A 115,343-nucleotide genomic window follows, 5' to 3' on the forward strand; every position below is an offset into this window, starting at 1 on the left:
ATGCCATCAGTATAGCACCAATGGCATCGGTTTGGATAATAAAATTCGTGTATTTTTATGAAGTTTACTTACACAAAAATTACTTGCAAAATGGATAAATTAAGATTATGCCGCAGATTTTCTCTGAAACACCCTACCCAAATCATCCATCAGCGTATAAAACACAGGAATCACCACAAGGCTTAATAGTGTCGATGTGATCAAGCCGCCCAGCACCGCCACCGCCATCGGACGGCTGAAGGTCGAATCGACACCGCCAAAGCCAATAATCAAAGGCAGCATCCCCGCACCCATCGCGATGGTGGTCATGATGATCGGCTGCGCGCGCTTACGGCAGGCATCGATGATGGCATCTAGGCGCGATAAGCCGTGTTCGTCTTGGGCAATGATGGCATAATCAACGAGCAAAATCGAGTTTTTGGTCGCAATCCCCATCAACAGAATAAAGCCAATCATCGCAGGCATCGACATACTACTGCCAGTCAATAATAAGCCCACGAACGCCCCACCGATCGACAGCGGCAGCGCCATCAAGATGGTCAAAGGCTGCAGCACACGGTGGAACAACAGCATCAGCACCGCAAAGATACAAAATACCCCCACACTCATCGCCATCACAAAGCCTGTGAATAGCTCCGCCATATTCTCCGCCTGCCCTTCATCAATGATATTCACACCGGCAGGCAGTGCGCTCATGATCGGCGTCGCCTTGACATCTGCCATCAGACTGCCAAGCTCGCCGCCAGCAGGTAGCACGGTGATCTTGATCGCGCGTTCACGATTTAGGCGACTGACCGACGACTCACCTGTGCCGAAGCTCAGCGATGCAACATCTTTGACTTGCACCGCCTGCCCTTTGCTGTTGGGCACATACAGATTGGCAAGTTCGGTCAGGCTTTTTTTGTGCTGATCATTAAGACGAATCACGATCGGGATTTGGCGCGTGTCTAGATTCAGCTTCGGCAAGGCTTGATCATAATCGCCCATCGTCGCCACTCTCAATACATCCGCCAGATCGCGCGTGGTCACGCCTTTATCCGCCATCGCAAGCTCATTGGGCGTGATCGACAGCTCTGGGCGCGGCAAGGCGCGGTTATTGATAACATTGGCAACACTTGGCAAGGCGCGCACCTGCTGCATGATCTCTTGTACCGTCTGCTCAAGCAGCTTATTATCACTGCTCGTCACCGAAAAGCCATAGCCTGTCTCGCTGCCACCTGTGGAGATGCCGACATTAAAGCGCGCAGACGGCACGGTCAGTAGCGCTTGATTGATCTGATTTTCGATCACGGTCTTGGTAGCGCGTTCTGTGCGATTAACCAGCTTCACTTCCAGCGTCGCCACATTCACCGAACCACCACGCATACTGCTTGGGTCGCCCGTGCTTTGCCCCTGTCCGATGGTCAAAAGCACACTATCTACGCCATCGATGGCTTCGACCTTGGCAAGTGCCATTTGACTGATACGCAGCGTATCATCGATGGTGGCATCAGGAGTCAGCTCAATCGCCACCTGCGTCTGATTCATCTCATCAGGCGGAATGAACGCCGATGGCAACAGGCTTGCCAAGCTTAACGATCCCACAAAAAACGCCAACGCCGCAAACACCGTCAGCGCGCGGTGCTTGAGCGTCCAGCGCACGGCATTTAGGTAGCGTTGCATGATTTTGCCCGCAGGTTTTTCTTCATGCTTACTTGGCTTAAGCAAATACGCCGCCATCATTGGTGTCAAAAGCCGCGCGACCAAAAGCGACATAAAAATCGCAATCACCGCCGTCCAGCCAAATTGACTGAAAAACTGCCCAACAATCCCGCTCATAAATGCGGTCGGCAAAAACACCGCGATCAAAGTAAAAGTCGTGGCAATCACCGCAAGCCCAATCTCATCAGCCGCTTCCATCGCCGCTTGTATCGGAGTCTTGCCCATATTCAGATGCCGTACGATATTCTCAATCTCAACGATGGCATCATCGACAAGCACACCGATGACCAAAGTCAGCGCAAGCAGCGAAATCATATTCAGGCTAAAGCCGAACAGATGCATGATAAAAAATGTCGGAATGATCGACAATGGCAACGCCGTCGCTGCAACGAAAGTCGCACGCCAATCTCGTAAGAACACAAAGACCACGATCACCGCCAAAATACAGCCTTCGATCAGCATACGCATGGTGGCGTGATAATTTTCTTCGATCGGCGCGGCATAATCGACGATTTTGTCAATATGCACTGTCGGCATCTGCGTCTGTAGCTCGGCGATGGCAGCATCGACAGCAGCGACCACTTCCACTTCACCAGCACCCTTAGCACGCGTGATATTAAACGCCACCACAGGCTCGCCTGCCAGTAGCGCCATCGATGTGATGTCAGCATGGCCATCTTCGATACTCGCAAGGCTGTCTAGTCGCACCGCTGTGCCTGTCGGTGTGGTGATTTGTAAATCATTCAAATCACTGACGCGTGTGCCTGAGCCAAGTACGCGGATGGTTTGGTTTTGGTTGCCGATCTTCGATTCACCACCTGCTGCGTCTTGCCACTTGGCAAAAATCTGCTGCGATAAGCTGCTGATCGGCATCGATAAGCTCGCCAATAAATCAGGCTTGGGCTGCACCAAAATCTGCCGCTCCACACCACCCACGCGCGCAACACTGCCGACGCCTGTGATGTCTGATAGCCGCTTGGTCAAGGTATCATCAACGAACCACGACAGCTCGCTATCGCTCATATTATCAGCACGCACCGAATAAGTCACCACAGGAAATCCTGCAGTCGAGACTTTTGAGACGATCGGCGGATTGGCAGCGGCAGGCAGATCGCCTTGTACTTCACTCACCGCTGAGCGCACATCATCTAGTGCTTCATCATTGGGTTTTTCTAATTCAAACTCGGTAAAAATCGTCACCACCCCAGTCTGTAGCGTGGTGCGGATATTTTTCGCCCCTTCAATGTTGGTGATTTTGTTTTCGACTTTTTTGGCGATGTCGCTCTCAAGCTGATCAGGCGTCGCCCCTGGTAAGGTAATGGTCGTCACCACCCCCGGTAGGTCAATATCGGGAAACTGCTGCACTTTCATCTGATGAAAGCCGAAAATCCCAAGCAAGGTAAATAAGCTGAAAAATAAGATGGCGACCAGTGGATTTTTGATCGAATAGGCAGAAAAATTCATCACACCCCCTATTGTGCTGCGGTCGGCACAGGGGTGGTTTCGCCGTTAATACTTGCCACCGTCACCAGATCATTGTCATTTAAAAAACCGACACTACTTGCGACGATCAGCGCATCATCAGGCAGATTGGCAGCGATTTTATTGTCCTTTTGGGCAAGGATAGTGATCGGCTCGCGCTTAACTTGGTAGCGACCATCTGCCACAGGGGTCAGACGCCATACATAGTCATAGCCATCGCTCGTCATCAGTGCGCTGATCGGCACGGCGCTGACAGTCTGCGCACCGAAGATGAATTTGCCCGATTGATACATTCCTGCTGACAGCGTGCCATCATTAGGCAGGCGCACATGGATAGTCATGTCGCGGCTGTCATTCGCCACAGGGCTTAGGCGCGTGACACGCCCTGCGATGATACGATCACCGATGGTAAGATGCGCGGTTTGTCCGATTTGAATGCGTGATGCTTCAATCGGCGCGACTTGCGCTTGCCATTCTAGTGTGCCATTTTTGATGATGCTAAATAGCGGCGCGCCTGCGACTTGCGTACCGACTTGGGCATTTTTGGCACTGATGATGCCATCGACAGGGGCGGTGACATTGCCGTCTTGCTGTCGAGTGCGCGCGGTGATCAGATTGGCTTCGGCGGCAGCGACATTGGCTTTGGCTTGGGTAAGCGCCGTGCGATAGGCGTCGATCTCTTGGTGGCTGATGGCATCGATGGCAAGTAGCGGCTCTGTACGCGCAAGATCAGCGGCGGCGCGAGCTTCAGCGGCTTGTGCGGTGGTCAGCTCTGCTTCAGCAGCACGCGTCTGCTGCTGAAGCGTACGCGTATCAAGCACAGCAAGCACCTGTCCTGCGCGCACGCGATCCCCTTCTTCAACCAGCACCTGATCGATGGTGACACCTGTCAGCTGACCGCTCACTTCTGCCGTATCGACTGCAGCGATCAGCCCATTGGCATCCAAGCTATGCTCAACCTGCGTCATCTCAGGCGTCACTGCTTCGACCGCCATCACCACCGCTTGGGACTGCTCAGCCTGCGGCGCATCCTGTGGCGATGTCGTCTCAGGTGCGGTACTGCCACGCCCGATCAGCACGCCTGCTGCAAGTAGCGCGACGGCGAGCACAGGCTGCCACCAAGCAAATTGGGGGTTTTTATATGATGCTGTCATGTTCTTGCCACCATCTTATGATTTAAAATAGCTTATTATACTGTATTTTGGCGACGTGCTGATGACACATTTGTGTCACTATGTAGTCACGATTTATAATTGGTGTAATATAGTGATTTAACTTCAAAAATCGCCATAACCGTTCGCTCTGAGCTTGTCGAAGGGCAATGGTTTTTCATCATGGTTCGACAAGCTCACCACGAACGAAAACCCAATCGTGGTGCATTTTGGAGTTAAGTAACTATAAATGAATTTTGGAAAACTGGGTTATTAAGCCATTGGCAGTTTGATAAAGTCAGATAAATTTGAAGAAAAATCTTAGGAAAAATTGATGTCATGATAAGATTTTTATCCAATTAACTGACATCGCTAAATTTTATCAACCCAGCCCATCACCATAACGCACCGACCACACCACACAGCACCACCACCGCCCACGGCGGCACACACCACGCCATCAGTGCTGTCATCGCCACAATCACCACTGCAAAATCCGCCGCCGTCGCCACCGCACTCGTCCAAATCGGCTGATACAGCGCCGCAAGCAAAATCCCCACCACACACGCATTCACACCCATCAATGCCGCACGCGCCCGAGCATGATGGCGAATCGTCTGCCAAAATGGCAACGCACCAAACACCAGCAGAAACGATGATAAGAAAATCGCTACCGTCGCCACCACAGCTCCTGTCACGCCTGAGACTGCTGCGCCCAAAAAGCTGGCAAAAGTAAACAGCGGGCCGGGTACTGCCTGCGTCGCGCCATAGCCTGCCAAAAAGGTGCTATTATCCACAAGCCCTGCGCCCACCACTTCTGACTGTAGTAGCGGCAGCACCACATGACCCCCGCCAAAGACGAACGCCCCCGTCCGATAAAAGCTATCAAACATCGCAAGTAGTGACACATCGAACGCCTGCACCAACATCGGCAACAGCACAAGCAAAGCAGCAAAGATCATCAGCCACACCGCACCTGCCGACCGACTGACAGGCGCCGTCATCGTCTCATGCGTCTGCGCCATCACCGGCCGCAAAAACGCCATGCCAAGCACCGCCCCAAGCCCAATCACCACAAACTGCAGCCACGCCACAGGCATCAGCAGTAGCGCACACGCACTCAGCACCGCCAGTGACAGCGTCTGCACCGTCGTGCACAGCTGCCGCGACATTCCCCACACGGCCTGCGCGACCACCGCCACCGACGCAAGCTTCAGCCCATGCAGCACGCCTACCCCAAGCAGATCTGCGTACGTCGCCACACCAAAGGCAAATAAAGCAAGCACCGCCGCTGATGGCAAGGTAAAGCCAAGCCATGCCGCACGCGCACCCAAATAACCTGCGCGAGTCAGCCCAATGGCGATACCCACTTGGCTACTGGCAGGGCCGGGCAAAAACTGGCACAAAGCAACAATCTCGGCATAGTACGCTTCGCTCAGCCACCGTCTGCGCGCGACGAACTCTTCGCGAAAATAGCCCAAATGCGCCACAGGACCGCCAAAACTTGTCAAGCCAAGTTTCAAAAACACCGCCCAAACTGATTGATCGGTGCTGTTGTTTTTGTGAAATTTATCTTGAAAATCGTTTTGAAAGCTGTTTTAAGAATTGTCTTGCAATTTGGTCATCGCCACTACCTGTCAGTCGATTTTTGGGTCAGTCCCAGATTTTTTCGGATACGGGTGATACTTTGGCGCGTCATACCAAGATATGAGCTCAGATCTGCCAAAGACAGCCGCTCGACAAGCTTGGGATTATCTTTGATAAAACTTAAATAACGCGCGGTATTATCCGCGATCAAAAAACTCTCCGTTCTCTCGATATGTCTGAACAACAGCGCCATCGTCTGCCCATGCACATAGCGCAAAAAATCAGGATATTTATCACAGCACGCTTCAAAATGCGCCTTATCCAAAATCATCAAAATGCTCGGCTCAATGGTCTGCATATTGTATTTGGTCGGCAAATCCTTGAACACCGCCATAAAATCCCCCACCGCGTCCTGCTCTGCTATGAACTGCACATTGATCTCGCTACCATCAGGCATTTGATAAGATAATTTACACAATCCAGATAAAATAAAACCCAGCTTATCAATGCTCTGCCCTGCACTCGCCCAATAATGCTTGGCAGGCAGCCGCTCGATGGAAAATGACGCGCTGATCCATGCGACATCATCAGTACTGAGCATCGGTAGCACGCTTTGTAGATATTGCCGATGCAGTGTGAAAATCTCGCTGTCATTGAGCCGCCAAATCACCTTGGGGTCAATCTCAAGCATCGGTTTTTCATAAAGGATTGGCATGGTTATTACATCCATTTAACAGTGGATAAGTTGGGAGAAGTTACGGTTATTTGTTATAACTTATTGATATTATTTGGTTTTTAAAGTTAATCCAACAGGTTAAAATTTCACTCATCTAAAGCCAAAACACCCTAACGACTTTATAAAAAATCACACATTCACATATTCTTGGGCAGATGGAATCCAAGTCTGCATAATCCGCGCTGCCTTGTCAATCTGTGCACCATCAGCAATCAAGCGATGCGCGATTTTGCCTGCCGCCTCAAGCAGCACTTCATCACGCACGATGTCCGCCAGATAATAGCCCATATCGCCCGTTTGTCGCTTGCCCAGTAGCTCGCCTGCCCCACGCAGCTCAAGGTCTTTTTGGGCGATGACAAAGCCATCGGTACTATCACGCAGTACATTGAGTCGCTCAATGCCTGTCAGGGATAATGGCGCTTGATACAGCAGCACGCAGAAGCTTTTGGCACTGCCACGGCCGACTCGTCCACGCAACTGATGCAGTTGAGATAAGCCCAGTCGTTCGGCATTTTCGATCACCATGAGTGATGCATTTGGCACATCCACACCCACTTCGATCACCGTCGTCGCCACCAGTAGATCAATCTCACCATGTTTAAACGCTGTCATCACCGCTTGCTTATCCGCAGGCTTCATCTTGCCGTGCACAAGCCCTGTGCGGATATCCAGCCTATCGGTCAAATCCTCGTACAAAAGCTCTGCCGACTGAGCATCGAGCACGCTTGACTCTTCGACCAGTGGGCAGACCCAGTAGGCTTGCTTGCCCTGTTTGCAGTTTTCACGAATACGCTCGATGACTTCATCACGGCGATCACGATTGATGGTCACGGTGGTAATGGGTGTACGATTGGGCGGCAGCTCATCAATCACTGACACATCCATATCGCCATACATACTCATCGCAAGCGTTCTGGGAATGGGTGTCGCCGTCATCGTCAGCTGATGCGGTGTACCACCTGCGACGCCTTTGTTAGTCAGCTTAAGCCGCTGCTCCACCCCAAAGCGATGCTGTTCATCAATGATAACCAGTCCAAGCTTGGCAAAGGCAACCGTATCTGAAAACAGTGCGTGCGTCCCTACCACCACTTGCACTTCGTTATTGGCCACTTGTTCAAGGGCAGCCGCTCGCTCTTTGGCAGTTTGTTTGCCAGCAAGCCAACCCACACCGATACCCAATGGCTCAAACCATTTTTTAAAATTCAGCAAATGCTGCTCCGCCAAAATCTCCGTCGGCGCCATCACTGCCACCTGCCAACCGCTATCAAGCGCATAGCACGCCGTCATCGCCGCCACCAAAGTCTTACCTGCACCGACATCACCTTGGATGAGCCTGAGCATCGGCTGCGATGTCGCCATATCCGCCACCGCTTCACCGATCACTCGCTGCTGTGCGCCTGTGAGTGCAAATGGCAAACTACTTGCCAAACTCTGTGCCAATGGGCTATGATTTTGGCATTTGGGCGCTTTGTGATGATAGACATTATTACGACGAAATAAGAAACTCAGCTGATGTGCCACCAGCTCCTCGATGATGATACGCCGACACGCAGGGTGCGAGCGGTCTTTGAGTCCGTTTAGCAGTGCCGTCTGCCCAAAAATATCCGCATCTTGCTTGGGCAAATGAATCTGATGCAACGCAGGCAACAAATCGCCCGACAGACCCACGCCCACCGCACGCAGCTCATCATCCGACAGACAGCTGATGCCCTCACGGCTCACGGCTTGTAGCGCCAATCGCACCAGTTGGCGTAGCTTATTTTGATGCAGTCCTTTGACCGCAGGATAAATGGGTAACAGCCCCGTCTCAAAGGACTTACTGCCTGTGATGTGATACTCAGGATGCGACATCTGCGTACCAAAACGACTGATTTTCACCTCACCAAAAGCGGTGATTTTCGCCCCCACTTCCATTGTAGATAGCAAACTGGCATAAGTCTTAAAAAACCTGAGCACCACAAACCCAGTCTTATCCTCCAAAGTCACCGACAGACCAGTTTTGTTTTTTTCGACCCAAGTCACCGTCCCTGACACCAACGCACTCATCCCATGCTCAAGCTCACCGATTGGTACGATACGGCTACGATCTTCATAATCTCGTGGCAAGTGCATCAGCATATCAAAAATGCGATAAATCCCAAGCTCTGCCAAGCGATTTGCCAAGGCTAATCCCACCCCAGCAAGGGCAGTGACAGGCAGATGGATGGTCATGGCAGATGCGTTCATGATGATACCTAGTATGAATCGGATGATGAGAGAATTTTAAAATAATTCACCCAAAAAAGCAAAAAGCCGACACCCTGCCGACTTTTTGCCATGATGATGACTTTGGTAGATTACCAATCATCATCTTCGCTATCATTTTGTAGAATCATACCGCCTGCAACGGTATGGTAGGTTGCTTCATCAATCAAAATAAATGACCCTGTTGCTGTATTTTCGGCATATGGTGTCGCTAAAATTGGCTTTTGTAGGCGTAAAGTTACTTCACCTAAGTCATTCATAGTTAAAGTATCTTTATCACTAAAGTTGCTTAGGGTATGTACATCCCACACATGATTGATGCTATCGACTTTGGCAAACACAGTTTGCGTGGTGTGTTTTAATAAATATTTGCGTGCAGGGTTTAACGCACGGCTATCAAACCAGCATAAAGTCGCTCTAATTTCTTTGGTTGGCATACGCTTTGAATTGCTTGAGATCAGCATATCACCACGAGAAATGTCGATGTCATCGCTAAGGCGAATGGTAACTTGTTCACCACTAGTAGCAGATTGTACAATCCCATTTGGACTGATAATTTCGCTCACGCGGCTCACATGACCTGATGGCTCAACACGAATTTCATCGCCAACAGCCACTTGACCTGCTTCAATACGCCCTTGATAACCACGGAAATCATCTTGTTTATCGCCATCTGCACGCAGGACAAATTGTACAGGGAAATGGAAATTCACTTTATCTTCTTGGACAAATTCGCCTGTCGGTAAATCTTCTAAAATACCCAGCAATGCACCGCCTTGATACCACGGTGTATTATCGCTTTTATGGACGATATTATCGCCATTTAACGCTGAAATTGGGATAAATCGTACATCATTTAAGCCCAATTGTTCCGCTAAAGTTTCGTAAGCACGGACAATGGCATTAAATTTATCTTCACTAAAGCCAAGTAAATCCATTTTATTGACCGCCACCAGTACATGTGGACAGCGTAAATGTTTCAAAATGGCTGAATGGCGTTTGGTTTGTGGTAATAATTGGACGGGTTCTTGACTAAAATCAATTTGTGATGCGTCAAGTAATACCACCGCCGCATGAGCAGTTGATGCCCCTGTGACCATGTTACGGGTATATTGTTCATGCCCTGGCGTATCAGCGATGATAAATTTGCGTTTTGCCGTTGAAAAGTAGCGATACGCCACATCAATGGTAATGCCTTGTTCTCGTTCGGCTTCCAAACCATCAGTTAAAACAGAGAAGTCAATCACTTCAGATTGATTTTTGGTTTTAGCAAGGTTATTGAGTTGGTCGGTCAATAATGCCTTGCTATCGTATAATAAACGTCCAATCAGCGTGCTTTTGCCATCGTCCACGCTACCAGCGGTAATAAAGCGTAATGGGGCATATTGGTTTAAATTTGACATCTTGTTATCCTTTTTTTCAATTTAATGCGTTATCTGATGCAATTGCCATACAAATGGCTTTTGCTACTAGGCAAACGAGCGAAGTTGTACAAGTAGTACTACGAGCGAGTTTAACGACGTAGCAGAAGTCATTTGGCAGGCAATTTAGAAATAGCCCTGTTTCTTACGCTCTTCCATCGCCGCTTCACTCACTTGGTCATCAAGGCGAGTAGCACTACGTTCAGAGATTTCAACTACAGCAGTTTCGGCAATAATTTCTTCTGCGGTGCTTGCGGTACTTGCCACAGGACAAGTGCATGAAATATCGCCAACGGTACGGAAACGTACAGAGCGAATTTCGCTGACATCATCAGGTGCTTTTGGTGTTAATGGCGTAACAGGCACAAGTAAGCCATTTTTTGCCACAACTTCTCGTTCATGTGCATAGTAAATCGATGGTAATTCTAAGTTTTCACGTGCGATATATTGCCAGATGTCTAATTCTGTCCAGTTTGAAATTGGGAAAACTCGCATATTTTCGCCTTTATGGTGCTTGGCATTGTACAATGACCATAATTCTGGGCGTTGGGCTTTCGGGTCCCATTGTCCAAACTCATCACGGAAAGAGAAAATACGCTCTTTGGCACGGGCTTTTTCTTCATCTCGTCTTGCACCGCCCATCAAAGCATCAAATTTATGTTCGGCAATGGTTTCCAATAAAGTTACGGCTTGAGCGCCATTGCGTGAATCGGTTTCTTTACGCAAAACCACCGTGCCTTTAGCAATTGAATCTTCCACATGACCCACCACCAAGCGAGCATTTAATTTCTTCACTTGCTCATCACGAAATTGGATAACTTCTGGATAGTTATGCCCTGTATCAATATGGACTAATGGAAAAGGTAGTTCAATGTCTCGCCCTTCAATGGCAAAGGCTTTGCGAGCCAAAGCCAACAAAACGACCGAATCTTTACCGCCCGAAAACAGCAAAGCAGGATTGCTACATTCGGCAATCACTTCTCGAATGATATAAATTGACTCCGCTTCAAGCCAGTCAAGGTGTTTATTTTGCAGGGTTGTTTGTTCTGACATAATCATTACCTAATTTTATTGAATCTTAAAAATTTAAACTGGGATTTTTGCGTTTTTCCGCATTTTTCTGCGTTAAGCTACTTATGAAGTCCGCACTCTTTACTATCTCGGTTTTCCCACCACCAACGCCCAGAGCGAATGTCTTCACCTTCTTTGACAGGCATGGTGCATGGCTCACAGCCAATGCTTGGATAACCTTGACGGTATAATTCATTAAATGGAATGTTAAACTTTAAAATATATGCCCAAACATCTATCTCTGACCAGTCATAAATCGGATTATATTTGGCAATGCCACGACCATCATCGTGTTCGGCAAAGGGTAAATCCGTGCGAGTAACCGATTGTTCACGGCGTTGTCCTGTGAGCCACGCATCTGCATCTGCCAATGCTCGGTTTAATGGCTCAACTTTGCGGATAAAACAGCACTGCTTACGAGCATCGACACTGTCATAAAAGGCATTCGCCCCTTGTGTTTTGACATACTCATCGACCGCTGATGCATCAGGCGTATAGAGTTTAAAATTTAGGTTTGGATAGCGGGCTTGTACCACATCAATCAAAGCCAGCGTTTCATCATTCAGCCGTCCTGTCTGCAGGGTAAAGACTTCAATCTTTGCCCCAATATTCACCAAAGCATCGGTAATCACCATATCTTCCACAGCAAGACTGCTGGCAAATTTGACTTGGCTGTGTTGGCTGTCGATTTGGCGTAGTCGCTCGTGTAGCGTGATAATTTTGTCGTCCAAAGCGGCAAAATCAGCATCGCTTGGCGTGGGTATCTGCCAAAATTTTGGCTTAGTAATCATAGTGGCTCCCTATTGCAGGTGGCTTGCCTTGTTATAATGATGTCAATGCGGCGTGAAAATGAGCATTCAAATAAACATGATAAAATTATCACTGAAACGGCAAAATCGAAAATTACTTTTTGTACAAAGTAAATCGCTTTTTGGCATTAGAAAATTATAACCATCACAGATGCTGAGCAGATGCTGATTTTTTTACTTGGTTTTTGGTCGGTTTTGTCGCTACAAATCTGCCACACAACACCGTCAAATGATAAAAATTGTGCCAATAAATTATGCTATAGTGTGTATAATCAATCCATCAATGCCGACATCAGGATGGCATTGAACCATGAAATTGACCCAAATTAGGAAAAATTTGCGATGATGACACGCCTTGTACCTGCCGCCAGTGCCGTGCTTGCCACTTTATTTGTGAGTGCTTGTGCCAGTACGACGCCGACACCCACATCAACCATCAGCCAAACAACCGATACGCCACAGCGTCCTGTCGTAGCGCTCGTGCTTGGCGGTGGTGGTGCTCGTGGCTTTGCGCACATTGGGGTGATTGAGTCGCTCGAAGCACACGGCATCCGCCCTGATTTGGTGGTGGGTACGAGCGTCGGTGCGATGGTCGGCAGTGTCTATGCCAGTGGTGCGACACCTGCCCAGCTTGTCGCGATGGCAGATGAACTCAAAGAAACCGATTTGATTGACATCAGCCCATCCAAACAAGGCTTCATCGATGGCTCTCGCCTGCGTCAGTATATCAATACCCAAGTGGGCAATCGCCCGATAGAAGCATTTGCGATTCGCTTTGCTGCTGTCGCTACCGAGATGCAAAGCAAGCAAGCGGTCACTTTCCGCCAAGGTGAAGCGGGTCTGGCTGTACAGGCTTCTGCCAGTGTGCCAAACCTATTTATCCCACCACGCATCCCCGAAAACGGCGGCAAAAAATACATCGACGGCTCACAGTCTGCCCTACTGCCTGCTCGCATCGCCAAGAACATGGGCGCTGATGTGGTGATTGCGGTGGATTTGATGGCAAACGCCGATACCGTCGATACCGACAGCGATACCAAGACAAGCACCGACAAGCCAGACACCCCAAACACCGTCAGTATCGGCCGTGATGACACAGGCGTCCATGCCAAATGGGGCAATGAGACCATCCGTATCCCGATTGACATCGCCCAGATGAATGATGCCGCCAAAGGCTTGCCATTTGAGCTGCCGCTCGGGGATATCTTTGGCAATGTCCTAAAAGCCATCCCTGAAAGCACCCAAATCGAGCTACCAAAAGAGCTACCGAACAAACTGCCAAAAAATCCATCAGAATTTTGGCAACTGTTTGGCAATGTCGGCGCCAATATCAAAGCCAATCCTGCCGATATCAAAGCCAGTGATGTGGTGATTGCCCCTGATTTGTCCAAGTCGGCAGTGTTTGATACCACAGGTCGTACCGCACTGATTCAAGCTGGCAAAACCGCCACCGATGCCCAAATCGATGCCATCAAACAAGCCATCGCCACCGCACAATATCACTATGTGGGCAACGCTCAATAATGCTTTGCTTGTTTCAAACAACGGTCAATGGTATATTGACCGTTTTTGTTGGATAAGATAATTTTGATAGAATAACAGGGATTTATCATGCGGCTAAATGGTTTTGATGGGCATTATAACATTGACTTTGAAACCCTTCCTGATATTGATACTTTGGGAGAATGGATTGCTAAAAATTTGCCATACATCAGCTTTGTAGAAATTATTCGTAATACAGATAACCCAAAGGTTTTTTATAAAGAAAACGACAGTCATCAATCTTTTTGTCAATTAACAATCATTGATTTGATTGAAGACAATAAATATATGTATGAAGACATTCAAGCAAGGGGTTTATTTTATATAAACAATCTAGATACTGATTTTATGAGAAAATTTTTTAATGACTTGGCAATTTTTCTTGACATGAATATTTATATACCATGGGATGATATTGAAACAGAGATATTGGATTGGACTTTTTTCTGTTCTTGGTGTATCAATAATAAAGGAAAAAAGATTGTTTTTGATGCAGAAGAATTTGGCGATTTTAGCAAAACTTGTTATTTGGATAGCATTCCTCATGAGCAGCTTAGGGTGTATAAGCCATTATAATTGGTTTGGTGCGTGGTATGCGTCCTACCACTTAACCAACAAAACCCTCTTGGGAGTTGTTTGAACATAGTTGACCGTTACAGTCTAATCGCATGGAAAACGGTGGCGTAAAAAAAGGGAAGAAGTAACCATGGAAAATGATAAGCAGAAGCAATACGAAAGCCTATTAAATTTTAAAAGCAGGATATTTAACTTTTATCCTCCTCTTTATATAATAACTTTTTGGTCTTTATACCATTTTTTGGGTATTAAAAGCCCTCTTATACTTTTTTTTATTACTATTTTAATGCAAATCCCCATAGATTTTTGGTTTAGAAAGAAAAATATATGCCCTTGGTGTGGAAATAGTTTTTTTCTTTTTAGAAAAGATGGTACACAAGATATTAGCTTTAAGATATTTACCCAAACCCAATGTATTAACTGCGGACGACCCCATGGTAGTGACTTAACACCAAATAACCATAAAGAAAATAGCTTGGCACACTCTACATCAAAAGAAAAATATAACCATCAAGAATTGGTATTTAAGCCAGTTGCCAATGATACTAACAAACCCATCGCAATTAAAACTACTTCTACTATCAATGATGAACAAATATTACTTACTCAAAAAATAGATGAATATGAAAGTTTAATGTCATTTAAAACATTTATATTGTTTGGCTATCCTATTTTTGGACTAATGATAGCATTTGTTTTATTTAAATTTGTCTATCACAATCCGATGATTTTTATTGATGTAGTGGTTATTTTGTTGTGTATTGGTGTGTTTTGGTTTTATAAACGCAATCGTTGCCCTTGGTGTGATGATAAATTTTTTATTTTCAAAAAAGATGGAACAAAATCAATTAATTTTTATCATCAGACAAAGTGTATTAATTGTGGACAGCCTAATGATAATTAGTGCGTAGGTGCGTACAACGCACCATTGGAGCAGATTTATGGTGCGTTGTACAGACCTTGCCACCAATCCCATGACCAATGATCGATTGGACAACATCGGATTTACACCCACCATTTACCACCCAACAAAAAAACCCAATTGCATTGTACACAATTGGGTTTGGCGTTGTAAATACGGTCAATCCATCACACACGCTCAATGATCGTGGCGATACCTTGACCCAGACCGATACACATGGTGGCAAGACCGATTTGGGTATCTTGCTGTTCCATGACATTCAGTAGTGTCGTGGTGATACGAGCACCTGAGCAGCCAAGCGGATGACCCAGAGCGATCGCACCACCGTTGTGATTGACGATATCTTGCTTGTCTAGCAGATCTAAGCCTTTTAGCACCGCCAAGCCCTGAGCGGCAAAGGCTTCGTTCAGCTCGATGGTCTGAATGTCAGACAGCTGCAAGCCTGCGCGTTTTAATGCTTTTTGGGTCGCTGGCACAGGACCATAGCCCATGATCGCAGCATCACAGCCTGCGACCGCCATCGCACGAATGCGCGCGCGTGGTTTTAGACCCAGTGCTTTGGCTTTGGCTGCACTCATCACCAACATCGCTGATGCACCATCTGACAGCGCTGATGAAGTGCCTGCGGTGACCGTGCCGCCTTTTGGATCGAAGACAGGTTTTAGTGCTTGGAAAGCTTCGATATTGGCATCAGGGCGGATGACTTCATCGACGGTGCATAGCTGTAGATTACCATCAGCATCATGCCCTTCGATACCGACGATTTCATTGGCAAATCGCCCTTCGGTGGTTGCCGCCCATGCTTTTTTGTGCGAATTGACACCGAATTGGTCTTGCTCTTCACGAGTAATGCCGTTTAGGCGACCCAGCATTTCTGCAGTCAAGCCCATCATGTTTGACGCGCGCGCATAGTGCTTAGATGCTTTTAGGTTCAGGTCAATGCCGTGCGTCATCGCCACATGACCCATATGCTCAACGCCACCGATGATGAACGCATCGCCTTGATTGGTCATGATCTGTGCCGCTGCCGTGTGCAGTGCTTGCATCGATGAGCCACACAGACGGTTCACGGTTTGGGCGGCGACTGATTTTGGCACGCCTGCGATCAGCGCGGCATTACGGCCGATATTCATGCCCTGCTCTAGCGTTTGGTTCACACAGCCCCAAATCACATCTTCTAAAATCGCAGGATCAATGTCATTGCGCTCAATCAGCGCGCGAATCAGTGCCGCTGACAAGTCATCAGCGCGCACATTGCGAAACATACCATTTTTGGTCTTGCCCATCGCGCTACGCACGCCATCGACGATCACCACATCTTTTGGACTTAATACTGTCATTGTAATATCCCTTGTTATCAATTAGTAAAATGTCTTGCCAGCTTGTGCCATCTCAACCAGTTTGGCTGGTGCTTCGTACGCCTTACCAAGATGCGCGTATTTATTGCACAGCTCGACATAGTTCGCCACGCCGATTTGGTCGATATAACGGCAAGGACCGCCGCGGAACGGTGGGAAGCCTACGCCCATAATCATCGCCATGTCCGCTTCGCCTGCTGATGCGACGATGTTGTCTTCTAGGCAGCGCACGGTCTCGTTACAAAATGCGATCATCATACGATCAACGATTTCTTGATCATCGACGCTGCGGCTGTCGGTTTGAACCGCTTTTAATAGCTCATAAGTGGCATCATCGGCAAGTTTTTTCGGTTTGCCTTTTTTGTCCATTTCGTATTTATAAAAACCAACACCGTTTTTCTGACCCAAGCGATTGTTTTCAAACAAGTGCTTGATGCCGCCTTTATAATCAGGCTTCATACGGTCAGGGAAACCTTCTGCCATCACTTCTGCGCCATGCACGCCCGTGTCTAGACCGACGACATCAATCAGATAAGCAGGACCCATCGGCCAGCCGAAACGCTCCATCGCCTTATCCATCTGTACAAAGTCCACACCCTCTTTGAGCAGTAAATCAAACGCGCCAAAGTATGGGAACAGCACGCGATTCACCAAAAAACCAGGGCAGTCATTGACCACGACTGGGGTTTTGCCCATTTTTTGTGCCAAAGCGACCGTGGTCGCGATGGCTTTTTCGCTCGTTTTCTCACCGCGGATGACTTCGACCAGTGGCATACGATGCACAGGGTTAAAAAAATGCATACCGACGAAATTCTCAGGGCGTTTTAATGCCTTGGCTAAGCGCGTGATTGAGATGGTTGAAGTGTTCGACGCCAAGATCGCATCTTCTTTGACCAAGCTTTCGACTTCGGCAAGCACCGCTTCTTTGACCTTTGGATTTTCGACCACCGCTTCGATGACGATGTCAGTATTGCCAAAGTCACCATAATTAAGCGTCGGGCGAATACGAGATAGGGTCTCGCCCATCTTAGCAGGGGTGAATTTACCGCGCTCCACTTGCTTAGATAGCAGCTTGGTCGCTTCATTCATACCAAGCTCAAGCTGCTCGCTCTTGATGTCTTTCATGATGATCGGTAGGCCCTTGCTTGCTGCTTGATAAGCGATACCACCGCCCATGATGCCTGCGCCCAGTACCGCCGCTTCGCTGATTTCGTGCGCATCTTGACTGTGCTTGCTGGCAAGTTTTTTCACCAATTGATCATTTAAGAACAAGCCCACCAAAGCCGCTGCTTGCGGTGTCTTGGCTGCTTTGGCAAAGCCTGCTACTTCTACCTTGATCGCTGCATCGCGTGGCAGATTGATGTGTTTTTCGATCGCTTCGACCGCAAGCGCAATCGCAGGATACTGCTTTGGATTTGCCTTAGCAAAAATCATGCCCTTACCCGTATTGATGCTCATCGCTTGTTCAAGCTGATTAAGCTTCACTGGCTCAAGTTTTTCTTGGCGTTTGGCTTGCCAATTGATCTCGCCTGCGATGCATTTTTTTACAAGGTCAATCGCCGACTCGCGCAGTGCATCATCTGCCACCACCGCATCGACCAAGCCGACTTTCAAGGCTTCTTCAGGCTTATAAAATTTACCCGTCGATACCGCTTCTAGGATATTATCCACGCCGATCAAACGCGCACCACGCACCGTACCGCCCCAACCAGGGAAGATGCCAAGCTTGGTCTCAGGCAGACCAATCTGACCTGATGTGCCCATCACGCGGTATTCGCAGACCAAGGTCATCTCACAGCCGCCGCCCAATGCCGCGCCATTGATCGCTGCAACTTTTGGGAATGGCAAATCTTCAAAGCCGCTAAAGACTTGGTTAAAATCATACAGCCATGATTCTAGCTTGTCTTGTGGCCATTCAAAATATTCAACAAACTCGGTGATGTCCGCCCCTGCGATGAAGACTTTTTTACCCGATGTCAAAACCAAGCCCTTGATATCATCGCGCGCTTTTAGCAGCTCAACCACTTGGGCATATTCTTCACTGGTCGCACGGTCAAATTTATTGACGCTGCCATCTTTGGCATCATAACAAAACTCGACAATGCCCGCGGCCTGATCGATAAAATCAACCCAGATTTTATTTCCTTGAAAAATCATAAAAGCTCCTTGATGGATGTTTTGATAAAGTCGTTTTGATCAATGATCACTTGCAGGCTACTATACCACAAGGCTGTGACAATCTGACTTGCCCAAAGATGACCAATGGGTCATGATTTTGCACGCTGATTATCAGTAATAAAAAACACCCGATAGCATATCTATCGAGTGTTGATGGTTTGTATCGTCAAGCGATTATTTGCGCTCGCCAAGCTTGGCACTGATTTCGCGCAGTAGCAGTACTTCTTCTGATGGTTCAGCTGGTGCTTCTTCAGCCGCTTCAGCTTTGCGCAGCTTGTTCATGCCTTTGACCATCATAAAGATGATGAACGCTAGGATGATGAAGTTGATCACCACGGTGATGAAGCTACCATAGGCAAGCATTGGCGCGCCCGCTTCTTTTAGTGCGTCGTAGTTGTTCGCCACGCCTGCAGGCGCATCGCCCAATAGGATGTACATATTTTTGAAATCGATCTCACCGCCGACGATGAATGATACGATCGGCATGATGATGTCTTCAACCAATGAAGTGGTGATCTTGCCAAATGCTGCACCGATGATCACACCGACTGCCAAATCCATCACATTGCCTTTTAGGGCAAACTCTTTAAACTCTTGAACCATGCTCATGGTAAATACTCTCTTAACTTGATATTAATAATAAAGTACCTAAGCAATCTGTTTAGGTACTTTATTGTATAAACTGTACAACTTGTCAATCTGTCAGCATAACGCTTAAAAGTTGTGCAATTTTAACACAACCAAACAACCAAACTGTATCAAATGATGGTAGCTTTGTTATCTTATGTTAAAAAACAATACTACCTTCGTCGGATACGGTTTTTAGTCTTTTTTGCGACCTAGGCGTTTACGCTCGTTTTCGGTCAAGTAGCGTTTGCGGATACGGATTGATTGTGGCGTGACTTCTACCAGCTCATCATCTTCGATGAATTCTAGCGCCTGCTCAAGGGTATATTCTAGTGCAGGGGTTAGAATGATCGCATCGTCTGAGCCTGACGCGCGGATGTTGGTCAGCTGCTTGGCTTTGGTTGGGTTTACCACCATGTCATCTGAGCGTGAGTTGATACCGACGATCATGCCTTCATAGACTTCCAGCTGCGGCTTGGCAAACAGACGACCACGCTCTTGCAAGCTAAATAACGCATAAGCTAGGCAAGTACCTGTCACCATCGAGATCAAGACACCATTTTGGCGACCTGCGACGCTACCGCCTTTGGTCGGACCATAGTGGCTGAAGCTTGAAGTCATGATGCCCGTGCCTGATGTCATGGTCAAGAACGCTGAACGGAAACCGATCAAGCCACGCGATGGCACAGTCGCTTCGATGCGGATACGACCTTTGCCATCGACTTCCATATTGGTCAAATCGCCCTTACGGTTGCCCATCTCTTGCATTACCGCGCCTTGATGCTGTTCTTCGACATCGAAAGTGACATTTTCATAAGGCTCGCACATCACACCATCAATCTCTTTCATGATCACTTGCGGACGCGATACACCCAGCTCAAAGCCTTCGCGGCGCATATTTTCGATCAAGACAGACAAATGCAGCTCACCACGACCAGAGACTTTGAACTTCTCTGGACTGTCGGTATCTTCGACACGCAAGGCGACATTGTGAATCAATTCACGATCCAGACGCTCACGGATATTGCGTGAAGTGACAAATTTACCTTCTTTACCAGCAAATGGTGAATCATTCACTTGGAAAGTCATCGAGACAGTCGGCTCATCGACAGACAGCGCAGGCAGTGCTTCGACATTTTGTGGATCGCAGATGGTGTCTGAGATGTTCAGCGCATCAAGACCTGTCACACAGACGATATCGCCCGCTTGTGCAAAATCAACATCCACACGCTCAAGGCCATGATAGCCCATGATTTTTAGGATACGGCCATTGCGCTTATTACCATCTTTATCGATCACAGTCACTGGCGTATTGGTTTTGACCGAACCGCGCTGGATACGACCAACACCGATGACGCCCACGAAGCTGTTGTAGTCAAGGCTTGAGATCTGCATTTGGAATGGACCATCGACATCGACCTTTGGCGGCTCAACGATATCAACGATGGTCTCAAACAGTGGCGTCATGTCTGATGCCAAGTTATCAGGCTCAAGACCTGCGATACCGTTAATGCCTGATGCATAGACGATTGGGAAATCCAGCTGCTCATCGGTCGCGCCTAGGCTATCAAACAGATCAAATACTTGGTCAATCACCCAATCAGCACGCGCTGCTGGTTTGTCAATTTTATTGATGATGACAATCGGCTTTAGACCACGCGCGAAAGCTTTTTGGGTTACAAAGCGTGTCTGTGGCATCGGGCCTTCTTGTGAATCGACAAGCAATAGCACGCAGTCCACCATCGACATCACGCGCTCCACTTCGCCACCGAAGTCGGCGTGGCCTGGGGTATCGACGATGTTAATGCGGTATTCGGTATTGGTGCGCTTGTCTGTCCATTTGATGGCGGTGTTCTTGGCAAGGATGGTGATGCCACGCTCTGATTCCAAAGCGTTTGAGTCCATTACGCGCTCAATCTCGCCTGAGCGATCGCCCAATGCACCTGATTGCTGTAGCAACTTATCGACAAGAGTGGTTTTACCATGGTCAACATGGGCAATGATTGCGATGTTGCGCAAATTTTTGATAGTGTCTGACATAAAATCTCAATTTAACTTAAGGAGCGCACCGATATGCATCATATCAATGCCTAGGAGAAATTTGTGATATAGCCAAACAAATTTGAAATAAAACAAGCAAATCGAGCGAAGCTGTATATGTGGCACTATGAGCGCCTTAGCTTAAGCATTATTTCAAAGTTAGCAGACTATAATTCATAAAAAACCGTTTATTATAGCATATATTTAGGGTAAATTAAACCAACATTTGCCATCATCACACCAATCACACACCCCATAATAAAAAAGAACCACCCCGATGGGATGGTTCTTGATTGATCCAATCAATCTAAAGATTATTGAACTTGCATATCTTTAGTTTGTGGAACGGTAGTTACTTTGCTACCAGAGATAACCGCTTCTACACGACGGTTCATTGCTTTACCTTCGTCAGTGGTGTTTGGAGCGATCGGACGATCGAAGCCATAACCAACAGCGCTTAGACGGTTTGGAGCAATGCCGAACTCGTTAGATAGAACTGCTTTGATTGCGTTCGCACGAGCTTCAGATAGGCGTTGGTTGTAACGCGCATTTGAGCGTGCTGAATCTTTAGAAGCGTGACCTTCGATTTGTGCAGTTGCATTCGGGAATTCACGCATTTTTTCTGCTACTTTAGCGATTTCTTCACGGTATTGTGGTTTAACCGCTGATTTGTCGTAGTCGAAGAATACGCGTAGTTCTAGGCGTAGGTCTTCACGAACATCTACATCTACTGGGCAGCCGCGCTCATCAACAACAACATTTACTGGAGTGCCTGGGCAAGCGTCTAGGTGATCAGGCACACCGTCTTGGTCAGCGTCAGCAGTAGTGTCAGCGATTACAGTTGGCTCAACCAATGCAGGTGCAGCAACTGCAGGAGCTAGACGACCACCTAGAGTAACTTCTAGACCAGCTAGAGCTAGAGCTTCCCACCAGCTGTTATCGAAGTTATAGATACCACGAGCTTCACCGCGTAGTGCTAGTGCGTCGTTGATTAGGTAGCGAGCACCTAGACCAACATTACCGATGGTGTCTTTTGATTGTGCAACTTGTTGACCAGCTTTAACTGTTTGACCAGCTTTGATGCCTTGAGCGTTGCTGTCGTCAGCTACATATTGCTCTTGTGCTTCAACTTCGATCTTAGAACGACCAGCACCGATCAATGCATATGGCTTGAATTTGTTGTCAGCGTTGTAGCCAGTGATTTGTTCTAGACCAACTAGGAAGTTACCAGTGATCATTTCTTGCTCAACATCAAAGCGGTTCTCGCCTTTTTTTGCTGAGTATTCAGAAGCTTCACCATTTGCGTTAGATACGCCGTATTCTACTTGGAATTGAGTAGATGGAGTTAGTTCGATACCAACTGCTGCACCCGCGTATAGGCTGCTTTCTTTAGCAACGCCGCCATTTTTTGGGTTAGTGACATGTGATTGATTCACATAGTTGTTGTTTAGTTGCTTACCAGTACGAAGTACTTCGCGTTGCTCATCATCAGCCATGTTAGTGATGTGTGCACCGACTAGTGGAGTTACAGTAACGCCAGCTTGCGCAGCAACTGGAGCAACTGCAGCAGCAAGAACCGCTAGAGCGATTTTGTTCAGTTTCATAAATTCCTCCAAAGGAATGGTTGGGTTTTTTGAAAAAAGTGTAACATAACATTACTACGGCCTATTTTAGCACAAAGATCCCCAACTGCCAAACATATCTTAACGATATTTTTGCACTTGCATCACCTTGACATCGTATAGACCAAGACCGATGGGTAAAGCTTAACCGCAAATGTGATATTTTACAACCTTTTTTTTGCTGATTGATACACATTATTACATAAAAATTACCAATTTTTACGATGTAACGGCGTGTTTGTACAGAATTTGAACAATCTTAGTGGGGTTTGACATATTTTGTAGCATTTTTGCTCAAACTGCCCAAGATACAAAGTGTTCAATATTTATACAGGATTGGTAAACGCCTGCTTCATCGCCTTGACTGCATTGTCTAAGCCCATAAATACCGCATCAGCAATCAGCGCATGGCCGATGTTCAGCTCATGAATGCCATCAATCTGCGCGATGGCAGCGACATTGTCTCGCGTCAAACCATGCCCTGCATTGACCAGAAGATCAGAATTTGCCTTAGCATGAGCGACCGCTACCTTGATGCGTGCCAATTCTTCTTGGGTCTTGGCGGCATCACGATCCAAAGTGGCGTGCGCATAAGTACCTGTGTGCAGCTCGATGGCATCGGCTTTGAGCGCGATTGCGGTGTCGATTTGGTGCAAATCAGGATCGATAAACAGCGACACCAAAATGCCCGCTGCCTGTAGCCTAGCGATAAACTCACCCAGATTTGGCAAATTGGCAATGTCCAGACCGCCTTCTGTGGTCAGCTCTTGGCGCTTTTCTGGGACAAGGCACACCCATGCAGGACGCACATCCAGCGCGATGGCAAGCATCTCATCGGTGACCGCCATCTCAAGATTCATGCGCGTGGTTAGGCGTTTTGCCATCTCATAGACATCAGCATCGCGAATGTGGCGACGGTCTTCGCGCAGATGCAAGGTGATGCCTTCTGCGCCCGCCTGCTCACAAATCAGCGCGCCTGCAATCGGGCAAGGATAGCCCACGCCGCGTGCATTTCGCAAGGTGGCGATGTGGTCGATATTGACGCCCAATAATGGTGTATTCATGGCTTTTCCTTTATGTTTTAATAAAATTTATAACATCAATCAATTTAGATTTATTTAACCATAGCGTAAGCTTTGTTGCCACAATGTGCGGCTGTGCAAAGGCTTATAATCCAGTAGGCTATCCATCAGTTGCCGCTGCAGCTGATTGAACTGCTCCAAAAATGGCAATACCGCCGCCTGCTCATCATCAGCATCGAGCGCAGCCCCCATCTGCATCAGCTCATCACCGCTGTAGCGGTGGCGACTGACTTTGGTGGTCAATTTGGCATCATTAATCAGCTCTGCCTGATCAGGCAAAAAGCCCATCTGTGGCACGAAGCGATACACGCCATCAGCAGTAATCAGCGCGCCTGTGCCATCGGTAACAAAATCCAATGCCACGCCAAGTTCAGCGAAAATCACACGCTCAAAGGCACGCAGATACACACAAGTGGCAACAAATTCATCACTCTGCGGCAGATTAAGTAGATCAAGGCTTTGTAATTTTGCCAATTTATGATGGTAAGTCTGCCACAGCATGGGACATGGATTTTCTGCTGCCAAAAGCCGCGTCAAAACTTCATTCATATAAAGCAGCGCATAGCGCACACGCCCTTTGATCACCCCAAATCCTGTCGGCACGGCAGGCAATGCCATCGCATCGACAAATTCACTGGCAAATCCTAAGCTTGGCTGACTAAAGCTTTTTAGGGCGTGATTGCCCGTCGCCAAAAGCCACACAGGGCTAAATAAAGGCAAGCCACGCACACCCACGCCATGCACCACGCCATGCTCATGACTGAAAAACTGGTAAATCGCCCTTTTTTCTTGATAAGCCCGACTGTGTAGCACATAGCCATTGAGTGCCGTGGCACGCATAACTTTTTCCTAACTTAGCAAGGTTGCGATGGGTTATACAGGTGTCAAATTTTTAATAACCCAAACTGTTCAGCGCGCGCTCATCATCCGACCAGCCGCGCTTGACTTTCACCCACAGCGTCAGCATGATTTTGCGGTCAAACAGCACTTCCATATCCTTACGCGCATCGATGCCCACTTGCTTGATTCGCGCGCCTTTATCACCGATGATGATGGATTTTTGACCTGCGCGCTCAACGAAAATTGTCGCATCGATGAAAGTCACCGCACGACGCCATTTGCCTGTCTCAGGATCTTGGTGCGCAGGCTCGTCTTTAAAGGTGTCAATCTGCACGGTCAGATCATACGGCACTTCATCGCCTGATGTGCGCATGATTTTTTCACGGATAATCTCCGATGCCAAGAAACGCTCTGAGCGGTCGGTGATTTGCTCAGCATCAAAAATTGGCGGGCGCATCGGCAGATATTCACCGATGACTTGCACCAGTCGCTCAAGATTATGGCGGCGCAGCGCCGATACTGGCACGATGTCAGCAAAATCAAAGCTTTCATTGAAACTTTCGATCAATGGCAACAGCTGCGCTTTATCCTTAATCGTGTCTGATTTATTGATCACCAGCACCACAGGCAGATTGGTCTGTGACAGCTTTTCTAGGGTCAATAAGTCATCTTCGCGCCACTGCAAACTATCGACGACGAACAGCACCAAATCAACATCTTGCAGTGCTGAGATCGCCGCCTTATTCATGCGCTCATTGATCGCGCGCACTTCTTTACTGTGAATCCCTGGTGTATCGACAAAGACGATTTGCTTGGCTTCATCGGTCAAGATGCCGTGAATGCGATGGCGCGTGGTTTGTGGTTTGCGCGAAGTGATGGATAATTTTTGACCCAATAAATGGTTCATCAAAGTCGATTTACCGACATTTGGACGACCGACGATCGCCACAAAACCTGCCTTAAAAGCATCATTGACAGAGGTTGATTGAGTTTCAAAAAACGCCGCAATGGTGTCTTCGTTGTTTGGATTTGTGTGATCAGTCATACATTACCTTTTTGGGCTTAATATTTGCTGTAAAAAAGCGAGATTAGATTTTGATAGAAAGTTTGTGCAGCTGATTGATCATCAATTCAGCGCATTTTTGTTCGGCGATACGGCGCGACGCCCCAGTCTCAGTGATGGCTTTTGCTCCTACGACCGCGACCGAGCAAGTTACGACAAAGGTTTGATTGGGTGCATTGCCCTGGGTGTCAATCAGCTCATAAGTCGGTAGCGCCAAGCGATTGCCCTGCAACAGCTCTTGTAGGCGTGATTTGGCATCTTTTAGCACCGTTTCTTGACCAACTTCATCGATCAGATCACCATACCAAGTCAGCACCACATCATTGACCAGCTGACTGTCACCACTGTCCAGATAAATCGCTGCAATCAGTGCTTCGACCGCATCAGCTAGGATGGATGCGCGATGACGACCGCCGCCTTTACGCTCGCCCACGCCCAAGATCAGATGGCGTGATAATTCCAAGCGTTCGGCAATCTGCACCAAAGTCTCTTGGCGCACCAAAGTAGCACGCATACGCGTCAGTCGCCCTTCATCATGATTAGGATAACGCAAAAATAAGCCACGCGCAATCACCACGCCAAGTAGTGCATCTCCCAAAAACTCCAGTCGCTCATAGCTGTTTTTTGGGTCGTATGAGCGATGGGTCAAGGCTTGGCGCGGCAAGGCAGGATTGGCAAAGTGATGACCCAATTTTTGGCACAAAATGGGCAATCCTTGCTCAAAATCACTAAAATGCGGCTGCTGACTGGGCAATTTGCTGATTTTTTTGGTCACTTGCGCCCCTTAGTCGATCGCGCCATTGCGGCTAAAGCTTGGCAGATTCAAACCCGGTTCTTTGTGCATCCAGATATAAGTCGCTTTGCCTGACAGGTTTTTTTCTGGAACAAAGCCCCAAAAACGCCCATCTTCACTGCGATCGCGGTTATCACCCATCACAAAATATTGCCCTTCAGGTACGGTAATCGACCACTGCACGCCTGCCGAAGTCGTCAGCTCTGGCGAGTTTTCGAGTAAAAATGGCGCATAGGCAGACGCATTGACATTCGCCACATAGCGCGCATTAAAGCTGTGCTTGCCTAAGGTTTCTTGTTGATAACGCGCATGGCTTTCTTCTTCACGACCCAAAGCAGCGCGCTGATCATCGCTCACCGACTCGCCATTGATCGCCGCAGGATACATCTGATCGATCAGACGCGGCTGCATTTGATAAGTGACTTTTTGGGTATCGATCGCTTTGGCATTGATGCTGATGATGCCATTATTAAAGCTCACCGTATCACCTGGTAAACCAATCACGCGCTTGATGAAATAGATATTTTCTTTCATTGGATAGCGAAATACCGCGACATCGCCATGCTCAGGGCTGCCCGTATCGGCAATCTTAGTATGGGTAATCGGCAGACGCAGACCGTAGGCGGTCTTATCAACCAAGATAAAATCACCCGTATAAAGCGTCGGCACCATCGATGACGATGGGATATTAAACGGCTCAACGATGAACGAGCGAACGATGACAATCACCGCAAGCACTGGCAAAAACTCATACGCCCAGCGCACCAAGAAATTCTCACTCGGTGGATTGCCTTGTAAAGTGGCTTGTTTGGCTAGGTTGTTTTGGTGCGTTTGATATGCTTGCTTGACCGCATCAGGCGTGCTGTCATCAGGGCGAAAATTCTCCACTGTCGCAGTTATTCCTGCCGCTGATAACGCCGATGCCAATGCCGCTTGGCTGTCTTTGCTTTGTGCTTGCAATGCCTTGCTATCTTTATCAAATTGCTTGACGGCACGATGCTGCTTGAGTGCAAATTTATCCACCAACCAAATGAGCAAAAACACCAATGTCACAGGCACAATGACAAGATTAATATCAAAATCCACCAAACTCTCCTACAGTTGAAATTCTCACGATCAGCGGGGCGTTGCACGCCGTGCGGATATTATAACAACTGCTTGTATCTTCAGTTAAAATCAATGGTATAACAAATGTATAAACGCGACCGCCTACGCAAGCAATGCGTAACGATTTACCGTCAGCTATCAACTTTAAGCACCGCCAAGAAAGCTTCTTGTGGGATCTCAACGCTACCCACTTGTTTCATGCGTTTTTTACCTGCTTTTTGCTTTTCAAGCAGCTTTTTCTTACGGCTGACATCACCGCCATAACACTTGGCAAGGACATCTTTACGCATTGCTTTGACTGTGCTACGAGCGATGATTTGGCTACCGATAGCAGCTTGGATAGCGACATCAAACATTTGGCGTGGAATCAGCTCTTTCATCTTCTCAACAAGCTGACCACCACGACGGCGTGCGTGCTCTTGGTGGCAAATCATCGCCAGCGCATCGACTTTTTCGCCATTAATCAAGACATCGACACGCACCAGTTTATCGGTTTCATAGCGTTCAAAATTATAATCCAATGATGCAAAACCACGGCTGGCAGACTTCAATTTATCAAAGAAATCCATCACCACTTCGCCCATCGGAATGTCAAATACCACCTGCACTTGGCGTGCCATAAACTTCATATCCACCTGCACACCGCGACGCTCAATGGCAAGCGTGATGACATTGCCCAGATATTCTTGGGGTACTAGGATATGACAACGAGCGATCGGCTCACGGAACTCTGCGATTACGCCGACATCAGGCAGTTTTGATGGGTTATCAACATAGACGATGTCGCCATTTTTCTTGACCACTTCATAAATTACCGATGGCGCGGTGGTGATCAGATCCAAGTCATATTCGCGCTCAAGGCGTTCTTGGATGATCTCCATGTGCAGCATACCAAGGAAACCACAGCGAAAACCAAAGCCCAACGCTTCAGAAGTATCTGGCTCAAAAAACAGCGCCGCATCGTTGATTTGTAGCTTTTGTAGCGCTTCACGGAATTTTTCAAAATCACTTGAGTCAATCGGGAACATCCCTGCATAGACCTGCGGTGTCACTTTTTGAAATCCAGGGATGTTATCAACATCTGGCGTCTTGGCGTGCGTGATGGTATCACCAACTGGCGCACCTTGAATGTCCTTAATTCCTGCAATCACAAAGCCCACTTCGCCTGCGTACAAAACATCCGTCTCAAGCGATTTTGGGGTAAAGACACCGATCAATGTGACGATGTGACTTTCTCCTGTCGATTTGATAAAAATCTTATCGCCTTTTTGTACGCTGCCTTCACGAACGCGCACCAATGAGACGACGCCCAAATAATTATCAAACCACGAATCAATGATCAGCGCCTGCAGCGGTGCATCGCGATCACCAACAGGCGCAGGAATACGCTCCACCAGCACTTGTAGCAGCTCATCAACACCAAGACCTGACTTAGCCGAAACGCGCGGTGCGTCCGCTGCTTCGATGCCGATGATGTCTTCGATCTCTTCGATAACGCGCTCAGGCTCAACTTGTGGCAGATCGATTTTGTTTAAAACAGGCAATACTTCTAAGCCCTGCTCAACCGCGGTATAGCAGTTGGCAACTGATTGTGCTTCTACGCCTTGGGCTGCATCGACGACCAATAGCGCACCTTCACACGCTGCCAATGAACGCGACACTTCATAGCTGAAATCCACATGACCAGGGGTGTCGATGAAGTTTAGCTGATAACGCTCGCCATTAGGATGATCATAGTGCAAAGTCACTGACTGCGCCTTGATGGTAATGCCGCGCTCACGCTCAATGTCCATCGAATCAAGCACCTGCGCTTGCATTTCACGGTCAGACAGACCGCCACAGACTTGGATAAAACGGTCGGCCAGAGTCGATTTGCCATGGTCAATATGGGCAATGATCGAAAAGTTACGAATCTTGGTAATGTCAGTTGGTTTTTTGGTGCTCATACGATCAACGCTCAGCGTATAAAAAAAATGATAAAATAGCTATCTATTTTACATGATTTGTATGACTTTCGCCATATAATTTAAAGGATGGATAAAGAAAATCCCACCGTCTTGGCAGGATTGATTTGGCAAATGAATGGGAGCGCTTGGCGACAATAATGCCAAACTCTCGCTTAGTGCAGTCCGTGTTTGCTGGATTTTTTTGGTGGCACGCCAACATCTTGAGCATGGATATACGGCAATGCCCATGGCGATGTACCATAAAACGAGCCGTTCAGCTGTGTTTGTTCAATCAGATATTCACGAAATTTTAGATAAAATTCATGATCAGGCGCAACAGGATTGCCCCAAAACTCATCCAATGACTGCTGATCAGTCAGACGCTCAATGTCATACAGCGCGCGACCCATGATTTTGGTGGGTTTTTGGTGATAAATCGACTGCAAGCCTGTGGTGCTATTGACCGTAATCATGCCGATGCTGTGGCGAATCAAGCTTGGCAGATGCATATCACAGCCATAATGCGCACGCCCTTGTAAACCCAATTCATCCGCCCATTGGTGAATCAGTGCTTTATAATCGCGATGTCCCCGATCAAGCGGATGGTGTTTAAATAAAATTTGCGTGTCTTTGGGCGCGAACTTGGCAAACGACACCATCACTTCACGAATAAAGTCAGTGACATCATCATAATCACTGTGATGGGTGATTTGTGAATCGTTATGCACTTGTAAGCTGACCAGATAATACTGCTCGCTTGCGGTGCGCGTTAGGCGTTTTTGTAGCCATTTATCAGGATAATATCGTGCAATTTTTCTAAATGGTGCAATCAGCCACGCAACCATTTCTTGCCAAATCGATAAGCCGCGATAATGCTCATAATGCGGATAACGCCACTGCCCCAAAAAGACGATGGCATAATAGACGATGCTTGCCACACACAGTCGCCAAAAGCGATTGGCGGTGTATTTGGGCTTGTCATTGGCTTGATCAAAGCTTTCGATCATCGCAGGATTGAGCTGCGAAAACCCATTGATACCACCTTCTTCAAGCGTGATATAATCAGGGCGCAGATAGCCTTCTTCAAAGACAAAAAACGAGACGCCAAGCCGCGTGGTGACATCTTTGGCGATCATATGATATGGGCGGCAGTCATTAAAGCACACCACCGCATCGATCTGATGTTCTTGGATAATCTTTGTAATGAATGCGTCAAATTCATCCAAGCGGCCACGAAAGTTGGACATCTTATCCTTGTGGCAGTAGAAAAACGCATCGCCAGCATTGAAGTTAATCTTATGAACCTGTCTGCCGCCGTCCATCAAAAAAGTCGCAAAACGACAAAAAAACGCCCCCATCTTGCCTTGTAATAGCAAGATGTTTTGGTGGTCAAGCAGTCGTTTCATGGATGCGGACATGACAAGCCCTGTGGCAAAATGGCTAAATAGCGACTAAATACTGGCGATTGCACCGTGTTAGACATATAAACTGTCTAAATTTTGTGCAAAGTAAGCACTTATTGTAACATAAGTTTTGCCAAAGTTTAGTATCAAATCGTAAATTTGCGCAATTGCATGAATTTGGTCTTGGCAAAGCGCGAGATACGCTTGGCGAGTGTCGGTGTGGGCTTAGCGTGCGTGGATTGATACAGATAGTCAATCACCTGCTCGACGCTAGCAAGCCCATGACCGTGCGGCAGGCGATACACAGGATAATCAATCAGCGTACCATGAATCAGCGCAGATAGACTCAGCGGAGTTTGGCGTTGTCGCCGTGCGATGGCTGCAAGCTTGGGCATGTTATCAGGCTCGATGATGTCAGTGGTCAAGCCAAAACCTGCATAAAACGGCAAGCCATAGCACACCACTGACACCCCGCGCAGCAGTGCTTCAAAGCCTGTCAATGAGCTGATGGTCTGCACCACATTGACCACTGCCAAGCACTGCGGCATGGCGGTATCATGCGCGATGATATCAGCAAGCTTAAGCATCTGATCATCCACCTTGCCCAAGCGTAGCCCTGCTTCGATATCGGGATGTGGCTTATAGATGATGATGTCATTGGGGTGATCGGCGCGCACACGCTTAAGCAGATCAGCATTGGTCTTGATGATACTGGTGCAGTTTTGTACCGATGCATCATCTTCGACCTGTCCAACCACCAGATGGATGGTCGCACTGGGATTGGCTTGTTTCAGCTTAGCAATTTGCGCGCCAAGCTGATCATTGTGCGTACCGACATTGTATTTACTGACTTGATTGGCAAGTAAAGTTTGCTGCAGTACGGCAGCTCGCTTAGCCTGCTCATCAGTCAAATCAATGCTTTGTAAAATCATCTCCAACCGAGATGGCGCGGTGGCATCATAATATATGCCAACATCATCCATCACCACAGACAGTGGCTCAAGCAAGGTTGCACCCAAGCCATTTGAGCGGATAAAACCATCTTCCATGCAGATGATGGCAGGATTTGACTGATTTTGATAGGTGTGAATTTTGTTTGCTAATTTGCGCTTGGCAGCCAAACCCCAAACGAGATATTTGGTATCTACAGGCAAGCCGCTTAAGGCTTTTTGATCATCTTTTTTGGCACGCTTGGCATTGTATTGATCGGTGAAAAACAAGCGCATTTTGGTTTTGGATTTAAATTTAAGCTGAGTTTGTGGAAACTGGCTAAAGCCTTTAACAAACCCTGTTTTCCAGCGGCTAAAATCATATGCCAAAACATCGCCTGCGACAAAGCTTTGCTGATCACGATTGCGAATCAAATAGTCAATCACCGTTTCAATTTGGCACGCCTTGGCTGTCGCAGGGTCGGCATAATAACTATAATCAATATACGCTGCAAAAAATGCCCGCTCAAGCGTCACGGTGGTTAGACCTAATGCCGCTCGCCGCGCCTTGACCTGTTGGTACAGATCGCGCATGGCAGGATTGTCTTGCAAATAGGTATCATCAGTTAGCCCTAGACCTGCATACCAACTCATGCCAAAGCTTGCCACTGATTTGCCCAGCATTAATGCTTCAAAGCCTAGATGCGAGCTGACCGTATAAATGGCTTTGGCATTTTCAAGTAATGCAATGGGATTGACGGCTTGTTTGATAATTAGAATGCGATCAATGGCATCTTGGCTGATGCCATGACTGCTAAGATAATTGACGGCTTGGGCGTGCAATTTGCCCGTGCTATTGACTAAAAAGCCAAAATTGGACGCAGGATGTGCCTTGATACACACCTGCCCACCGTTTACCATTGCCGATTGGCACGCATTTAGCAGCATGGCAAAAAAATTTTCATCGCTTGCACCAGCACCCGCGATGGATGCATCGCCCGCCACTTGATCAATCACCAGATACAAATCGGTAGGTAAATTGGTCGCAAGTGTAAGGCTTGGATTGTATTTAGAAAGCTTATGCGCGATGATTTTATGGATCAGATACTTGGCGCGCTGCTGCTTATCATCATCAAAATCAGCCGCGCGATTTGCCAGCAACCACTCTAAGCGTGATGGCGCGCGCAAATCAAAATAAATACCCACATCGTCAAGTACAAAGCTTGCCCCATAACGGCTTTTGATGCCGCTATCTAATGAGCGCAAAAAACCATCTTCGGCTGTCCATAGTGGCAAATTTCGCTGATTGGCAAGTTTTTGTGCTTGTTTTGCAGAAGGTTTTTGCCCCCATGCCAAAACTGCTTGCGTACCTGCAATAGCATGATTAAGAGATGGCTGCGATTGTCCAGATTGCTTGCCAAATGATAAGGATTTTTTCACTGACAATACAGGACATACAGGCACACCAAGGGCAGTTGCCAAAAGCTGATTATTTTTGGCAATGCCCACAGTTGCAAGCAAAAACTTACTTGGCAAAGGCGCAATGGTCATTACAACGCCGCAATCACGCCAGCTGCCACAGCGATTTGATAAAAGATTTGTGAAATACCGCGTGCGATCTCAACACGACGCGTTTTCACTTTTGGCAAGACCATGATCTCATCGCCCTGCTGTACACGATAGGCGGCATTGACCACTTTGGTCTCGCCATTTTGCTGCATCACTAGGATGTTTTCAGGATCGGCATTAGCATCCATACCGCCTGATTTAGCGATATAATCCGCAACGGTCAAATTCGGATCAAAGGTCAGCGCCCCTTGTGCGCGCACCTGACCATTAACAGTGATGACCGAAGTCTGCTCAGGAATCTCAATGATGTCGCCTTGTTGTAAAATCACATCCTGCCATGAATTTGGCACAACCACAATGCGACCTTTTGGCTCGACACGGCGCGCTTTGGCGATAAACTGCTCAACAAGCTTAGCATCTTCAGCGCGCAATTGCGCTTCTTCACGCGTGATTGATTGCGTAGCAAGTGTCATTTCTTCTAGACGATCCAAGGCTTGATTGATCGATTGTTTTTGTTGTTCAGCGACTGATTTACGATAAATTGATAGGTTTTGTAAATTAGCAAGGCTAGATGGTTCAAGCTGCGCGATGACATCTTTTAGACGCGCACCATGTGGCAAAATCACCGCGCCATTGCCCTTATGCGCACCCGTCACCTGCACCGCGATTGTGCCTGCATAGCGATCTGAAGTCACCACAAGCACATCACCATTATTGACAGGCACTTGGCTTGCTTCTGATAAGGCATAATATTCTGCCGTCTGCGCACGGCCAGCGGCGCGCGTGATGCTGACATTGGTAGCGTCCGCCAATGGATTGGCAATTGACAATACATCAGCGATGGTCAGATTTGGAACGCCAAATTCGAAAGCATATTCATTCTGCACACGACCTGAGATGCTAAAGGTTTGCTTTTGCGGCGCAACGGTAATCACATCACCATCACGAAACGCAAACGGCTGCAGGCGACCCGAGATCAAGAAGTCATACAAATTCACCTGCTGCACCACTTGTCCATTACGGCGAATTTGAATATCAATATAACTGCCGCGCTCAGGATCGACACCGCCTGCGCGATCCAAATAGCTAAGCACCGAATCTGCTGCTAAGCCACCATAATAACCGGGTTGATTGACAAATCCTGTGACAAAAACTTTAACAGGTTGCGCCTGCTCAAGCGATGCATAAACGCCGACATTCGAGCGATAAATGCGCGCAATCGCACTTTGTACCACCGACTGCAGGCGACCATTTTGAATGCCTGCCACGCGTACCGGTCCGACATTTGGCAAGAAAATATTGCCCTGTGGATCAACCGTCATCGTCGCAGCGTACTGATAAGCACCCCACATACGCACCTGCACATTATCACCAGGGTTGATGACATAGCTGTCATTGAAAGTTGAGCCTGAAGTGGTCGAAAATGCGCCACGGAACAGCTGCTCACCGAAGATCTTTGGCGTGGTACGTACAGGGGTGCCAACATCTTGAAAAGTGCGCTCGTTATTGATAATGGCATTGCTGCCAAGGCTTGCGGCGGCAACCGCTTCAGCTGCTGTCGCTTCAGCAGGCACTTGATTAGCACTCACCACCCCTGCTAGGCGACCAACCCCATCATCCGCTGCCATCGCTTGCGCGCTCATCACCATTGCTACAAGCGCTACTAATGAATGTTTTTTTAGCATCATAAGAAAATTTCCAAATCTAATTCAAAATTCGTCGGCTTATTTGCCATGATCGCGGATAATTGCCAAAATCAGCACCACAAAACCGTACAAAATCAACAACAGCGCCAATGAAGTGCCGATCACATAGCCTACACGCGGATATTTGGCTTCTTCAGCCTTGTGCGGCGATGAAATGACGATCAAATTTTTCATCTTACGAATCGCTTCGATGCGCGAGCTTTCTAATGAAGTCAAAGCCAGTTTATACAGCTCATTGGCAAATTCCACTTCCGCTTTGATTGCTTCAAACTCTGCAGTTTTGGCATTCAGCCTGGCATCTTTTGGTGATGTCAATTTGGCTTGTTCGTCTTGAATTTGTTTTTCAACCGATGCGATTTGGCTGCGCAAACTCACCACTTGCGGCGCTTCAGGGTTCAAATAGCTCAACAATTGACGCTCTTCGGTGCGCAGGCTACTTAATTGACCTTGCAGACCTGCAATCACTGAATTAACCATCTCGACATTGGCTTTCGGGTCGATGATCTCATTGCTGTTTTGGTAATCGAGCAGTTTTTGCTTGGCAAGATTCAGCTTATTTTCCGCTTCGCCAACTTGTGTCGTCACAAACGCAAGCTGCTCTGCCGCCACTTGTTTTGAGATATCATTGACAAATTTCTCAGATTCACTCAAGATCGCTTGGTTCAATTCTAAAGCAAAATCAGGAGTGAAGCCTTGGGTTGATAAAGTCAAAATCGAGCTGGTTTCATCAAGACTGATCGAGACACGCTTTTTAAAATAATTATTCAGCTCTTCTTGTGTGGCATCTTCAGGGATTTCATTGATAAAATCAGAGCCTGACAAGCGGTAACTATGGCGAAAATCAAAGCGTTCATCAAGCTTAGCGATCAAGTCATTCGACAAAATATACTCGGTCAAATACACCGCATCATCACGATTGGTATTATTCACGCCAAGCAGTGCCGACAGACCAGTTGCTGAAACGCCCTGCTCACTGACCTGCTTAATGACGACATTCGATTCACTGACATACCGTGGCTGTGCCACAGTCATCATATAGGCGATGACAGCAATCCAAGGCACGATGACCAGCACCACAAAAAGCAGCTGATTGATGCGTTTATTTCTTAGCTTGATGGACATGCTCGTTATATACCTCAATTGCTTCTTTTACATTATAAAAAACTTGCGCCGTCTGGTTCATCAGCACCACGCCAATGTCGCAGTTACGCTCGATATCACCCAAGTTATGTGACACCACCAAAAAACCCGCTTGTTCGCGGCGCGCTTGTAAGATCTCTTCACTGCGCTTACGAAACGCCGCATCGCCCACCGCACCTGCTTCATCCAGCATATAATAATCAAAGTCAAATGCCAATGACAAACCGAAGGTTAAGCGCGCGCGCATCCCCGATGAATAGCTTTTGACTGGCATATCAAAATATTTGCCAATGTCGGCAAACTCTTCGACAAAGCGAATTTTTTCTTCGATATAATCACCGCTGGAATACAGTCGGCAAACAAAGCGGACATTTTGACGACCTGTCAAGCTACCCTGAAAGCCACCTGCCACACCCACAGGCCATGAGATGGTGGAATTAGTAATAACTTCACCACTGTCAGGTTCATCTAAGCCACAGATGATGCGCAGCAAAGTAGATTTGCCCGCACCGTTGCGCCCAAGCAGACCGACACTTTGTTTGTCTTCAATAATAAAATCCAAATCCTTAAACAAATAATGTCTGCCATGCGGCGTCATAAAAGACTTGGTGATATTTTTAACATGAATCATCTTATCATCACTTACTGCGGATCAAATCACGCTCGCACGCCTTGTACAATGCCAAGCCAACAAACATCACACACACAACCCATCCCCAAAAATAACCCATGCTCACATGATGAATCGGATAAGACGGCGCAAGTGCATGACGCATCATTTCAAGATTGTGAATGAATGGGTTATACATCAGATAGCTTAAATATGGCTCAGGAATCATATGTACCGAATACATCACCCCTGAAGTAAAATATAAAATCGTGAACAAAACACTGATAACTTTGCGAATCTCACCACCATAATAGCCAACGATCATCAAAACCAGTGCCAAACCTAGGCTAAATAGAAACATCCCCACCCAACCGATAAGCACAACATGCAGATGCTCTAAGCTAAAGCCAATCCCAAAAAAGGTTAATCCAATCAATAATAAAACAAAGGTGAAAAAATAAATAACCAATTCCAAAAAAGCACGCGCAATAATAACATCAATATGTCTCACTGATCGATACATCAGCAAGCCCTGATTGGCTTCCACCGCACCCAATGAACGCGTTGCGATATTTTGCATCATAAAAAATGGAATAATGCCCGCCACCAAGAATAAAGAATATTCCATACCAGGTAGTACGCGCCGCATGACAGCACCAAAAATCACCAACATGATCGCCACTTGGAAAAATACTTCCAATGGCGCCCATAGATATCCCAGACGAAATCCACCAAAGCGCGTCTGCAGCTCACGCATTAAAAGCGCATGCAGTGCAGCAAGCATTACTTTGATGCCGCTACGCTTCTTAATTGGTCGGTAAGGTGGTAATTGTATTGACATAAACACAGGTCAGAAAAATTTGGTTTATTTTATCACAGTCATTTGCCCTATACTAGCCGTCAAGACAAAACCACAACAAAACCCAATTCTTAATGGTCGATCAGTATACAAACCAAAACCCCCACCAATCATGGCGGGGGCTTAAAATAAGGTGCTGACGATGACCTACTCTCACATGGGCGAACCACACTACCATCGGCGCTAAGACGTTTCACTTCTGAGTTCGGGAAGGGATCAGGTGGTTCCATCTTGCTATTGTCGTCAGCGTAAAAGGATTAACAACGCTGCTTATGAGTCTGTTATTTTATCGTTGCTTTTGCTTTTTTGCATTAGCGTTATCAAGATTGATTCAAGCTTATAGGTAAAATCTTTACACTTACCATCAACACAATCAGTAGTATTAAACCACTTGGGTGTTGTATGGTCAAGCCAAACGAGCAATTAGTATTGGTTAGCTACACATGTCACCATGCTTCCACACCCAACCTATCAACGTCGTAGTCTACAACGGCTCTTTAGGGAAATCTCATCTTGAGGTGGGCTTCCCGCTTAGATGCTTTCAGCGGTTATCCCATCCGAACGTAGCTACCCGGCAATGCCACTGGCGTGACAACCGGAACACCAGAGGTTCGTCCACTCTGGTCCTCTCGTACTAGGAGCAGATCCTCTCAAATTTCCAACGCCCACGGTAGATAGGGACCGAACTGTCTCACGACGTTCTAAACCCAGCTCGCGTACCTCTTTAAATGGCGAACAGCCATACCCTTGGGACCTGCTTCAGCCCCAGGATGAGATGAGCCGACATCGAGGTGCCAAACACCGCCGTCGATATGAACTCTTGGGCGGTATCAGCCTGTTATCCCCAGAGTACCTTTTATCCGTTGAGCGATGGCCCTTCCATACAGAACCACCGGATCACTAAGACCTACTTTCGTACCTGCTCGACTTGTGGGTCTCGCAGTTAAGCGCGCTTTTGCCTTTATACTCTTTGAACGATTTCCGACCGTTCTGAGCGCACCTTCGTACTCCTCCGTTACTCTTTAGGAGGAGACCGCCCCAGTCAAACTACCCACCATACATTGTCCTTGATACTGTTATATCTAAGTTAGAACCCCAACATAACCAGGGTGGTATTTCAAGGATGGCTCCATAGGAACTGGCGTCCCTACTTCAAAGCCTCCCACCTATCCTACACAAGTTAGGTCAAAGTTCAATGTAAAGCTGTAGTAAAGGTTCACGGGGTCTTTCCGTCTAGCCGCGGGTACACAGCATCTTCACTGCGATTTCGATTTCACTGAGTCTCTGCTGGAGACAGCGCTGCCATCATTATGCCATTCGTGCAGGTCGGAACTTACCCGACAAGGAATTTCGCTACCTTAGGACCGTTATAGTTACGGCCGCCGTTTACTGGGGCTTCGATCAATAGCTTCGCTTGCGCTAACCACATCAATTAACCTTCCAGCACCGGGCAGGCATCACACCCTATACGTCCACTTTCGTGTTTGCAGAGTGCTGTGTTTTTAATAAACAGTTGCAGCAGCCTGGTATCTGCGACTGCCAGTAGCTTACACCGCGAGGGTTTCACCACCGGCAGCGTACCTTCTCCCGAAGTTACGGTACCATTTTGCCTAGTTCCTTCAGCAGAGTTCTCTCAAGCGCCTTGGTATTCTCTACCTGACCACCTGTGTCGGTTTCGGGTACGATTTGTTTATGACTATCGCTTAGAAGCTTTTCCTGGAAGCATGGTATTTGCCACTTCGCCAGTAAACTGGCTTGCTATCAGATCTCAGTAATAGCCTAGCGGATTTGCCTACTAAGCCTACCTACATCCTTCCACCTGGACAACCATCGCCAGGCTGGCATAACCTTCTCCGTCCCTCCATCGCATCATAAACAAGTATCGGAATATTAACCGATTTCCCATCGACTACGCCTTTCGGCCTCGCCTTAGGGGTCGACTCACCCAGCCCCGATTAACGTTGGACTGGAACCCTTGGTCTTCCGGCGAACGGGCTTTTCACCCGTTTTGTCGTTACTCACGTCAGCATTCGCTCTTGTGATACCTCCAGCATACCTTACGATACACCTTCACAGGCTTACACAACGCTCCCCTACCACTTAATTGAAACAATTAAATCCGCAGCTTCGGCTCCTAGTTTGAGCCCCGTTACATCTTCCGCGCAGGCCGACTCGACTAGTGAGCTATTACGCTTTCTTTAAAGGGTGGCTGCTTCTAAGCCAACCTCCTAGCTGTCTGTGCCTTCCCACATCGTTTCCCACTTAACTAGGAATTTGGGGCCTTAGCTGGCGGTCTGGGTTGTTTCCCTCTTGACGACGGACGTTAGCACCCGCCGTCTGTCTCCCGGATATCACTCATGGGTATTCGGAGTTTGCATCGGTTTGGTAAGTCGGGATGACCCCCTAGCCGAAACAGTGCTCTACCCCCCATGGTGTTCGTCCGAGGCGCTACCTAAATAGCTTTCGGGGAGAACCAGCTATCACCGAGTTTGATTAGCCTTTCACCCCTATCCACAAGTCATCCCCTACCTTTTCAACGGGAGTGGGTTCGGTCCTCCGGTGTCTGTTACGACACTTTCAACCTGCTCATGGATAGATCACTCGGTTTCGGGTCTATACCCTGCAACTGAAGTCGCCCTATTAAGACTCGGTTTCCCTACGGCTCCCCTATACGGTTAACCTTGCTACAGAATATAAGTCGCTGACCCATTATACAAAAGGTACGCCGTCACGGAACAAGTCCGCTCCGACTGCTTGTATGCACACGGTTTCAGGTTCTATTTCACTCCCCTAACAGGGGTTCTTTTCGCCTTTCCCTCACGGTACTGGTTCACTATCGGTCAGTCAGGAGTATTTAGCCTTGGAGGATGGTCCCCCCATCTTCAGACAGAATTTCTCGTGTTCCGCCCTACTTAATATGTCTCATAAACAGTTTCGCATACAGGACTATCACCTACTATGGTTGGCTTTCCCACGCCATTTTGCTACTGTAAATTCGATCGGCTCCTCCCCGTTCGCTCGCCGCTACTTGGGGAATCTCAATTGATGTCTTTTCCTCGGGGTACTGAGATGTTTCACTTCTCCCGGTTTGCCTCATAAAATAAATTATGATACCTAAGTTATCTTAGGTGGGTTTCCCCATTCAGAAATCGCCGGGTCACAGGATATTGCCACCTCACCGACGCTTATCGCAGGCTATCACGTCTTTCATCGCCTCTGACTGCCAAGGCATCCACCATGTGCACTTCATTACTTGACCATACAACCCCAAGTAGTCTTGGTGTTATAAGGGTAATGTGTAACGATCTTCACCTATGTTTACGCTTGATTCAGTTCTCTTTACTTTAGGTGATTGTATTTTGGGGTACAATCACCATGGTTAATAAATTACGTTGGATAATTTATTAACCCAGACTCATAATCATGTTGTTAAATAGTGTTATAAACTTCGTCAGTTTATAAAGTAAAAGCATAAATAAGAAATCTCTTATTAAATTGCTTATGTATGCTTTGATGTTTAAATGGTGGAGCCAAGGAGAGTCGAACTCCTGACCTCCTGCGTGCAAGGCAGGCGCTCTACCAACTGAGCTATGGCCCCAATTTAATGGTGGGTCTAATAAGACTTGAACTTATGACCCCCGCGTTATCAACACGGTGCTCTAACCAACTGAGCTATAGACCCGTTTTAAACATCTTACCAAAGAACAACTTGTTGTGGATTCTTGCCAATCAGATATCTTCATTAAGGAGGTGATCCAGCCGCAGGTTCCCCTACGGCTACCTTGTTACGACTTCACCCCAGTCATCGACCCCACCGTGGTGATCGCCCTCTTGCGTTAGGCTAACCACTTCTGGTGAGATCAACTCCCATGGTGTGACGGGCGGTGTGTACAAGGCCCGGGAACGTATTCACCGCAGCATTCTGATCTGCGATTACTAGCGATTCCGACTTCATGGAGTCGAGTTGCAGACTCCAATCCGGACTACGATTGGCTTTTTGAGATTAGCATCACATCGCTGTGTAGCAACCCTTTGTACCAACCATTGTAGCACGTGTGTAGCCCTGGTCGTAAGGGCCATGATGACTTGACGTCGTCCCCGCCTTCCTCCAGTTTGTCACTGGCAGTATCCTTAGAGTTCCCACCCGAAGTGCTGGTAACTAAGGAAAAGGGTTGCGCTCGTTGCGGGACTTAACCCAACATCTCACGACACGAGCTGACGACAGCCATGCAGCACCTGTATCAGAGTTCCCGAAGGCACTAAGCTATCTCTAGCGAATTCTCTGTATGTCAAGACCAGGTAAGGTTCTTCGCGTTGCATCGAATTAAACCACATGCTCCACCGCTTGTGCGGGCCCCCGTCAATTCATTTGAGTTTTAACCTTGCGGCCGTACTCCCCAGGCGGTCTACTTATTGCGTTAACTGCGTCACTAAGTCTTCAAGAGACCCAACGACTGGTAGACATCGTTTACGGCGTGGACTACCAGGGTATCTAATCCTGTTTGCTACCCACGCTTTCGCACCTCAGTGTCAGTATGATGCCAGGGAGCTGCCTTCGCCATCGGTATTCCTCCAGATCTCTACGCATTTCACCGCTACACCTGGAATTCTACTCCCCTCTCACCTACTCTAGTCACCCAGTATCAGATGCAGTTCCCAGGTTAAGCCCGGGGCTTTCACATCTGACTTAAGCAACCACCTACGCGCGCTTTACGCCCAGTAATTCCGATTAACGCTTGCACCCTCTGTATTACCGCGGCTGCTGGCACAGAGTTAGCCGGTGCTTATTCTGTAGGTAACGTCAGGGCTAATGGGTATTAACCATTAGCTTTTCCTCCCTACTTAAAGTGCTTTACAACCAAAAGGCCTTCTTCACACACGCGGCATGGCTGGATCAGGCTTTCGCCCATTGTCCAATATTCCCCACTGCTGCCTCCCGTAGGAGTCTGGGCCGTGTCTCAGTCCCAGTGTGGCTGATCATCCTCTCAGACCAGCTACAGATCGTCGCCTTGGTAGGCCTTTACCCCACCAACTAGCTAATCCGACTTAGGCTCATCTAATAGCGAGAGCTTGCGCCCCCTTTCACCCGTAGGTCGTATGCGGTATTAGCTTGAGTTTCCCCAAGTTATCCCCCACTACTAGGCAGATTCCTAAGCATTACTCACCCGTTCGCCACTAGGTATCAGGAGCAAGCTCCCTAACCTCGTTCGACTTGCATGTGTTAAGCCTGCCGCCAGCGTTCAATCTGAGCCATGATCAAACTCTTCAGTTTAATCTTGAGTTGCCAATAAAACAAAGATTGTTTGATTGGACTTTAATGTTGGCTCATTTATTATTACTAGCAATATTTGCTCATCGTGTAAATGAATTAACTTTGAGTATTCTTGCTGAATATAAATGATAATTTTTTTAAGATTATCTTGTATTCGCAAAAATCCACACAAGTTGTTCTTTAGTTTTGATTTTAAATAGTTTTAGTCATACTATCGTCTAGTGGATGACTTGAGCTCTCTATTATAACCGATTGGTTTTTTATGTCAAGCTTTTTTTGTTTGAATTTTTTTCAATTCGTTTCGCTGTAGTTATCAGCGATTCAGACCAACTATTATACAGTATTTGATTTCGGTGTCAAGCACTTTTTCAAATTTTTTTAATAGTTGGTGGCGATGAAGAGACTTGAACTCTTGACCTCACGATTATGAGTCGTGCGCTCTAACCAGCTGAGCTACATCGCCGTTACAGGACGCAAATTATAGCACAAAGTTTACCCTTGTCAACAATAATTTGACAAAAATTTGTGATTTTGCAAAATTTTTGTGATGTTAAGGATAGCCATCACAGTTTAGCGACGATTTGGGCTATATTTTCCCAGTAATCGCCACTATAAACTACTATAAATAAATTGGCAAACCGATAAGCCGGGTTCTGTCGTGGACAATCATTCATCTAGGCGTGCCATCGCTGACACGCTCGAGCAACCTACCCGTATCCTCGGCGGGCAACCGATTGGACACCTATTTGGTCTTGCTACGCGTGGAGTTTACCTTGCCATGAGCTGTTGCCAGTCATGCGGTGGGCTCTTACCCCACCGTTTCACCCTTACCGTGCCGATTGGCGTTGGCGGTCTGTTCTCTGTTGCACTGGTCGTAGGCTTTCGCCCCCTAGCCGTTAGCTAGCACGCTGCCCTGTGTAGCCCGGACTTTCCTCCCTCCGACCACTGAATTTAACTGCTTTTGCATGGTCATGGTAACTTGTCATGCCAATTAAATTGAGTGGTCGGACAGCGATTGTCTGGTCTGCCAAGTGTTGATTATAGCACAGATTAAGCGTTTGCGGTGAGTTTTTGGTACTTTGCCATCAGCTCATCTTGTGTCTCTGGATGCTCAGGATCTTTTGGGATGCAATCGACAGGGCAAATATCCACACACTGCGGTGTGTCATGATGCCCGACACATTCTGTACACAGTGCTGGATTGATCACATAGATATCCTCGCCTGCATAGATGGCATCATTGGGGCAGACAGGTTCGCAGACATCGCAGTTGATACATTCTTCGGTGATTTTTAGTGCCATAATTACCCCTTATTGGCAAATTTATTGGCAAAGCCATCAAGCACGACAGGCGGGACAAATTTACTGACATCGCCGCCAAGCTTTGCCACTTCACGCACCAGTGTCGATGATACAAATGAATATTCCTGCGACGGTGTCAAAAATACCGCTTCAAACTGCTCATCTAAGCTGCGGTTCATGCTTGCCAAGCCAAATTCGTATTCAAAATCACTCACCGCTCGCAGCCCACGAAGCACCGCGCTCGCTTTTTGTTCACGCGCGAACTCAACCAACAAGCCTTCGAATGGCACCACTGAAACCTTTGGGTTGTCAAAAGATGCTTTGACCATCGCCACCCGTTCATCAAAATCGAACAAGGGTTTTTTGTGATGGGCAAAAGCCACTGCAATCACCACTTCATCAAACAGTTTGAGCGCACGATTGACCAAGTCAATATGCCCGTTGGTGATTGGGTCAAATGTCCCTGGGTACAGCACGCGTCTTGGCGTTTGGCTCATAATGGCCGCCTTATGATTATCAATAAAATGTCTATGGTAACAAATTTTGGATATGATGAGAATATTTGCTGGTGAATTTGGTACAATTTCTATCACAAAAAAGCAGAACGGCGATCACTGTGCCATTCTGCTTTTTTGTGCATTTTGATTAGCTTGGTAAATCAGCCAAAGCACTCAGCTGTCATGATGATTGATAAGCCAATACGCTTAGCGTTTGCAAAAACCTTGCTCTTGTAGATGCTCAAGCATAAACGGACGCACATCTCCGCCAAAAGTGCTGGCGATTTGGTCTTTCCAATCCATCTCGATGCCACGGCCATTATAGTAGCCCTTGACCACCTCATTATAAGCCGCTAAGGTCTCATCGCTTGCCACTTGATAAGTGTCGGTCGATACCAAAACATCCAGCGGTAGGCGTGGGCGTTGAGATTGGTTGATTTTTGATGACATATCAGGATGGCCTAAGCACAAGCCAAACAGCGGCACGACATGCTTTGGCGTACCCAAAATCTCGCCTGCACGGCGAATGTCATTACGAAGACTGCCAATAAACACACCGCCTAAGCCCAAACTTTCTGCAGCAGCCAGCACATTTTGTGCCATGAGTGCCGCATCAATCGCGCCAATCACCGCCACTTCTGTCCAATCCGTCTGCACATCGGCAAGCTGATTGTGGCGATACGCATCCATACAAAACACCAAATATTCTGCGCAATCTTCAACATAAGCATGGCCCAAACGCTTACCATCTGCCAGCGCTTGATTGTACTGATCTTCGCTCATGTCGCACGAAATCTGACGCAGCGCGGTACGCTTGGCAGGATCGACGACACGGATGATGCTTGTGGCTTGTAGAAAACTGGAAGTCGAGACCGCGCGGCCTGCTTCTAGCACTGCCGTTAGCATCTCATCAGAGATCGGCTCGCCTGTGTATTTGCGGATTGAGCGGTGATCTAGCAGGGTTTGCAGGGTAGGTTTGCTGTTTAGCATGGGATTTCCTTGATGACTATGATGAATGATAACTGTTGATGGCATATTAGCAAAATTTTACCCATCGATGCAAGCATGGGTTTGGTCAAATTGGAATTTGGCAAATCTCGCCCATTTGCCAAAAATTTTGTTATAATGCCATCAATCAGCAAATTTAAAAGTATTAGGATAACACATGGCAAAAAAACCAAGCAATCAAATCTGTGCCAACAAAAAGGCACGGCATGAGTTTTTTATCGAAGAAACGTTTGAAGCAGGTCTTGTGCTTGAAGGCTGGGAAGTCAAATCCATTCGTGCCGGCAAAATGAGCATTACCGAAAGTTATGTGATTTTTAAAAATGGCGAAGCGTTTTTGTTCGGGGCGCACATCCAGCCACTATTGACCAGCTCAACGCATGTGCATCCTGACAATATTCGCACGCGTAAACTGCTGCTCAATCGCCGTGAGATTGATAAGCTGTTTGGTATGGTTAACCAAAAAGGCTATGCGGTGGTGGCATTGTCATGTTATTGGAAAAATAGCCGTGTCAAATGTGAAATCGCCCTAGCTAAGGGTAAAAAGCTACACGACAAACGAGCGACGCTCAAAGATCGTGATTTTGCTCGTGATAAACAGCGTGGCTTTAAAAACCAAGGCTACTGACAAACTATAAATTCATGGACAGGGATGAATCAGAATGAACATCACCGCCATTGACCATATCGTACTGACTGTGGCTGATATGGAGCGTACGATTGCGTTTTATACCCAAGTGCTTGGTATGACGCTAACTACCTTTGGCGACAATCGCAAGGCATTGTGCTTTGGGCAACAGAAATTCAACCTACACCAAAAAGGCAACGAAATCCTGCCTAATGCCCAGCACGCCAACACAGGCACGATTGATATTTGCCTATTGACCGACACGCCACTGGCTCAAGTGATGGCGATGTTGCAGTCGCATGATATTGAGATTCTAGAAAATGGTATCGTGCCACGCACTGGTGCGGTGGGCAAGATTCACTCGGTGTATTGCCGTGACCCTGATGGTAATTTGGTCGAGATCAGTCAATATATCGATGACGAAATTGACGAATAAGTATCGATGAGTAAGCTATAATAACCACTGATAGCAAAAAGCCGATTGTCAAACCAATCGGCTTTTTGGATGTTTAAGCTTTTTTGCGATTGGCAAGCCACCCTTGTGCCATCAGACACATCACCGCAAGCCAAATCAAGCCATAGCTAATCAACATCGATGGGCTAAACACCGCACCCAGCACCGTGATGGACAAGAAAAACAAGAGCACAGGCTCAAGGTAGCTGAGCATCCCAAACAGGCTCACAGGCAGCAGTCGCCCTGCTTGTAGATTGGTCGCCATCGCAAGCACGCTGATTGCCCCAAGCCCCACCGCCTTGGCAAGTAGCACGCCATTTGACGCCACATCGATGGCATCAGTGCTGATGATCCAAATCAGACAAATCGGCGCAATGATGGACAAATCAAAAAACAGGCCTGTCAAAGCACGAATACCCTGCTTGCGACGCATCACATAATAAATCGGATAAGTGCCACACACCCACAAAGTCGCAAAACTCACCCCGCTGGTGCGATAAATCTCAAACGCCACGCCTGCCGCTGCTAATGCCACCGCCAGTGACTGTAGTCGGCTTAGGCGTTCACGAAACACCAAAAACCCAGCAAGCACCATCGCCAATGGAAACAAAAAATAACCCATCGACACCTGAATGCTCTGCCCATTGACCGGCGCCCACATAAACAACCACAGCTGACTGGCAAGAATTGGAGTCGGCACAAGCAGATACAGCCATGACTTGACGCCCTTGATGGCGCCAATCTCAGCACGAAACTCTGCCATCTTGCCCGTCATCGCCAAAAACAACGCCAAGCACCCCCACATCATTACCATCCGCCACAAAAACACCTGCGTCCCTGACAGTGGTGCCATCCATTTGCCATACGCATACAGCACGCCAAATAGGACATTGGATAATACCGCCAAAAACACGCCGAATGCCATGCTGTTGGCTTGGCTTGTGCTGCTAAAACGGCTGAAACTTTGGGCATAACGCGTGGTGTATTTGCTAACGATGCTGGTCATGGTTATTTCTTATGATGAGTGATTGAATGCGCTTATTGTAAAAAATTCTTGTGAATAAATAATGCGTGATTTGCGTGATTTTTGGGTTTATTTTGCATATTTTTATGATTTTTGATAAAATTTCTCATATTTTTGGATAAATTTATCAATCAAACCATATTTGCCAACCAAATTCATACCATGCACGCACTTGACCATATTGACCGCAAAATTTTAAATCTCTTGCAAGACGATGCCACTTTACCGCTCAAAGTCATCGCCGAAAAAGTCGGCACTTCCACCGCGACCACACAGCGCCGCATCAGCCAGCTTAATGACGCCAAAGTCATCGAGCGCACCGTCGTCATCGTCAATCCCATCAAGGTGCAGCGACCTTTGACCGTGCTTGTGCTGATTAAGATGGTTAATTCAAACACGCCGATGCAGCACCGCTTCGAGCGCGTGATGGCGGCACATCCGCAGGTGATGAGCTGTTATGAGATCTCGGGGGATTATGATTTTGTGCTGATCGTCGCCAATCAAGATATGCAGGATTATCACCGATTCACACGGCAAATGCTCACAAGCGACAATAATGTTGCAACTTTTAATAGCCAATTTGTGATGAATTCGGTAAAATCTAGCACCAAGATTTTCTTAGATGATGAGTAATGTGATGAAAACGCGATTTTTGATGATGACAGCATTGGCAGCAAGCCTTGTTATCGCAGGCTGTGCGGATAATTCTGCCAAAGAAAACTTCGCCAAAATCGAGCGCGAAGCCCAAGGCAAAACAGCGGAACAAGACCCTGCTGCTCAAGCTGCGAGCACCGAGCAAGCTGATCCGCATCAGTTTGATGAACTTTTAAAGCAAATCGATACGAGCGATTATCCTGAAATCGAGACCGCCAAGCCCATCATCACCGCTGATGGCAAGACACAAATCGACTGGTCACAAATCGATGTCAAATCGGTGAAAAAAATTGACCCTGCTGCCTTTGCTTATCCGTTTGCCAAAGATTCTGTACCTGTCAGCAACTACGCCAAAAGCTTTGGTATCAGTCCAGAGCAAGCCCAGCTGTCGATGACTTTATCCATGGCAAGCCCTGAAGTACTGGGCAAACTTTTGGATCAATTGGGCGGTAAATACATCGCGCACAGCTTTCGCGATGGCGCAAATCCCGCGCTCGTCGTGCAAGTCGCCCCTGATGTTATTACCGAGACGCATGACTATGTGATCGCGGATAAATTCGGTGAAGGCTTGGTGCTGCCTGTGGAGCTGGTCTCAGGGAAATGATGGTGTGGCAAGTCTTGCCATCAAAAATCCCCATAAGTTTCACATGAAACCTATGGGGATGATCAATAGGATTTTGGGTGATTCATGCCGTCTTTTTGGACTTAGCCGAACCCAGATAAATCGCAAGCATCGTCAAAAACGCCCCCAACCACTGCATACCACTGATGGCTTTATCGAGCCAAAAATAATCGAGCACCAATGCCGCCACTGGCTCAGACAGCAGTAACAGCCCCGTCAAAGCAAGGCTTAGCTTGGGAATGCTATAAGCAATCACACCCCACGCCATACACTGCATGACAATGCCATACACCAAAATCCAGCCCACATCACTCATCGAAGTCGGCATAATCCGCCCTGCGTCAAACACCAACATCAACGGCAACACCGCTGCCACCCCACCGATACCCACCAGTGTCATCAATGGCAAAATCGCCACCGTCTGATGACTGTGCACCTGCCGCACCCAAGTCATCGAAATGGCAAGACACGCACCTGAGACGATGCCTGCGACAAAGCCCCAACCCGCTAAGTCATTGTGCGCAAATTCAGGACTTGCGATCAAACCCACGCCCGCCACTGCAATCACAAGACTGACAAGCTGCATGATCGACTGCTTTTCTTTATAAAACACAAAGCCGATGAACGCCAAAAAGAAAATCTGCAAGCTATTAAGCAATGTCGAAATCCCCGGTCCCACCGCATGAATGCTCTCATGCCACAGCGCCAAATCCAGCCCCAGTGCCGCCCCTGATAATAAGGCAAAGCCGATGGCCTTAGGGTGCATGGGAAACGCTTGGCGCAATAATTTTGATAACACCACAAATACCAGTGTCGATACCACCAGTCGCCAAAACGCCATCGCATACGCGCCGACCGACACATGCGCGACGATCAGGCTACCCATGCCAAACAGCACGCAGCCAACCACAAGCCCAAGCATGGCATGGCTATTGGCAGTATTCGCAGTCTGTGTCATGTGCCATCCTTATTGATTATCCGCCGTATTCGCTAAGCAGTGCCAAAAACTCATCTTCGCTCACGACCGTCACACCAAGGCTCGTGGCTTTCTCAAGCTTGCTGCCTGCTTTTTCACCTGCCAAGAGTCGCGTGGTCTTGGCAGACACACTACCAGCAACTTTCGCGCCCAATGCCACAAGCTTATCTTTGGCTTCATCGCGCCCCATACTGCCAAGCGTACCTGTCACCACCCAAGTCTCGCCTGCCAAGGGCAAATCTGCCTTATCTGACGCATCCACCACTTGCCAATGAATGCCTGCTGCCAAGAGCGCATCGAGCACTTCTAAATTATGCGGCGCGCGGAAAAATTCATAAATCGCCTGTGCGGTCACTTCACCGATGTCAGGCACGCTTTGTAATTTCTCCAAATCAGCAGCAATGATCGCTGGCAAATCACCAAATTCTTGGGCAAGTGACAGCGCGGTACTCTCGCCAACACCACGAATGCCTAAGGCAAAGATAAATCGCGGCAAAGTCGTCGCCTTAGATGCATCGATCGCGGTCAGCATCTTGGTGACGGATTTTTCGCCAAGTCCTTCAAGCGTCATAAGCATATCCGCTTGGGTGTGCAGCTGATAAATGTCCGCGACGGTCTTAATAATCCCCATCTCAAAAAACTTAATCAGCCAAGAAGTACCAAGCCCATCAATATCCATCGCACGGCGCGCGACAAAGTGAATCAAAGCTTCTTGCTGCTGCGCCTTACAGTACAGACCACCGGTACAACGCGCCAACGCTTCGCCATCAGGCAGCACCACAGGCGAATCACACACAGGGCAAGTGCTTGGCAAAGTGATGCTGCGCGCATCGGCAGGGCGCAGCTCGATGATATTGCCCGAGACTTTCGGGATGACATCACCAGCGCGATGCACATTGACCATATCGCCAATCATCAAACCCAATCGCCCAATTTCACCAAAGTTATGCAGCGTCACATTACTCACCGTCACACCGCCGACATTGACAGGCTCAAGCTTGCCCACTGGCGTCAGCGTCCCTGTGCGCCCCACTTGCCATTCGACATCGATAAGGCGTGTCGGCACCGTCTCGGCAGGGAATTTGTACGCCGTCGCCCAGCGCGGTTCGCGGCTCAAAAAACCCAGTCGCTCTTGTGTGACAAGGCTATTGACCTTCACCACCATGCCATCGATCTCAAACGGCAGCGTAGCACGACGCGCGATGGTCTCTTGATAAAATGCCTGAATCTCATCAAAGCCATTCGCTACCGCAAAAGGCGAAGTCTCAAAGCCAAGCTTGCCAAGCCAAGTCATCGCCGCGGACTGCGTGGTGATGGCACTTGGCAAGCCTTGATTTACCGAATAACCAAAAAATGCCAACGGACGCGCAGCTGCGATGGCAGGATTAAGCTGACGCAATGAGCCTGCCGCGGCATTACGCGGATTGGCAAAAGTCTTCTCACCGCGCTCGCCAAGTTCACGGTTCATCTTGGCAAAGCCTGCTTTTGGCATCAAGACTTCCCCACGCACTTCTAATAGTGCAATGTCAGCGCACTCTGGCAGTGACAAAGGCAGATTGCGAATGGTGCGGACATTGTGCGTGATGTCTTCGCCCACTTGTCCATCGCCACGCGTCACCGCTTGGGCAAATTGTCCGTGTTCGTATTTGAGCGATACCGCCAAGCCATCGAGCTTTAGCTCCATTTCATATTCATCAATACTACTGCCGATACGCTCACTGGCACGGCGCAAAAAAGCCGCCAACTCATCACCATCAAAGACATTGCCCAATGACAGCATCGGAACATCGTGCGCCACTTGTGTGAAAAATGGCAAAGGCTCACCGCCAACAGTCTGAATCGGACTGTCCACCTGCACAAGTGTAGGGTGCGCATTTTCTAAAGCGATCAACTGCTTGCGCAAACCATCGTATTCGCCATCACTGATGCTTGGATTGTCCAGTACATAATAAGCGTGGTTGTGCTTTTTTAATAACGCGATCAATGCGCGCATTTGGCTGATGATGGCTTGTTCATCGGCGTTTTGGCTGTCTGAGATGGTATCAAATAAATCATTCATGGTATTGTTATCAAGCTTTTTAATTGTTTATTTAAAAAATATCATAGGAAAAAACCGCCCATAAGAGCGGTTGATGTCGGTTTGGCTGGGTTATTGATGGTTTGCCAAAATACCACGCAAACGCGCAAAAGCTTCATCATCCATCAAGTTGCGATTTTCATCGGTCAAAGTTGCGTTCAGTTCGCGCGCCAACATATTGGCGGTCGATACCATGCTGTCATAGCCGCGTAATAGTTGCTTGTGCGGCAGTACCAAAAATAGGATTAAGCCTGTGAAATGATCATCCGCTAAAGTATTTAGGTCAAATGCAGTCGGGCCTTCGATGTTTTCTGCCATCATGCTGAACCAACGATCGCCGCGACCATCTTCCAGTTCATGACGGTGGAACATATTCATCACCCCATGACGCAAGCCATAGTTACGGCTGATCTCAAGCACCTTGCGACCACTGATCGGCGCGCCAAACTGCGGCGTGATAACGATCGTCACCGTGCCTTCACATTCACCCAGTGGGTTATTGGCTTCATCGAAATTTTGTTGCTCATCCATGTGCTGATTCAGCACGGCTGACTCTTCATCAAAGCCATTATCCACCTGCTCGATGGCGACCTGCGCCTGTACAGGTTTATCATGATTGGCTTGAGTTTGGGCGGTTTGTGCAGTCGGCTCAGCGACTGGTGCAGCAGTTTTTAGGGTATCGACAGGCGTCGCTTCCATGACTTGCGCCATGTTTGATAAGGCATCTTGTTCATGCTCGGCATTTTTTTCGACATCGATGGTCTCAAAAACGCGCTCATCGCGTGGCGTAATCGGCAGACCATGCTTGTGAACGGTATCACCATTTTCTAGTGTGTCATTTTTTAGGCGCATACCACGCACGATGATGTACAATCCAACCAACATCACAACGACGGTCAGCAACATCCAAAACCACGATCCTTGCATATTTACCCCAGCGCATGAAAAGTTTGAAAAATTATGATAAAAAGCAGATAGCTATAGTTTATCACGGCTTGTCACATTCGTCATCTGTTGTACACTGTATTCATGAAAATTGTTACAATTTTTGATGGCTTGGGTCAATTGTACGGCGATATTGGCGAAAATCCAGCAGCAAATCGATAAAATGACAGAAAATCAGCACAAAAAAATCGCCCCATATAGAGACGATTTTAGCATCAAACGATGGCTTATTTTTTGCCACGGTTTGCAAAAGCACCAAAACGCTTGTTGAAGCTTGCAACACGACCTTCGTTTGCAGTTTTGCGTTGTTCGCCAGTGTAGAATGGGTGCGATGCACTTGAGATATCCAATGGGAAGTATGGGTACTCTTGACCTTCGTATTCACGAGTTGTCTTGGTAGCAACAGTTGAACGAGTTAGGAAGTACACATCAGCATTGGTATCGTGGAACAATACTTCGCGATATTCTGGGTGAATGTCTTTACGCATGATAAATCTCTTATCCAATAAACCTAAGCACTAATAAGCACTGCTAGTCTTGCCAGAATCAGTGGAACATAGCCACGTCATCACCAACCAACTTTGGCATGCCGCACCATGTTTGTCTATGTTATTAGCCATCTTAAGTGGGAACATAAAGCCAATATTTTAGCAAAAACTAACTTAAGTATCAAGCAATTTTGCTTACTTTTTGGCGTTTTGATTATTTTGGCTATCGACCCAGCCACGCAGTTTTTGACCTGCTTTAAAAGTCACCACACGGCGTGCTTCGACAGGGATGCTCTCGCCAGTTTTTGGATTGCGTCCTGGGCGTGATTTTTTGTCCTTGAGCTCAAAATTACCAAATCCTGACAGCTTGACTTCTTTGCCATCAGCAAGGCTTTGGCTAATCTCTTCAAAAAACCCATCCACCAGCTTGCGCGCCTGCTGACGGGTCAATCGTAGGCGAATGGTCAGCTGATCTACCATATCCGCCTTGGTCAGTGCACTCATGATTTTATCCTTATGTATCAATAAGCTACCTAATGCACGATTTCAAATTCAATCGTATTTATCATTGTACACTTGATTGTATGCTTAATGCAATTTAAATTTTTATCCCAAGGTGATTTTTGGTCAATTATTTTGGTAAGCACGAAAAATTAGCAAATGTGGCAAGCGGGTCTTATTGATATTTTCAGTCATCGGTCAAATATATAAGATGCACAGGGCAAACCACTGCTTTTTTAATGATACCAATTTTAAGCACTCCGATTCATTCAGCTAAGCCATATATTTTTCAAAGACATACCGAGCGGCATATTCATCACATCTATCGAAATCACGGATGAAATTATATAAAAAATCACTAACTTGATAATTAAACTGAAAAACAATGAAAGCTATTTGCTCTTGTATTAAGAAAAGCTCATGAATTAAATCTTTTGACTGATCAAAATCCAAATTCTTTGCCTGCTCCATCTTAAAGCGAATGGAATATTCCGCTTGATTTAATATTGATTGAACTTCCTGATTACATCTTTCAATTATCAGTAAATTATCTTTTAGAATATCCAATTTTATCTGCACATCCATAATACATCCCTTAACGATTGCTCTGGTGGGTAGAGTATGCACGATGCACCGCACCACCACCCATTGCATACCAAATCCTTCACCCTATAAACAAAACCGCCACAAAGCATCGCAGTGTGGCGGTTTTGGTGATGTTTGGCGTGCAAGTGACACACGCATCATCACGCATCAATCACGCAGTTTGGCACCGTGCTTGTCATCAAGTACAGCGACAACTTTATCTACTGCTTTTTTGATTTGTTCATCTTCAAGCGTCGCATCATGGTTTTGGAACACCATCGCAAACGCTAATGAACGCGTACCTGTCGGCAGTCGCTCGCCAGTATAGACATCAAATAGCCACACATCTTGTAGATGCACGCCTGCTGTCGCACGGATGTCCGCTTCAAGCGACTGCCAAGCAATATCAGTATCCACAAGCACCGCCAAATCACGGCGTACGCTTGGGAATTTGCTTGGCGCTTTGATAGCAGACTGCGTGTGATTGAGTGCAATCAGCTTATCTAGGTTCAGCTCAGCGACCCAAACGCTCGGCAGATCCATCGCTTTGGCAATGCTTGGATGTAGCTGGCCAAACCAGCCCAGACGCTCACCATTCACTGACAGATAAGCACTTTGACCTGGGTGCAAGAAGTCCAAATCGGCACGCTCATAGCTGATGTGTGCTTTATTTAAGGTCGCAGGCAACAGACTTTCGACATCACGCTTTAGATCAAAAAAGTCCATCGCACGGTTGGCATGGTGCTGCTCAGGATATACCGTGCCTGTCGCCACGATGGCAAGGCTTGGTGTCTGCACAAGACTTGCCACATCCGCCCCAACAAAGCTCAGACCTGTCTCAAACAGACGCACGCGCGCCTGCTGACGGTTTAGGTTGTAGCTGACCACAGGTAATAGGCTTGATAGTAGTGTGCGACGCATCACCGCCAAATCACTTGAAATCGGATTGGCAAGCGGTAATACCGCACCCAGACTTTTATCATCAAATAGCGATTCGATCTTAGCATCGCTAAAGCTAAAGCTCACCGCTTCATGGTAGCCAGCATCAGCTAGGGTAAGCTTGGCAACATGAATCAAATCCGCTGTATCATCATAACGCATATCCACAGCAAAGCTTGGCAGGCGTACATCAATATGATCATAACCATAGATGCGAGCGACTTCTTCGACCACATCTTCGGCGATATTCATATCAAAGCGATGGCTTGGTGCTTGGCAGATGAGTGTGTCACCCTCTAGGCTAGTGGCGATTTCTAAGCGGTTTAGAATATCGACAATCTCATCGCTTGAGATAGTCACACCCAGTAGCTGCTCAACTTTTGCCACAGGTACACGGATGCTGTGGCGGGCAGGTAGCTTGTCAAGCGTTTCGGCTGTGGTGATTTGCCCTGCTGCACCGCCTGCCACACTGATAATCAGGCTAGTCGCACGATCCAGCGCTGTGCGTGGTAGCTCAAAATCTACCCCACGCTCAAAACGCTGTGACGCATCAGTATGCAAACCAAAACGACGGGCACGCCCTGCGATGGCAAGCTGATCAAAGTGCGCACTTTCTAGCACGATGCTTGTCGTCTCATCACTCACCGCTGAGCGAGCACCACCCATGATACCTGCCAAAGCAAGCACGCCAACATCATCAGCGATCACAAGCTCATCACCAGTCAAGGTGATCGTCTGCTCGTTCAATAGCTCAACCGTCTCGCCTGCGACAGAATCACGCACCACAATATCGCCGACAATCTTATCAGCATCAAAGGCGTGTAGCGGCTGACCCAGCTCAAGGAGCACAAAGTTTGTCACATCCACCAAGAAATTATGCGTACGCACGCCTGATGCCACAAGCGCCGACTCCATCCATTCAGGCGTCGCCACAGAGCGATCAATGCCATCGATACGCTGTGCCAGATAGCGTGGGCAAGCGGTGGTATTCGCCACTTGTACGCCGACACTCGCTGTCGTGCTTGGATTGATGACATCAAATGACACACGGTTTAGCGGTAGACGATTAATCACCGCAATCTCACGAGCGAGCCCCAGTACGCTTAGGCAGTCGCCACGGTTTGGCGTGATGGCAATCTCAAAAATCTTGGCATCTAGGTTTAGATAACTGCGGACATCGACACCAATCGGCGCATCATCAGCCAGCTCAAGCAGGCCATCAATTTTATCTTCAAGTCCAAGCTCTGACGCACCACACAGCATTCCATGCGACTCTACGCCACGCAGTTTGCCTTTTTTGATTTTAAAGCCCTTGTCATCATCGCTTGGCAAGACAGCACCAACGGTCGCCACCGCCACTTTTAGCCCGACACGCACATTTGGCGCACCACAGACGATTTGTAATAGCTCACCTGTACCGATATTGACACGAGTCACACGCAGGCGGTCAGCATCAGGATGCTGAGCACACTCGATAACTTCACCGACCACGACACCGCTAAATGGTGGCGCAATCATTTCCATGCCATCCAGCTCAAGCCCCGCCATGGTCAGCTGTTCGCCCAAAGTTTCACTATCGACGCTTGGATTTGCCCATTGTCTTAGCCATTGTTCACTGATTTTCATTGTAATCTCTGATATTTAGACTGTAAAAAATAATTTCTTAGACTTCAGAATTAGCCAAATTGCTTCAAAAAGCGCAAATCATTTTGGAAAAATAAACGCAAATCATCAATGCCATAATACAGCATTGCAAAGCGTTCAATGCCAAGACCAAAGGCAAAGCCTGTGTATTCATTTGGGTCGATGCCACAGTTTTTGAGCACTTGCGGATGCACCATGCCACAGCCCAGCACTTCTAGCCATTTGCCACTGTCAGATAGGATATCCACTTCGGCGGATGGCTCGGTGAATGGGAAAAACGATGGGCGAAAACGCACGGTCATTTTTTTGCCAAAAAACGCATCCAAAAACTCATGAATCAAGCCTTTGAGCTCGGCAAAGTTGCTTGATTTTGAAATCATCAAGCCTTCCATCTGATGGAACATCGGCGAGTGTGTCTGGTCTGAGTCACAGCGATACACACGGCCCGGGCAGATGATACGAATCGGCGGCTCGCTCTTTTCCATCGTGCGAATCTGCACGCTACTGGTGTGCGTGCGAAGTAGATAATGCGCATCAAAATAAAAGGTATCATGCATCGCACGGGCTGGGTGATGGCTTGGGATGTTCAAGGCTTCAAAGTTATAATAATCGCTTTCAACTTCAGGGCCTGTCGCCACGCTAAATCCTGCTTGCACAAAAAACTGCTTCATACGCTCGGTCGTCTGCGTAATCGGGTGCAAAGTGCCTTTGGTGATGCCACGCGCAGGCATAGTGATGTCCACCTGCTCACTGGCAAGCTTGGCATTGAGTGCAGCTGCCGCAAGGCTTTGGGCTTTGGTGTCAAGCGCCGTACTGATACGAGTGCGTAGCTCATGCAGATAAGCACCGTATTGTTTTTTGGCATCGGCATCTAGACTGCCCATTTGCTTGGATAATGCGGTCAAAGTGGCTTTTTTGCCTGTCAAATTGACACGAAGTTCTTGCAAGGTTTTTTCGTCGCTTGCTGTATCAATCAGCGCCACCGCCTGATCACCAAACGCCGTCAGCGCATCTGGGCTGATACTGGCAAGTGGTGCGTCTAGCGCAGGTAAATCAAAAGTAGTCTCTTGTGTCATGGTATCTCTTCGTCAGTCTTGCGCTAGGGCAGGATTTATTTAACTATGATAAAACTGATTATTCTAAAGAATTGGGCTAATTTTGTAAATGATTTGGCGAATGAAACATGGAAAAGTTTTTTGTTTTTCCATGTTTGACCACATTTTCTTCCCTGTTTGGCGGTAGATGTGCCAATTTTCATCACAAATATCAACAGCGAGCCAATCCAAGCGGGCTACAAACCCAAAAAACAAAAACCCCACTCAATGAGCAGGGTTTTGCGTCTGATTGACAGCTTATGCTAGAGCAGCTTTTGCTTTTTCTGCGATTGCAGTGAAAGCGGCAGCGTCATGCATAGCGATGTCAGCTAGGATACGGCGGTCAATCTCAACATTTGCCTTTTTAAGGCCGTTGATTAGACGGCTGTATGACAAACCGTTTAGGCGAGCACCAGCGTTGATACGAGCAATCCACAGACGGCGGAAAGAGCGTTTTTTGTTACGGCGGTCACGATAAGCGTATTGACCAGCTTTCATAACAGCTTGTACTGCTACACGATACACACGAGAGCGTGCGCCATAGTAGCCTTTTGCACGAGCTAGAACTTTTTTGTGACGGCGGTTTGCTTGTACACCACGTTTTACACGAGCCATTTTATTCTCCTAAAATATCCGAAAAGTTGATTAGATGTATGGGCACATACGACGGATTGAAGCCACGTCTGATGCGTGCACCATAGTGCAACCACGCAATTGACGGATACGCTTTGGAGATTTTTTGGTCAAGATGTGACGCTTGAATGCTTGCTTACGCTTGAAGCCGTTTGCAGTTTTCTTGAAACGCTTAGCGGCACCACGTTTGGTCTTAAGTTTCATAATAACCTCTTTAAAATCAAAAGCCTATCGGCTTGATGAATACCTGTTCGCCAGTCGATTTGGAATCAATCCAAACGCTGTCTAAAGGTGGGAATGCGTATTATACCACCAAATACTCCTACAAACAAGAATGTTTACTGACTTATTATTCGTTTGTTGATTTTATCAAGATAATGATAATATCAATTACTATTTTGCATAATTTATCGAATTGTTGCTAAATTGACTTTCTTTTTTTATAATTTTTTACTAAAATAGTACAGTTTATACAAGGCATTAAGCCACCGATGTTTTAGCAATGGACGGCGCTTGGCTGTGTTTCGCCGATAATGGATACAGTTTCAAGCACATTAATAATCGAGCTCGACATGACCACAAAAACCCCTGCATATCTGCGTATCAAACAAGCCATCATCGCCAATATCCAATCAGGCGACTGGGCGGCAGGTACCGCCATCCCTGCCGAGATTACATTGGCAGAACAATTCGGCGTCTCTCGCATGACGGTTAATCGCGCCTTAAAAGAGCTTGAATCAGAAAGAATGCTTGAGCGTCGTCAAGGCTCTGGCACTTTTGTTGCCCAACAAAAATACAATCACGCACAAATCGAAGTGCGCAATATCGCCAAAGACATCAGCGATCAGTACCAAAATTATCGCATCAGCGTGCTTAATAGCGACACCATCGATGCCGCCACCATGCGCAATCCTGAGCATCAATGGCTTGCCGATGTGTTCTTCGATGGTGCACCAAGCGATCAAGACAAACTGTATCAGGTCAATATCGTGCACTATGGCGACGATTTGCCGATCCAATACGAAGAACGCTGGGTCAATGCACAAATCGTGCCTGATTTTATCACGCAAGATTTTACCAAAATCAACACCAGCGATTATCTGATCGATCATGTGCCACTAGAATCTGGCAATTATCAAATCCAAGCCAAACAACCAAGCGATGCCATTCGCGACATTCTACAGATGAAAGTCCATGAGCCTGCACTTTTGCACACACGCCACACCAAATCTCAAGGACAATCAGTCACTTATGTCAATATGTGGCACGCAGGCGATCGCTTCCAATTCGCAAGCCAAATTTAAGTTGGGTAAAATGGCTTGAAAAGCTTGAAAAATTGCTTGGACAGCACTTCAAGGATTTTGCCAAACTTTTGTGGTGATTTTTTAATGGATTTTGGCAGGCTAAGCCATGTCACAGACGGAACTTTTTGATATTGACAGCCCTTGCATCGGTATCTGCACGATGAATAAAAAGGGCTACTGCATCGGCTGCTTGCGCAATCGCCAAGAACGCCAGCAGTGGCACGGCTTATCCGATGATGATAAGCACAAAGTCCTAATGCTGATCGCTCGGCGCAAACGGCGTATCGGCGAGCACCGCGAAAAATCTCGCAGCACTCACGCAGCGCAAGAGCAATTGGGCTTATTCGTCGATGAATTGGATGAATAAATGGTAAAATAGCATAAAAAAAACAGCATTGGCAAAGATACCGATGCTGTTTTTTTATTAAGTGATTAAACAAATTTCAGCAGATTCACACCTCAATCTGACTTAATACAAAATCCAAATCCTTATCGCCACGGCCTGATAGATTGACCAAGATTTTTTGGTCTTTGCCAAGCTTTTTGGCTTCACGGATGGCGAACGCCACCGCGTGCGAGCTCTCTAGCGCAGGGATGATGCCTTCCATGCGTGATAGCAGCATAAAGGCATCTAGACACTCTTGGTCGGTGGCTGATTGATATTCCACTTGACCGCTGTCCTTAAGATAGCTGTGCTGCGGCCCGACACCTGGATAATCCAGACCTGACGCAATCGAATGCACTGGTGCAGGCTCGCCATTCTCATCAAGCAGCACATAGCATTTAAACCCTTGGATTTCGCCTTTGACGCCCAAAGTCAAGGTCGCTGCATGACGATGATGACTGTCAAGCCCCTCGCCTGCTGGCTCAACACCGACTTTACGCACTGACTCATCATCCAAGAACGCATTAAACAGCCCCAAAGCATTCGAGCCACCGCCCACACACGCCGTCACCACATCAGGCAGTCCGCCTGTCAATTCGCCAAACTGACGGCGCGCCTCATGTCCGACGATCGACTGAAAATACCCCACCATCTCAGGATAAGGGGCAGGCCCCACCACCGAACCGATGGCAAACATACTGTCATCTAGCTGGTTCAGATAGCTTTCAAACGCACTATCCACCGCTTCTTTGAGCGTACCAGCGCCACGAGAGACAGGCACCAGTGTTGCACCCAGAATCTTCATGCGAGAGACATTCGGATGTTCTTTGGCGATATCCACGACACCCATGTGGATTTCGCACTCAAGCCCAAGCAGTGCCGCTGCCGTCGCCAGTGCCACACCATGCTGACCTGCACCTGTCTCAGCGATGACTTTTTTCTTGCCAAGTCGTTTGGCAAGTAGCACTTCGCCCAGGCAGTGATTAATCTTGTGCGAGCCTGTGTGGTTCAGATCTTCACGCTTAAGATAAATCTGTGCACCGCCCAGGTGCTCAGACAGTCGGCGTGCATGATAAATCGGACTTGGACGGCCGACATAGTGTAGCTGTAGCGCTTCGATTTCTTTCAAAAATCCATCATCAGCAATCATCGCACGAAAGCCATCTTCGATCTCTTGCATCGCTGCCGAGAGTGCAGGATGGCCGATTTTACCGCCAAATTCACCAAATAAGCCCTCTTGGTTTGGCACGACAGCCTCATTTAGTCCATACAGTTTGGTCATCATATTCCCCTTAATAAAAATAGGCGTATCATCACAATACGCCCATTCATTCTAGCGAGATTTTATAAAATGTAAAGATAAAATCACACAGGTGCTGGCTATCATGCCATTACTGCACATCATTCATCGCATCAAGCACCAAGTCCCACAGCACCCGATGCGAGGGTCGAAACAGCTTCATGTGTCCGATGTCGCTCAGGCCAAATGCGGTAGGCTCTAGCCGATGATAGCTGATCGTCGCCTGCGGGTACAAGGCAAATAAATCACGGACATTGACCTCAGTGGCGATCTCATCATCACTGGCATAAAACGCCGCCATCGCACAGCTGACCTGATCGTGATAATCATCACGGATGCTTTTGCCGATAGCGGATTTGATGTATTGACCGGATTGACAAAATTCACGCCACTGCCGAGCGACTTGCTTGGGCAGATTCTCCCCCATGCCGATGAACTTGGTCGCACCATAGCCGAGCGTCAGCGATGATATGCGAAAGATCACATCGAACATCACCGGCGCCAATAGCCGAGTACGACCGCTAAGCTGCGGCACATGGCCTGTCGAGCCTGCGATGCTGATGAGCTTGGCCACACGATGATGATTATGTGCCACACCAAGCAGCTGTGCGCCTGCACTATGTCCAATCAATATCAGCCGCTTGGCACCTGTCTTGGCAAGCAGCGCATCGATCGCCGCTGGCAAATCATACACACCCCAATCAGAGATGCTGGCGGTGCTGTCTTTGAGCCTGCCGTGTAACGACGCACCAATTCCCCGAAAATCAAAGCTCATCACATCATAGCCTTGTGCGGTGAGATATTCGATGAATTTTTTATAAAACCCTTGGGTAATCCCGGTCGCTGGTGCAATCAGCACAGGATAAGGCTTAGCATCACCTTGATGCTCATAAAACCGCCCTACCAAACCATAGCCATCTGCTGCATCAAATGCCATCTGCATCACACACTCCTTATGTTCATTTATGGCCATCATGCCAAAAATACCCAGCGACTGCCAGCGTTATTTTTGGCCTGATAAGTCGATGATCCACACTTCAGACTGCGACCCAAGACGCAGCGGCACACCCCACAGGCCATAGCCTGATGAGACCACCGTGTGCATATCACCCACTTGTTCGTAGCCATAGCCGATACGATTCATCATCGCAACGATGAAATTGGCAGGGAAAATTTGCCCATTATGCGTATGTCCCGAGACCTGCAAATCAATAGGCAATTGGCTGTTTTCATCGATTTGGCTTGGGCGATGATCCAGTAGAATCACTGGCTGATCGGTCTTGACCTGCTTGATCAGCTCAGCAGTCGGCAATCGCGCGGCAACATGATCATCAAATCGCCCAATCACGGACAGACTTGTGGTCTTGCCATCTTTTTGGATATCGATTTGGGCAGTTTTGTCATCGAGTAGCAGCGTGCCTGTGTCCGTGATGGCTTTGACGATGTCAGCTTGAGCTTGTCTGCGATATAGATCATGATTGCCAAGACTGGCTACCGCGCCAAAGCCTGTCGCATCGACCACCGCCTTGAAATGACTTGCCATGCCATAGGCGTCATACGCCACCGTGTCATCATCCATCACATCACCTGGCATCAGTAGCAGATCCACCTGCTCATCACTGAGTATCCCAGCCAGCTTATCCAGATGGCCAATCCCCACAATCTCCCCCAAATGCAAATCGCTCACCACAGCGATACGCACAGGCACTGGCATCGGCTTATCAATGCTGATACTCAGGTGGCGAACTGTTGGCGTATAGACATTATACAGACCAAGTGCGATCAAGCCGATAAAGCTTGCCACACCAAAAACTCTCAGACCATGCCCAAGCGTGATACCAAACCTAGACGCCAAAAAGCCTGTCATCAAAGTCAGCGCCATCGCCAATACCGCGATCCACAGCACGCTCAGATAGCTCATGCCGATGCGAAACGAACCTGTGATGAGCAGCAACAAAATGACATTACTGATGACAAACAGCCCGATCATCACCGCCTTCAAGATTGCATCGGACGCCCACGGACGCACGAGCCACTGCACGCCTGATGCTAGTGCATAAGTACACAGCTGAAATAAGATGGCAACCACCGCCATAAAGAAAATACGCATCACGCCTGCCTATGGGTAATTATTAATTATTATTAAAAAATGATAAAGACGAATTGGCAACAAAGCTTAGGTCAAATTGGCGCGTTTTATAATCATAATCTACAAACCCAATATGCCCACCATACAAAGTGTCAAGCAAAGTGACCTCTGCCGACACATCACCTGCCGTCGCCGTCAAGCCCAAAAACGGATCATCTTTGGCAGTGATAATCAGCGTCGGATGCGCCACATCAATCAAATAAGGCAGTGCCGACGCCTGACGGTAGTAGTCGTTCTTTGAGCGGTAGCCGTGTCGTGGTGCGGTAAAAGCTTCATCAAAGTCGCCCATACGCTTGGCACGCTTGAGCAGCTCAATTTCATCGGCACTTAGGCGATTATCCAGTGCTTTTTTGACGATGGGGTTGAGTAGATATGGCGTATAGATGTGCCGCCCAAGCAATCGCTCCATCGCCACCGATGCTGATGCCAGATCCACCGGTGCCGAGACGACGACTGCCTTTTGGCACAGTGCTGATGTGCCGTATTCGCCCATGTACTTGGCTAGGGCATTACCGCCCAGCGATACACCGATGGCATAGATAGTGGCAAATTTATTGGATAGATATTCTAAATAATGATGCACTTCTTTGGTGTCGCCAGCGTTATAAAACACATCGCCTGACACCGCCACGCCACCACATGAGCGAAAATGCACTACCACAAAATGATAGCCCTGCGCCTGCACTGCCTGTGCTAGCGTGCGTGCATAGTGGCTTTGGCTTGAGCCTTCCATACCATGAAACAGTACCACGAGTGGCGTGTGATATTTACCATCATCACTGATGGTTTCGTCGGTCAAAAGATAATCAAACGCCACATCACTTTGATTGAGCGAATCTTTGATTAGGGTGCGTGTGTAATTTGGCTCAAATTTGACCAAAAATTTTGGCAAAATCGTCTGTAGGTGCGGATTTTTTAGCCATAATGGTGGGTGAAACTGTATCGGCATGGGTATCTCTGAATCAGTGGGAAATTGTGCGGTTGGTTGTTGATGGTGGCGATGGGGTGATTTTTCTAGGGCAGAGTGGTTTGTTTGGCTAAATTTTATACAGCATCACGCACGCCTAGCCTTGCACTTCAAAGACCACCACCAAATCGCCTGCACCATCGCTACTTGGCAAGCCCCGACCGCTTAGGCGAACACTGGTCGGATAGTGCGCATGGGCAGGCACACCAAGCTGTAGCGATAGTGGCGGTGGCAAGACCACCTGCGCCCCTGTATCGATGTCGCGACGGCTCAAGGCGACCGTATAATAGACATCCAGCCCACGCACGATGACATTGGGCTCGCTGATGGCAATCTGCACCGTCACCGTATCAGCACCACGGGTCAGATGAATGGTATCGCCTGTGGTCAGCCCCTTAGGTAGCGCCGTCTGCCATGTCTGATGATTCACCGTGAAAGTTACTTCACCGCCATGATAGGCCAGCTGTAGGCTAATCTGACAAATAGGTAGCTCGCTTGTATGACTCATCTGCTGCCACAGTCGCTTGGCGTGCTTGATGGCTTGCCCTGCGATACGCCCTGCACCGCTTGCGATATTATCTTGTACAGATGTGGGCACTTTGGATTTGACGACTTTGCCAAGCTTATCGGCTTGCTGTTTGGCAAATGCACCCACCGTATCTGCTACCTGCTGTTTTTTGGCAAGTAGCCACTGCCTATTGCGATACTCAAGCCATCGCTCATCATAGCGTTGTCGCATATCAGCATCTTTGAGCGTGGCATAAGCGGTGTTCAACAAGCGCGCCATCTGCGCATCGCCATCCGCCGCGCGGTCAGGGTGATGATGAGCGATTTGTGTGCGATAGGCGTGCTTGATGGTGGCGATATCGGCAGTCATCGCAATGCCAAGTAGTTGATAATAATCAATAAAATCGCCAGAAGATTTGCTCATTGTGTTGCCAGTTTAAAAAGAAGAAATCAAAATCACACCACTATACCGCCATGCCATCATGCCAATTCACTCTCAAGCGTCTCAAGCTCATCCTTCGCCATCAAAAGCGCTTCTTCTGCCGTCTCAATCTCATCTTTAAGCTTACTTTGTTCGTTCAGTTTTTCTAATAATTTAGCCTTATTGGCATCATCATACAGACCGCTGTCAGACAGATCATTTTCGATGACATCAAGTCTGCTACCTAGCATCTCAAGTTCGCTTTCCAGCTTGGCAATCTGCTTACGCAGGGGTGCGGTCTGCTCACGGATTTGGGCATTTTTTTTGCGTCGCTCTTCTTTACTCAGCCCATCATTGGCAGGGGTCTGTGCTTGTGGTGTGACGCACTCGGGTTTAGCGACTTCTTTTTGTTCTTTGTGGGCAAGCTGTCGCTCTTGGCGAGCTTTTTTGAGATGTTCGGCATAGTCGCTCATATCACCGACAAACTCAGTGCAGCGACCATCTGCCACAAGCCACAGCTCATCACACACCGACAAGATCAAATCACGATCATGCGACACCAAAATCAATGCGCCCGCAAAGTCTTGCAGTGCAAGCATCAGTGCATTTCGCATCTGCAAATCCAGATGGTTGGTCGGCTCATCGAGCACCAAGACATTGGGTCGTTGCCACACCAATAATGCCAGCATCAACCGTGCTCGCTCACCGCCCGAGAACAGTCGGCTGACCGTATCAATCCGCTCACCCCGAAAATCAAAACTGCCCAAAAACGCCCGCAAATCCGCATCCGATGTCTGCCCTGCAATGCGTCTTAGCATCACCATCGGCGTGGCATCATCATCTAGGCTGTCCATCTGATGCTGATTAAAATAGCCCAGCTTCAATGTCTCTGACACCTTATGCACACCGCTAATCAGTGGCAACTCACCGACTAATGCTTTGATCAATGTGGATTTGCCAGCACCATTTGCCCCAAGGATACCCATGCGGACACTTGGGGTGATTTGTAAGTTCACCTTAGAAATCATCGGCACGCCATCATAGCCGATGGTCGCATTATCTAGGCTGATCAGCGGGGATGCCATGTGCGATGGCTCATAAAACTTAAAACTAAACGCACTGTCCGCCATCACAGGACTCAGCTCTGTCATACGATCAAGCTGTTTGATACGGCTTTGGGCTTGCTTAGCCTTGGTCGCTTTGGCACGAAAACGGCGAATGTAGTCTTCTAGGTGTGCGCGCACGGCTTGTTGTTTTTCGTAGGCTTGTTGTTCTTGGGCAAGTCTTTCGGCGCGCGTACGGACAAATTGGCTATAATTGCCTGTATATAAAGTGATTTTGCCCTGCTCAATGTGCAAAATATGCCCGCAAATCGCATCCAAAAATGCCTGGTCATGACTGATCAACAAAACAAGCCCATCGAACTTTTGTAGCCATTCTTCAAGCCACAAAATCACATCCAAATCCAAGTGGTTGGTCGGCTCGTCAAGCAGTAGCACATCAGCGCGGTGCATCAAGGTGCGAGCAAGGTTTAGACGCATCCGCCAGCCTCCTGAGAACATCGCCACCGCCTTGGTATGCTCAGCTTCGCCAAAACCAAGCCCTGATAAAATCATCGCCGCCTTAGCACGGGTGCGATAGCCATCAATCTCTTCAAAACGCTGATAAATCGGCGCAATCTCGTCGGCAGACAGCGTATCTTGGCGGCTGATTTTGTCATTGAGCTGCCACCATTCGGCATCGCCAGACAGTACATAGTCGATGGCAAGCATATCGGTGGCGTGAATCTCTTGTGCCATATGAGCGATCTGCCATGACGACGGCATCGACACTTGCCCAAGGTCGGTGGCATATTCACCCAAGATGGTGGCAAACAAGGTGGATTTGCCCGTGCCATTATTGCCTGTCAGACCGATTTTTTGCCCTTTGTGTAATTGTAAATTGACATCGCTAAATAGCAGTCGCCCTTCTCGGCGCACCGCCACATCTTTAAATTCAATCATGCTGTGTATCTACTGGTAAATAATGGCTTATTTTAGCACATTTGCCTTATAAACAAAACCGCCATCACTGATAAATTTATCCTGTGCCCCTTGCAAAAGCCCATTACCGTCCCTATACTAAGCCCATCTTTCACTTAACTTTTTATAAGGAAAACAAGATGGCTCGTCTAACCGTCAACACCCTAGAAACCGCTCCAGAACAAGCCAAAGAGCGCATGGAAATGGTACAAAAAGCCAATGGCTTTATCCCAAATCTGATTGGCGTACTTGCTAATTCACCACAAGCGCTTGAAATGTATCAAGAAGTGGGCAAAATCAACAGCCGTAGCAGCCTAACGCCTGAAGAAATCGAAGTGGTACAAATCACTGCAGCCGCGCACAACGGCTGTGATTTCTGCGTAGCAGGTCATACCAAAATCGGTACACTTAAATTAAAAATGCCTGAAAATGTGCTAAACGCCCTGCGTGCTCGCACCACCATCGAAGACAACGCCAAATATCAAGCCTTGGCACAGTTCACCATGCAGCTGATTGATAAGCGTGGTAAAGTGTCTGATGAAGAACTAGCAGCGGTCAAAGCAGCAGGTTATAGTGAGCAAAACATCCTAGATGTGGTGCTTGGCGTGGCACTAGCGACCCTGTGCAACTATGCCAACAATGTCGCCCAAAACGACATCAACCCAGAATTGCAGGCGTATGCGCCATAAGTTGGGATAATCCATCAGTGATGGCTGATGGCGATGAATGCCAAAAAACACCCCAAAGGTTGTCTAACTTTTGGGGTGCGGTTCAAGTCCAAGGTGTTTTTTAATAATCATATTTTATGCGATGCCACACAACAAAGCTGTCTTTGCTGAAGCGTCGCCTATCAAATACCCAATTTTTGGTCATATTTTCGCTCAAACCTCAAAAAATCCTCCAATCGTTTTGCTTCATCCACTTCATCGTGTGCAATCAGCAGATATTTCCACGGTTTACCGCCGTGCTGCACAGCATAGTCTGTTGCCTGTTTACACCAAGCAGTTGCAGCTTCGGCTTTGGCTTGCACTTCGGCGTTTTGCATATCGGTACGGGCTTTGGTTTCTATCATCAAGATATCATTTTGTGTTTCCGCCACAAAATCAGGTTGGTATTCTGCTTGTTCATTTCCCTGTTTATAATAAATTTGAAACTGCCCCAAAGCTGGTTTAAACCATTTTTGTGCATCACGTTCCAAAATTACTGCAAAACGACGCTCAGTATCGGAATCAAATTTTTGTAATGGATACAGACATTTTTGAAATCCACTAAATAGCATTTGTTTAATACGGCTTTTATCCGTCACTGTATCACGAACCAAACGTACTGGTTCATTTGCCGATGCGGTGTAATGGCAGGGTTTAAGTGCCGTAAAACCACGACTAACATTTACTTCATAATGTGTGGCTTTTTCCCAGAAATGTACCATCATTTGCGCATGGATTTCCCGCGCAATCAGGCGGCGGTTTTTATCCAATACATCCAGCGCTTCGGTTTCGGAAAGATAACTGCGCAAATGCCGCACCATCTGCCCGGCCAGGTCATACAAAAGCTCGACTTGGGTGAAGTAGTCAATATCGTCAAAATCAATCAGCGCGTGCACGATATAGTCTTCAGGACGTTTTTCAACCAAACCAAGCTCGGCAGACAAACTGCTTTGTTCATCGGTATGCAGGTTGTGAATCAGAATCTCGCGTGCCCCTGGTTGTAAATGTAGATTGCTCACATCCAAGCTAAATGGATAAAATCCTGTACTAATCTCTCCACTTGGTATTACAGTAATCCTTGGAATATCAATAGTTTGACTCACTAACACTTGTGTTGTCTTGGCAACAATCGCGGCAACATCAGGTAATTCATCTACGAATAATTCATCTTGCATACCTTGCAATTGTTGTTTCACTTCTTCGGTGATTTTTTGTCTGAATATCTGCTTGTAATAAGGCTTGCGAAGTTGGTACTTGTTGTGGGCGGGCTTCGTATCGAGCAGCAGCTTCCATCACCTTACGGGCAATTTGCTTTTCCGCCTCACTGGTAAATATCGGCTGATACACTTCTGCGTTATGCGCAACATCGTTTTCAGACGGCCTATCCGACAGGCCCAAACGGCTTTCTATGTCACTGGATACGGTAACGCTCACTTTTTGTTCATCCGTTCCCGCCGGCTCCAAAATCACCTGTTTCAAACGCAGCACCGAATCGCCTTTATTGGCTTCATCAATGATTTCTTGAAAGCGGTCGTGCGCCACGATATTAAGTCTATCCACTACTTCCACGCCAGTGCGTTTACCATAAGGCAAACGCAAACCACGACCGATACTTTGTTCAATTAAGGTACGTGCATTAGCGGCACGCAGCGGCACAATGGTATAAAGATTGGTAACGTCCCAGCCTTCTTTAAGCATATTGACGTGAATCACGATTTCGGTCGGCTCGTCCACGCTTTCCATCGCCAACAGCCGCGCAATCATCTCTTCCTCGTCTTTACCTGATTTACTCGAATCCACCTGAATCACCTTGCCTGCATACCGTCCACCATAAAAGGCTTCGGATTCCAACAATGCCAAAAGCTGCGCCGCATGCGTGGTATCGCGGGCAATCACCAGCATAAAGGGTTTCACCACCGCCACGCCGTTTTCCCGCGCAAAGGTTAAAAGCTCCACCTTGGTGCTTTCATGTAGGCGTACACCGTCTTCCAGCTTGATTTTTTCAATCTCTTCTGGTGTATGGTTTTTGGTGTTGAAATTACGCTGCGTAACCACCGCTGGCATTTTTACAAAACCATCTTCCATCGCCCGCGCCAAAGGGTAATCCATCACCACGTTTTTAAACGGAATCGGCGCTCTAGTGGATTCTACAAACGGCGTAGCGGTCAGCTCCAGCCCAAAAAGCGGATTCAAGTCATTAATCGCCCGCATCCCCGCCTGTGCGCGGTAACGGTGTGATTCGTCCATCAGCAGCACCAAATCGGGCAAATTCGCCAGATAGTTGAAATAACTATCGCCCAATACTTCACGCATCCGCTTGATACGCGGCTCTTTTCCGCCGCGCACTTCGGAATTGATTTTGGAAATATTGAAAATATTGATCCGCACCTCGGTAAAGAAATCCGCCATGCCGATGCTTTGCTGCTCGTAGTTATCACCAGTAATCACACGTGGCGGATTGATAGCAAATTCGCCAATGCCCTTGAACACATATTTCGGCGTATTGGGCGAAAAATCTCCGATCAGCTTGTTATAAATCGTCAGGTTCGGCGCCAGCACAAAGAAATTGTTGATGCCATATGCCAAATGCAGATAGGCGATAAACGCCCCCATTAAGCGGGTTTTACCTACCCCCGTTGCCAAGGCAAAACACAGCGACGGAAAATCTCGTTCAAACTCCTGCAAGGTCGGAAATTCGGCTTTTAGCGTTTCAAGCACCGCCGCGACATCGCGCTCATGTTTCAGCATTTGGGGCGCGGCATCCAGCGCTTGTTTCAATTTCGCCAGACTTTCTGCCTGCGGCGCACGCAATGACAAGCGCCCGTTAATATGGTTTTGAATTCTTGTGGTCATTTTTATCTCTTGTCTTTATTTGAACTATCCGGAAATTCCAGAAACTTGCCCGTCTTCATCCTGCCAATCAGACAATTCGCTTTCCAGCTGTTCCACTGTTGGCAAATTAGTTACCAACGGTTCCGGCAAGGCTCGTACCAATTCATATTCGGCAATGCCTATCGGCTTATCGATACCAGACAAAGCATATTCCGCCACCAAACGGTTTTGCGTTTTGCACAACAACAAACCAATGGTGGGGTGGTCATCAGGGGCTTTAACTTGTGCATCGACCGCCGCCAAATAAAAATTCAACTGCCCTGCATGCTCTGGCTTAAATGCCGTGGCTTTTAATTCCACCACCACATAGCATTTCAAACGCGTGTGGTAGAACAGCAAATCAATAAAAAACTCATCGCCGTTGACTTCCAAACGATATTGCCGCCCCACAAAAGCAAAACCACTGCCCAATTCCAACAAAAAACGGGTAATATGCTGTACCAATGCCTGCTCAATATCGCGCTCATGCGCTTCCTCCCCCAAACCCAAAAAATCAAACAAATAAGGGTCTTTTAGGGTTTCTTGTGCCAAAGCAGAAGTTGGCGCAGGTAAGCGGGCGGTAAAATTGGTAACCGCCTGCCCTTGCCGTTCATGCAAGCGGTTTTTGATATGGATTTCCAAAGTGGCGCGAGACCAACTTTCCGCCAAGGCTTTTTGCACATAAAACAAACGGGCTTCGGCATTTTTTACCCGATTAAGCAATAATACATTATGCCCCCACGGTAATTGTCCAACAGCTTGTTGGACAATTTGTTCATCAGTCCAAGCCTCGGCAAAAGCGCGCATATACAGCAAGTTCGCGCGCGAAAACCCCTTCATTTCTGGAAATGCTTCACGCAAATCACGCCCCAAACGGTCAATCACTTTGCTGCCCCAGCCTTGTGCCGCTTGTCGCTCCAAAATATCCCGCCCGATATGCCAATACAGGGAAATCAGCTCGGCATTGGCCGCCAAAACCGCTTTTTGCCGCGCCGCCAGCACCCGCCCTTTGATTTCAGTAAGCCATTGCCCGTAATCGGCGGGCAACAACGGAGTTTCTTTACTCATCACCCGCTTCCCCCGCAAACAAATCCTCCTGATTTTCGACCGCACTTTTGCCTTTTGCAGTTTTGGCGCGGTTTTCAGGCAGCCTTTTAGACGGCATTGGTTCAGGCTCCGCCATCGGCAGGTTGGCAACGTTCAAACTGTAATCGTCATGCCCCCATTCGCAGCGTGCCAGCACCATTTTGGGGATTTTTTTCAAAGAAAGATTAGCGAAACGCTCCGCTGCCTGCGCTGCCGTGATACCGCGCCAAGCGGCACAACACACCAACAGGCTTTGATTTTCGCCCACTTCGTCCGACAGCGCCTGTAACTGCTCGGCAGACAAAGTTTGTGTCGTTACATAAATAAAATCGCGCTCGCTGGAAAAACCATGCTGCCACCACAAGGTTTCAGATGGTTTGTAAGTAAAGCCCTCCAGCTTGGCCAATGCCTCAGCTAACATCTCTGGATTATACTCAGGGTTAATAATCGGATTGCCCCACGCATCGTTCACAATCAAGGTCGGCGCCAAACGGTAATAACGGAAACCGCCGCCGCCCTGCCAGTTCACCGCCTTGGAAATCCCGCCCTGATCCGTGCCGTCAATCACCTTTTGCAGACGCGGAATAATATGCGTATGGCAATGCTCGCCCAACTCCACCATAATCCAGCGCCGCCCCATTTTATGGGCAACCGCGCCTGTGGTGCCACTGCCAGCGAAAGAGTCTAGGACAAGATCGCCGGTGTTGGTGGCTAGATGGATAATGCGTTGTAAGAGTTTTTCGGGTTTTGGGGTATCGAACACATCTTTTGAGTTAAATTGCTTAACTTCTTTTTTGGCGTCTTGATTGTGTCCAACTTCTTCATACAACCAAATTGTCAGGCTTGTCGTTCCTTCTTTAACTTCTGTGAGAAATTTTTTCAATGATGGGACATTATTACCTGTTTTCCCAAACCAAATACGATTATCAGCAACCAGTTCATTAAAACGTTCTTTTGAAGTAACCCAACATCTACTTTCAGGCGGATTAACTACACGCCCCGTTGGTGTAGTAATCGGATAATCATTTGCCGCAGAATATGTTTTTACTGAAAAATCAGTTGATTTCCAAACACCACGCGGATCATTATCAGGATTTTTATAACGTGCTTCCGCCTCGTCTGTGCGTTGCAAAAGGTTAGGCCTCCAAATATCCTTATTTTTAGCGTAAACTAAAATATGATCATGATTGTCAGACAGCCATTTCGCATCATTTTGTGGCGAATACTTTTTTTGCCAAATCGCATTGGAAATAAAATTCCCTCGCCCAAACACCTCATCACACAACACTTTTAAATAATGCGCTTCATTGTCATCAATGGTAATCCACAGCGAACCGTCATCTGCCAGCAAGCGCTTGATGATCTCCAAACGGTCGCGCATCAGCCCCAGCCAAATCGAATGCTCCAGCCCGTCATCATAATGTGCAAACGCACTGCCAGTGTTATACGGCGGATCGATAAACACACACTTCACCTTACCCGCAAACTCTTGTTCCAATGCCTTAAGAGCTAGCAAGTTATCGCCAAAAAATCAACCGATTATCAAAAATCGCTTGCTCCGAACGGGTTGGCGCATGATACGATTTTTCCGTATCCTCCAACAAAATCCGCGCTTCAAGCTTCGGGCGCTTGTCCTTGCCTATCCAAGTGAGTTCTAGTTTTTGTTTAGTCATTTTTGCTCTCTACAAATAAATCTGGTTGCTTTTGTTTTTTCTTAGATGATTTTTCATTACTTTCTAGAACTTTTGATTCTTGATTACGCTCTTTAATAATTTTTTCATATTCGCTTTTTATCAAGATTCTAACTTTTTCCAATATATCACTTTCAAGATTTTTCTTAACAGTAGCTGTCGTATTGGTTTCATTTTTAATACCAATAATTTCAAAAGTAAGTTCAGAATTTCTATCAAAATCTTTTTTTCTTGACGAGGAACTAAAGAAAAATGCTACTTTTACTTGACCTGTATTGGTGCCAAACTCATACTTATAAGTTAAGATCATATTATCAATGAAGTAGTACTGGTAGTATTTTTCATCAGAGATCAAAAATATACTATGCAACCGATCACCATCAATGGTCATATGCCTTACTGTCTGATTCATCCATGACACCTGCGGGTCATCAGGTAATGGTATTGTTGAAGCTTCTCTGCTAATAACCATTTCATTTACATTATCCAAGGTTAAAAATGCTCCCTGACCTACTGTTAGTCTTTTAAAAAATCTTACTCTCTCTATTTCCTCAAAAGCACTAAAAATAATTTTTGATTCAATATCACTTTGAACAACCCCAGAATTTTTCAACTCTTTCGCAATAGCAGTACTAATTCTTTGGTTTATAGTTTCAGTTTCTTTTGATGTGTGAGTAGATAAAAATTCTATTTTAAGATCAATACCTTTCTTTTGTACTAAAACCTCTCCTTCAAAAGAAATCTCTCGCTTTAAAAAATCTTTACTGAAATCTTTTCTTTTTATTTCATACTTAATTCTTACAATATTATTTTTATCAAATATTGGATTTGGTCTTTTGGTTACCTCAATATTTGGTATATCTTCAAAAGGATTAAATTTTGAAGAAAATAAATTTTTAAGTGGTTCATTTAAATCAACGTCTGCCCCTACCAATTCCAAACTAGATATTTTATTCTTAGGCTTAGAACTTCTTGAAATCGAGTTATCAATTATTTTGGCATATTCATCCGATGTTAGAAGCATTGCTGTAAGTAGCGGCACAGAAATGATCTTATCACTATTTCCACAAAAGACCCCCTTCTCCTTTAATGTAGAGTTTATATCACCATCAGAAATATGATGACTATTCAGGAGAATTCGAAGCTCCTCTCCTGAAGGTATCAATCCTTTTAAGTCAATTTGCTTGCTCATACTTACCCCTGAAATAAATTTAAAATTGATTCATTATAAGAGAACACTTGAATTTTCTCACTTCTTTCTTTAAAAGAAAAATTCACCTGTTTAACAATAATATCATCTTGTGTTGGATTGTAATCAGGAAACCCAACATAAATCTCATTCACTAATCCTGCCGAAAAATTTAACGCATAAGCAATCATATTCTTACAAGTCAACTCATCAAAACCTTCCCGACTATATAGGTAGAATTTATTTTTACCATCAACATCAACAACAGCAGTAATAATATCCGATGATATTAGTTCAATAGGCAGGAATTTTCCCTTCCTATCCGAATCAACCAAAATATATGTTCCAATTTTAGGGTAATAAAATTGATAATTTCCGTTTGATTTATTTGACAAATCATTTATAACTTTTAAAAGAAAGCTCGCTCTGCCACTATCTATGACATAATAAGGCGTATCCCCATCTAAATTTAGCCTAGACTTAGCGATAGTTGGTAAAATATTTCTATCAAGACTATCTTTATCATTATGTAACCAAACCAAAACTCCAATGTGCTTTACATTAACCTTAGCCCCAAATGCATTAAGAAAGGAATTTATTTCTGGATTATATTTTGCACATTGAATAAGCTCCTTAAGCTCTTCAATGTGCTCTTTAAACTCTTTACTAATGGCTGTTGCTGTTTTAGGATATCCTTTGCTCTTATTTTTGACAGAAATATGAACAACCACTGTAGTTTCGTCATGAAATGGATTGTTATATATATAAACAATATCATCCCCATGGCTTTTCTTTTGGTTGCCTGAAGCGTTTATATGACTACTATTATTACAACTAATAGAAATATTGTGAATTTGATGTTGCCAACCAATCTTTTCCAACAAAGCTGATGCAAGTTTTTCACCAATCTCTCCAGATTTTTTAGAATTTTCACCTGACATCTTTACACTCCTTCTTTCTTAATATCAATAATAGCTCTTAAACCAAATTCAGTATCTTGCACATCAATAGATGATATTTTCAAATCTGGTTCTGTCACTACAATGTTTACGCCTTTAGATATGCTTGTTTTAGATATCACTTGCTTAACTTGCTTTGATAATTTTTGTGCTTCAACCGAAAAATCAGCATCAACTACTAAACCACTTTTAACACCTATCCCATCCACTATAGAATCAAAGTTATTTTTTTCAATAAATGGGCTAGATATTTCTCTCAACTTGTTAATAGATAAAATATCTTCATTAGCCAATGCTTCAGAAAAATTTAAATGTTCTTGTGGTAAACTTATCTTATTTGCTATAGCCTTAGTAACAGAACCTAAAATTTGCACATATTTTTTTGTTGTATTTTTAGGAATAGCTTTTATAAAACTATCAAGCCAATATTTTGTTTTCTTTCCAAGATTATCCACAATAAACACCGTATTATCAACCGATAAAACCACCGCTCCTTTTTGAATAGAATCAACAGAAATGCCTTTTTTTTCAACGATATTAATTGCATGGTGATTATTTTTGATATCTAAATAACTATTTTTAGCTTCAATTTTAAACAACCCAATTGCTTGAATTTCTAAATCATTTATCCTTATTCCATCATACAATATTTCAATAAACTCCCCCCCACCAATATTGGGATGGGTTGAAGATATATATAAATGCTTCGCTACAGCTACTGAAGCGGCAACAAATTCATTTTCATCTTTAAATACTAACGATGAATAATGTTTAATCAGATTCAAATTAATATCAGACTCATGATTTAATAAGTATTCATTTTCACTATTTACAACTGGGGCTAAAAAGAATTTAAGCAAAAGATCATCTAGAGTTGCATCATGCTCTGATTCCGCATCAGATAACATCACCCCCTCATCTCTAAACTTATTCCCCACATGATGTACTATTACTTTTTTTACTTTCGCTGCACCTAAATCTAACAAGGTATTCATCAATTCATCTCCCACTCAATAAAAAACAATTCTTCTTCATCCACCTCTTGTTTCAACTGCTCTTCCAGCTCTTCAATCAACCAGTTGCGTTGGTTTTCAATTTCATCTTGTTTGTCAAACAGTTCGCGCCGCTGTTTGCTGCGTTTGTTTTCCAGTTCGCGCTGTTTTTTCTGCCAAGCAAGCTTTTCTTCCAGCGTGGCGGCGGTGGCAGCGGTGCGGCGGGCTTCTTTGATTTCGCGGTCGGTTTCTTTGATGTCTTGCTCCAAGCCGTGCTTGAGGTCGTCCATCCAGTCGTCGAGTTTTTGTACTTCCTGCTCAAAGTAGCCCAGATTGCGATTGATGGCGTCGTTTTGCAGTTGTTGGCGGCGGCGGTCGATATCGGCGGATAAGGCCGTCTGAATGTTTGTTTGTGCGCTTGCACCAAGCACACGGGCGGGCAGTTTCAAGAGTTTTTCGGGGTCGTCGGCTGCCAAGGCTTCGCCGCTGTCGGTAACGGCGGCGATCAGCAGATGCTGTTCGGTGTCGTTTAATGCACTGATACTGATGAGTTTGGCGGCAAGCTGCCCGCTTTGACTGCGATAGGCTTCCAGCGTGCTGATGCGACTGCCGTGTGCCTGATAGTCAAATTGCAGGCGCACGCTTGGGCAGGCGCGGTTTTTGGCTTGAGTGATGATGGCTTGCGCCAAGGGGTGGCCCATGCGGTAAAGATGGGCTTCACCGCTTTTGCGCGGCAGCTCGTAACGCCCTAACGCAACGGTGCCTAGGCTGCCTGAAAGGTTTTCAGGCAGCCTGTTGAGCGTAAACCCTTCTGCATCAAAATCGGCGTGTTCTGCCAATTCGCTTTGGGTTAAATCCAGCAGGATGCGTTCGTATTTTTTGAGTACATCACGGCTTTCTTGGTCACGGATGCGCAGTTTGTCGCGCACTTCTTCGTCGAAATTTTCCAGCAGGGTTTGGCGGGCTTTAACCATGTTTTGGTTGATTTCATCCGATAGTTCACGTTGTAGCTCATTGAAAGCTACTTTAATGTCTTCGGGCAGACGGCAATGTCGGTAAATATCGGCAATGCGCCGCTCAATGTCCACACCCGATCCAATGGCGCCCAATACTTCGTCGCTGGCGCCGAATACGCCGTTAAAGAGTTGGAATTTTTGCTCCAAGAGTTCATACACGCGGGCATCGGCTTCGTTGCTTTCATCGACAAAATTGACTACCACCACATCGTGCTTTTGCCCGTAACGATGACAACGACCGATACGCTGTTCGATGCGTTGCGGATTCCACGGCAAATCGTAGTTGATGATGAGCGAGCAAAATTGCAGGTTGATGCCTTCTGCGCCCGCTTCGGTGGCAATCATAATCGTGCCTTGCTCTTTGAAATATTCCACCAGTGCGGCGCGGGTGTCAGCGGTTTTGGAGCCGGTGATTTTGTCGCTGCCTTCGTGGCGTTTGAGCCAGTTTTTATAGATTTTTTGCGCTTTTTCATCGCTGTTGCTGCCGTTGAACAAAACGATGCCTTCGCCGTTTTCGCCTGCGTAAGGCGTTTCAGACAGGCATTGCAGCAGATAATCTTGCGTGCGCTTGGATTCGGTAAAGATAATGGCTTTTTGTGCGGCACCCAAGCGGGAGAGTTCGGCAAAGGCACGCTCAAGTGCGGTTAATAAGGCACGGCTTTTGGCGTCTTCGCGGATATTTTCGGCGAGGTGTTTGAAGTGTTTGAGTTCTTCGATTTCATCGGCAATGGCTTGGTATTGGTCTTTGCTCAGGATATTCGGCTCGGTTTCTTCTTCCCATTCTTCGGCGGTTTCATCGAGACTTTCATAGTCTTCATCGAGAATTTCCACCAAATCTTGTGGCTTAGATTTGTCCAACACGCCTTGCAAGCGCTTGCTCATGGTATCCAAGGCACCTGCAATGGCACGGCTGCTGGAAGCAAGCAATTTCCACAACACCAAAGAAATCAGCTGTCGCTGACCTTCGGGCATGGCTTGCAGATTTGGACGGCGCAGATAGTCGGCAACCAGTGAAGAGAAGGCTTGCTCCTGATCGGATGGCGTGAATCTTTGCACGATGGCAAGGCGTTGGGTATAAGGAACATAAGCCTGAACCTGCCGGCGCAAGGTGCGTTTGCACACGGGATTTAAGCGCTGGCGCAGGCTTGCCAAGGTTTGCTCGGTGGCTCTGGTGCCGAATTGGCTGCGGAAGCTCTCCAAATCACCGAAAATACGCCCATCTATCATGCTGACCAAGCCGTAAAGTTCAAGCAGGGAATTTTGCAAAGGTGTAGCTGTGAGCAGGACTTTACTGGAAACATCTGCCAGTGCTTCTTGCAAGGCTTTGCCGATGACATTGCCTTTTTTGTACACATTACGCAGGCGGTGTGCTTCGTCCATCACCACCAAATCCCAGCCGATTGCCTTGATGTCTTGTGCCTTGGCTTTGGCAAATTGGTAGGAACAGATAATCGGCATATTTTGGCGAAAAGGGTTGCCGCCTTCTTTTTTGGCGGCATTATAGCTTTTGGCTTCCAAAATCATGCCTTGCAGACCGAATTTTTCCTGCAATTCTTGATGCCACTGTTTGCGCAGATTGGCGGGGGTGATAATCAGAATATGGCGCTTGCGCTCTGCCCAGCGCTGCAAAATCACCAAGCCTGCCTCAATGGTTTTGCCCAAACCAACTTCATCCGCCAAAATCACGCCCTTCGACAAAGGATTCTGACAGGCAAACAAAGCGACATCAACCTGATGCGGATTCAAATCCACTTGCGAATCAACCAAAGTGCTTGCCAGCGAATCCATGCTGCCGCTTTGTGCCTGACGGGTGAGCAGCCAGGCATAATATTTTGATTGATGAGGCGTTAAAAATATTTGTTTCATTGCTTATCAATAAATTGGTTTGCAGATGGTGCTATCATAAACATTCAGACATAGAAAAGCAACCACGCTTCGCACCCTGACGAACGAGCAATTCAATAGTCGAATTAAGGCTTATGTGTATTACCATCCAGATAATGCACTCATAAATACCTATTCTTAGTCAAAAACAGAATAAGAAATCTATTGACGGTTTGATTTATAATAATCGTTTTATTTTTTGTTTATGGATATTCAATGGATTATCCGCAAATGTTGGGTTTGTTATGAAACACTTGAGCACCTATTTTGCTGACACCATCTCACCAAATGCCATCGGCAGTATCGATGTTTGGCAGCATGATGAATTTTTGACAAACATCGGCGAAACCGCACGCCAATCGCTTGACCCCATCGCCATTGACAAGGGCTATTATCCGACGGCTGAGATGGCACAGCTGGCACGCCTTGGGGCGTTTTCGGCGCATCTGTCTAGCCAAGGAAGCCGCTTTGGTGATGCCATTCTTGCCACTGCCAAGATTGGGGAAGTCTGCGGTACGACAGGCTTTTTGTCATGGTGCCATCAAGTGTGCGGTCTGTATCTTGACCAATCAGAGAATGCCGCTTTAAAGGCGAATATCCTACCAAGCCATATCGTGGGCGACAGCTTTGGCGGTACGGCATTGTCCAATCCAATGAAAACCTTTGCCAATATCGAATCGATGATTTTGCGAGCGACCAAAGTCGATGGCGGTTATGTAGTGTCAGGTACACTGCCATGGATTAGCCACATTGCGCCGAACCAATACTGCGGTGCCATCGCTCGTGTGGACGGTGAGAATAAAGATGTATTTTTCTTACTTAAATTTGATGAAGCGCGCCGTGGACAATGGCAACTGAACGCCTGCCCGACCTTTAGCGGTATGGAAGGCTCAAGCACTTGGCAAATAAATCTTAATCAATACTTTGTGCCGACAGAGACCATCATCGCCGACCCTGCCAAAGCCTTTATTGAGCGTATTCGTGGGGCGTTTGTGCTGATGCAGCTGGGCATCGGTGCTGGCATCATCCAAGGTGCGATCAATGACATCATCGCCGCCGAACCTGCCCTAGGTCATGTCAATCAATACCTAGAAGACCAAGCAGGCGATTTACAAAACAGCCTTGATAAGCTTGTGGCGCAGACTTTAAGCCTTGCTACCACGCCATTTGACAGCAGCAAAGCCTTTTTCTTAGATGTGCTAGACACGCGCATCCAAGGGGCACAATTATCACTCAAAGCCACGCAAGCTGCCCTACTGCACCAAGGCGCAAAAGGCTATCTGATGACCGCCGCGCCACAGCGTCGCATCCGTGAAGCGCATTTTGTGGCAATCGTCACGCCTGCCATCAAACACTTGCGCAGTCTGTCACAGCAGCTGCTGACCGATGTGTCGCCTGCCTAAACGATGACAAGGGGAGATTCATGAGCGAAATTCTAGCAAGCGTCAATATGGACAAAGACGGCAATCCAACCGATGGACGCGGTGCATGGCGACAGTATCTGTGCCGCGCTTGTGGTTGGATTTATGATGAAAAAACAGGCGATCCTGATGGTGGACTGCCTGCTGGCACACGCTTTGAAGACATTCCTGATGACTGGATGTGTCCACTGTGTGGCGTGACCAAGCGCGACTTTGAGCCTTTTGTGCAGCGCGAAACTTTCGCGGTCGCCGCCAAGCCATGCTCGGACAATGGCGTGATCGTCATCGGTGGTGGCACGGCAGCATGGACGGTGATCGAGACTTTGCGTAAGCTTGATGACTGCTTGCCGATCACACTCATCACAGCCGACAGTGGCGATCGCTATATGAAGCCACAGCTGTCGATCGCCATCAGCCAAAACAAAACCCCTGATGTGCTGATCACCAAAAAAGCAAGCGACCTTGCCAAAACGCTCAACATCCACCTAGTCGCCCACACCTTTGCCACAGGCATCGACAGTGATGCACAAATCGTGCGCACCACGCGGGGTAACTTTAGCTATCGCCACTTGGTCATCGCACAAGGCGCGACACCGTTTCTGCCGCCAAGCCTGCCTGCTGATAAGGTCTGGCGCATCAATCACATCGATATGTTTGCCGATTTGCAAGCCAAATTATCCGCCAAGCCCAATCAGCACATCGCCATCGTCGGCGCTGGCATGATCGGGGCTGAGCTTGCCGAAGACATCGCCAAAGCCGGTCATCGCGTCACTTTGCTGTGCCGTGATGCACTGCCTTTGGCAGAAATCCTGCCGCGACAGGCAGGCGAAAAAGTCCGCGATGCACTCACAGGCATCGGCATCGATTATCGCGGTGGCATCACACTTCAAGGCGTTGAAAAAATCGATCACGGCTATACGCTTATGCTCAATGATGGCACCATCAGTGCCGATGAAGTGGTGGCGTGCACAGGTCTTGTGCTGGATGATCGCTTGGCGCGCATGGCGAACATCGAACACACACCGCACGGCATCGTGGTCAATGAGCGCACGCTACAGACTTCTAACCCGCACATCTTCGCTATCGGCGACTGTATTGTGATTGATGGCAAGCCTTGCCGCTTCGTCGCCCCACTGCGCGAACAAGCCGCCGCTATTTGCCATGAGATTTTGTCACTGCCGCACACAGGCTATCAGCACAAACCGCCTTTGGTGCGCCTAAAGACCAAGTCCATCATTGTCTCAGTCACAGGTACGATTGACAAAAATCAAGCATGGCAAGTAGCAGAAGAAACGGACGCCTTATTTATCCTAACCCAAGAGACAAACGGGCAAGTGACGGCGAAAATCGAGCTAAAACGCTAAGCAGCTGACACAAGCCTATGGTTATGCCAATTTGGCACAGTCACTTTGCCAAAAAAGCTGACTACAATAACAGCCACAACCACAATTAAACATCCAAACAAGAAAACCATCGTCTGATCAAGGCTGGTTTTCTTTTATAAATTAAAAAATTCTAAGATTATGCCAAATATTTTTCGCCCTTTTGATGATAAGCCGCTGAGCCTTGGCTGCACTTGCGGCAAGCATGTCAGCCAAGCTGAGTGCGACAGCCATCTGCAGCTTGATGATCGCTTTGCCAATGTCCAAGCAGACAGCCGCATCGAGCATACCAATACCGATTTGATCGAAGCGACACTGGTCAAGGCGATTTTGCCACATGAGCCGACACGCCGCGCGTTTTTAAAATCGGTCGGCAAAGGCACCGCACTTGCCGCCATTGCCAGCATTTTGCCGATTGCAAGCCTGCAAGAAGCCGCCGCCTTAGATGTGCTTAAGCCTGAGAAAAAAAGCGTCGATATCGGTTTTTTGCCGATTCTATGCTCAACGCCACTCATCATGGCTGACCCCTTAGGTTATTATGAAGAGCAAGGCGTCAAGGCAAATCTACACAAGCGCGCAGGCTGGGCACTGGTGCGTGATCAGATGATGAACCGTGAGCTTGATGCGACGCATTTTCTTGCTCCGATGCCACTTGCGATCAGCTTAGGTCTTGGTTCTGCCAAGCAGGACATGAAAGTCGCCGCCATTCAAAACACCAATGGTCAAGCCTTGGTCATGGCACTTAAGCACGCCAACAATCGCGATCCGAAAAACTGGAAAGGCTTTACTTTTGCCATTCCATTTGAGCATTCGATTCACAACTACTTGCTGCGCTATTTCCTTGCCGAGCATGGGCTTGATCCTGATAAAGATGTCAAACTGCGCCTGACCACGCCGCCTGATATGATTGCCAATCTCAAAGCAGGCAACATCGATGGTTTCTTTGGTCCTGAGCCGTTCAACCAACGCGCCGTGTGGGATAAGGCAGGCTATATTCACACCCTAAGCCGCGATATTTGGTTGGGGCATCCGTGCTGCTCGTTCGGCACTTCCCAAAGCTTTATCAATGATAATCCGCAAACTTTCCTAGCCATGTACCGCGCCATCATCAAAGCCAATGTCATGGCGAACGAACCAAGCATTCGTAAGGATTTATCAAAACTGCTTGCCCCTGCCAATTATCTGAACCAACCTGAGCTGGTGCTGCGCCAGTCAATCATGGGACGCTTTGCCGATGGCGTGGGCAATGTGCAGGATTTCCCTGATCGCATGGGCTTTGATGTCATGCCGTGGCAGTCGGTGGCGGTGTGGATGCTCACGCAGATGAAACGCTGGGGCTATCTGACCGAAAATATCAATTATCAAGACATCGCCAACCAAGTCTTTATGCTTACCGATGCCAAAAAACAAATGCAAGAAATGGGCTACACCGTCAAAGAAAACGAACCGAAAATCACCGTGATGGGCAAAGACTTTGACGCAAGCCGTCCTGATGAGTACATCAATTCCTTTGCCATCGGTCAAAAGGTGAGCGCATGAAACTGACAACCAAAACCAAAGGCTATCTATTATCCCTGCTCATCGTGCTTGCGACGCTTGGCGTCTGGCAATGGGCGACCTTGCCACAAAAGGTCTATGCACCGACCGACCCGCTCAAGCTTGAGTACAGCGTACTGATGGGTGATATTCCTGAATTTACCGAGCCTGGCGCATTGGTCGCAAGCCAAAAGAGCGAATTTCCTACGCCGAGCGACTTTGGGCAAACAGCCGCCAAACATCTGTCTAATCCCTTTTATGATAACGGCCTAAACGATAAGGGTATCGGCATTCAGCTTGGGTACTCTATCGGGCGAGTGCTGTTAGGCTTTTTGCTTGCGATGATGGTGGCGATTCCGCTTGGCTATGCCATCGGTATGTCGCCGATTTTGGGGGCTGCTGCCACACCGTTTGTACAGATTTTAAAGCCGATTTCACCGCTTGCATGGATGCCAATTGCCCTTTATACCATCAAGGATTCTAATGCATCGAGCATTTTTGTGATTTTTATTTGTTCTATTTGGCCGATGCTGACCAACACCGCCTTTGGCGTGGCATCTGTGCGCCGCGAATGGCGTAATGTCGCCAAGACGCTTGAGTTATCACCGCTACAGACCGCCACCAAAATCGTCATTCCTGCCGCTGCCCCGACCATCGTCACAGGGATGCGCATCTCGATGGGCATTGCGTGGCTTGTGATCGTCGCAGCTGAGATGCTTGTGGGCGGTACGGGCATTGGCTATTTTGTGTGGAATCAGTGGAATAATTTATCGCTTGCCAATGTCATCTTTGCGGTGCTGTTGATCGGTCTTGTCGGCATGGTGCTTGATATGCTGTTTGGCGTGCTACAAAAGAAGGTGAGCTATGTTGAATAACCCTTTAATCACGGTCGAAAACTTAACCAAACGCTACGGCGATGGTGACAATGTCTTTGAAAATGTCAATTTTAACATCGTCAAAAATGAGTTCATCTGTCTGATCGGACATTCAGGCTGTGGCAAATCCACCATCCTAAATGCCCTAGCAGGTCTTGAAAATGCCACATCGGGCAGTATCACCATGAATGGCAAAGAAGTGGTGAAACCAAGCCTTGAGCGCGGTGTGGTCTTTCAAAGCCATGCCCTACTGCCGTGGCTGACGGTCGGCGAGAACATCAGCTTTGCCCTAAAAGCCAAAACGCCAACGCTATCAGCAAGCGAATTAAACAGCAAAATTGATTTTTATCTTGAGATGGTCGGACTTGGCAGGGTCAAAGACAAAAAACCAAGCGAGCTGTCAGGCGGTATGAAGCAGCGTGTCGGCATCGCACGCGCCTTTGCCACGCAGCCTGAGCTGCTACTGATGGACGAGCCGTTTGGGGCGCTTGATGCCTTGACGCGCGGCGTGATTCAAGATGAGCTGGTGAACATCGTCGATGACACGCACCAGACGGTATTTATGATCACCCATGACATCGATGAAGCGATTTTGCTTGCCGATCGGATTTTTTTGATGAGCAATGGCCCGCGTGCGTTTTTGGCAGAAATTGTCGAGAACACCATTCCAAAGCCGCGCCATCGTGATAACATCCACCACCATCCACATTATTATAAGATTCGCAATCACTTGCTTGATTTTCTGGTGCATCGCAGCAAGGCACTGCAGCAGCAAAGCGAGCGACCTGCCGAGCCTGTAGTGGTGAATTTCAATCACACCGCGTGGGATGGACTGTGATGGCTATCTTTGCAAATTTGCAAATTGCAGTTGCCAAAATGTGACTTGTTCAAGTCATCCAAGCGGCGTAAACTGTGCATCACAATAACAACAACACATAATAATAACAATAACAAAACTCTCCTTAATACACTCCAACTGGCGAAGCTCATCCTTTCGCCATTTTTTTTCGTTTGTGGATTTTATTTGGTAAAAATTCAAATTGCCAACTTTGCATTTTTGCAAAATACTCTTGTTAATTCGAGTATTGTTTGCAATTTTAAATGGTTGTAAACTATCCATCAACAAGAACAAACGGGCATAAGACCCTAAGGATATGATCATGACAACACGACAATTCACCACGATTTACACCGCGCACAAACACATCGATGATGGCGATATTTTGCTTTGGCGCGCCTTACCATTGCAGGCTCGCAGCTCATTAGGCCCTTTCGTTTTCATCGATCACTACAGCCACAAAGGCTTGCGCGGTATCGGCGATCGCCCACACCCCCACGCAGGCATCGAAGTGATCAGCTACATCCTAGAAGGTGGCGTGGAGCATCGTGACAGTTTCGGTTTTCGCGACACCATCAATGCAGGCGACTCGCAGTACATCCGCGCAGGTCGTGGCATCATCCACGCCGAGCAGCCGACCAGTCCGCGTCATGGCTTGCAGCTGTGGACGAGCCTACCGCCTGATCAAAAATTCGCCGAACCAACTTACCAATCGATCCGCGCCGATAAGATCGCCACACTTGATAAAAACGGCGCCGATATCCGCATCATCGCAGGCACGGTCGATGGCATCGCAGGTCCGCTTAAGCCTGTCAGCGATACCGTCTTTGCCTATGTCAAGCTACCAACAGGCACAAGCGTGGATCTTGCCATCGATGCCGAAGAGCTTGGACTGTATGTCACCAAAGGTCGCCTGCCTTTGCCAAATGGCGACACGCTCGGCAGCGAAGGCTTGGCAATCTTCGGCGCAGGCGATCAGATCAGTGTGAGCGCTGGCGATGATGCGGTGGAGTTTGCCCTATTAGGCGGTGAACGCGCAGAAGGTCCGATTCTGTTCGACGGTCCGTTTGTGATGGACACACCAGAACGCCTACAGCAAGCCTATGATGATTATCACAGTGGCAAGATGGGCAAACTGGTCTGATACCGCACTTGGCAATCGGTCATCGCGGCAGTGCCGATTGCCAAGAACAGCCGCCAACTGCCCGTGAGTTACAATTTGGCAAGTTTGCAAATTTAGAACTTATATTTTCAAAATTGGCGGTTGTTCAAGCCTTTTAATCATAATAAAATACACGCAACGACAACAAATAAGGTCAGTGATCACAGGCAAGTACCTGACCAAAGTAAATAACGATAACAACAATTGATTAAACATCAAAAAGCGGTCATTGGCCAGCTGAATAACGACAATTAAGAATAATAACAAATAACGAAAATTTAAAAATAGAAACAATAATAAAAACAATAAAATAAAGCGATAAAATAAAAATAAATAATACTTATAATAATAACAATAAAATCAGTGCCCTTAATACACTCCACCGGTGAAGTTTCGACTTCACCGATTTTTTTATCCTATATGCTCAATGCGCGCTTGGCGACACCCCAAAATAACGCTTATACTCTCGGCTAAACTGACTCGGGCTTTCGTAGCCGACCTGATGTGCTGCTTGGGAGATGGGCAGGTTTTCTTGATAAATCAATCGCTTAGCTTCTAGCAGCCGCAGTGATTTTTGGTACTGTAGCGGTGTCAGCGTGGTGATCTGCTTGAAATGATGATGAAAACCCGACACCGACATACCGCACAGCGCCGCCAGCGTCTCAACAGGCACTGTCTGATCAAAATGCGTGCGCAGATACTCGATGGCTTTGGCGATCTTTTGTGTGTGTGAACCTGTGCTGACCATTTGGCGCAGTTTGGCACCCTGTTCACCGCTTAACAGTCGATAATAGATCTCTTGCTGGATGAGCGGTGCTAAAAACGCGATGTCATTTGGAGTTTCGTGCAAGAGTAATAACCGCTCAAATGCCGAAGTCAAATCCGCATCCAGCTGCCATTGCCCAAAAAATGGCAAGTGCTGCGATGGTGGTGCAAAATCGTGCTGCGACAAGATCCGACCGACCGTCACAGGATCAATCTTCATCGACATCACCACAAATGGCTCATCTGCTGTCGCGTGCTCAATCCGCCCAAAAATCGGCACATTGACAGGGCAAAACATAAATTTATCATCATCAAATACATAGCACGCATCGCCCAACCAAATCTTGCGCTCGCCTTGGATCACGATACAGATACTCGGCTCTTGGATGGTATTTTCGTAGTCAAAGGGGCGGTCACTGTGATGAATGATCAAACCTGCAATCGGCGAATGATAGGTTTGATTGTGCGGAATGGCGCGCAGTAGGCGGTGAAATTCTTGGGTAGAAAACATAATTTTTGGAGAATTAGGCAAGAAATTTGCAGAAATTGTATAGCATCTTGATCACCAATGCAATATAATGGGCGCATTCCTTGATGGATGTCGTCAATTTAAATTAACAAAAATAAAGGTGAAATTATGAAAATTTTTTATCACACTTCAGCAACTGCAACAGGCGGACGAGATGGTCATACCCAAGTAGATGACGGCTCAATCGGCTTTGATTTGGTTGGTTTTCAAAATACCAGCGGTAAAGTCGGCACTAATCCAGAACAGCTTTTTGCGATGGGTTATGCGGCGTGTTTTGACAGTGCGATGAACCATGTGGCACCGACTTTGGGTATTAAGCCAACCAAATCCAGCACCACCGTTGGCGTGGGGATTGGTCAAAAAGCGGACGGTGCGTTCGGTTTAGACCTTGACATTACCATCACGGTGGAAGGCTTAAGCGTTGATGATGCCAAAAAATTGATTGAAAAAGCCCATGCCGTCTGCCCATATTCTAACGCTACTCGTGGCAATGTTGATGTGCGTTTGCATGTGAATGTGGTGCAAACATTTGATTTGTAATCCATATTTGATAATCAAAATGCCGTTTGATGGATATCAAACGGCATTTTTATCCTACTTAGGTTTATTTGCCAAAATCTCCCCCAAATTCCCTTCTAGCCAATCCACCAAATCAGCGATTTTTTCACTTGCCTGCCGACCATGTTCCGTCAGCGTATATTCCACATGGGGCGGAACGGTGTTGAATGATTTGCGAATGAGCATACCGTCTTGTTCCAAATTTTGTAGCGTTTGAGCCAACATTCGCTCGCTAATGCCTTCAATTTCACGGCGAAGTTCGCTAAATCGTTTCGTTCCTGTAAACAAAACACGCATGACCAACACGCCCCAGCGGTTAGTCAGATGAGTTAAGATGGCACGAGATGGGCATTTTGCAGATAACACCCAGCCTTTTTGCGGAAATTCTTCGGTTTTTTGCATTTTTAAACCTTTTAATATCAATGAGTTAAAAAATTATTTTCATACTTACTTTTTTGTAAGTACTTCTTTATTTAAATTTACCTGCTTATAATACGCTACATCAAGCAAATATTCAATTTTTTATTAATAGGAGTAATCTTATGAAGAAATTCGCAGTGATTGGTGCGACAGGTTATGTTGGTAGTGCAGTTGTGGCAGAGCTTGCCAGTCGTGGTCATCAAGTGGTCGCTTTTGCTCGCAATGCGGACAAAGTGGCACAAGCGGATAATGTGCAAGCGGTACAAGTTGATGTGTTGTCGCCTGATTTTGCCAAGCAATTACAAGGCTTTGATGCGGTGGTAAGTGCCTTTAAAGTCAGCTATCCTTCAGCAAATTTCCGCCAAGATTATCTGACTGGTGCAAATGCGATTCTAGAAGCTGCCAAAACAGCAACTGTGCCATATTTGTTGGCAGTCGGTGGTGCAGGTAGCCTATTTGTTGCCCCAGATGTACAATTGGTTGATACACCCGCTTTCCCACAAGAAATTCATGAGTTAGCAGATACAGTGCGTGTCTTTGCCAATGATTTACTTGACCGCCGTGATGTCAATTGGGCATTTATTTCGCCACCTGCTTTGCTTGGCGTAACAGGCGGTTACAGTGAAGAGCGTACAGGCAGTTATCGTTTGGGCGAAGATGATGTGCTGATGAATGGCGATGTGCCTGCTGGCATTAGCGTGGCGGATTTGGCGATTGCGATTGCCGATGATGTGGAAAATAAAGCACATTTGTTTAAACGATTTACCGTAGCAAGTAAATAATTTTGATGATGAAAATGCCATCTGTTTGGATTGGATGGCATTGCTTAAAAACAACCTATTGGAGTATTTATGAAAACTTTATTGACCTGTGCTGTGTTAGCAAGCAGTCTTGCCCTAACCGCCTGTGCCACATCACAAGCCAAGCCACATCAAGCCCATGCGGTACAAACTGCCCAAAGCACGCTTGAACGCAACAAAGCCAATGTGTTGGATTTCTACGAATTGGCATTTAATCAACACAAAGTACAAGAAGCGGTAGATAAATACATTGGCAAAGAATACTTACAGCACAACCCAACGGTTGCCGATGGCGGTCAGGCATTTATTGACGCATTCGCCCCATTTTTAAAAGGACACCCACAATCTCGTGCCAGTATCAAACGTGTGATTGCCGAAGGGGATTTGGTCATGGTTCATGTACATAGTCAGTTGAATGCACAGGATAAAGGCGAAGCCGTTGTGGATATTTTCCGTTTGGACAAAGATGGCAAAATCGTAGAACATTGGGATGTTATTCAAGCCGTGCCTGAAAAAACCGTCAGTGGTCGCAGTATGTTTTAAAGAAAAAACGCCGTTTGAATGAATTTCAAACGGCGTTTTTATTACACTCAACTATCGATTTTGGCTCAACCAAATCACTGCGCCAAATCGGCAAACAACGCCGTCGATAGATAGCGCTCGCCTGACGATGGGATAATGACCACGATCAGCTTGCCTGCGTTCTCATCACGAGCCGCCAGCTCCAGTGCCGCTTTCACTGCCGCACCTGATGAGATACCGACCAATAAGCCTTCTTTGGCTGCCAAATCACGCGCCACGCTGAACGCATCATCGTTCGCCACGGTGATGATCTCATCATAGATGCCAGTGTTCAGCACCGCTGGCACAAAGCCTGCGCCGATGCCTTGGATTGGGTGCGGACCTTTTTCACCACCTGACAGCACAGGTGATGCAGCAGGCTCGACCGCCACCACTTGTACGCTTGGTTTTTTGGCTTTAAGCACTTCGCCCACGCCTGTCACCGTGCCACCTGTACCCACACCTGAGACGAAAATATCCACCGCGCCATCAGTATCTGCCCAAATCTCTTCGGCGGTAGTCTCGCGATGCACTTGCGGATTGGCAAGGTTGTCAAATTGGCGTGGCATAAAGTAGCCATCTTGTGCTGCCAGTTCATTTGCCTTGGCGATCGCACCGCCCATGCCCTCAGCTGCTGGTGTCAGCACAAGCTCAGCACCATAAGCACGCAGTAGTGCACGACGCTCAAGGCTCATACTCTCAGGCATGGTGATGACAAGCTTATAACCACGAGCTGCACAGATCAGTGCAAGCCCGATGCCTGTATTACCACTGGTCGCTTCGACGATGGTGGTGTCTTTATTGATCAAGCCATTTTTCTCGGCATCATCAATCATCGCAAGCGCGATACGGTCTTTGACTGAGCTTGCTGGGTTAAAATATTCAAGTTTGGCGACCACGCGTGCCTTTAGCCCTGCGGTCAGATTATTCAGCTCAACCAATGGCGTGTTGCCGACCAATTCGGTGATGTTTTTGGCAATTTTCATACAAATTCTCCTTGGCAATGATGCTTAATTGATGCTGTTAGCATAGCAAATTTTTGGGGAATTTGTCCAAAAATTCTTAGTCCAAAATCTGATAAACTTATGCGCTTTTGCGCTTAAAAAACAAAAAAAACCAAGCTTGATGAACAAACTTGGTTTTTGGATTGATTTTAACAATAGGAAATCAGCCCTTTAGCCCTAGCACATCCTGCATATCATACAGACCTGCTGGCTGCTCGGCTACCCACAATGCCGCTCGCACCGCGCCTGTGGCGAAAGTCGCGCGGCTTTGTGCCTTGTGGGTAATCTCAATGATCTCACCATCCATGATGAACTCCACCGTATGCTCGCCGATGATCTCACCGCCACGCAGTGCGTGCATACCGATCTCGCCCTTCTCACGCTTGGATGCGCCTTGACGACCATGCACCAAAACATTCGGCAGATGCTGACCGCGTGCATCAGCGACAGATTTTGCCATCATCAATGCCGTACCTGATGGCGCATCGATTTTGTGCTTGTGGTGATGCTCGATAATCTCAACATCTGCATCCAGTCCCAAGACACGCGCGGTGGTGGCAAGTAGGTTTAAGGATAAATTCACACCCGTTGAGTAGTTGCCCGCATAGACGATAGCGATGTGTTCGCTGGCATCTTTTAGCTTAGCTTCTTGTTCTTTTGATAAGCCTGTGACGCCCATCACCAGCGGTACTTTATGCGCCACACACGCTGCTAATACTTCATCTAACGCTTCAGGCAAGCTAAAATCAATCAACGCACCAACGCCATCGAGATTCAGCGTCGTCAATGGCACGCCTGTCTTGCCCACACCGATGAACTCACCAGAATCCGCACCAATCAAGCTTGAGATGCTGCGGACGAACGCGCCTTTGAGTGCTGATTTTGGATTGTCCAAGGTCGCCTGAATGAGCATTCGCCCCATCCGACCTGATGCGCCCATGATGCCGATGTTAAGTTGTGTCATAATAGCGTCCTTTTTGTAGAGTTGATGGGTTGATTATACTGCAAAATCACAAGGATTTTTATAAAAAAATTCAAATTTTATCATGCGCCAACGAACGCAAAATCGCACAGTCCGAACGCGCATCGCCATGACACGCATCGTGCCATTGTTGTAGCGTGTCTTTCATCTGTTGCAATTGGCAAATCTTTTGGCTAAGCTCATCGATGTGCTGAGAAGTCAGTGCCTTGACCATGCTACTACTGCGATTCGGATCGTCTTGTAATGCCAATAACGCACGGATCTGCACCAATGAAAAATCCACCTGCCGTGCGCGTGCGATGAACTTAAGCCGCTCAATCTGGCTGTGCCCATAGATGCGATAACCTGCACCGCTGCGCGCTGTGGCAGGCAGCAGTCCTACTTTTTCATAATCGCGGATTTGCTTGGCGGACAGACCTGTGATGGCAGCGGCTTGACTGATATTCATATTGATGCTTGACTTTGACATAGGGTTAAGGTTTATACTAGCATCATCTACTGATAATCACAACCCAAACATCACAAAAGGAGCTTTTCATGACTCGCTTATCCGCCATACTGATGACAAGTGCCGCCCTGCTGCTGACCGCGTGCAATCAGAGCAATGAGCAAAGCACCAAACCTGCCGACAGCCAAGCCGCCACAACCGAACAAAGCAGCACCATGCCGATGGATCACGCACATCACAGCGCCGATGCCGCCATGCCGCCGCACGCAGCTGCCTATATGCAATCGATGAACACCATGCATGACGCGATGGTCGTAGCCGCCAAGTCCGCCAATGCCGATGTTGCCTTTGCCAAAGGCATGATCCCACATCACCAAGGCGCGATCGAAATGGCGAAAATCCAGCTAGAATATGGCAAAGACGATGCCATGCGTAAGCTTGCCCAAGACATCATCGATGCTCAAGGCATGGAGATTGAATTTATGCAAAATTGGCTAAGCACCGCCAAAGACGCCGATCGCACCGATGAGACGAGCGACCACGCCAAAGCCTATCTGTCTGACATGGCACTACATGAGCGCATGATGGCAGGGGTGCACCATGCCGACGCCGATGCTGCTTTTGTGCTGGGGATGATTCCACATCACCAAAGTGCGATCGAAATGGCGAAAATCGAACTACAATACGGCACGGATGACCAAATGCGCAATCTGGCACAAGGCATCATCGACGCCCAAGATCCCGAGATCACACTCATGCAAAACTGGCTAAAATCCAAAAATATCAGCGAGTAAATCCTGCACTCTTTGATGATTGATGGATATAAATAAAAAAATCCAATCGGTATGATGCGATCGCCGATTGGATTTTTGTTCGACTTGATAAAAGAAAACAGCTTGACGAAAACCAAGTAAAACAGTACTATCCTTGCTTTATTGCTTATTTTGCCAAGTTTACACAGTTTATTGATACGGTCGTATAAAAACAAAATAAGACTAGCGGCAAGCCTGCGATAGTGCAGGTAGTACAGCAAGGCGCGCGGACGCAGTATTATTTTTAAATTTTATAGACCATAAAATCGCCCAAGGATGCTCATGAACCTACAGCCCATCATCGCCACACCGACCACCATCATCACAGGCTTTTTGGGTGCAGGCAAAACCACGCTATTAAACACGCTCATCACTCACAAACTGAGCGATGATAAATGGGTACTATTGATCAATGAATTTGGCAAAATCGGCATCGATGGCAGCTTGATTACCCAAGATGATGACATCACCATCAAAGAAGTCAGTGGCGGCTGTATCTGCTGTACAGGGCAGCTGCCACTACAGATTGCCTTGGTCAGATTGCTTGGTGATCATAAGCCTAGCCGCCTAATCATCGAGCCGACAGGACTTGCCCATCCTGATGAGCTGCTCGGTCAGCTTGGCGCGGCGCATTGGCAAGCAAGCCTGAAACTACAAGCGGTGCTGTGCGTCGTCGCAGGAACGCAGTGGCAACAGGACAAATACCGCACGCACGATGGCTACATCGCCCATGTGCGCCACGCCGATGTCGTGCTATGCAATCGCACCGATGGCATCGATGTGGCAGCGCTGAGCGCATGGATTCGCGCCATCAATCCGCATGCCAAGATCATCTTGGATGGTGCAGATGATGACTTGCAAGCCTTACTGGATCTACCACATCACAGCACGCTCCCTGCTCGCACGGTCGCACTGGGCGCACCAAATCAGCCCGCCAACAACACCCCAGCGGACGCGCCCATCAGCCTGCCCTATCGCTATCATGAGCGCATCGGTGAGCATCATGTCGGCGGTTGGCGACTGCCTGCCGAGTGGCAATTTGACAGCTACGATCTACAAAAATGGCTACTGTCACGCCCTAACTATCTGCGTATCAAAGGCATCATCCACACCACCGAAGGCTGGCTGATGCTCAATATCGCCCCTGACGGCATCAGCATTAGCGACACTGACGAGAGAGCCGATAGCCGTCTTGAGATGATTTTTGCTGATCAGATCAGTGATGACACTTGGCAAGTATGGGATGGGGAGTTGATGGGGATGAAATCTTAGAAAAATAACCAAACCACCACCATCACGATGATGATCAGTAGGATCAATCCACCACAGCCGCCTGATGATTTCTTACGAGTTCTGCGGCGGCGACTGCTACTGGTATAGGACATTCCTGTCCCTGGTATGCCTACGGTGGTACGACAACCTTTTTTGCCAAAATTCATCGATGCGCCTTTACCACCTAAGGATACGCTGCTTAAGCCTTTTTTGCTGACATTCAGCTTTACCCCCGGTATGATTTTAAAACTCTTTTTAAAACGAAATCCCATACACCACTCCAATCACTCATTAAAGCTGTTACCACTTAAACAAAACCAACAATCTTCCTAGCAAGATACAGCACGACAAATAAGCTGATCGCCATCGATAGGAAAAAGGCTGTCAAATGCAAATCATCTTCACTTTGCGGCTTGTACCGCTGCTTAAATCGCTTATCCGCCTTGCCGCTTTTGGTTTTGCGAGTGGCAGATGGCAATGACACAAAGAACAAAGCCACAAAGCCAATTGCAAAAAGATACAGCATGCCTGCACCGATAAAGTCGTTCTCAAAACCAAAAATTCTTTGGGCAACATAGTCATACCCATACGCATAAACAGTCAAACACACCGACACAATCACTGCGCGGACAAAGGCAGTACTCGCCCACGGCAATAGGTCACAAATGCGCAAAATCAAGAACATCATAATAATCAAAGAAAGTACAAATAAAGCGATTACCATATCCAATCCTAATTTTGACCCGTGAATACAAAACAACCCAAGCCACAAAAACTCATGACTTGGGCTGACTACTGCATTTGGATTACTTCAGCAGCTTTTTAAGCAGGCTTGCAATGCCTTTTTGTTCAGTGCTGCGAGCTGCACGGGCTTTGGCCATGCGCTCGGCGACTGCCTTACCTTCTTTGGTACGCAGATCGACTTTGCCGTCTGCACGGCGTTTCACGCTTGAAGTTGCAGGCTTTTTGGCAGTTGTCTTGGTGGTGGTTTTTGCAGCAGGTTTTGCCGCTGCTTTTTCTGCCGCTTTAGCAGCTTTTGCTTTTGCTAGGCGAGCTTTTTTGGCACGCTCAACCAACTCTTTGTACTCTTTGGTACGCTTATCCACTTTACCACTGGCGGTTCTTTTTAGAGTGCTCATCACATATTCTCCCTTAATTACTCTTCATCTTCGATGACTAGGTCATCCATTTCATCGACAAAGTCATCAAAAATTTCGCTTGCACGATCTTCTGAGACACCCAAAATATCTGCAAATGTAAAATAATTTGCCAGCTCATTGACGCTGATCACGCCATCAGCTGCTAGGACATTTAGGCAAATCAGCAATACCGCTTCTTGGTCAGCAACCGCTTCAGCAGCTACGGCAAGATACTCATCAAACGCATCATCAACCATCGCTGAGATCTTATCAACTTCACTTGCCACAGCAGCGTCAAGATCAGCAAAACCCAGTTCATCAGACAGACCGATAACGCAGCCTTGAGCGATTTCGTCATAAACACCTTCGCCCGCTACAACAGATGCACCCAAAAACGGTGCAATAACTTTAGTACTTAGTGCCATAATTTTTTCCTTATCAATTAATAAAAATTAGCCTGCCATCATATTGGTCACAGCATAACCAACCACCGCCAAGATGATGATAATTAGCCAGAACCACATCGGAATACCGCCCTTTTTCTCTTCGGCGTATTCGTAGCGAATCTCATAGCCTGCCGGTGCAGATTTAGATACCGTGCCCACACTGCCTGTGATACCGTACTTGGCCATCTCAGCTTGCAAGCGTTCAAGGCTGCCTGATGTCCACACTTTGTTAAACGCGACTTTTTGACCATTGCCCAAAGTCAGCCACTCGCCATCTTTGGTAAAACACGCATTGCCATTGACGAACCAATCAGAAGTCTGCTCTGCAAACTCACTCTCGGTATAAAACAAATGATCAATACCCGCATCAGGGCAAATCGGTGATTTTGGGAATTTGGTGCGTAGTTCTGCTGCCGTAACTGATGGATGCATCGCAACGAAAGCTGCCATCATGCCAAGTGCAGTACGGTTTTGGCTTTTGCCAATTACTTGGGCTTTGGTGATTTTTTTACTCACAACTTTTCCTTTAATAGATAAAAATTTTATTAAAATACAATGGTTTGTGTGCTATTGTCAAAATCAATAACATAACCTGCTACAGCTGATTTATCCACCGAGCCAACTTCACCTGTGATGCCATGCTCCGCCAATGCAGTTTGTAGTTTTTCTAGACTTTTTGCTGTCCACACTTTGTTGAAAGCCACTTTTTGGCCATCACCAAGTTCAAGCCATTCGCCATCTTTATCAAAGCAGGCATTGCCATTGATAAACCATTCGTTGCCGCTTGCGATCAGCTCATCGATTTCATCTTCACTAAAGAACAGTTTTTCGACACCCGCATCAGGACAGATTTCTTTCATTGGGAATTGTTCATTTAGCTCTTCTGCGGTCAATGATGGATTTAGTGCAACATACGCCGCCATCATGCCAAGTGCCGTGCGGTTTTGGAATTTGCCAGTGACTTGCACTTCCACAGACTCAAAGCAAATCTCAAAGCCTGCTGTCGCCGACTTATCCACCGTGCCGACCTCACCTGTGATGCCATAGTCCACCAATGCAGTTTGTAGTTTTTCTAGACTTTTTGCTGTCCACACTTTGTTGAACGCAAGCTTACGACCATTGCCCAAAGTTAGCCATTCGCCATCTTTGGTAAAGCAAGCATTATCATTGATGAACCATTCGTTGCCATTGGCTTGCTCTTGCTCGATTTCGCTTTTGCTATAAAATAGTTGACCAATGCCTGCGTCAGGGCAGACATCTTTGGTGGTGAACATCTCTTTAAGCGTTGATGTATTGACTGATGGATGCATAGCGACAAAAGCAGTCATCATGCCAAGCGCCGTACGGTTTTGATGCTTGCCCGTGACTTGTGCTTTGATAATTTTCTTACTCATGATTGATTTCCTATTGTGATGTTTGCTAAAAATTTATCTGCCAATTTATGCCAAAGCATCAATCAGCTTTGAGCCAAATTGGCGAGTATTCCAGCCATCGTCATACTCAAAGCCAATCGAATCAGCGATTTCACGCAGTGCCGCTTTGGTATTATCATACAGCTGAAAGCTCTCAATACTGCCGCTATCAAGTACCTGCACACCATATTCACCAATCTGAGCGATGCCATTTTCGCCATATTCTTTGATAAGTTTTGTACCAAATTGACGAGTCGTCCACGCATCATCGTATTCAAAGCCCACTTCATCAGCGATGGCTCGAAGGCTTGCTTTGACATTGTCAAACTTACGCAGCACTTTGATGCTGCCGCTGACATCTTGAGCAATCAGATATTCTTGATATACGGCTGATTTTTTGGTCATAGCACCTATCCTCGTCTTGGGCAAAATTTTTAACCAAAGATTGTTTTACTTGTTATGTCAATAACAAGTAAAAATAGTATACTATTTTTAAAAATTGAAAATTTTTGGGCGATTTTTATAATATATTGATTTTATTAATTAAATTTAAAAATTGTTCAAAATTTGCTCAAATTCCGTCCACAAAAAAAAGCGAACGCATTTTTTTTATGCATTCGCTTATGATGAATGTGGCTTGGTAAGGTTAGTCGTCCGCCTCTGGTTTTGGTGCAAGTCGGGTCACGAGCAGCTGGTCAATCTTATAATGATCAATGTCCACCACCTCAAATTTATAGCCCTCATGCTCCACCCAGTCCGCTAGGCGTGGAATCTTACGCAAGCGATACATGATAAAGCCTGCCAAGGTTTCATAATGATCCCAATCTGGAAATTCATCAATATCCAGTGCGTGCTTGACATCATCGATCGGCGTGATGCCATCGATGAACCAAGAATTTTCATCACGGCGGATGATCTGCTGATCTTCAGGCTCAGCCGACGCCCAGTCGCCCATCACCGTCATCATGATGTCCGACAGCGTGATCAGGCCAACGACGAGCGCGTATTCATTGATCACCACCGCCATTTTCTCGTTGCTTGCGCGGAATTTGTCCAGCAGTTCTGACAGAGTAAGCGTATCAGGAATGATCAGCACATTGCGGATGGTCGATTCATTAAGCTGAAAAAACGATTGCTGATTGAGCAGACGCACCAAAATATCCTTGGTATCGACATAGCCAATCACCTGATCGATATGCTCATTACACACCAAAAATTTCGAATACGGATAATCAGCGATCTTCTGGCGGATGCTGTCCTCGCTCTCGCCAAGGGTGAAAAACACCACATCATCACGCGCCGTCATCGATGATGGCACGGTACGCTCTTCAAGCTCAAACACATTTTCGATAAAATGCTGTTCTTGCTCCATCAGCACACCTGCCTCAGCACCAGCATCGACGATGGCAGAGATGTCATCAAAGGTGATGTTATCATCGCGATCGGTATTGACCTTAAAGATGCGAAAAGTCAGATTAGCAATGGCATTGATCACCCACGCCAACGGCTTGACTGCCTTGATGGTCAGATTGATCGGATTAATCACCGCCAGTGCCACACGCTCAGGATTGATCATCGCGATACGCTTGGGGATCAGATCAGCATAGAGAATGAATAGCAAAGTGATGATGATGAATGATGCAAAAAACGCAATGCTCTCAAGCCATTCGCCCTGATACACCATGCCAATCCAGTCGATGAAATAAGGACGCAACGCACCCTCACCCACCGAACCGCCCAAGATGGCGACGGCGTTTAGACCAATCTGCGAAGTCGCAAAAAAATCGGCAGAATTTTCTTGGAGCTTCAGCACCTTTTCGGCACGCTCATCGCCCGATTCTGCCAGTAGCTTAAGCTTGATTTTACGCGCGCCTGCCAGTGCAATCTCTGAAATCGAGAAAAAGCTGGAAGTTAGGATTAAGGCTGCGATGATCAGCAAATTTTGAAATAAGCTCACGGGAATACCAGTGGGTTGGGTTAGTTTTGATAAATTGGTTTATAAATTTAGGATAGTGTAATTAAATTGCACGATCAAATCAACCGCTTGCCAAAAAACAACCGTCATAACACCACAAAACAGATACAAATAACAGCCGCCCAAATGATACGATGAGCAGCTATTTTGTGATTTTGATAAATTTTACAAAGATTTTGGGGAAATGTGCCACATCATTTCGGTTGGCAATCAATCACTTGCCCTTTGACCCCTGCTGCGGCATCGGTCATCAGATACACATACACCGCCATGATTTCTTCAGGGGTTTTTAGCGTATAAGGATCTTCACCTGGAAACGCGTGTGCACGCATATTGGTGCGTGTCGCCCCAGGATTGATGCAGTTGAAGCGTAGGGCGGTCATATTCTGAGTTTCTTGGGTAAAGATGGTAGTCATGCCCTCTACAGACTGCTTGGAGAGTGCATACGCTCCCCAAAACGGACGCAAATCATGCCCCACTGTACTACTAGTAAATACCACCGAACCACTTGCCGCCGCGCGCAGTAGCGGAAATAGGCTCTGGGTGAGCATAAATACCGCCGTTGAGTTCACACGCATTACCTGCTCAAAGGTAATCGGATCATACATCTCAAGCGGTGTCAAAGCGCCCAAAATCGCCGCATTGTGCAGTACACCATCTAAATGGCCAAATTCTTTTTCGATCAGATTGGCAAGCTCTTGCATCTGGGCAAAGCTGGCCTTTTCTAAATCCAGTGGCAAAATCGCAGGCTCAGCAAGCCCCAAGTTTTCGATCTCATCATACACCGCTTCAAGCTTGGATTGGGCCTTGCCAAGCAGTAGCACGGTCGCACCGCATTTGGCATAGGTCAATGCCGCTACCTTGCCAATGCCATCGCCCGCACCGGTGACTAGGATGATTTTGCCTGCTAGGCTATCGGCTTGGTAATCAAAAGCACGCATTTGCTCGTGCGTGATGGTTTGCTTTGTCATAATTTTCCAATATACTTATAAACTTAAATACTTTGATAAACTTAAATCTGCCCAAGCACCCACTCACGCAGCTCATCAGGGGTCTCGATGATGGCATCGGCACCCCAAGTATCTAGGCTTGCCAAATCGTCTTTGGATAAATAACCAAACTTGGCAATCACCGTCGTCATGCCTGCCGCCTTGCCTGCTGCGATGTCGCGATGATGATCACCAATATAGATACACGCCGCTGGATCGACCTTGATAGTGTCGCAAGCTAGGTACATCGGCTCAGGATCAGGTTTGGTATTTTTGACATCATCAGGGCAGACCAACACCGCACAGCGTGTATCTAGGGTAAGTTTGGCAAGTAATTCTTCTGCCAAATAGCGCGGCTTATTGGTCACGATACCCCACGGCACGCCTTGATTTTCAAGACTGATCAGAAGCTGATCAAGCCCTGCAAACACTTGGCTATCAACACAAATATCCGCCTGATACCGATCCAAAAACACTTGGCGATAGTTCAATAATTCAGGATCATCATCCGCCACATCAGCAAATTTCTCACCGAAAATCAGCTTCACCATCGCACGCGCACCTGCCGATACCTGCTCACGAATGGCAGCATCCGATGGAGCTTCTCGCCCATCTTCACGGCATAAGTCCTTGATAATACGAATAAAATCAGGGGCGGTATCAATCAGCGTACCATCTAGGTCAAATAAGACCGCTTGCAGTTTTTTCATCAGTTACTCGCTTGGCTTAACAAATGCCATCATGTAGTTCACATCGACATTGCGATTGGACAGCCAGTAGTGCTTGGTGATGGGGTTGTAGTGTAAGCCTGTCATGTCAAATCGGCGAAAACCTGCTCGCAGTGCCATCTGGTCAAGCTCTGCTGGCGTGATGAATTTATGATAATCGTGCGTGCCTTTATCGACCAGATTGAGTACATACTCGGCACCGACGATGGCGAACAGATAGGATTTTGGGTTGCGATTGATGGTACTCATCACGCACACACCACCAGGCTTGGTCAAATCAAAACACGCCTGCACGATCGCCGATGGATCAGGCACGTGCTCAAGCATTTCCATGCAGGTCACCACATCATATTGTTCAGCCTCATCGCTTGCCAAGACTTCAGCCGGCACACAGCGAAACTGCACCTGCTCGCTCATGCCTGTTTTATCGGCATGGATGGCAGCGGCTTTTAGGTTCTCATCACCCAGATCAATGCCTAGCACGCTTGCGCCACGCACCGCCATCGAATGCGCCAAAATACCACCGCCACAGCCGATGTCCAGCACCGTTTTGCCTGATAATGACGAACCCAAATGCTCAGCCGTGCGATCTTCGATCCAGTTTAGGCGCAACGGATTGATGTCGTGCAAAGACTTGAACGCCCCTGTACGATTCCACCATTCATCAGCCAGCTTGGTGAATTTGCCAATCTCATCAAAATCAGCATTGTGCGCGTGTGTCATGTCGTATCCTGTTTTTTGGTCAAATTATCGCTATCTTACCATTTTTGGCGGATTTTGACCACATACTTAGGCGCACTTTTGGGCGATCGTCCACTTTTTGATCGCCTGATGCGTCTTATAAAATCTCACACAAGCCTAATATTTTTTGCTACAATTTCAAGGATTGGGCAATTTTTTTGCGCAGCTTTTAGTAAAAGCCACAAAAATTTACACAATCTGCAACGAAGCATTAAGAAAACAGTTGCCACAGTCATCCAAAAATACGCTAAACTATACGGTAATTGCGCAAGGCTGTACGGCACGGTCGTCAGCTGCTTGATCGTCTGGTAAAATCAAACCAAAAGTTTCCCAAAAATAAGGAACATAACTCATGAAATTTGCACTAAAAACAACATTACTTGCGACCGCTGTTGGTCTTGCGACACTTAGCCACGCCAACTTTGTTGAAGGCAAGGATTATCAAGTGTTGTCAAATCCAGAAAATATCGCTGGCGATGTCATCGTCGTGCGTGAGTTTTTTTGGTATGGCTGCCCACACTGCTACAACCTAGAACCACATATGCAAAAATGGGCGAAAACGCGCGCCAAAGATGTGGCATTTTTCCAAACCCCAGCAGCGATGAACTCGCAATGGGAAGTGGCAGCGCGCGGTTTTTATGCTGCTCAGCAATTGGGCGCGCAAGAAAAGACCCATCAGGCTTTGTTTGACACTGTGCATAAAGAAGGCAAGCGCCAAGTGATCGGCACACAAGACAATCTTGCCAACTGGTATGCATCTCAAGGTGTAGATAAGGCGAAATTTAACAGCCTATACAACTCATTCGCCGTCACCACGAAAATCGAGCGCGCCAAAGCAGGTGCGATGCGCTATCAGCTGACTGGCGTGCCAGCGGTCGTCGTCCAAGGTAAATATGTGGTCTCGGGTGAAGATGCCAAAGTACCGCAAGTGGTTGATTTTCTAGTCAATAAAGTGCGTGAAGAGAAGAAGTAATTTAGTCGCAATTTGACCGCCCAAAAGTGTGATACTTTTGGGCGTTTTTTATGCATATTCATCACAGTTATGCCAAAAAATCATGCAAAATATGTCCAAAATCACACTTGTCGGTAAATTTTACTGTACTATCATTACAATATTGTGTATCTTATGGGGAGTTGTCATGACATTTTTACCACTTAAGTGGTTTTTGATGTGACGCTATAACCACTCATTTGCTTGGATAATATGGAGAATGTGATGAGCAAAACTGTGTTAAAAACTGCCCTAGCCCTAGCTTTATCTGCGACCGTTTTGACTGCGTGTAGCAGCGACAAAGGCTCAAATGCCGCTGGTGGTGAGACTGCCGCTGCAGTTGCAGATGATAAGCTACAGACCAAATTTTTGACCCTTGCCACAGGCGGTGCGTCAGGTCCTTATAACATCATCGGCACTTCATTGACCGAAATCTACGCGCAGACCTTTGGCGTGAACTCAAAAACCCAAACCACAGGCGCATCGGTCGAGAACCTAAATCTGCTACAGCAAAAGAAAGTCGAAGCAGCATTCGTGATGAGTGACGCGCTGAGTGAAGCGGTGAGCGGTACAGGCAATTTTAGCGCGCCGATTGACAATGTCGCACAGATCGCATCCTTGTATCCAAACTATGTCCAAATCGCTGCCGCCACCAAATCAGGCGTCAAGAGCATCGAAGATCTGCGCGGTAAACGCGTCGCGGTCGGCGCTCAAGGCTCGGGCGTAGAAGTCGCTGCACGCGCGCTACTAGAAGGCTTTGGCATCACTTATGATGACATCAAAGTGGATTACCTAGGCTATGCTGAAGCATCAGACAGCCTAAAAGCAGGCAAGCTAGACGCAGCTTTCTTGACCAGTGGCTTGCCAAATTCATCACTGATGGAGCTAAAACAAGGCTTTGATTTGACCATGGTCAGCATCCCAACGGATAAATTGACCGAGATCGCCAAAGACAAGCCATTCTTTATCCCGATGGAAATTCCAAAAGACACCTATGGCAATACTGAAGCAGTACCGACGGCTGCCATCATGAATGCCTTGGTTGTCCAAAAAGATTTAAGCGATGATGATGTCTATAAAATCACCAAAGTCTTCTTTGAAAACCTAGACAAGCTAAAAACCGCACACCAAGCAGCCGCTGATATCAACGCCCAAAGCGCGCAAGAAAACTTGGTAGCGCCGCTACATCCAGGGGCGAAACGCTACTATGATGAGATCGCTGGCAAATAATTAGCCTGTGATGATACATCACTCAAAGCGCCCTACCCCAGTTCGTCTGCGGTATGGCGCTGTCTTGTTTTTTGTGTTATTTGTTTTGGTTGTTGTCTTTGTTGTATTTTTGATCAAGACCAAGCACATCACCATCACGGCTGATGGTCTTGATGGCACGCCAATACATTGCTATCTGACCGATCCACAGCTGACGCTCAAGTGGCGGCATTCGGTCGAAAAGCAATATTGGCAAGAATACTACGAACAGCACGGCGATCGATTACACCTAACGCGCACCTATATGCAAGCTTTTGGCGCAGGCACACCCATATCAGGCGATGCCATTGACGCGCCTGCAGGCTATGTCGGACTGAGCGTCGATCAATGGTATGATGAGCTCAACTGGGTGGTGTCGCACAATATGCGTGGTGAAATTGAGCTGCCGACGCATACTATCGCCATTTATCAGTATCTCGCCGATTATACCCCTGTGCGCATTCGCATTGAATCGCACGCACCGTTTGGGTGGTGGCAGATGGATAAATGCCAAGGAGAATTTCAATGATTAAAACTGATGCCAAGCACGCGACAGCGGTCGAAAATACCGTCGATGCTCAGGCCATTTTAGAAAAGTTTGACCGTGAATCTGTCACGCGCAGCCCAAAAAATCGCATGGTCACTTATCTGATCGCAGCGATCGCCATTTTTTATTCCTTATTCCATGTCTATATCACCTTTGAGCCGCTGCCTGAACTGGTGCAGCGTTCGGTGCATGTCTCGGTGGGTCTTGCGCTGATTTTCCTATTGTACCCTGCATCTGCCAAGAGCTCACGAAGCTCGGTTGCTTGGTATGATTGGATTTGGGTGGCGGCATCGCTACTGGGAGCAGGATATCTGATTTGGCAATACCAAGAGATCGTCACTGTACGCGGCGGTATTCCCAATCAGATGGACATCATCGTCTCGATGATCACTGTTTTGACCGTACTTGAAGGAGCGCGGCGGATCACAGGCTGGATTTTGACGATTTTTGCTTTGGTGTTTTTGGCGTATCCGTTCATCAGTCATATGGATTTTATGCCTGATCGCTTGCTGACACGTCCTTATGATCTTGGCGATATTTTTGGACAATTATTCCTAAAAACTGAAGGTCTGTATTCCACCGCCATCGGTGCGTCTGTGACCTTTATTTTCTTATTCATCTTGTTTGGTGCGTTTTTGGGTCGCTCGGGCATGGGTCAGTTGTTCAATGATTTGGCACTGGCACTGGCAGGCGATAAGCAAGGCGGCCCTGCTAAGGTAGCGGTGATTTCAAGTGGTTTTATGGGCAGTATCAACGGCTCAGCGGTCGCCAATGTCGTCGGTACGGGTGCATTCACCATTCCTTTGATGAAAAAAATCGGCTACAACAAAGAATTTGCTGGTGCGGTCGAAGCCAGTGCGTCTGTCGGCGGTCAGATTTTGCCACCAATCATGGGTGCATCCGCGTTCATCATGGCAGAGACCACAGGCGTGTCCTATGGTACGATTGCCTTGGCGGCGGTGCTGCCTGCGTTGCTATATTACTTAGGCGTGATCATGCAAGTGCATTTTCGCGCAGGCAAAAACAACCTAAAAGGCATCCCAAAAGCTGATTTGCCACGCGTCAAAGAAGTGCTCAAAGCACGCGGACATATGCTACTGCCGATCGCGGCGTTGATTTATTTTCTTGGCGATGGCATTCCTGTGGGTTATTCGGCAGCTTATACCATCGGCATCACAGTGATCTTAAGCTGGCTGCGTCCTGAGACGCGCATGGGCTTTAGCGACATCCTAGATGCGCTACAAGACGGCGCGAAACAATCGCTATCAGTGATGGCAGCGTGTGCGGTCGTGGGCGTGGTGATCGGCGTGGTGAACTTGACAAGCTTTGGCACGGTGATGACTTCATCAATCGTCACCTTAGGCGCAGGTTCATTGTTCCTAACGCTTGTTTTGACCATGCTTGCCTCTATGGTACTAGGCATGGGGATTCCATCGATTCCTGCCTATATCATCACCGCGACGATGGCAGCGCCTGCTTTGGCATCCTTTGACATTCCAATCATTGTCGCGCATATGTTTGTGTTTTATTTTGGTATTTTTGCCAATATTACCCCACCCGTGGCACTGGCTGCCTTTGCCGGTGCAGGCATCGCAGGCGGTGATCCGATGAAGACAGGTTGGCAGTCATTGAAGCTTGCCTTGGCAGGATTTATCGTACCGTTTATGTTCGTGTATAACCCCAATATGCTAATGATTGATGTCACCGACATCGCTGTCACCGCCAAGACCTTTGCTTTGCCTGCATGGCATGTGATTGCGATGGTATCGATCACATCGATCATCGGCGTGATCGCACTGTCGGCAGCGGTCGAAGGCTATCTGAAAAACTCAATGGCGGCATGGCAGCGCATCATCATGGCGATCGGTGCGTTCTGTCTGATCGTGCCTGAGAGCATCACCGACATCGTCGGATTGGTGCTGGTGATCGCGATGGCTTTGTTAAATTTCAAAGCCAATAAAAAAGCAGCTGCATAATCTGCCCAAGAAACAAAAAGTCGATGGCATCGTACCATCGACTTTTTTGTGCGCCGCTGTATTTAGCTGCTTACACACTCGCCACGCATTCATCGAGTAGCGCAAACAGCCGCGCCACTTCATCAATCGTATTATAATGCAAAAATCCCACGCGCAAAAAGCCCGTCTCGACCAAATCAAGCTTACGCACCACATCCAGCGCGTAGAAGTTGCCCGATGGCAGCGCGATATTTTTTGCGCCGAACCACGCACTCACCGCCTTAGGATCGATGATTTGCCCATCTTTGATCAGATTAAAAGCAAAAGTCGGCGTGCGATTGGCAGTGTCTTTATGACCATAAAAACGGATATAGTCGCGCTTTTGCACGCCATCTAAGAATGCTTGGATTAGGCTTAATTCATGCGCGCCCACCACTTGATACGCTGCCATAAGGCGTGTGCGCAGCGGCTCTGATGCAGGCACTCCGCCAAGATTCGCCCAATACTCAAGCAGCGCAATCAGCGATGTCTGCGCTTCAAATGACTGCGTGCCTTGCTCCCATGCATTCGGTAACATATTGGTCGCAGGTTCAACTTTATAAAACCGCTCAGCCGCCAGCACCCGTTCATTCATATAGCACACGCCAAGCCGTGCAGCACCGATCTTATACGCCGATGCAAAAAGCACATCACAGTCCAAAGCCTGCACATCCACGCACTCATGCACGATGGCGTGTACCGCATCGACACTCACGATCGCACCCACCGCGTGCGCGGCTTTTGTAATGGGCGCAAGCTTGGTCTTTGTACCAAGCACATTGGACGCCAAAGACACCGCCACAAGGCGCGTGCGCTCATCGATCAAGCTTGGCAATGCGGATAAATCAAGCGCGCTGCCATCAGCAGTCAGTGGGATTTTGCGCACCTGCACGCCGCGATCTTCGGCGGCAAGCTGCCATGATGAGACATGGGAGAAATGATCAATGCTGCTAAGCACGATATTATCCCCCGCCTGCCAAGTCTGCGCAATCGTGCGCGATGCATGAAACATTAGGCTTGTGGCATTGAGCCCAAAAAACACCGACGATGCAGGACAGTTCAGCCACGCGCCCGCAGCTTGGCGCGCCTTGTCGTTCGTCTCTTGGGTCACGCGCCCTGCATGAGCTGCACCGCCCAGATTGCTATTGAAATGATACAGATAATTTGCCATCTGATCGACGACGACTTTTGGCAGCTGACTGCCACCTGGTCCATCTAGCAGAAGTGGCAATTGTCCGTGTTCATCAGGCTTAGATAGACCCAAAAATCCTTGGCGAATGTGTGCGACATCGTACATATACAAATCCTAAAAATACCGATTTTGACCAAATTATGATACAACAGCAGGCTGGTCGTGCGCTGTCAAGACAAACAAATCCCAAAAGCCTTGCCCTGCTTGTGCTGGCGCGACATCACCGGCACTGTGCCACAGCTGCTTGTCATTTAGCACACAATAATCGCCTGCTTTTGGATCAAGGGTGGCAATCGGCACAGCATCCGTTTTGTCTTGCCACACATACAGCTCACCGCCTGCGACATTGTGGCGGCGCGTGGTGAAGACGCCGATATAATCAAAGCCATCTTGGTGAATGCCTTCAGGAGTCGCCACGGCATTGGCGTCGCGGTCTTTGGCAATGATGCGCATTTGATGGATGGCGATTTTACTGACATCAGGCAGGTTCGCCGTCGTCGCAAAGGCATCTAACATAGCGATAAACTCACCATCCGCGATGGTCGCATCGGTCAGATCATCATAATCACGCGTGACATTGCCCTGAAACTTATTCAAGCTGTCATCTTGGACAAAGGCTTCGTGTGGCTGTTTACTCACCATCTTGGCAAGCTTATCATAATGAAACACCGAATAGCGGCGCAAACGATAGCTGCCGTCCTTGTACGCGCTGGGCGTCAGACTGTCGAACGATGTCACCATCGGCGACTGCTCAGACAGCGCTAAATGGTCGATATGATAAGTAAAAGGCTGAGTGCAGGTCAAAGTCGTCATGATAACTTTCCTTGTCAAAAGGGATTGGTTTGGCAATTCATTCTAAAAATTTTTGTCCAATATAACAAAAAGTAATCAAATAAGCAAGCACACGCCGCACACTTACCGTGTAAGAAAATGCTTACAAGGATTGCCGCCATTTGCCACTATTTTTCATACGGCGAATTTGCGATACTATGCACACAGCAAGGAGATGGCAAAAGGATGCGCCAACAAGGATGACCGCTGTAACTAATGGATGAACCCGCACGGATGGGTGCAAGCCCAAGCAGGAAAAGCAATCAAGCCACATGAACCCAAATTTCATGTGGCTTGATTGCTTTTATAACTTATTGATAATTATAAAGATTTGTGATTGGGCTACGGGTCTGATCGGCAGCCGATACAATTTTTAGTCAAGCCAGAGCATCGTCATGAAAACAACTTTATTGCACAAATTTGCCATCGCTGCAGCAAGTGTGCTATTTATCATCCCCAGTGCATGGGCATACCGCTGCGAAAGACCAAAAATAACAGACCACGATTACGACATTGTAGATTGTCTATTTGAAGACTTGGCAAGAGTTAAGCAAGGCGATCGATGGGGTTTTATCGATAAAGCAAGTGCGATCGTCATTCCCTTGCAAGATTATACCCATGTTTCTATTTTTAGCGAAGACTTGGCAAGCGTTCAAAAGGACGGCAAATATGGCTTTATTGACAAAACTGGCAAAAAAGTCATTGATTTTCAATATGATGATGCTTGGGATTTTAATAACGGCTTAGCAGCAGTTAAAAAAGATGACAAATGGGGATTTATTGATCAAACAGGCGAAGTTATCATTCCCTTACAATTTGATTCAGTGGCGGAGAATTTCAAGGAAGATGAAAATTTAGCAACAGTTAAACAAAATGGCAAATATGGCTTTATTGATAAAACAGGCAAAGTAATTATTCCGCTGGAATATGACGATGCTTTGGGATTTTGGGAAGGCTTGGCAGCAGTTAAACAAGATGGCAAATGGGGATTTATTGATGATATAGGCAAAATGATCATTCCCATGAAGTATGACGGTGCTTGGAGCTTTAACGAAGGCTTGGTGGGCGTCAAACAAAATGACAAATGGGGATTTATTGATAAGTCAAACAAGGTGGTTGTTGGTTTTCAATTTGATGAAGCAACTGGCTTTAATGAAGGCTTAGCAAGTATCAGAATGGGCGACCGATGGGGATTTATTGACAAGACAGGTGCAACAGTCATTCCGCTTGAATATGATTATGCTTGGTATTTTGAAGATGGCTTAGCACAAGTTTTAAAAGATGGAGAAGTTTTTTATATCGACAAGCAAGGTCAGCGAGTCAAGTAATCTTTTGCCCAAGGTACAAAACCGCTTATCCTAAAAATAAGCGGTTTTTTATGGTATCTACAGCATCACCCCAAATCCTGCAGCACCTGCGCCATTTGATCAGGATGATAGCCTTTGATGCCTCGATAATTTTCAAGAATCACCGCCAAATCAGCATCATAATCACCCGTCGGATAAAACACGGGCAAAAATCGCACCGTCTTGGTCGGATAATCCAGTGCAACAGGCACAATCGGCACACCTGCTCTCATTGCCAAATAATAAAATCCCGTGCGAAAAGCAACGCTATATTTACGCGTCCCTTCAGGCGCAAGTGCCAACAGCAGCGGCGCACCTGTGGCAAAGCGATCGATATTGGCCTGCAGCACCGAGCCTTTGGCATCGCGATCAATCGGAATCACACCCACCCATGCCAAAATCTGCGCCATGATTGGCACAGCGAACAGCTGCTTTTTGCCCATGATTTTGATATCCAAACCCAGTGCCAGCATCGTCAAAAGTGCAGGCACGCCATCAACATTGGATGTATGCGGCGCGCCGATGATCACTGCTTGGGGGATGTTAGGAATCTTACCAAGTAGCCGCCAGCCAAGCAAACGCAAGGTCTTGCGTGCAAGTGCGGTAGCAAGCGGACGATGACGGCGTGGCAGCCGATCGCCAAGCGCGTCATAATCCAGTTCGGATAATTGCTGCAAATCAGTCATATCACACCGCGATCTCAGCCAAATCGCCTTTGGTCTCAAGCCAGTGTTTGCGATCGGCGGCGCGTTTTTTGGCAAGTAGCATATCCATCACGCCATTAGTCATGCTCAAATCATCCAAATCCAGTCGCACAAGCTTACGCGTATCAGGATTCATCGTCGTCTCTTTGAGCTGACTTGGATTCATCTCACCCAAGCCTTTAAAGCGAGTGATTTGTGGTTTTTTATTGCCAAGGCGTGCAAGTATTTGATTTAATTCATCATTATCCAGTGCATAATACACTTCTTTGCCCGCATCGATACGATACAGCGGCGGTACCGCGACATACAGATGTCCAGCTTCGATCACCGCAGGGAAATGCTTGACAAATAAAGCACAAATCAGCGTGGCAATGTGCAAGCCGTCGCTATCAGCATCGGCAAGGATACAGATCTTATCATAACGCAGCTCGGACAAATCATCGCTCGCAGGATCGACACCGATGGCGATGGCGATGTCGTGAATCTCTTGGCTAGACAGCACGGTATCAGATGACACTTCCCATGCGTTCAGAATCTTACCACGCAGCGGCAAAATCGCCTGAAACGCATTATCGCGCGCTTGCTTGGCACTGCCGCCTGCCGATTGACCTTCGACCAAGAATAACTCCGAGCCTTCTTTAAGACCACCGCGGCAATCCCACAGTTTACCCGGTAGCGCAGGACCTTGAGCGACTTTTTTGCGCGCGACTTTCTGCGCGGTAGCAAGGCGGCGCGATGCCTTAGAAATAGCAAGCTCGGCGATGGCTTTAGCACTGTCTGGGTGCTGATTCAGCCACAGGCTAAACGCATCTTTGGCAAGCGTCTGCACCAGTGGCGCAGCTTCACGGCTCGACAGTCGCTCTTTGGTCTGACCGCTGAACTGTGGCTCGACGAATTTGAGCGACAAGATATAATTGACCCCATCCCACACATCTTCGCCAGACAGCTTGACCGAGCGCGGCAGCAGATTATGAATCTCACAAAACTCGCGCAAGGCTTCAAGCACCCCTGTGCGCAAGCCATTGACATGCGTGCCACCTTGGGCGGTTGGGATCAGATTGACATAGCTTTCTTGGATGGGTGTGCCGCTATCAGCCAGCCACGAGATGGCAAAACCTGCACCGCCGCGCTCTCCTTTGGCAGGCTCTTGATTGAAATAAAACGGCTCATCAGGCAAGCACAGTGCATCACCAAGTTGCTCACTCAGATAGCCGACCACGCCATCGCTAAATTGCCAACTTTCAGACTCACCGCCAATCTCATCGATAAAATCAATCTGCAAGCCAGCCAATAGTACCGCTTTGGCTTTTAGGGTGTGTTTTAGGGCTTTGATGGCAAATTTCGGCGAATCAAAATAGCTGCCATCGACCCAAAACTGCACGCGCGTGCCACGCTTGCGCTTATTACTCGCAGGCGCAATCTGTAGCGGCGAAGTCGGCTCACCATCCGCAAAAGTCATGGTATGCTCAAGTCCGTCACGCCACACCGTCACCAGCACCTTATTGGACAAGGCATTGACCACGCTGATACCCACGCCGTGCAGACCGCCTGAGACTTGGTAGTTTTCGGTGCTAAATTTGCCACCTGCGTGCAAGCGAGTCAAAATCAGCTCAATACCCGACTGGTTGAACTCAGGGTGAATGTCCGTCGGCATACCGCGACCATCGTCTTCAACCGACAGCGAGCCATCGGCGTGCAAGGTCACAATGATGTGCTTGGCAAAGCCCGCCAACGCTTCATCGACCGAGTTGTCGATAACTTCTTGGGCAAGATGGTTGGGACATGTGGTGTCTGTGTACATCCCAGGGCGGCGGCGGACAGGCTCAAGCCCCTTTAGGACTTCTAGATTTTGGGAAGTGTAGGTCATAATCGGACAAATCAATACCAATAAAATTACAGCTATTTTACACCAATAGCTGTAATTTGGGAAATCTAAGCAAGTAAAGGATCAGTGCGAACTGTCGTGCAGCTCAACCGCCCACGCCACCACCGTCTGAACATGATCTTCAAAATCACTGATCCGATGATCACCACCTTCTAGGGCAAGTACTTGCGCACCTTGTTCTTGATAAAATGCACGGCTGGCATGGGCATCCAGTAGTTCATCGCCCAGTTGCAAAAACACTCGAATCCGCTCACCAAAAACAGCCTGCAGGCGATGATGCTCAAGCCATGCCAAATCTCCATAGACAATCTGCCAGCCACCTGTGGTGGTGTAGATAACTGTATCATCTTGCAGGTCTTGATTGCTATTCTCAAAATTATCCTGTAAAAAGCGGCGAAAGCTTAAATCAGGGCGGATGCTAGGGTTTAGTAATACCGCAGGTACGCCTGTTTTATCGCTCATTAAGGTAGCAAAATACCCACCCAAGCTTGAGCCCATCAGTACTATATCTTTATCTTTGCCATCACCAATAAGTTCACTTAACAGCGCCACAACTTCATCAGGTGTACGGTTTAAATCAGGGCGAATGACTTCAATATCAGGATGATGGGCAGCACAATAGCGGCTGACAATCTGAGCCTTGATGGCGTTACTATCACTGTCGAGTCCGTGTAGGTAGATGAGGCGCATAGGTTTGATTCTCACATGGCTTACTATAAACTTATGATATGATTTTTTGGACAGATATCTTATGAATCATGATAGCAAATATTTTAATAAAAATCAGTATATAATTTTAAATTTCTTAATCAAAAATTGCAAAGATGGGTTTGTTTGTATAAAATTAAAGACAAATCCACTTTATAACCCAAAGGCTATATCCAACTTAAGTTGATTGGGTTATATC

101 protein-coding genes, 3 tRNA genes, 3 rRNA genes and 1 other RNA gene are annotated in these 115,343 nt (G+C 47.3%); 26 read left to right on the forward strand and 82 right to left on the reverse strand.

Going from position 1 to position 115,343, the window contains the following annotated elements:
- Window positions 1-105 precede the first annotated feature (105 nt).
- The 8 genes from NGM44_RS04705 to NGM44_RS04740 all read right to left on the reverse strand — a co-directional run bounded on the left by NGM44_RS04705 (window position 106) and on the right by NGM44_RS04740 (window position 12,184).
- The gene (locus NGM44_RS04705; protein WP_253224451.1) at window positions 106-3,165 is read right to left on the reverse strand and encodes an efflux RND transporter permease subunit; all 3,060 of its coding nucleotides are present in this window, start codon (window positions 3,163-3,165) and stop codon (window positions 106-108) included.
- 8 nt (window positions 3,166-3,173) lie between these two features.
- The gene (locus NGM44_RS04710; RefSeq protein ID WP_253224452.1) at window positions 3,174-4,337 is read right to left on the reverse strand and encodes an efflux RND transporter periplasmic adaptor subunit; all 1,164 of its coding nucleotides are present in this window, start codon (window positions 4,335-4,337) and stop codon (window positions 3,174-3,176) included.
- Between the two features lie 392 nt (window positions 4,338-4,729).
- On the reverse strand, window positions 4,730-5,863 hold the full coding sequence (chrA, locus tag NGM44_RS04715; protein WP_253224453.1) for a chromate efflux transporter: 1,134 nt from the start codon (window positions 5,861-5,863) through the stop codon (window positions 4,730-4,732).
- Window positions 5,864-5,964: 101 nt separating this feature from the next.
- Entirely contained in the window at window positions 5,965-6,636 is a 672-nt protein-coding gene (locus NGM44_RS04720) for a Crp/Fnr family transcriptional regulator (RefSeq protein WP_253224454.1), read from the reverse strand.
- Window positions 6,637-6,786: 150 nt separating this feature from the next.
- On the reverse strand, window positions 6,787-8,883 hold the full coding sequence (gene recG / locus NGM44_RS04725; RefSeq protein ID WP_253224455.1) for an ATP-dependent DNA helicase RecG: 2,097 nt from the start codon (window positions 8,881-8,883) through the stop codon (window positions 6,787-6,789).
- Between the two features lie 110 nt (window positions 8,884-8,993).
- Window positions 8,994-10,304 carry a sulfate adenylyltransferase subunit 1 gene (locus NGM44_RS04730; protein WP_253224456.1) on the reverse strand — a complete coding sequence of 437 codons (1,311 nt, stop codon included), beginning with the start codon at window positions 10,302-10,304 and terminating at the stop codon, window positions 8,994-8,996.
- Window positions 10,305-10,448: 144 nt separating this feature from the next.
- Window positions 10,449-11,375, reverse strand: a complete 927-nt coding sequence (gene cysD, locus NGM44_RS04735; protein WP_253224457.1) for a sulfate adenylyltransferase subunit CysD — start codon at window positions 11,373-11,375, stop codon at window positions 10,449-10,451.
- Window positions 11,376-11,452: 77 nt separating this feature from the next.
- Window positions 11,453-12,184, reverse strand: coding sequence for a phosphoadenylyl-sulfate reductase (locus tag NGM44_RS04740; protein WP_253224458.1), 732 nt, complete (start codon window positions 12,182-12,184; stop codon window positions 11,453-11,455).
- Window positions 12,185-12,544: 360 nt separating this feature from the next.
- Here NGM44_RS04740 and NGM44_RS04745 point away from each other — a divergent pair, with 360 nt between their 5' ends.
- The 3 genes from NGM44_RS04745 (at window position 12,545) to NGM44_RS04755 (ending at window position 15,224) form a co-directional block, all read left to right on the forward strand.
- Window positions 12,545-13,726, forward strand: a complete 1,182-nt coding sequence (locus NGM44_RS04745) for a patatin-like phospholipase family protein (RefSeq protein WP_253224459.1) — start codon at window positions 12,545-12,547, stop codon at window positions 13,724-13,726.
- An 87-nt stretch (window positions 13,727-13,813) separates the two neighbouring features.
- On the forward strand, window positions 13,814-14,320 hold the full coding sequence (locus tag NGM44_RS04750; protein ID WP_253224460.1) for a hypothetical protein: 507 nt from the start codon (window positions 13,814-13,816) through the stop codon (window positions 14,318-14,320).
- 130 nt (window positions 14,321-14,450) lie between these two features.
- Window positions 14,451-15,224 (forward strand): hypothetical protein, encoded by a 774-nt coding sequence (locus NGM44_RS04755; protein WP_253224461.1) that lies wholly within the window; start codon window positions 14,451-14,453, stop codon window positions 15,222-15,224.
- 185 nt (window positions 15,225-15,409) lie between these two features.
- Here the strand turns inward: NGM44_RS04755 and fadA are convergent, their stop codons facing one another.
- The 27 genes from fadA to nfsA form a co-directional block, all read right to left on the reverse strand.
- The gene (gene fadA / locus NGM44_RS04760; RefSeq protein ID WP_253224462.1) at window positions 15,410-16,582 is read right to left on the reverse strand and encodes an acetyl-CoA C-acyltransferase FadA; all 1,173 of its coding nucleotides are present in this window, start codon (window positions 16,580-16,582) and stop codon (window positions 15,410-15,412) included.
- A gap of 21 nt (window positions 16,583-16,603) precedes the next feature.
- Window positions 16,604-18,757, reverse strand: coding sequence for a fatty acid oxidation complex subunit alpha FadB (fadB, locus tag NGM44_RS04765; protein ID WP_253224463.1), 2,154 nt, complete (start codon window positions 18,755-18,757; stop codon window positions 16,604-16,606).
- Between the two features lie 195 nt (window positions 18,758-18,952).
- Window positions 18,953-19,387 carry a large conductance mechanosensitive channel protein MscL gene (gene mscL / locus NGM44_RS04770; RefSeq protein WP_253224464.1) on the reverse strand — a complete coding sequence of 145 codons (435 nt, stop codon included), beginning with the start codon at window positions 19,385-19,387 and terminating at the stop codon, window positions 18,953-18,955.
- Window positions 19,388-19,600: 213 nt separating this feature from the next.
- Entirely contained in the window at window positions 19,601-21,445 is a 1,845-nt protein-coding gene (typA, locus tag NGM44_RS04775; RefSeq protein ID WP_253224465.1) for a translational GTPase TypA, read from the reverse strand.
- Window positions 21,446-21,759: 314 nt separating this feature from the next.
- Window positions 21,760-23,049, reverse strand: coding sequence for an OmpA family protein (locus NGM44_RS04780; RefSeq protein WP_253224466.1), 1,290 nt, complete (start codon window positions 23,047-23,049; stop codon window positions 21,760-21,762).
- A 344-nt stretch (window positions 23,050-23,393) separates the two neighbouring features.
- Window positions 23,394-24,131 (reverse strand): pyridoxine 5'-phosphate synthase, encoded by a 738-nt coding sequence (locus NGM44_RS04785; RefSeq protein WP_253224467.1) that lies wholly within the window; start codon window positions 24,129-24,131, stop codon window positions 23,394-23,396.
- 54 nt (window positions 24,132-24,185) lie between these two features.
- Window positions 24,186-24,989 carry a DNA repair protein RecO gene (locus NGM44_RS04790; RefSeq protein ID WP_253224468.1) on the reverse strand — a complete coding sequence of 268 codons (804 nt, stop codon included), beginning with the start codon at window positions 24,987-24,989 and terminating at the stop codon, window positions 24,186-24,188.
- A 52-nt stretch (window positions 24,990-25,041) separates the two neighbouring features.
- Window positions 25,042-26,034: a GTPase Era gene (gene era / locus NGM44_RS04795; RefSeq protein ID WP_253224469.1), complete on the reverse strand. Its 993-nt coding sequence runs from the start codon at window positions 26,032-26,034 to the stop codon at window positions 25,042-25,044.
- A gap of 43 nt (window positions 26,035-26,077) precedes the next feature.
- The gene (gene rnc / locus NGM44_RS04800; protein ID WP_253224470.1) at window positions 26,078-26,827 is read right to left on the reverse strand and encodes a ribonuclease III; all 750 of its coding nucleotides are present in this window, start codon (window positions 26,825-26,827) and stop codon (window positions 26,078-26,080) included.
- Between the two features lie 9 nt (window positions 26,828-26,836).
- The gene (gene lepB, locus NGM44_RS04805; protein ID WP_253224471.1) at window positions 26,837-27,931 is read right to left on the reverse strand and encodes a signal peptidase I; all 1,095 of its coding nucleotides are present in this window, start codon (window positions 27,929-27,931) and stop codon (window positions 26,837-26,839) included.
- 152 nt (window positions 27,932-28,083) lie between these two features.
- The gene (gene lepA, locus NGM44_RS04810; RefSeq protein ID WP_253224472.1) at window positions 28,084-29,898 is read right to left on the reverse strand and encodes a translation elongation factor 4; all 1,815 of its coding nucleotides are present in this window, start codon (window positions 29,896-29,898) and stop codon (window positions 28,084-28,086) included.
- A gap of 173 nt (window positions 29,899-30,071) precedes the next feature.
- Window positions 30,072-31,316 carry a capsule biosynthesis protein gene (locus NGM44_RS04815; protein WP_253224473.1) on the reverse strand — a complete coding sequence of 415 codons (1,245 nt, stop codon included), beginning with the start codon at window positions 31,314-31,316 and terminating at the stop codon, window positions 30,072-30,074.
- A gap of 131 nt (window positions 31,317-31,447) precedes the next feature.
- Window positions 31,448-33,781: a capsular polysaccharide biosynthesis protein gene (locus NGM44_RS04820; RefSeq protein ID WP_253224474.1), complete on the reverse strand. Its 2,334-nt coding sequence runs from the start codon at window positions 33,779-33,781 to the stop codon at window positions 31,448-31,450.
- Complete coding sequence (locus NGM44_RS04825) at window positions 33,781-35,487, reverse strand: polysaccharide biosynthesis/export family protein (RefSeq protein WP_253224475.1); 1,707 nt, start codon at window positions 35,485-35,487, stop codon at window positions 33,781-33,783. Before NGM44_RS04825 ends, NGM44_RS04820 begins: the two co-directional genes overlap by 1 nt.
- A 36-nt stretch (window positions 35,488-35,523) precedes the next feature.
- Window positions 35,524-36,627, reverse strand: a complete 1,104-nt coding sequence (locus NGM44_RS04830; RefSeq protein WP_253224476.1) for a capsule biosynthesis protein — start codon at window positions 36,625-36,627, stop codon at window positions 35,524-35,526.
- Entirely contained in the window at window positions 36,605-37,276 is a 672-nt protein-coding gene (locus NGM44_RS04835) for an ABC transporter ATP-binding protein (protein ID WP_253224477.1), read from the reverse strand. Before NGM44_RS04835 ends, NGM44_RS04830 begins: the two co-directional genes overlap by 23 nt.
- A 7-nt stretch (window positions 37,277-37,283) precedes the next feature.
- Window positions 37,284-38,096, reverse strand: a complete 813-nt coding sequence (locus NGM44_RS04840; protein WP_253224478.1) for an ABC transporter permease — start codon at window positions 38,094-38,096, stop codon at window positions 37,284-37,286.
- A gap of 152 nt (window positions 38,097-38,248) precedes the next feature.
- Window positions 38,249-38,362, reverse strand: a 5S ribosomal RNA gene (gene rrf, locus NGM44_RS04845).
- Between the two features lie 154 nt (window positions 38,363-38,516).
- A 23S ribosomal RNA gene (locus tag NGM44_RS04850) occupies window positions 38,517-41,373 on the reverse strand.
- A gap of 263 nt (window positions 41,374-41,636) precedes the next feature.
- Window positions 41,637-41,712: transfer RNA gene (locus tag NGM44_RS04855), tRNA-Ala, on the reverse strand.
- Between the two features lie 7 nt (window positions 41,713-41,719).
- Window positions 41,720-41,796: transfer RNA gene (locus tag NGM44_RS04860), tRNA-Ile, on the reverse strand.
- Between the two features lie 61 nt (window positions 41,797-41,857).
- A 16S ribosomal RNA gene (locus NGM44_RS04865) occupies window positions 41,858-43,386 on the reverse strand.
- The 16S, 23S and 5S rRNA genes sit together here with 3 tRNA genes alongside, the layout of an rRNA operon.
- Before the next feature lie 386 nt (window positions 43,387-43,772).
- Window positions 43,773-43,849 (reverse strand) — tRNA-Met (locus tag NGM44_RS04870).
- 163 nt (window positions 43,850-44,012) lie between these two features.
- Window positions 44,013-44,417, reverse strand: an RNA gene (gene rnpB / locus NGM44_RS04875) — RNase P RNA component class A.
- 19 nt (window positions 44,418-44,436) lie between these two features.
- Window positions 44,437-44,688, reverse strand: coding sequence for a YfhL family 4Fe-4S dicluster ferredoxin (locus NGM44_RS04880; RefSeq protein WP_078317235.1), 252 nt, complete (start codon window positions 44,686-44,688; stop codon window positions 44,437-44,439).
- 2 nt (window positions 44,689-44,690) lie between these two features.
- The gene (gene coaD, locus NGM44_RS04885; RefSeq protein ID WP_253224479.1) at window positions 44,691-45,185 is read right to left on the reverse strand and encodes a pantetheine-phosphate adenylyltransferase; all 495 of its coding nucleotides are present in this window, start codon (window positions 45,183-45,185) and stop codon (window positions 44,691-44,693) included.
- Between the two features lie 207 nt (window positions 45,186-45,392).
- A complete protein-coding gene (gene nfsA, locus NGM44_RS04890; RefSeq protein ID WP_253224480.1) occupies window positions 45,393-46,175 on the reverse strand; it encodes an oxygen-insensitive NADPH nitroreductase in 783 nt (260 codons plus the stop codon).
- A 175-nt stretch (window positions 46,176-46,350) separates the two neighbouring features.
- Here nfsA and smpB point away from each other — a divergent pair, with 175 nt between their 5' ends.
- Together smpB and NGM44_RS04900 are read left to right on the forward strand one after the other, a co-directional pair.
- Entirely contained in the window at window positions 46,351-46,818 is a 468-nt protein-coding gene (gene smpB / locus NGM44_RS04895) for an SsrA-binding protein SmpB (protein WP_103034620.1), read from the forward strand.
- A gap of 34 nt (window positions 46,819-46,852) precedes the next feature.
- Window positions 46,853-47,254: a VOC family protein gene (locus tag NGM44_RS04900; RefSeq protein WP_253224481.1), complete on the forward strand. Its 402-nt coding sequence runs from the start codon at window positions 46,853-46,855 to the stop codon at window positions 47,252-47,254.
- Window positions 47,255-47,327: 73 nt separating this feature from the next.
- On the opposite strand, the gene rarD is transcribed toward NGM44_RS04900, so the two are convergent.
- Window positions 47,328-48,278 carry an EamA family transporter RarD gene (rarD, locus tag NGM44_RS04905; protein ID WP_253224482.1) on the reverse strand — a complete coding sequence of 317 codons (951 nt, stop codon included), beginning with the start codon at window positions 48,276-48,278 and terminating at the stop codon, window positions 47,328-47,330.
- Window positions 48,279-48,458: 180 nt separating this feature from the next.
- On the opposite strand from rarD, the gene NGM44_RS04910 reads away from it, so the two are divergent.
- Complete coding sequence (locus NGM44_RS04910; RefSeq protein ID WP_253224483.1) at window positions 48,459-48,929, forward strand: Lrp/AsnC family transcriptional regulator; 471 nt, start codon at window positions 48,459-48,461, stop codon at window positions 48,927-48,929.
- Window positions 48,930-48,933: 4 nt separating this feature from the next.
- Window positions 48,934-49,554: a hypothetical protein gene (locus tag NGM44_RS04915; protein ID WP_253224484.1), complete on the forward strand. Its 621-nt coding sequence runs from the start codon at window positions 48,934-48,936 to the stop codon at window positions 49,552-49,554.
- An 82-nt stretch (window positions 49,555-49,636) separates the two neighbouring features.
- On the opposite strand, the gene NGM44_RS04920 is transcribed toward NGM44_RS04915, so the two are convergent.
- From NGM44_RS04920 to rpmI, 10 genes are all read right to left on the reverse strand, one after another.
- Window positions 49,637-50,530, reverse strand: a complete 894-nt coding sequence (locus tag NGM44_RS04920) for a DMT family transporter (RefSeq protein WP_253224485.1) — start codon at window positions 50,528-50,530, stop codon at window positions 49,637-49,639.
- 16 nt (window positions 50,531-50,546) lie between these two features.
- Window positions 50,547-52,607, reverse strand: coding sequence for an NAD-dependent DNA ligase LigA (gene ligA, locus NGM44_RS04925; RefSeq protein ID WP_253224486.1), 2,061 nt, complete (start codon window positions 52,605-52,607; stop codon window positions 50,547-50,549).
- Between the two features lie 90 nt (window positions 52,608-52,697).
- Window positions 52,698-53,531 carry a cell division protein ZipA C-terminal FtsZ-binding domain-containing protein gene (locus NGM44_RS04930; protein ID WP_253224487.1) on the reverse strand — a complete coding sequence of 278 codons (834 nt, stop codon included), beginning with the start codon at window positions 53,529-53,531 and terminating at the stop codon, window positions 52,698-52,700.
- Window positions 53,532-53,797: 266 nt separating this feature from the next.
- The gene (locus NGM44_RS04935) at window positions 53,798-54,058 is read right to left on the reverse strand and encodes a type B 50S ribosomal protein L31 (protein ID WP_078318193.1); all 261 of its coding nucleotides are present in this window, start codon (window positions 54,056-54,058) and stop codon (window positions 53,798-53,800) included.
- A gap of 195 nt (window positions 54,059-54,253) precedes the next feature.
- The gene (locus NGM44_RS04940) at window positions 54,254-54,562 is read right to left on the reverse strand and encodes an integration host factor subunit alpha (RefSeq protein ID WP_078254649.1); all 309 of its coding nucleotides are present in this window, start codon (window positions 54,560-54,562) and stop codon (window positions 54,254-54,256) included.
- 270 nt (window positions 54,563-54,832) lie between these two features.
- Window positions 54,833-55,213 (reverse strand): hypothetical protein, encoded by a 381-nt coding sequence (locus tag NGM44_RS04945; protein WP_253224488.1) that lies wholly within the window; start codon window positions 55,211-55,213, stop codon window positions 54,833-54,835.
- Window positions 55,214-55,312: 99 nt separating this feature from the next.
- On the reverse strand, window positions 55,313-57,709 hold the full coding sequence (gene pheT, locus NGM44_RS04950; RefSeq protein WP_253224489.1) for a phenylalanine--tRNA ligase subunit beta: 2,397 nt from the start codon (window positions 57,707-57,709) through the stop codon (window positions 55,313-55,315).
- 50 nt (window positions 57,710-57,759) lie between these two features.
- Window positions 57,760-58,803 carry a phenylalanine--tRNA ligase subunit alpha gene (pheS, locus tag NGM44_RS04955; RefSeq protein WP_078254652.1) on the reverse strand — a complete coding sequence of 348 codons (1,044 nt, stop codon included), beginning with the start codon at window positions 58,801-58,803 and terminating at the stop codon, window positions 57,760-57,762.
- A gap of 276 nt (window positions 58,804-59,079) precedes the next feature.
- The gene (rplT, locus tag NGM44_RS04960) at window positions 59,080-59,436 is read right to left on the reverse strand and encodes a 50S ribosomal protein L20 (protein WP_078254653.1); all 357 of its coding nucleotides are present in this window, start codon (window positions 59,434-59,436) and stop codon (window positions 59,080-59,082) included.
- A gap of 30 nt (window positions 59,437-59,466) precedes the next feature.
- Entirely contained in the window at window positions 59,467-59,661 is a 195-nt protein-coding gene (gene rpmI / locus NGM44_RS04965; RefSeq protein ID WP_078254654.1) for a 50S ribosomal protein L35, read from the reverse strand.
- Between the two features lie 365 nt (window positions 59,662-60,026).
- Between rpmI and NGM44_RS04970 the strand changes: the two genes are divergently transcribed.
- Both NGM44_RS04970 and NGM44_RS04975 read left to right on the forward strand, forming a co-directional pair.
- A complete protein-coding gene (locus tag NGM44_RS04970) occupies window positions 60,027-60,758 on the forward strand; it encodes a UTRA domain-containing protein (protein WP_253224490.1) in 732 nt (243 codons plus the stop codon).
- Window positions 60,759-60,864: 106 nt separating this feature from the next.
- Window positions 60,865-61,125, forward strand: a complete 261-nt coding sequence (locus NGM44_RS04975; RefSeq protein ID WP_253224491.1) for a DUF1289 domain-containing protein — start codon at window positions 60,865-60,867, stop codon at window positions 61,123-61,125.
- Between the two features lie 85 nt (window positions 61,126-61,210).
- Here NGM44_RS04975 and trpB read toward each other — a convergent pair whose 3' ends face one another.
- From trpB to NGM44_RS05005, 6 genes are all read right to left on the reverse strand, one after another.
- Entirely contained in the window at window positions 61,211-62,425 is a 1,215-nt protein-coding gene (trpB, locus tag NGM44_RS04980; RefSeq protein ID WP_253224629.1) for a tryptophan synthase subunit beta, read from the reverse strand.
- 109 nt (window positions 62,426-62,534) lie between these two features.
- Window positions 62,535-63,386, reverse strand: a complete 852-nt coding sequence (locus tag NGM44_RS04985) for an alpha/beta fold hydrolase (RefSeq protein WP_253224492.1) — start codon at window positions 63,384-63,386, stop codon at window positions 62,535-62,537.
- A gap of 60 nt (window positions 63,387-63,446) precedes the next feature.
- Complete coding sequence (locus tag NGM44_RS04990) at window positions 63,447-64,553, reverse strand: metallophosphoesterase (RefSeq protein WP_253224493.1); 1,107 nt, start codon at window positions 64,551-64,553, stop codon at window positions 63,447-63,449.
- A 22-nt stretch (window positions 64,554-64,575) separates the two neighbouring features.
- Complete coding sequence (locus NGM44_RS04995; protein WP_253224494.1) at window positions 64,576-65,541, reverse strand: YheT family hydrolase; 966 nt, start codon at window positions 65,539-65,541, stop codon at window positions 64,576-64,578.
- 115 nt (window positions 65,542-65,656) lie between these two features.
- Window positions 65,657-66,490 carry a DnaJ domain-containing protein gene (locus NGM44_RS05000; protein ID WP_253224495.1) on the reverse strand — a complete coding sequence of 278 codons (834 nt, stop codon included), beginning with the start codon at window positions 66,488-66,490 and terminating at the stop codon, window positions 65,657-65,659.
- A gap of 56 nt (window positions 66,491-66,546) precedes the next feature.
- Complete coding sequence (locus NGM44_RS05005) at window positions 66,547-68,490, reverse strand: ABC-F family ATP-binding cassette domain-containing protein (protein ID WP_253224496.1); 1,944 nt, start codon at window positions 68,488-68,490, stop codon at window positions 66,547-66,549.
- A 158-nt stretch (window positions 68,491-68,648) separates the two neighbouring features.
- On the opposite strand from NGM44_RS05005, the gene NGM44_RS05010 reads away from it, so the two are divergent.
- Entirely contained in the window at window positions 68,649-69,197 is a 549-nt protein-coding gene (locus NGM44_RS05010; RefSeq protein WP_253224497.1) for a carboxymuconolactone decarboxylase family protein, read from the forward strand.
- Window positions 69,198-69,358: 161 nt separating this feature from the next.
- On the opposite strand, the gene NGM44_RS05015 is transcribed toward NGM44_RS05010, so the two are convergent.
- From NGM44_RS05015 to NGM44_RS05050, 9 genes are read right to left on the reverse strand one after another with little or no spacing between them, the layout of a single operon-like run.
- The gene (locus NGM44_RS05015) at window positions 69,359-70,411 is read right to left on the reverse strand and encodes a hypothetical protein (RefSeq protein WP_253224498.1); all 1,053 of its coding nucleotides are present in this window, start codon (window positions 70,409-70,411) and stop codon (window positions 69,359-69,361) included.
- Window positions 70,380-72,068: a DEAD/DEAH box helicase gene (locus NGM44_RS05020; RefSeq protein WP_253224499.1), complete on the reverse strand. Its 1,689-nt coding sequence runs from the start codon at window positions 72,066-72,068 to the stop codon at window positions 70,380-70,382. Before NGM44_RS05020 ends, NGM44_RS05015 begins: the two co-directional genes overlap by 32 nt.
- Window positions 72,069-72,092: 24 nt before the next feature.
- Complete coding sequence (locus NGM44_RS05025) at window positions 72,093-73,154, reverse strand: YhcG family protein (RefSeq protein ID WP_253224500.1); 1,062 nt, start codon at window positions 73,152-73,154, stop codon at window positions 72,093-72,095.
- Window positions 73,147-74,637, reverse strand: a complete 1,491-nt coding sequence (locus NGM44_RS05030) for a site-specific DNA-methyltransferase (protein ID WP_371923532.1) — start codon at window positions 74,635-74,637, stop codon at window positions 73,147-73,149. The genes NGM44_RS05025 and NGM44_RS05030 overlap by 8 nt, the downstream gene beginning before the upstream one ends.
- Window positions 74,638-74,689: 52 nt before the next feature.
- Entirely contained in the window at window positions 74,690-74,845 is a 156-nt protein-coding gene (locus NGM44_RS10895) for a hypothetical protein (RefSeq protein WP_371923533.1), read from the reverse strand.
- Window positions 74,838-76,055: a hypothetical protein gene (locus NGM44_RS05035; RefSeq protein ID WP_253224501.1), complete on the reverse strand. Its 1,218-nt coding sequence runs from the start codon at window positions 76,053-76,055 to the stop codon at window positions 74,838-74,840. Before NGM44_RS05035 ends, NGM44_RS10895 begins: the two co-directional genes overlap by 8 nt.
- Window positions 76,056-76,057: 2 nt before the next feature.
- The gene (locus tag NGM44_RS05040; protein ID WP_253224502.1) at window positions 76,058-76,993 is read right to left on the reverse strand and encodes a hypothetical protein; all 936 of its coding nucleotides are present in this window, start codon (window positions 76,991-76,993) and stop codon (window positions 76,058-76,060) included.
- A 2-nt stretch (window positions 76,994-76,995) separates the two neighbouring features.
- Entirely contained in the window at window positions 76,996-78,006 is a 1,011-nt protein-coding gene (locus NGM44_RS05045) for a nucleoid-associated protein (RefSeq protein ID WP_253224503.1), read from the reverse strand.
- On the reverse strand, window positions 78,006-80,885 hold the full coding sequence (locus NGM44_RS05050; protein ID WP_253224504.1) for an SNF2-related protein: 2,880 nt from the start codon (window positions 80,883-80,885) through the stop codon (window positions 78,006-78,008). The genes NGM44_RS05045 and NGM44_RS05050 overlap by 1 nt, the downstream gene beginning before the upstream one ends.
- A 263-nt stretch (window positions 80,886-81,148) precedes the next feature.
- Here NGM44_RS05050 and NGM44_RS05055 point away from each other — a divergent pair, with 263 nt between their 5' ends.
- From NGM44_RS05055 to NGM44_RS05085, 6 genes are all read left to right on the forward strand, one after another.
- Window positions 81,149-82,306, forward strand: coding sequence for an acyl-CoA dehydrogenase family protein (locus tag NGM44_RS05055; RefSeq protein ID WP_253224505.1), 1,158 nt, complete (start codon window positions 81,149-81,151; stop codon window positions 82,304-82,306).
- 20 nt (window positions 82,307-82,326) lie between these two features.
- Window positions 82,327-83,688 (forward strand): FAD-dependent oxidoreductase, encoded by a 1,362-nt coding sequence (locus NGM44_RS05065; protein WP_305884158.1) that lies wholly within the window; start codon window positions 82,327-82,329, stop codon window positions 83,686-83,688.
- A gap of 159 nt (window positions 83,689-83,847) precedes the next feature.
- Window positions 83,848-85,245 (forward strand): CmpA/NrtA family ABC transporter substrate-binding protein, encoded by a 1,398-nt coding sequence (locus NGM44_RS05070; RefSeq protein WP_253224506.1) that lies wholly within the window; start codon window positions 83,848-83,850, stop codon window positions 85,243-85,245.
- Window positions 85,242-86,117, forward strand: a complete 876-nt coding sequence (gene ntrB, locus NGM44_RS05075; RefSeq protein ID WP_078254576.1) for a nitrate ABC transporter permease — start codon at window positions 85,242-85,244, stop codon at window positions 86,115-86,117. The genes NGM44_RS05070 and ntrB overlap by 4 nt, the downstream gene beginning before the upstream one ends.
- Window positions 86,107-86,955: an ABC transporter ATP-binding protein gene (locus tag NGM44_RS05080; protein WP_253224507.1), complete on the forward strand. Its 849-nt coding sequence runs from the start codon at window positions 86,107-86,109 to the stop codon at window positions 86,953-86,955. The genes ntrB and NGM44_RS05080 overlap by 11 nt, the downstream gene beginning before the upstream one ends.
- A gap of 322 nt (window positions 86,956-87,277) precedes the next feature.
- Complete coding sequence (locus NGM44_RS05085) at window positions 87,278-88,099, forward strand: pirin family protein (RefSeq protein ID WP_253224508.1); 822 nt, start codon at window positions 87,278-87,280, stop codon at window positions 88,097-88,099.
- A gap of 442 nt (window positions 88,100-88,541) precedes the next feature.
- Here NGM44_RS05085 and NGM44_RS05090 read toward each other — a convergent pair whose 3' ends face one another.
- Window positions 88,542-89,393 carry an AraC family transcriptional regulator gene (locus NGM44_RS05090; RefSeq protein ID WP_253224509.1) on the reverse strand — a complete coding sequence of 284 codons (852 nt, stop codon included), beginning with the start codon at window positions 89,391-89,393 and terminating at the stop codon, window positions 88,542-88,544.
- Window positions 89,394-89,519: 126 nt separating this feature from the next.
- Between NGM44_RS05090 and NGM44_RS05095 the strand changes: the two genes are divergently transcribed.
- Entirely contained in the window at window positions 89,520-89,951 is a 432-nt protein-coding gene (locus NGM44_RS05095; RefSeq protein WP_253224510.1) for an organic hydroperoxide resistance protein, read from the forward strand.
- A gap of 54 nt (window positions 89,952-90,005) precedes the next feature.
- On the opposite strand, the gene NGM44_RS05100 is transcribed toward NGM44_RS05095, so the two are convergent.
- Entirely contained in the window at window positions 90,006-90,371 is a 366-nt protein-coding gene (locus NGM44_RS05100; RefSeq protein WP_253224511.1) for a helix-turn-helix domain-containing protein, read from the reverse strand.
- Between the two features lie 140 nt (window positions 90,372-90,511).
- On the opposite strand from NGM44_RS05100, the gene NGM44_RS05105 reads away from it, so the two are divergent.
- On the forward strand, window positions 90,512-91,171 hold the full coding sequence (locus NGM44_RS05105) for an NAD(P)-dependent oxidoreductase (RefSeq protein WP_253224512.1): 660 nt from the start codon (window positions 90,512-90,514) through the stop codon (window positions 91,169-91,171).
- Window positions 91,172-91,240: 69 nt separating this feature from the next.
- Window positions 91,241-91,732, forward strand: a complete 492-nt coding sequence (locus NGM44_RS05110) for a nuclear transport factor 2 family protein (RefSeq protein ID WP_253224513.1) — start codon at window positions 91,241-91,243, stop codon at window positions 91,730-91,732.
- A 74-nt stretch (window positions 91,733-91,806) separates the two neighbouring features.
- Here the strand turns inward: NGM44_RS05110 and cysK are convergent, their stop codons facing one another.
- From cysK to cueR, 3 genes are all read right to left on the reverse strand, one after another.
- Entirely contained in the window at window positions 91,807-92,736 is a 930-nt protein-coding gene (gene cysK, locus NGM44_RS05115; protein ID WP_253224514.1) for a cysteine synthase A, read from the reverse strand.
- Window positions 92,737-92,917: 181 nt separating this feature from the next.
- Window positions 92,918-93,718 (reverse strand): 4-hydroxy-tetrahydrodipicolinate reductase, encoded by an 801-nt coding sequence (gene dapB / locus NGM44_RS05120; RefSeq protein WP_253224515.1) that lies wholly within the window; start codon window positions 93,716-93,718, stop codon window positions 92,918-92,920.
- A 70-nt stretch (window positions 93,719-93,788) separates the two neighbouring features.
- Entirely contained in the window at window positions 93,789-94,184 is a 396-nt protein-coding gene (cueR, locus tag NGM44_RS05125) for a Cu(I)-responsive transcriptional regulator (RefSeq protein WP_253224516.1), read from the reverse strand.
- An 89-nt stretch (window positions 94,185-94,273) separates the two neighbouring features.
- On the opposite strand from cueR, the gene NGM44_RS05130 reads away from it, so the two are divergent.
- Entirely contained in the window at window positions 94,274-94,978 is a 705-nt protein-coding gene (locus tag NGM44_RS05130; RefSeq protein ID WP_253224517.1) for a DUF305 domain-containing protein, read from the forward strand.
- Window positions 94,979-95,278: 300 nt separating this feature from the next.
- On the forward strand, window positions 95,279-96,268 hold the full coding sequence (locus NGM44_RS05135; protein WP_253224518.1) for a GTP-binding protein: 990 nt from the start codon (window positions 95,279-95,281) through the stop codon (window positions 96,266-96,268).
- On the opposite strand, the gene NGM44_RS05140 is transcribed toward NGM44_RS05135, so the two are convergent.
- From NGM44_RS05140 to ubiG, 11 genes are all read right to left on the reverse strand, one after another.
- On the reverse strand, window positions 96,265-96,540 hold the full coding sequence (locus NGM44_RS05140) for a DUF4236 domain-containing protein (protein WP_253224519.1): 276 nt from the start codon (window positions 96,538-96,540) through the stop codon (window positions 96,265-96,267). The two genes, NGM44_RS05135 and NGM44_RS05140, sit on opposite strands and share 4 nt — an antisense overlap.
- Before the next feature lie 35 nt (window positions 96,541-96,575).
- Window positions 96,576-96,992, reverse strand: a complete 417-nt coding sequence (locus tag NGM44_RS05145) for a hypothetical protein (protein ID WP_253224520.1) — start codon at window positions 96,990-96,992, stop codon at window positions 96,576-96,578.
- Window positions 96,993-97,074: 82 nt separating this feature from the next.
- A complete protein-coding gene (locus NGM44_RS05150; RefSeq protein WP_078318280.1) occupies window positions 97,075-97,407 on the reverse strand; it encodes a hypothetical protein in 333 nt (110 codons plus the stop codon).
- A 17-nt stretch (window positions 97,408-97,424) separates the two neighbouring features.
- Entirely contained in the window at window positions 97,425-97,832 is a 408-nt protein-coding gene (locus NGM44_RS05155) for a hypothetical protein (RefSeq protein ID WP_253224521.1), read from the reverse strand.
- A 27-nt stretch (window positions 97,833-97,859) separates the two neighbouring features.
- Entirely contained in the window at window positions 97,860-98,369 is a 510-nt protein-coding gene (locus tag NGM44_RS05160) for a hypothetical protein (protein WP_078318282.1), read from the reverse strand.
- A 29-nt stretch (window positions 98,370-98,398) separates the two neighbouring features.
- Entirely contained in the window at window positions 98,399-99,247 is an 849-nt protein-coding gene (locus NGM44_RS05165) for a hypothetical protein (RefSeq protein WP_253224522.1), read from the reverse strand.
- A gap of 45 nt (window positions 99,248-99,292) precedes the next feature.
- Window positions 99,293-99,670: a hypothetical protein gene (locus NGM44_RS05170; protein WP_211271522.1), complete on the reverse strand. Its 378-nt coding sequence runs from the start codon at window positions 99,668-99,670 to the stop codon at window positions 99,293-99,295.
- A 241-nt stretch (window positions 99,671-99,911) separates the two neighbouring features.
- Window positions 99,912-101,222 carry a hemolysin family protein gene (locus tag NGM44_RS05175; RefSeq protein WP_253224523.1) on the reverse strand — a complete coding sequence of 437 codons (1,311 nt, stop codon included), beginning with the start codon at window positions 101,220-101,222 and terminating at the stop codon, window positions 99,912-99,914.
- A gap of 212 nt (window positions 101,223-101,434) precedes the next feature.
- Entirely contained in the window at window positions 101,435-102,211 is a 777-nt protein-coding gene (locus NGM44_RS05180; RefSeq protein WP_253224524.1) for a YciK family oxidoreductase, read from the reverse strand.
- A gap of 41 nt (window positions 102,212-102,252) precedes the next feature.
- Window positions 102,253-102,939 carry an HAD family hydrolase gene (locus NGM44_RS05185; protein ID WP_371923534.1) on the reverse strand — a complete coding sequence of 229 codons (687 nt, stop codon included), beginning with the start codon at window positions 102,937-102,939 and terminating at the stop codon, window positions 102,253-102,255.
- A gap of 3 nt (window positions 102,940-102,942) precedes the next feature.
- Entirely contained in the window at window positions 102,943-103,680 is a 738-nt protein-coding gene (gene ubiG / locus NGM44_RS05190; protein ID WP_253224525.1) for a bifunctional 2-polyprenyl-6-hydroxyphenol methylase/3-demethylubiquinol 3-O-methyltransferase UbiG, read from the reverse strand.
- A gap of 370 nt (window positions 103,681-104,050) precedes the next feature.
- Here ubiG and NGM44_RS05195 point away from each other — a divergent pair, with 370 nt between their 5' ends.
- The 4 genes from NGM44_RS05195 (at window position 104,051) to NGM44_RS05210 (ending at window position 108,460) form a co-directional block, all read left to right on the forward strand.
- The gene (locus tag NGM44_RS05195) at window positions 104,051-104,671 is read left to right on the forward strand and encodes a thiol:disulfide interchange protein DsbA/DsbL (RefSeq protein ID WP_253224526.1); all 621 of its coding nucleotides are present in this window, start codon (window positions 104,051-104,053) and stop codon (window positions 104,669-104,671) included.
- A gap of 243 nt (window positions 104,672-104,914) precedes the next feature.
- Window positions 104,915-105,919: a TAXI family TRAP transporter solute-binding subunit gene (locus NGM44_RS05200; protein WP_253224527.1), complete on the forward strand. Its 1,005-nt coding sequence runs from the start codon at window positions 104,915-104,917 to the stop codon at window positions 105,917-105,919.
- Between the two features lie 73 nt (window positions 105,920-105,992).
- On the forward strand, window positions 105,993-106,466 hold the full coding sequence (locus NGM44_RS05205; protein ID WP_253224632.1) for a DUF1850 domain-containing protein: 474 nt from the start codon (window positions 105,993-105,995) through the stop codon (window positions 106,464-106,466).
- Window positions 106,463-108,460, forward strand: coding sequence for a TRAP transporter permease (locus NGM44_RS05210; protein WP_253224528.1), 1,998 nt, complete (start codon window positions 106,463-106,465; stop codon window positions 108,458-108,460). Before NGM44_RS05205 ends, NGM44_RS05210 begins: the two co-directional genes overlap by 4 nt.
- A 70-nt stretch (window positions 108,461-108,530) precedes the next feature.
- On the opposite strand, the gene NGM44_RS05215 is transcribed toward NGM44_RS05210, so the two are convergent.
- Both NGM44_RS05215 and NGM44_RS05220 read right to left on the reverse strand, forming a co-directional pair.
- Window positions 108,531-109,775 carry an aminotransferase class V-fold PLP-dependent enzyme gene (locus NGM44_RS05215; RefSeq protein WP_253224529.1) on the reverse strand — a complete coding sequence of 415 codons (1,245 nt, stop codon included), beginning with the start codon at window positions 109,773-109,775 and terminating at the stop codon, window positions 108,531-108,533.
- 33 nt (window positions 109,776-109,808) lie between these two features.
- Entirely contained in the window at window positions 109,809-110,483 is a 675-nt protein-coding gene (locus tag NGM44_RS05220; RefSeq protein ID WP_253224530.1) for a 2OG-Fe dioxygenase family protein, read from the reverse strand.
- Between the two features lie 458 nt (window positions 110,484-110,941).
- Between NGM44_RS05220 and NGM44_RS05225 the strand changes: the two genes are divergently transcribed.
- Window positions 110,942-111,829, forward strand: coding sequence for a WG repeat-containing protein (locus tag NGM44_RS05225; protein WP_253224531.1), 888 nt, complete (start codon window positions 110,942-110,944; stop codon window positions 111,827-111,829).
- A 65-nt stretch (window positions 111,830-111,894) separates the two neighbouring features.
- Here NGM44_RS05225 and NGM44_RS05230 read toward each other — a convergent pair whose 3' ends face one another.
- From NGM44_RS05230 to NGM44_RS05240, 3 genes are all read right to left on the reverse strand, one after another.
- Window positions 111,895-112,533 carry a 1-acyl-sn-glycerol-3-phosphate acyltransferase gene (locus NGM44_RS05230; RefSeq protein ID WP_253224532.1) on the reverse strand — a complete coding sequence of 213 codons (639 nt, stop codon included), beginning with the start codon at window positions 112,531-112,533 and terminating at the stop codon, window positions 111,895-111,897.
- 1 nt (window position 112,534) lies between these two features.
- On the reverse strand, window positions 112,535-114,421 hold the full coding sequence (gene parE / locus NGM44_RS05235; protein ID WP_305884160.1) for a DNA topoisomerase IV subunit B: 1,887 nt from the start codon (window positions 114,419-114,421) through the stop codon (window positions 112,535-112,537).
- 78 nt (window positions 114,422-114,499) lie between these two features.
- Window positions 114,500-115,126, reverse strand: a complete 627-nt coding sequence (locus NGM44_RS05240) for a YqiA/YcfP family alpha/beta fold hydrolase (RefSeq protein ID WP_253224534.1) — start codon at window positions 115,124-115,126, stop codon at window positions 114,500-114,502.
- Between the last annotated feature and the right edge of the window lie 217 nt (window positions 115,127-115,343).

Source organism: Moraxella sp. FZFQ2102 (genome assembly GCF_024137865.1).
Taxonomy (GTDB): Bacteria; Pseudomonadota; Gammaproteobacteria; order Pseudomonadales; family Moraxellaceae; genus Moraxella.

Coding starts and splice junctions, on each gene's coding strand:
- NGM44_RS04705 (WP_253224451.1), bottom strand. CDS start 3,165: ATGAATTTTTCTGCCTATTCGATCAAAAATCCACTGGTCGCCATCTTA.
- NGM44_RS04710 (WP_253224452.1), bottom strand. CDS start 4,337: ATGACAGCATCATATAAAAACCCCCAATTTGCTTGGTGGCAGCCTGTG.
- NGM44_RS04720 (WP_253224454.1), bottom strand. CDS start 6,636: ATGCCAATCCTTTATGAAAAACCGATGCTTGAGATTGACCCCAAGGTG.
- recG (WP_253224455.1), bottom strand. CDS start 8,883: ATGAACGCATCTGCCATGACCATCCATCTGCCTGTCACTGCCCTTGCT.
- NGM44_RS04730 (WP_253224456.1), bottom strand. CDS start 10,304: ATGTCAAATTTAAACCAATATGCCCCATTACGCTTTATTACCGCTGGT.
- cysD (WP_253224457.1), bottom strand. CDS start 11,375: ATGTCAGAACAAACAACCCTGCAAAATAAACACCTTGACTGGCTTGAA.
- NGM44_RS04740 (WP_253224458.1), bottom strand. CDS start 12,184: ATGATTACTAAGCCAAAATTTTGGCAGATACCCACGCCAAGCGATGCT.
- NGM44_RS04745 (WP_253224459.1), top strand. CDS start 12,545: ATGATGACACGCCTTGTACCTGCCGCCAGTGCCGTGCTTGCCACTTTA.
- NGM44_RS04750 (WP_253224460.1), top strand. CDS start 13,814: ATGCGGCTAAATGGTTTTGATGGGCATTATAACATTGACTTTGAAACC.
- NGM44_RS04755 (WP_253224461.1), top strand. CDS start 14,451: ATGGAAAATGATAAGCAGAAGCAATACGAAAGCCTATTAAATTTTAAA.
- fadA (WP_253224462.1), bottom strand. CDS start 16,582: ATGACAGTATTAAGTCCAAAAGATGTGGTGATCGTCGATGGCGTGCGT.
- fadB (WP_253224463.1), bottom strand. CDS start 18,757: ATGATTTTTCAAGGAAATAAAATCTGGGTTGATTTTATCGATCAGGCC.
- mscL (WP_253224464.1), bottom strand. CDS start 19,387: ATGAGCATGGTTCAAGAGTTTAAAGAGTTTGCCCTAAAAGGCAATGTG.
- typA (WP_253224465.1), bottom strand. CDS start 21,445: ATGTCAGACACTATCAAAAATTTGCGCAACATCGCAATCATTGCCCAT.
- NGM44_RS04780 (WP_253224466.1), bottom strand. CDS start 23,049: ATGAAACTGAACAAAATCGCTCTAGCGGTTCTTGCTGCTGCAGTTGCT.
- NGM44_RS04785 (WP_253224467.1), bottom strand. CDS start 24,131: ATGAATACACCATTATTGGGCGTCAATATCGACCACATCGCCACCTTG.
- NGM44_RS04790 (WP_253224468.1), bottom strand. CDS start 24,989: ATGCGTGCCACGGCACTCAATGGCTATGTGCTACACAGTCGGGCTTAT.
- era (WP_253224469.1), bottom strand. CDS start 26,034: ATGACTGATCACACAAATCCAAACAACGAAGACACCATTGCGGCGTTT.
- lepA (WP_253224472.1), bottom strand. CDS start 29,898: ATGAGCACCAAAAAACCAACTGACATTACCAAGATTCGTAACTTTTCG.
- NGM44_RS04815 (WP_253224473.1), bottom strand. CDS start 31,316: ATGTCCGCATCCATGAAACGACTGCTTGACCACCAAAACATCTTGCTA.
- NGM44_RS04820 (WP_253224474.1), bottom strand. CDS start 33,781: ATGACCATTGCGCCTTTGCCAAGTAAGTTTTTGCTTGCAACTGTGGGC.
- NGM44_RS04825 (WP_253224475.1), bottom strand. CDS start 35,487: ATGATGCTAAAAAAACATTCATTAGTAGCGCTTGTAGCAATGGTGATG.
- NGM44_RS04830 (WP_253224476.1), bottom strand. CDS start 36,627: ATGTCCATCAAGCTAAGAAATAAACGCATCAATCAGCTGCTTTTTGTG.
- NGM44_RS04835 (WP_253224477.1), bottom strand. CDS start 37,276: ATGATTCATGTTAAAAATATCACCAAGTCTTTTATGACGCCGCATGGC.
- NGM44_RS04840 (WP_253224478.1), bottom strand. CDS start 38,096: ATGTCAATACAATTACCACCTTACCGACCAATTAAGAAGCGTAGCGGC.
- NGM44_RS04880 (WP_078317235.1), bottom strand. CDS start 44,688: ATGGCACTAAAAATCACCGAAGAATGTATCAACTGCGATGTCTGCGAA.
- coaD (WP_253224479.1), bottom strand. CDS start 45,185: ATGAGCCAAACGCCAAGACGCGTGCTGTACCCAGGGACATTTGACCCA.
- nfsA (WP_253224480.1), bottom strand. CDS start 46,175: ATGCTAAACAGCAAACCTACCCTGCAAACCCTGCTAGATCACCGCTCA.
- smpB (WP_103034620.1), top strand. CDS start 46,351: ATGGCAAAAAAACCAAGCAATCAAATCTGTGCCAACAAAAAGGCACGG.
- NGM44_RS04900 (WP_253224481.1), top strand. CDS start 46,853: ATGAACATCACCGCCATTGACCATATCGTACTGACTGTGGCTGATATG.
- rarD (WP_253224482.1), bottom strand. CDS start 48,278: ATGACCAGCATCGTTAGCAAATACACCACGCGTTATGCCCAAAGTTTC.
- NGM44_RS04910 (WP_253224483.1), top strand. CDS start 48,459: ATGCACGCACTTGACCATATTGACCGCAAAATTTTAAATCTCTTGCAA.
- NGM44_RS04915 (WP_253224484.1), top strand. CDS start 48,934: ATGAAAACGCGATTTTTGATGATGACAGCATTGGCAGCAAGCCTTGTT.
- NGM44_RS04920 (WP_253224485.1), bottom strand. CDS start 50,530: ATGACACAGACTGCGAATACTGCCAATAGCCATGCCATGCTTGGGCTT.
- ligA (WP_253224486.1), bottom strand. CDS start 52,607: ATGAATGATTTATTTGATACCATCTCAGACAGCCAAAACGCCGATGAA.
- NGM44_RS04930 (WP_253224487.1), bottom strand. CDS start 53,531: ATGTTGCTGACCGTCGTTGTGATGTTGGTTGGATTGTACATCATCGTG.
- NGM44_RS04935 (WP_078318193.1), bottom strand. CDS start 54,058: ATGCGTAAAGACATTCACCCAGAATATCGCGAAGTATTGTTCCACGAT.
- NGM44_RS04940 (WP_078254649.1), bottom strand. CDS start 54,562: ATGAGTGCACTGACCAAGGCGGATATGGTAGATCAGCTGACCATTCGC.
- NGM44_RS04945 (WP_253224488.1), bottom strand. CDS start 55,213: ATGCAATGGGTGGTGGTGCGGTGCATCGTGCATACTCTACCCACCAGA.
- pheT (WP_253224489.1), bottom strand. CDS start 57,709: ATGAAAATCAGTGAACAATGGCTAAGACAATGGGCAAATCCAAGCGTC.
- pheS (WP_078254652.1), bottom strand. CDS start 58,803: ATGACACAAGAGACTACTTTTGATTTACCTGCGCTAGACGCACCACTT.
- rplT (WP_078254653.1), bottom strand. CDS start 59,436: ATGGCTCGTGTAAAACGTGGTGTACAAGCAAACCGCCGTCACAAAAAA.
- NGM44_RS04970 (WP_253224490.1), top strand. CDS start 60,027: ATGACCACAAAAACCCCTGCATATCTGCGTATCAAACAAGCCATCATC.
- NGM44_RS04975 (WP_253224491.1), top strand. CDS start 60,865: ATGTCACAGACGGAACTTTTTGATATTGACAGCCCTTGCATCGGTATC.
- trpB (WP_253224629.1), bottom strand. CDS start 62,425: ATGACCAAACTGTATGGACTAAATGAGGCTGTCGTGCCAAACCAAGAG.
- NGM44_RS04985 (WP_253224492.1), bottom strand. CDS start 63,386: ATGCAGATGGCATTTGATGCAGCAGATGGCTATGGTTTGGTAGGGCGG.
- NGM44_RS04990 (WP_253224493.1), bottom strand. CDS start 64,553: ATGCGTATTTTCTTTATGGCGGTGGTTGCCATCTTATTTCAGCTGTGT.
- NGM44_RS04995 (WP_253224494.1), bottom strand. CDS start 65,541: ATGCCGATACAGTTTCACCCACCATTATGGCTAAAAAATCCGCACCTA.
- NGM44_RS05000 (WP_253224495.1), bottom strand. CDS start 66,490: ATGAGCAAATCTTCTGGCGATTTTATTGATTATTATCAACTACTTGGC.
- NGM44_RS05005 (WP_253224496.1), bottom strand. CDS start 68,490: ATGATTGAATTTAAAGATGTGGCGGTGCGCCGAGAAGGGCGACTGCTA.
- NGM44_RS05010 (WP_253224497.1), top strand. CDS start 68,649: ATGGCTCGTCTAACCGTCAACACCCTAGAAACCGCTCCAGAACAAGCC.
- NGM44_RS05020 (WP_253224499.1), bottom strand. CDS start 72,068: ATGACCACAAGAATTCAAAACCATATTAACGGGCGCTTGTCATTGCGT.
- NGM44_RS05025 (WP_253224500.1), bottom strand. CDS start 73,154: ATGAGTAAAGAAACTCCGTTGTTGCCCGCCGATTACGGGCAATGGCTT.
- NGM44_RS10895 (WP_371923533.1), bottom strand. CDS start 74,845: ATGACTAAACAAAAACTAGAACTCACTTGGATAGGCAAGGACAAGCGC.
- NGM44_RS05035 (WP_253224501.1), bottom strand. CDS start 76,055: ATGAGCAAGCAAATTGACTTAAAAGGATTGATACCTTCAGGAGAGGAG.
- NGM44_RS05040 (WP_253224502.1), bottom strand. CDS start 76,993: ATGTCAGGTGAAAATTCTAAAAAATCTGGAGAGATTGGTGAAAAACTT.
- NGM44_RS05045 (WP_253224503.1), bottom strand. CDS start 78,006: ATGAATACCTTGTTAGATTTAGGTGCAGCGAAAGTAAAAAAAGTAATA.
- NGM44_RS05050 (WP_253224504.1), bottom strand. CDS start 80,885: ATGAAACAAATATTTTTAACGCCTCATCAATCAAAATATTATGCCTGG.
- NGM44_RS05055 (WP_253224505.1), top strand. CDS start 81,149: ATGAAACACTTGAGCACCTATTTTGCTGACACCATCTCACCAAATGCC.
- NGM44_RS05065 (WP_305884158.1), top strand. CDS start 82,327: ATGAGCGAAATTCTAGCAAGCGTCAATATGGACAAAGACGGCAATCCA.
- NGM44_RS05070 (WP_253224506.1), top strand. CDS start 83,848: ATGCCAAATATTTTTCGCCCTTTTGATGATAAGCCGCTGAGCCTTGGC.
- ntrB (WP_078254576.1), top strand. CDS start 85,242: ATGAAACTGACAACCAAAACCAAAGGCTATCTATTATCCCTGCTCATC.
- NGM44_RS05080 (WP_253224507.1), top strand. CDS start 86,107: ATGTTGAATAACCCTTTAATCACGGTCGAAAACTTAACCAAACGCTAC.
- NGM44_RS05085 (WP_253224508.1), top strand. CDS start 87,278: ATGACAACACGACAATTCACCACGATTTACACCGCGCACAAACACATC.
- NGM44_RS05090 (WP_253224509.1), bottom strand. CDS start 89,393: ATGTTTTCTACCCAAGAATTTCACCGCCTACTGCGCGCCATTCCGCAC.
- NGM44_RS05095 (WP_253224510.1), top strand. CDS start 89,520: ATGAAAATTTTTTATCACACTTCAGCAACTGCAACAGGCGGACGAGAT.
- NGM44_RS05100 (WP_253224511.1), bottom strand. CDS start 90,371: ATGCAAAAAACCGAAGAATTTCCGCAAAAAGGCTGGGTGTTATCTGCA.
- NGM44_RS05105 (WP_253224512.1), top strand. CDS start 90,512: ATGAAGAAATTCGCAGTGATTGGTGCGACAGGTTATGTTGGTAGTGCA.
- NGM44_RS05110 (WP_253224513.1), top strand. CDS start 91,241: ATGAAAACTTTATTGACCTGTGCTGTGTTAGCAAGCAGTCTTGCCCTA.
- cysK (WP_253224514.1), bottom strand. CDS start 92,736: ATGAAAATTGCCAAAAACATCACCGAATTGGTCGGCAACACGCCATTG.
- dapB (WP_253224515.1), bottom strand. CDS start 93,718: ATGACACAACTTAACATCGGCATCATGGGCGCATCAGGTCGGATGGGG.
- cueR (WP_253224516.1), bottom strand. CDS start 94,184: ATGAATATCAGTCAAGCCGCTGCCATCACAGGTCTGTCCGCCAAGCAA.
- NGM44_RS05130 (WP_253224517.1), top strand. CDS start 94,274: ATGACTCGCTTATCCGCCATACTGATGACAAGTGCCGCCCTGCTGCTG.
- NGM44_RS05135 (WP_253224518.1), top strand. CDS start 95,279: ATGAACCTACAGCCCATCATCGCCACACCGACCACCATCATCACAGGC.
- NGM44_RS05140 (WP_253224519.1), bottom strand. CDS start 96,540: ATGGGATTTCGTTTTAAAAAGAGTTTTAAAATCATACCGGGGGTAAAG.
- NGM44_RS05145 (WP_253224520.1), bottom strand. CDS start 96,992: ATGGTAATCGCTTTATTTGTACTTTCTTTGATTATTATGATGTTCTTG.
- NGM44_RS05150 (WP_078318280.1), bottom strand. CDS start 97,407: ATGAGCACTCTAAAAAGAACCGCCAGTGGTAAAGTGGATAAGCGTACC.
- NGM44_RS05155 (WP_253224521.1), bottom strand. CDS start 97,832: ATGGCACTAAGTACTAAAGTTATTGCACCGTTTTTGGGTGCATCTGTT.
- NGM44_RS05165 (WP_253224522.1), bottom strand. CDS start 99,247: ATGAGTAAGAAAATTATCAAAGCACAAGTCACGGGCAAGCATCAAAAC.
- NGM44_RS05170 (WP_211271522.1), bottom strand. CDS start 99,670: ATGACCAAAAAATCAGCCGTATATCAAGAATATCTGATTGCTCAAGAT.
- NGM44_RS05180 (WP_253224524.1), bottom strand. CDS start 102,211: ATGACAAAGCAAACCATCACGCACGAGCAAATGCGTGCTTTTGATTAC.
- NGM44_RS05185 (WP_371923534.1), bottom strand. CDS start 102,939: ATGAAAAAACTGCAAGCGGTCTTATTTGACCTAGATGGTACGCTGATT.
- ubiG (WP_253224525.1), bottom strand. CDS start 103,680: ATGACACACGCGCACAATGCTGATTTTGATGAGATTGGCAAATTCACC.
- NGM44_RS05195 (WP_253224526.1), top strand. CDS start 104,051: ATGAAATTTGCACTAAAAACAACATTACTTGCGACCGCTGTTGGTCTT.
- NGM44_RS05200 (WP_253224527.1), top strand. CDS start 104,915: ATGAGCAAAACTGTGTTAAAAACTGCCCTAGCCCTAGCTTTATCTGCG.
- NGM44_RS05210 (WP_253224528.1), top strand. CDS start 106,463: ATGATTAAAACTGATGCCAAGCACGCGACAGCGGTCGAAAATACCGTC.
- NGM44_RS05215 (WP_253224529.1), bottom strand. CDS start 109,775: ATGTACGATGTCGCACACATTCGCCAAGGATTTTTGGGTCTATCTAAG.
- NGM44_RS05220 (WP_253224530.1), bottom strand. CDS start 110,483: ATGACGACTTTGACCTGCACTCAGCCTTTTACTTATCATATCGACCAT.
- NGM44_RS05230 (WP_253224532.1), bottom strand. CDS start 112,533: ATGACTGATTTGCAGCAATTATCCGAACTGGATTATGACGCGCTTGGC.
- NGM44_RS05240 (WP_253224534.1), bottom strand. CDS start 115,126: ATGCGCCTCATCTACCTACACGGACTCGACAGTGATAGTAACGCCATC.